This window comes from Vibrio sinaloensis (assembly GCF_000808535.1).
Lineage (GTDB): Bacteria > Pseudomonadota > Gammaproteobacteria > Enterobacterales > Vibrionaceae > Vibrio > Vibrio sinaloensis_D.
The window spans coordinates 1-97606 of record NZ_JWLV01000005.1 but is presented as its reverse complement, the minus strand read 5'-3'; the positions used below and the strand labels follow the sequence as shown (position 1 = coordinate 97606).

General features: G+C 46.8%; 82 protein-coding genes, 7 tRNA genes, 1 pseudogene and 1 riboswitch. Of the genes and pseudogenes, 59 read left to right on the top strand and 31 right to left on the bottom strand.

The window, feature by feature from the left end; all coding sequences use genetic code 11:
- The first annotated feature begins 41 nt into the window (after positions 1–41).
- From RJ47_RS04685 to thiH, 10 genes are all read left to right on the top strand, one after another.
- Positions 42–118 (top strand) — tRNA-Asp (locus RJ47_RS04685).
- Positions 119–180: 62 nt separating this feature from the next.
- Positions 181–257: transfer RNA gene (locus RJ47_RS04680), tRNA-Trp, on the top strand.
- 238 nt (positions 258–495) lie between these two features.
- Positions 496–1733 (top strand): IS3 family transposase gene (locus RJ47_RS21135; protein ID WP_197058126.1). Its coding sequence is split into 2 segments (ribosomal slippage): positions 496–868 and positions 868–1733, totalling 1239 coding nucleotides; the frame shifts between segments, so codons are not numbered across the junction.
- A gap of 421 nt (positions 1734–2154) precedes the next feature.
- Positions 2155–2538: a fluoride efflux transporter CrcB gene (crcB, locus tag RJ47_RS04665; protein ID WP_005474414.1), complete on the top strand. Its 384-nt coding sequence runs from the start codon at positions 2155–2157 to the stop codon at positions 2536–2538.
- Between the two features lie 68 nt (positions 2539–2606).
- Positions 2607–2705: riboswitch (TPP riboswitch) on the top strand.
- A 125-nt stretch (positions 2706–2830) separates the two neighbouring features.
- Complete coding sequence (thiC, locus tag RJ47_RS04660; protein ID WP_039481921.1) at positions 2831–4771, top strand: phosphomethylpyrimidine synthase ThiC; 1941 nt, start codon at positions 2831–2833, stop codon at positions 4769–4771.
- Positions 4771–6186, top strand: a complete 1416-nt coding sequence (locus RJ47_RS04655) for a thiamine phosphate synthase (RefSeq protein ID WP_039481918.1) — start codon at positions 4771–4773, stop codon at positions 6184–6186. Before thiC ends, RJ47_RS04655 begins: the two co-directional genes overlap by 1 nt.
- Complete coding sequence (locus RJ47_RS04650) at positions 6173–6946, top strand: HesA/MoeB/ThiF family protein (RefSeq protein WP_039481916.1); 774 nt, start codon at positions 6173–6175, stop codon at positions 6944–6946. The genes RJ47_RS04655 and RJ47_RS04650 overlap by 14 nt, the downstream gene beginning before the upstream one ends.
- 38 nt (positions 6947–6984) lie before the next feature.
- The gene (thiS, locus tag RJ47_RS04645) at positions 6985–7239 is read left to right on the top strand and encodes a sulfur carrier protein ThiS (RefSeq protein WP_008080972.1); all 255 of its coding nucleotides are present in this window, start codon (positions 6985–6987) and stop codon (positions 7237–7239) included.
- A gap of 5 nt (positions 7240–7244) precedes the next feature.
- Positions 7245–8012, top strand: coding sequence for a thiazole synthase (locus RJ47_RS04640; RefSeq protein ID WP_005397059.1), 768 nt, complete (start codon positions 7245–7247; stop codon positions 8010–8012).
- Positions 8013–8046: 34 nt separating this feature from the next.
- Positions 8047–9159: a 2-iminoacetate synthase ThiH gene (thiH, locus tag RJ47_RS04635; RefSeq protein WP_039481906.1), complete on the top strand. Its 1113-nt coding sequence runs from the start codon at positions 8047–8049 to the stop codon at positions 9157–9159.
- A gap of 128 nt (positions 9160–9287) precedes the next feature.
- On the opposite strand, the gene RJ47_RS04630 is transcribed toward thiH, so the two are convergent.
- Both RJ47_RS04630 and RJ47_RS04625 read right to left on the bottom strand, forming a co-directional pair.
- Positions 9288–11078 carry an aminopeptidase P family protein gene (locus RJ47_RS04630; protein ID WP_039481902.1) on the bottom strand — a complete coding sequence of 597 codons (1791 nt, stop codon included), beginning with the start codon at positions 11076–11078 and terminating at the stop codon, positions 9288–9290.
- Between the two features lie 86 nt (positions 11079–11164).
- Positions 11165–12106 carry a LysR family transcriptional regulator gene (locus RJ47_RS04625; protein WP_039481900.1) on the bottom strand — a complete coding sequence of 314 codons (942 nt, stop codon included), beginning with the start codon at positions 12104–12106 and terminating at the stop codon, positions 11165–11167.
- A gap of 106 nt (positions 12107–12212) precedes the next feature.
- On the opposite strand from RJ47_RS04625, the gene RJ47_RS04620 reads away from it, so the two are divergent.
- Positions 12213–13409 (top strand): multidrug effflux MFS transporter, encoded by a 1197-nt coding sequence (locus RJ47_RS04620; RefSeq protein ID WP_039481897.1) that lies wholly within the window; start codon positions 12213–12215, stop codon positions 13407–13409.
- Positions 13410–13491: 82 nt separating this feature from the next.
- Positions 13492–13776: a hypothetical protein gene (locus RJ47_RS04615; RefSeq protein ID WP_005474424.1), complete on the top strand. Its 285-nt coding sequence runs from the start codon at positions 13492–13494 to the stop codon at positions 13774–13776.
- Positions 13777–13807: 31 nt separating this feature from the next.
- Here the strand turns inward: RJ47_RS04615 and asnC are convergent, their stop codons facing one another.
- Positions 13808–14272, bottom strand: a complete 465-nt coding sequence (gene asnC / locus RJ47_RS04610; RefSeq protein ID WP_038139831.1) for a transcriptional regulator AsnC — start codon at positions 14270–14272, stop codon at positions 13808–13810.
- A 92-nt stretch (positions 14273–14364) separates the two neighbouring features.
- Between asnC and RJ47_RS04605 the strand changes: the two genes are divergently transcribed.
- The 3 genes from RJ47_RS04605 (at position 14365) to RJ47_RS04595 (ending at position 18993) form a co-directional block, all read left to right on the top strand.
- A complete protein-coding gene (locus RJ47_RS04605) occupies positions 14365–17508 on the top strand; it encodes an EAL domain-containing protein (protein WP_039481895.1) in 3144 nt (1047 codons plus the stop codon).
- 50 nt (positions 17509–17558) lie between these two features.
- Entirely contained in the window at positions 17559–18338 is a 780-nt protein-coding gene (locus RJ47_RS04600; RefSeq protein WP_039481892.1) for a class I SAM-dependent methyltransferase, read from the top strand.
- Positions 18339–18438: 100 nt separating this feature from the next.
- On the top strand, positions 18439–18993 hold the full coding sequence (locus RJ47_RS04595) for a hypothetical protein (RefSeq protein ID WP_039481890.1): 555 nt from the start codon (positions 18439–18441) through the stop codon (positions 18991–18993).
- A 37-nt stretch (positions 18994–19030) separates the two neighbouring features.
- On the opposite strand, the gene RJ47_RS04590 is transcribed toward RJ47_RS04595, so the two are convergent.
- Positions 19031–19909 (bottom strand): carboxylate/amino acid/amine transporter, encoded by an 879-nt coding sequence (locus RJ47_RS04590; protein WP_005474381.1) that lies wholly within the window; start codon positions 19907–19909, stop codon positions 19031–19033.
- 56 nt (positions 19910–19965) lie between these two features.
- Positions 19966–20391, bottom strand: coding sequence for a universal stress protein UspA (gene uspA / locus RJ47_RS04585; protein ID WP_005474439.1), 426 nt, complete (start codon positions 20389–20391; stop codon positions 19966–19968).
- A gap of 154 nt (positions 20392–20545) precedes the next feature.
- Between uspA and ftnA the strand changes: the two genes are divergently transcribed.
- The 4 genes from ftnA (at position 20546) to RJ47_RS04565 (ending at position 23683) form a co-directional block, all read left to right on the top strand.
- On the top strand, positions 20546–21073 hold the full coding sequence (gene ftnA / locus RJ47_RS04580; protein WP_005474447.1) for a non-heme ferritin: 528 nt from the start codon (positions 20546–20548) through the stop codon (positions 21071–21073).
- Between the two features lie 71 nt (positions 21074–21144).
- Entirely contained in the window at positions 21145–21468 is a 324-nt protein-coding gene (gene uspB / locus RJ47_RS04575; RefSeq protein ID WP_005474468.1) for a universal stress protein UspB, read from the top strand.
- Positions 21469–21579: 111 nt separating this feature from the next.
- Positions 21580–22773: an NAD(P)/FAD-dependent oxidoreductase gene (locus tag RJ47_RS04570; RefSeq protein WP_039481887.1), complete on the top strand. Its 1194-nt coding sequence runs from the start codon at positions 21580–21582 to the stop codon at positions 22771–22773.
- An 85-nt stretch (positions 22774–22858) separates the two neighbouring features.
- Positions 22859–23683, top strand: coding sequence for an HDOD domain-containing protein (locus RJ47_RS04565; protein WP_038192474.1), 825 nt, complete (start codon positions 22859–22861; stop codon positions 23681–23683).
- Here RJ47_RS04565 and RJ47_RS04560 read toward each other — a convergent pair.
- The gene (locus RJ47_RS04560) at positions 23680–24603 is read right to left on the bottom strand and encodes a DMT family transporter (RefSeq protein WP_039481883.1); all 924 of its coding nucleotides are present in this window, start codon (positions 24601–24603) and stop codon (positions 23680–23682) included. The genes RJ47_RS04565 and RJ47_RS04560 overlap by 4 nt on opposite strands.
- Before the next feature lie 165 nt (positions 24604–24768).
- Here RJ47_RS04560 and rmuC point away from each other — a divergent pair, with 165 nt between their 5' ends.
- The 7 genes from rmuC (at position 24769) to tatC (ending at position 30962) form a co-directional block, all read left to right on the top strand.
- Positions 24769–26319 carry a DNA recombination protein RmuC gene (gene rmuC, locus RJ47_RS04555; RefSeq protein WP_039481881.1) on the top strand — a complete coding sequence of 517 codons (1551 nt, stop codon included), beginning with the start codon at positions 24769–24771 and terminating at the stop codon, positions 26317–26319.
- Positions 26320–26376: 57 nt separating this feature from the next.
- Entirely contained in the window at positions 26377–27159 is a 783-nt protein-coding gene (gene ubiE, locus RJ47_RS04550; protein ID WP_038139823.1) for a bifunctional demethylmenaquinone methyltransferase/2-methoxy-6-polyprenyl-1,4-benzoquinol methylase UbiE, read from the top strand.
- A gap of 11 nt (positions 27160–27170) precedes the next feature.
- Positions 27171–27776, top strand: coding sequence for a ubiquinone biosynthesis accessory factor UbiJ (locus RJ47_RS04545; RefSeq protein WP_038139821.1), 606 nt, complete (start codon positions 27171–27173; stop codon positions 27774–27776).
- Positions 27773–29407 carry a ubiquinone biosynthesis regulatory protein kinase UbiB gene (gene ubiB, locus RJ47_RS04540; protein WP_005474418.1) on the top strand — a complete coding sequence of 545 codons (1635 nt, stop codon included), beginning with the start codon at positions 27773–27775 and terminating at the stop codon, positions 29405–29407. The genes RJ47_RS04545 and ubiB overlap by 4 nt, the downstream gene beginning before the upstream one ends.
- A gap of 48 nt (positions 29408–29455) precedes the next feature.
- Positions 29456–29710 carry a Sec-independent protein translocase subunit TatA gene (gene tatA, locus RJ47_RS04535; RefSeq protein WP_005474461.1) on the top strand — a complete coding sequence of 85 codons (255 nt, stop codon included), beginning with the start codon at positions 29456–29458 and terminating at the stop codon, positions 29708–29710.
- Positions 29711–29713: 3 nt separating this feature from the next.
- Positions 29714–30145: a Sec-independent protein translocase protein TatB gene (gene tatB, locus RJ47_RS04530; protein WP_005474370.1), complete on the top strand. Its 432-nt coding sequence runs from the start codon at positions 29714–29716 to the stop codon at positions 30143–30145.
- A gap of 64 nt (positions 30146–30209) precedes the next feature.
- On the top strand, positions 30210–30962 hold the full coding sequence (gene tatC, locus RJ47_RS04525; RefSeq protein WP_038139817.1) for a twin-arginine translocase subunit TatC: 753 nt from the start codon (positions 30210–30212) through the stop codon (positions 30960–30962).
- A 330-nt stretch (positions 30963–31292) separates the two neighbouring features.
- Here tatC and RJ47_RS04520 read toward each other — a convergent pair whose 3' ends face one another.
- Positions 31293–32054 carry a TatD family hydrolase gene (locus RJ47_RS04520; protein ID WP_039481876.1) on the bottom strand — a complete coding sequence of 254 codons (762 nt, stop codon included), beginning with the start codon at positions 32052–32054 and terminating at the stop codon, positions 31293–31295.
- 147 nt (positions 32055–32201) lie between these two features.
- Between RJ47_RS04520 and hemB the strand changes: the two genes are divergently transcribed.
- The 3 genes and pseudogenes from hemB (at position 32202) to polA (ending at position 37170) form a co-directional block, all read left to right on the top strand.
- A complete protein-coding gene (gene hemB / locus RJ47_RS04515; RefSeq protein WP_039481873.1) occupies positions 32202–33251 on the top strand; it encodes a porphobilinogen synthase in 1050 nt (349 codons plus the stop codon).
- A 68-nt stretch (positions 33252–33319) separates the two neighbouring features.
- A pseudogene (locus RJ47_RS04510) lies at positions 33320–33769 on the top strand (GNAT family N-acetyltransferase).
- Positions 33770–34374: 605 nt separating this feature from the next.
- Complete coding sequence (polA, locus tag RJ47_RS04505; protein ID WP_039481870.1) at positions 34375–37170, top strand: DNA polymerase I; 2796 nt, start codon at positions 34375–34377, stop codon at positions 37168–37170.
- A 727-nt stretch (positions 37171–37897) separates the two neighbouring features.
- Here polA and yihA read toward each other — a convergent pair.
- The gene (yihA, locus tag RJ47_RS04500) at positions 37898–38563 is read right to left on the bottom strand and encodes a ribosome biogenesis GTP-binding protein YihA/YsxC (protein WP_038139811.1); all 666 of its coding nucleotides are present in this window, start codon (positions 38561–38563) and stop codon (positions 37898–37900) included.
- Positions 38564–38711: 148 nt separating this feature from the next.
- Between yihA and RJ47_RS04495 the strand changes: the two genes are divergently transcribed.
- The 5 genes from RJ47_RS04495 (at position 38712) to hemN (ending at position 43288) form a co-directional block, all read left to right on the top strand.
- On the top strand, positions 38712–39329 hold the full coding sequence (locus RJ47_RS04495; protein WP_005474466.1) for a c-type cytochrome: 618 nt from the start codon (positions 38712–38714) through the stop codon (positions 39327–39329).
- 722 nt (positions 39330–40051) lie between these two features.
- Positions 40052–40690 (top strand): class I SAM-dependent methyltransferase, encoded by a 639-nt coding sequence (locus RJ47_RS04490; RefSeq protein ID WP_039481868.1) that lies wholly within the window; start codon positions 40052–40054, stop codon positions 40688–40690.
- A complete protein-coding gene (gene yihI, locus RJ47_RS04485) occupies positions 40690–41232 on the top strand; it encodes a Der GTPase-activating protein YihI (protein ID WP_039481865.1) in 543 nt (180 codons plus the stop codon). The genes RJ47_RS04490 and yihI overlap by 1 nt, the downstream gene beginning before the upstream one ends.
- A gap of 7 nt (positions 41233–41239) precedes the next feature.
- Positions 41240–41728, top strand: coding sequence for a DUF2489 domain-containing protein (locus RJ47_RS04480; protein ID WP_005474481.1), 489 nt, complete (start codon positions 41240–41242; stop codon positions 41726–41728).
- 171 nt (positions 41729–41899) lie between these two features.
- Positions 41900–43288 carry an oxygen-independent coproporphyrinogen III oxidase gene (hemN, locus tag RJ47_RS04475; RefSeq protein WP_039481862.1) on the top strand — a complete coding sequence of 463 codons (1389 nt, stop codon included), beginning with the start codon at positions 41900–41902 and terminating at the stop codon, positions 43286–43288.
- Positions 43289–43379: 91 nt separating this feature from the next.
- Here the strand turns inward: hemN and ilvY are convergent, their stop codons facing one another.
- Positions 43380–44270 (bottom strand): HTH-type transcriptional activator IlvY, encoded by an 891-nt coding sequence (gene ilvY / locus RJ47_RS04470; protein ID WP_039481860.1) that lies wholly within the window; start codon positions 44268–44270, stop codon positions 43380–43382.
- 144 nt (positions 44271–44414) lie between these two features.
- Between ilvY and ilvC the strand changes: the two genes are divergently transcribed.
- On the top strand, positions 44415–45899 hold the full coding sequence (gene ilvC / locus RJ47_RS04465; protein WP_005474476.1) for a ketol-acid reductoisomerase: 1485 nt from the start codon (positions 44415–44417) through the stop codon (positions 45897–45899).
- 369 nt (positions 45900–46268) lie between these two features.
- On the opposite strand, the gene ubiK is transcribed toward ilvC, so the two are convergent.
- The 4 genes from ubiK to RJ47_RS04445 all read right to left on the bottom strand — a co-directional run bounded on the left by ubiK (position 46269) and on the right by RJ47_RS04445 (position 51507).
- Positions 46269–46520 carry a ubiquinone biosynthesis accessory factor UbiK gene (gene ubiK, locus RJ47_RS04460; protein ID WP_038139805.1) on the bottom strand — a complete coding sequence of 84 codons (252 nt, stop codon included), beginning with the start codon at positions 46518–46520 and terminating at the stop codon, positions 46269–46271.
- Positions 46521–46654: 134 nt separating this feature from the next.
- Positions 46655–49789, bottom strand: a complete 3135-nt coding sequence (locus RJ47_RS04455; RefSeq protein ID WP_039481855.1) for a multidrug efflux RND transporter permease subunit — start codon at positions 49787–49789, stop codon at positions 46655–46657.
- Between the two features lie 11 nt (positions 49790–49800).
- Positions 49801–50907 (bottom strand): efflux RND transporter periplasmic adaptor subunit, encoded by a 1107-nt coding sequence (locus RJ47_RS04450; RefSeq protein WP_039481853.1) that lies wholly within the window; start codon positions 50905–50907, stop codon positions 49801–49803.
- A gap of 18 nt (positions 50908–50925) precedes the next feature.
- Positions 50926–51507, bottom strand: coding sequence for a TetR/AcrR family transcriptional regulator (locus RJ47_RS04445; protein ID WP_038139803.1), 582 nt, complete (start codon positions 51505–51507; stop codon positions 50926–50928).
- A gap of 199 nt (positions 51508–51706) precedes the next feature.
- Between RJ47_RS04445 and rep the strand changes: the two genes are divergently transcribed.
- On the top strand, positions 51707–53725 hold the full coding sequence (rep, locus tag RJ47_RS04440) for a DNA helicase Rep (protein WP_038139802.1): 2019 nt from the start codon (positions 51707–51709) through the stop codon (positions 53723–53725).
- 69 nt (positions 53726–53794) lie between these two features.
- Here rep and RJ47_RS04435 read toward each other — a convergent pair whose 3' ends face one another.
- Positions 53795–54208 carry a c-type cytochrome gene (locus RJ47_RS04435; RefSeq protein ID WP_005474391.1) on the bottom strand — a complete coding sequence of 138 codons (414 nt, stop codon included), beginning with the start codon at positions 54206–54208 and terminating at the stop codon, positions 53795–53797.
- 313 nt (positions 54209–54521) lie between these two features.
- On the opposite strand from RJ47_RS04435, the gene RJ47_RS04430 reads away from it, so the two are divergent.
- The 11 genes from RJ47_RS04430 (at position 54522) to RJ47_RS04380 (ending at position 64069) form a co-directional block, all read left to right on the top strand.
- A tRNA-Arg gene (locus tag RJ47_RS04430) sits at positions 54522–54598 on the top strand.
- 33 nt (positions 54599–54631) lie between these two features.
- Positions 54632–54707, top strand: a tRNA-His gene (locus RJ47_RS04425).
- A gap of 71 nt (positions 54708–54778) precedes the next feature.
- Positions 54779–54855, top strand: a tRNA-Pro gene (locus RJ47_RS04420).
- 46 nt (positions 54856–54901) lie between these two features.
- Positions 54902–54977: transfer RNA gene (locus tag RJ47_RS04415), tRNA-His, on the top strand.
- 53 nt (positions 54978–55030) lie between these two features.
- Positions 55031–55107 (top strand) — tRNA-Pro (locus RJ47_RS04410).
- A gap of 981 nt (positions 55108–56088) precedes the next feature.
- Positions 56089–57804, top strand: coding sequence for a dipeptide ABC transporter ATP-binding protein (locus tag RJ47_RS04405; RefSeq protein WP_038139801.1), 1716 nt, complete (start codon positions 56089–56091; stop codon positions 57802–57804).
- Between the two features lie 90 nt (positions 57805–57894).
- Positions 57895–59448: an ABC transporter substrate-binding protein gene (locus RJ47_RS04400; protein WP_038139800.1), complete on the top strand. Its 1554-nt coding sequence runs from the start codon at positions 57895–57897 to the stop codon at positions 59446–59448.
- Between the two features lie 190 nt (positions 59449–59638).
- Positions 59639–60616 carry an ABC transporter permease gene (locus tag RJ47_RS04395; RefSeq protein ID WP_005475081.1) on the top strand — a complete coding sequence of 326 codons (978 nt, stop codon included), beginning with the start codon at positions 59639–59641 and terminating at the stop codon, positions 60614–60616.
- A 2-nt stretch (positions 60617–60618) separates the two neighbouring features.
- Positions 60619–61557 carry an ABC transporter permease gene (locus RJ47_RS04390; RefSeq protein WP_005475087.1) on the top strand — a complete coding sequence of 313 codons (939 nt, stop codon included), beginning with the start codon at positions 60619–60621 and terminating at the stop codon, positions 61555–61557.
- Positions 61558–61715: 158 nt separating this feature from the next.
- A complete protein-coding gene (locus RJ47_RS04385) occupies positions 61716–62669 on the top strand; it encodes an SPOR domain-containing protein (RefSeq protein WP_072036315.1) in 954 nt (317 codons plus the stop codon).
- Between the two features lie 149 nt (positions 62670–62818).
- Complete coding sequence (locus RJ47_RS04380) at positions 62819–64069, top strand: NADH:ubiquinone reductase (Na(+)-transporting) subunit B (protein ID WP_039481847.1); 1251 nt, start codon at positions 62819–62821, stop codon at positions 64067–64069.
- Positions 64070–64104: 35 nt separating this feature from the next.
- Here the strand turns inward: RJ47_RS04380 and RJ47_RS04375 are convergent, their stop codons facing one another.
- The 8 genes from RJ47_RS04375 to RJ47_RS04340 form a co-directional block, all read right to left on the bottom strand.
- On the bottom strand, positions 64105–64377 hold the full coding sequence (locus tag RJ47_RS04375; protein WP_223300427.1) for a DUF6482 family protein: 273 nt from the start codon (positions 64375–64377) through the stop codon (positions 64105–64107).
- Between the two features lie 104 nt (positions 64378–64481).
- Positions 64482–66791: a hypothetical protein gene (locus RJ47_RS04370; RefSeq protein ID WP_039481844.1), complete on the bottom strand. Its 2310-nt coding sequence runs from the start codon at positions 66789–66791 to the stop codon at positions 64482–64484.
- 191 nt (positions 66792–66982) lie between these two features.
- The gene (locus RJ47_RS04365; RefSeq protein WP_039481840.1) at positions 66983–68539 is read right to left on the bottom strand and encodes a hypothetical protein; all 1557 of its coding nucleotides are present in this window, start codon (positions 68537–68539) and stop codon (positions 66983–66985) included.
- On the bottom strand, positions 68536–69111 hold the full coding sequence (locus tag RJ47_RS04360) for an ECF-type sigma factor (protein WP_005475111.1): 576 nt from the start codon (positions 69109–69111) through the stop codon (positions 68536–68538). The genes RJ47_RS04365 and RJ47_RS04360 overlap by 4 nt, the downstream gene beginning before the upstream one ends.
- On the bottom strand, positions 69111–70562 hold the full coding sequence (locus tag RJ47_RS04355; protein WP_039481838.1) for a hypothetical protein: 1452 nt from the start codon (positions 70560–70562) through the stop codon (positions 69111–69113). The genes RJ47_RS04360 and RJ47_RS04355 overlap by 1 nt, the downstream gene beginning before the upstream one ends.
- A gap of 1 nt (position 70563) precedes the next feature.
- Entirely contained in the window at positions 70564–71889 is a 1326-nt protein-coding gene (locus RJ47_RS04350; RefSeq protein WP_038192520.1) for a serine/threonine protein kinase, read from the bottom strand.
- Between the two features lie 160 nt (positions 71890–72049).
- Entirely contained in the window at positions 72050–73405 is a 1356-nt protein-coding gene (gorA, locus tag RJ47_RS04345) for a glutathione-disulfide reductase (RefSeq protein ID WP_038139790.1), read from the bottom strand.
- Between the two features lie 202 nt (positions 73406–73607).
- Positions 73608–74447 carry a 23S rRNA (adenine(2030)-N(6))-methyltransferase RlmJ gene (locus RJ47_RS04340; protein WP_039481835.1) on the bottom strand — a complete coding sequence of 280 codons (840 nt, stop codon included), beginning with the start codon at positions 74445–74447 and terminating at the stop codon, positions 73608–73610.
- A 152-nt stretch (positions 74448–74599) separates the two neighbouring features.
- Here RJ47_RS04340 and prlC point away from each other — a divergent pair, with 152 nt between their 5' ends.
- Both prlC and RJ47_RS04330 read left to right on the top strand, forming a co-directional pair.
- Positions 74600–76642, top strand: coding sequence for an oligopeptidase A (gene prlC, locus RJ47_RS04335; protein WP_039481832.1), 2043 nt, complete (start codon positions 74600–74602; stop codon positions 76640–76642).
- 95 nt (positions 76643–76737) lie between these two features.
- Complete coding sequence (locus RJ47_RS04330) at positions 76738–76956, top strand: hypothetical protein (RefSeq protein ID WP_043887271.1); 219 nt, start codon at positions 76738–76740, stop codon at positions 76954–76956.
- Here RJ47_RS04330 and RJ47_RS04325 read toward each other — a convergent pair.
- From RJ47_RS04325 to RJ47_RS04310, 4 genes are all read right to left on the bottom strand, one after another.
- Positions 76953–77408 carry a DoxX family protein gene (locus tag RJ47_RS04325; RefSeq protein ID WP_039481829.1) on the bottom strand — a complete coding sequence of 152 codons (456 nt, stop codon included), beginning with the start codon at positions 77406–77408 and terminating at the stop codon, positions 76953–76955. The two genes, RJ47_RS04330 and RJ47_RS04325, sit on opposite strands and share 4 nt — an antisense overlap.
- Positions 77409–77417: 9 nt before the next feature.
- Positions 77418–78179 carry a DNA-binding domain-containing protein gene (locus RJ47_RS04320; protein ID WP_039481826.1) on the bottom strand — a complete coding sequence of 254 codons (762 nt, stop codon included), beginning with the start codon at positions 78177–78179 and terminating at the stop codon, positions 77418–77420.
- Positions 78176–79039: a DUF692 domain-containing protein gene (locus RJ47_RS04315; RefSeq protein WP_039481823.1), complete on the bottom strand. Its 864-nt coding sequence runs from the start codon at positions 79037–79039 to the stop codon at positions 78176–78178. Before RJ47_RS04315 ends, RJ47_RS04320 begins: the two co-directional genes overlap by 4 nt.
- A 79-nt stretch (positions 79040–79118) precedes the next feature.
- Positions 79119–79379, bottom strand: coding sequence for a DUF2282 domain-containing protein (locus tag RJ47_RS04310; protein ID WP_005475027.1), 261 nt, complete (start codon positions 79377–79379; stop codon positions 79119–79121).
- A 269-nt stretch (positions 79380–79648) separates the two neighbouring features.
- On the opposite strand from RJ47_RS04310, the gene uvrD reads away from it, so the two are divergent.
- The gene (gene uvrD, locus RJ47_RS04305) at positions 79649–81820 is read left to right on the top strand and encodes a DNA helicase II (RefSeq protein WP_039481821.1); all 2172 of its coding nucleotides are present in this window, start codon (positions 79649–79651) and stop codon (positions 81818–81820) included.
- 887 nt (positions 81821–82707) lie between these two features.
- Here uvrD and RJ47_RS04300 read toward each other — a convergent pair.
- The 3 genes from RJ47_RS04300 to rarD form a co-directional block, all read right to left on the bottom strand.
- A complete protein-coding gene (locus tag RJ47_RS04300; protein WP_039481820.1) occupies positions 82708–83370 on the bottom strand; it encodes a LysE family translocator in 663 nt (220 codons plus the stop codon).
- A 74-nt stretch (positions 83371–83444) separates the two neighbouring features.
- On the bottom strand, positions 83445–84239 hold the full coding sequence (locus RJ47_RS04295; RefSeq protein WP_039481818.1) for an AraC family transcriptional regulator: 795 nt from the start codon (positions 84237–84239) through the stop codon (positions 83445–83447).
- Between the two features lie 72 nt (positions 84240–84311).
- Positions 84312–85226 (bottom strand): EamA family transporter RarD, encoded by a 915-nt coding sequence (rarD, locus tag RJ47_RS04290; protein WP_039481816.1) that lies wholly within the window; start codon positions 85224–85226, stop codon positions 84312–84314.
- Between the two features lie 153 nt (positions 85227–85379).
- Between rarD and recQ the strand changes: the two genes are divergently transcribed.
- From recQ to RJ47_RS04275, 3 genes are all read left to right on the top strand, one after another.
- Positions 85380–87215 (top strand): ATP-dependent DNA helicase RecQ, encoded by a 1836-nt coding sequence (recQ, locus tag RJ47_RS04285; RefSeq protein ID WP_039478971.1) that lies wholly within the window; start codon positions 85380–85382, stop codon positions 87213–87215.
- A complete protein-coding gene (locus tag RJ47_RS04280; RefSeq protein WP_039478968.1) occupies positions 87208–87525 on the top strand; it encodes a DUF3630 family protein in 318 nt (105 codons plus the stop codon). Before recQ ends, RJ47_RS04280 begins: the two co-directional genes overlap by 8 nt.
- A gap of 205 nt (positions 87526–87730) precedes the next feature.
- Positions 87731–88402, top strand: coding sequence for a 7-cyano-7-deazaguanine/7-aminomethyl-7-deazaguanine transporter (locus RJ47_RS04275; RefSeq protein ID WP_038139764.1), 672 nt, complete (start codon positions 87731–87733; stop codon positions 88400–88402).
- A gap of 120 nt (positions 88403–88522) precedes the next feature.
- On the opposite strand, the gene gppA is transcribed toward RJ47_RS04275, so the two are convergent.
- Together gppA and rhlB are read right to left on the bottom strand one after the other, a co-directional pair.
- Complete coding sequence (gene gppA, locus RJ47_RS04270) at positions 88523–90013, bottom strand: guanosine-5'-triphosphate,3'-diphosphate diphosphatase (protein ID WP_039481813.1); 1491 nt, start codon at positions 90011–90013, stop codon at positions 88523–88525.
- A 6-nt stretch (positions 90014–90019) separates the two neighbouring features.
- Positions 90020–91321, bottom strand: coding sequence for an ATP-dependent RNA helicase RhlB (gene rhlB / locus RJ47_RS04265; protein ID WP_039481808.1), 1302 nt, complete (start codon positions 91319–91321; stop codon positions 90020–90022).
- A 111-nt stretch (positions 91322–91432) separates the two neighbouring features.
- Between rhlB and trxA the strand changes: the two genes are divergently transcribed.
- From trxA to fre, 6 genes are all read left to right on the top strand, one after another.
- Entirely contained in the window at positions 91433–91759 is a 327-nt protein-coding gene (gene trxA / locus RJ47_RS04260) for a thioredoxin TrxA (RefSeq protein ID WP_038139762.1), read from the top strand.
- 192 nt (positions 91760–91951) lie between these two features.
- Entirely contained in the window at positions 91952–93211 is a 1260-nt protein-coding gene (gene rho / locus RJ47_RS04255; RefSeq protein ID WP_005475035.1) for a transcription termination factor Rho, read from the top strand.
- Positions 93212–93319: 108 nt separating this feature from the next.
- Positions 93320–94312, top strand: a complete 993-nt coding sequence (locus RJ47_RS04250; RefSeq protein WP_038193152.1) for a hypothetical protein — start codon at positions 93320–93322, stop codon at positions 94310–94312.
- 95 nt (positions 94313–94407) lie between these two features.
- Positions 94408–96264: a 4-hydroxy-3-polyprenylbenzoate decarboxylase gene (gene ubiD / locus RJ47_RS04245; RefSeq protein WP_039481806.1), complete on the top strand. Its 1857-nt coding sequence runs from the start codon at positions 94408–94410 to the stop codon at positions 96262–96264.
- On the top strand, positions 96261–96530 hold the full coding sequence (locus RJ47_RS04240) for a 2Fe-2S iron-sulfur cluster-binding protein (RefSeq protein WP_038139759.1): 270 nt from the start codon (positions 96261–96263) through the stop codon (positions 96528–96530). Before ubiD ends, RJ47_RS04240 begins: the two co-directional genes overlap by 4 nt.
- 14 nt (positions 96531–96544) lie before the next feature.
- Positions 96545–97258, top strand: coding sequence for an NAD(P)H-flavin reductase (gene fre / locus RJ47_RS04235; protein ID WP_038193155.1), 714 nt, complete (start codon positions 96545–96547; stop codon positions 97256–97258).
- Positions 97259–97606: the final 348 nt, after the last annotated feature.

Below are 97606 nucleotides of genomic sequence, written 5' to 3'. Positions count from 1 at the left end.
TTAAATTATGGACACTTGCTTGATAGCGAGTACGCCACTGCGGAGTGGTAGTTCAGTTGGTTAGAATACCGGCCTGTCACGCCGGGGGTCGCGGGTTCGAGTCCCGTCCACTCCGCCAATTATTTCGAAACCTCGCTTAATGCGAGGTTTTTTCGAATCTACAATTTGAAAAGATTCTACAGGGGTGTAGCTCCAATTGGCAGAGCAGCGGATTCCAAATCCGCGTGTTGGGAGTTCGAATCTCTCCACCCCTGCCATATTTAAGGCTCTAGTCGAAAGACTGGGGCCTTTTTACTTTTTGATGTTGAAGTAATCAATTGGCAGAGCAGCGGATTCCCCTACTTACTAAAAAAAACAGCGCGTGCTGGGAGTTCGAATCTCTGGAGCGCCAGCCCGGTCCACCTCTGCCATATTCAAAAGCCGCAGCAGAAATGCTGAGGCTTTTTTGCATTTTATGTCCCGTCCTGAAATGTGTTTACACATTGAGGACGAATTATGACCACTTCAAATAAACTCTACATTAAGCGCACTCAGCGTGATTACAAACTAGGCTTTAAATTGCAGGTTGTTGATGCCGTAGAAAAAGGCGAAATGACCTACAAGCAAGCACAATCCATCTATGGTATCCAAGGTCGCTCAACTGTTTTAACTTGGCTGAGAAAGCACGGAAAAATGGATTGGACGCAAAACCCAAGGAAAAACGCTATGCATAAAACGACCAAACCTAGTGAGTCTCCCGCTCAAAAAATTAAACGTCTTGAAAAAGAACTCGAAGATGAGCGAATAAGAAATCTGTTCTTGAATGAAGTGGTTGATATTCTTGACGCGGAGCATGGGACAAGCCTAAGAAAAAAGTATCTCGCCAAGGAGCGAGAAGCCTTCAAAAACAGAAAGGGGTCTGTCTAGCTAGAATTTGCCGCTTATGTGGCATATCGAGACAAAGTGTTTACCAAGGAGAAAAGCGAGCAGCCGCCCGTCAAATTGAGCTCGCTCCCGTAAAGCAAATGGTTTTAGAGCTCCGACGTTATATGCCTCGAGTTGGAACAAGAAAACTGTATTTCTTACTCAGGCCAAAGCTAGAAAAAGCAGGCATTAAACTAGGTCGGGATGCGCTCTTTGACTACTTACGTAATGAGAGACTTCTTGTTCGACCAAAACGTAGTTTTATAAAGACAACCAATAGCCAACACTGGATGCAAAAGCATCCTAACTTACTGAAGGAGCTTAAGCCGAGTCATCCCGAAGAAGTATTGGTCAGCGATATCACCTACGTCCAATCGGATAAAGGTGTTCACTATTTATCTCTGGTGACAGACGCATTTAGTCGAAAAATCATGGGGTATGAATTGAGTCATGAGATGAAAGCAACAGATGTTGTAAAAGCTCTGCGTAAGGCGATAAGAGCGCGTCAATATCGATGCTCTTGCATTCATCACTCAGACCGCGGCCTTCAATACTGCTCAACAGTTTATCAAGAGCAGCTGAAAAATGGGGGCATAAGGCCATCCATGACCGATGGGTATGACTGCTACCAGAATGCGTTAGCAGAGAGAATCAACGGGATACTAAAACAAGAGTTCCTACTCAATAGGTGTCAAGATATCAAAGAACTCAACCAACTAGTAAAAGAGTCTATTAGCATCTATAACAATATGAGACCGCATCTTAGTCTCGGGATGAAAACCCCAAATGAGGTTCATGAAAAAAGCCAACTGCTAACGCCGTTGGCTTAGTATAAAACTGTCAACGTATTTTAGGACGAGACATTATGCAATGTTATTTATCTTGAGTCGCTAGTTTGATTGAGACTTCACCTTGTCAGTCTCTTCTGTTTCTAACACATTCTAAGCTCTGGCGGGGTTATTTGTGTGAGCTAGTCAAATTAACAGAGTAACTATTCTCGCTCGTACAGTTCAAAGACTAAGCTCTGTCCACAAATAAGTCATTTTTACACGGGGGAAATTCATTGAAGTTTTCCCTCCACCCTTAGGCTAATACGATAAAGTTGTATGCGTGTATTATTTGTATACAACGGAAAAAGTGACGCCTGTAACTTTTGAAATTTCAAACTTTGATTGAGATAAGTTAGCCATTTTCTGATCGATAAATAGCGAGTAAAAGCTACAATAGTGAGCAGTTAAGTATGGGGGTGTCATGGGACAACTGTCTATTCTTGGGTTTATTGCACTAGGTGGTGCATTTGGTGCGTGTTCTCGTTACCTAATTTCTGAGCTGTGTGTCGTATTGCTGGGGCGAGGTTTTCCTTACGGTACGTTAACAGTTAATGTGGTTGGCTCTTTCATTATGGGCTTACTCATTGCAGCTTTCGAAAATGAGCTAATTGCAACTGAGCCTTGGCGTCAAATCATTGGCCTTGGTTTCCTTGGAGCATTAACAACTTTTTCAACATTCTCTATGGATAATGTTCTTTTGATGCAGCAAGGTGCTTTTTTCAAGATGGGACTCAATGTGCTGCTTAATGTTGTTCTGAGTATCTCTGCAGCATGGATAGGATTCCAGCTACTTATTAAGAGTTAGCAATACGGCTCTTCTCGTTATTTTTATACAGGTCGGCTTGGTTTAACCAAGCCGATTTTATATACTGTTTTCACTTGTCGGAGTGCCATAAGGCTGAGACCGTTAGTTCGGGATCCGTTGAACCTGATCAGATTAGAATCTGCGAAGGGAACAGGAGAAGAGATCACTATATTTTCCCATCAGTGATCTATCTATATTCAAGCAACACATTTCGTGGTGTCTTGAAACCTCTTGTCGCATCTTTCCGCCAAGCATTTTTATCCAAACTAATTACAAAGCAAGGAAAAATGCTATGTCGAGTCGCAAGCAAGCGAGACTGGAAGCAAAACAGTTCATTGATACACTCTCGGTACAGCCGTACCCAAATTCAAGCAAAGTTTATGTAGAGGGTTCACGTCCTGATATTCGTGTGCCAATGCGTGAAATATCACTTGCTGATAGCCTTATTGGAGGCACAAAAGAAGCGCCTATTTTCGAGCCTAATGAGCCAGTACGCGTCTACGATACTTCGGGTGTATACACAGACCCAAATCACACCATAGACCTCTACAATGGCTTACCTAAGCTGCGAGAAGGGTGGATTGAAGAGCGTGCCGATACTGAACTACTTGATGGAGTAAGCTCGGTATACACCAAAGAGCGCCTAGAAGATGAAACCCTAGACGAGCTTCGCTACGGTAATCTGCCACGTATTCGACGTGCTAAAGATGGGCAGTGCGTGACTCAATTGCACTATGCTCGCAAAGGCATTATTACCCCAGAAATGGAATACATCGCCCTACGTGAAAATATGGGGCGTGCTCAATACCGTGATGAAGTGCTGAATCAGCAGCATCCAGGTCAAAGCTTCGGTGCGAACCTACCAAAGGACATTACCGCCGAGTTTGTTCGTAAAGAAGTCGCCGAAGGTCGCGCAATTATCCCTTCTAATATCAATCACCCAGAATCCGAACCAATGATCATTGGCCGTAACTTTTTGGTTAAAGTGAATGCCAACATCGGTAACTCATCGGTGACGTCTTCGATTGAGGAAGAAGTAGAGAAGCTCGTGTGGGCGACGCGCTGGGGTGGGGATACCGTTATGGACCTTTCTACTGGACGTAATATTCACGAAACTCGTGAGTGGATTCTACGTAACAGTCCGGTTCCGATCGGTACCGTACCAATGTACCAAGCGCTTGAGAAAGTGAATGGTGTTGCGGAAAACCTTAACTGGGAAGTGATGCGCGATACTCTGATTGAGCAAGCAGAGCAGGGCGTTGACTATTTTACTATCCATGCCGGCTTACTACTTCGCTACGTACCAATGACAGCAAAACGCGTTACTGGCATCGTTTCTCGTGGTGGTTCCATCATCGCGAAATGGTGTTTGGCGCATCACCAAGAAAGCTTCTTATATACCCACTTCCGAGAGATTTGTGAAATCTGTGCTAAGTACGATGTCGCACTCTCTCTAGGTGATGGTCTGCGTCCGGGTTCGGTTGCTGACGCTAACGATGAAGCGCAATTTGCTGAGCTTCGTACCCTTGGTGAGTTAACCAAGATTGCGTGGGAATACGACGTTCAGGTCATTATCGAAGGTCCTGGTCATGTTCCAATGCACATGATCAAAGAGAACATGGAAGAGCAGCTAGAGCACTGTCATGAAGCTCCATTCTACACGCTTGGTCCACTGACTACAGACGTTGCTCCTGGTTACGACCATATTACTTCTGGCATTGGTGCTGCCATGATTGGTTGGTATGGCTGTGCGATGCTTTGTTATGTAACGCCTAAAGAACACCTTGGCTTACCTAACAAAGAAGACGTAAAGGTAGGCATGATTACTTACAAGCTTGCTGCTCATGCCGCTGATTTGGCGAAAGGGCATCCTGGAGCACAAGTGCGTGATAACGCGCTTTCTAAAGCTCGCTTCGAGTTCCGCTGGGAAGACCAATTCAACTTGTCACTCGACCCAGATACTGCTCGCGCTTTCCATGATGAGACTTTGCCTCAAGAGTCTGGAAAAGTTGCTCACTTCTGTTCGATGTGCGGACCAAAGTTCTGCTCGATGAAGATTTCGCAAGAGGTACGAGAGTACGCAAAAGACACTGAGCAAGTGGCTGCGGATCAAGCTATTTCGATCAAGATGCTTGATGACCCTTTGGAAGGTATGCGTCAAAAATCGCAAGAGTTCAGAGATACGGGCTCTGAGTTATACCACCCAGCAGCACATGCCGAGGTGAGCGATTAATGATAAAAATCCTAATTCCGTCATCACTGATTGAACTGACAGGTTTAGTTCAAAATTGTTTGTTGTTGGCGAATGAGCAGGGTTTTAGCATTGAAGACATTGAGTTGGGCGTGAGCCCAACTCAATCTATTCAGCTTGTTCGCGACCAACAGATTGCACACATAACGACAGATCTCATTGACGGATATGACTCTGAACATGAGAGTTCATTTGTGCTCTATTACCGCTCTGTTTTATCGGTAGAAGCGTGTGCAAAGCAACCGTCGAAAGCGATTTATATTGGTATTGCTGATACTCCGAATTCCGATAAAAAGGAGAATGGGCTTCAGCTTGATATCTGGCGTCATCCAATTAATGATGAAGTGAGAGCGCTTTCCGTTGAGTCCAAACTCAACGCAATGTTCGACCCCGAACATCACCTTGCTTGGATAGTAACGCTGACAGTCCTCGATTTTCCTATCGAAGATGCGTTAACACTTGCTCGAGGAATGCTAACTCAACAAGCGAATGTTTCACGTGAAACACTATCGAATGACAACCTTGAAGAGGGGCAGTTAACGCAGTGGGCTGACCAGTTTGCTGATTTCCCCACACCTGTACTGGAAGATAACCGACTCGGTATTCAAGTTGGTTGGTCAGCACAAGGAGAGAGCGTTAGCTTTCCATCTCTAACTAAGCAAAGTCTAGGGCTCTATCCAGTCGTTGATGATGTCGCTTGGATTGAGCGTTTACTGCCTTTAGGCATTAACACAATTCAACTACGAATCAAGAACCCACAACAAGCCGATTTAGAACAACAGATCATTCGAGCAATTGAGCTAGGTCGTCAGTATCAATCACAAGTGTTCATCAATGACTATTGGCAGTTGGCAATCAAGCATGGCGCTTATGGCGTTCACCTAGGACAAGAAGACATAGAAGAATCGAATTTGGCTCAGCTAACTAAAGCCGGCATTCGTCTTGGTCTTTCTACGCATGGTTATTATGAGCTACTGCGCATCGTGCAAATTCATCCTAGTTACATCGCTCTAGGGCATATCTTCCCAACCACCACAAAACAGATGCCATCGAAACCACAAGGTTTGGTGCGCTTGGCACTGTATCAAAAGCTGATTGATAGCATTCCTTATACAAATACAGAGGCTGCTTTCAGACCTTCAAAAGACAAAGAAGTAAGTGACTATGTGCTTGGCTTTCCGACGGTTGCGATTGGTGGTATTGACCAATCTAATGCAGACCAAGTTTGGCGCACGGGCGTCTCTAGTTTGGCAGTTGTGCGAGCTATTACGTTGGCAGAATCACCTAAGTCCGTCATCGAGTTCTTCGCGCAACTGATGAAGGAAAGGCAGCTAACGTTTGCTGATCAGAATAGTGAATTGGCGTATAACAAGAGAGGCGAGCATGCTCACGGATAAGCAGTTCCTTCGCTATCAACGTCAAATTGCTCTGCGTGAAATTGCTGAAATTGGGCAAGAGCGTTTGAGCCAATCGCATGTGCTGATCATCGGTTGTGGTGGATTAGGGAGCGCAGCGAGTTTGTACTTGGCATCAGCGGGCGTTGGTAAATTGGTTGTGGTTGATGATGATGAAGTTGATAGCAGTAACCTACAGCGTCAGATCATTTATCGTGAACAAGACCTCCAAGTTGCGAAAACAGTAGCAACTGTAAAGCAACTCACTGAACTTAATTCTATGGTTAAAGTTCGTGCTCTCAATAAGCGATTAGACAAAGCGCAGCTGCAGCTTGAGGTGATGCTGGCGGATGTGGTGCTCGACTGCACTGATAACATGCCAACGCGCCAGCTCATTAACCAAGTTTGTTTCGAGCAAAATACGCCTCTCATCTCGGCGGCAGCAATTGGTTGGCAAGGGCAATTCGCTGTCTTTGATTACCAAACACCAAGTGAACAAGAAGCGCAGAGTAAAGCCTGTTACCGCTGTTTGTATCCGTTCGACGAATTACCACAAACTCAAAAGTGCAGTGAGAGCGGTGTGGTTGGTCCAGTGGTGGGCACACTTGGTAACTACCAAGCGATAGCGGCAATTCAAAAACTGGCGACGGGAAAGTTTCATGTCGAGACTGCCAAGCTACACCTGTTTGATGGGTTGAAACTGCAATGGCAAACCATGGCGATAAGCAAAGACAAACAGTGCCAAGTGTGTGCTCAGATTTAGCTTACGAGTAATGGGCAGAATTAAGAGAGTTGGAAGCAATGACGTTATCAGAACAACAAACAACACAAATGACCGCTGCTGACTTAGGTGTGATCACTATTGTCATCAATGACCAGTCGCATCAAGTTGCCAGTGAGTCGAATCTACAGCAAATCATTAGTCAATTTGCGCTGCCTGAAATGGGCTGTGTTTTTGCAATTAATAACAATGTTGTGCCGCGCAGTGAGTGGGCTAGCACAGTTCTTTCACAGGGAGATAGCATCTCTTTGTTTCAAGCGATCGCAGGGGGCTAAAGTCGATGCTTAAAATTGGCGATAAACAATTCGAATCTAGACTGTTCACAGGAACAGGAAAGTTTGCCAACAGCCGATTAATGGCAGAAGCGATTCAAGTGTCGGGATCTCAACTTGCGACCATGGCGTTGAAGCGTGTCGATGTGAACGACCAACAAGACGATATTTTGCTGCCGTTAGTACAAGCGGGGGTGAACTTATTGCCGAACACCTCGGGTGCAAAGAATGCTAAAGATGCTGTGTTTGCTGCACAGTTGGCGAGAGAAGCGTTAGGTACAAACTGGCTAAAATTGGAGATTCACCCAGACCCGAAGTACTTGATGCCCGATCCAATTGAGACACTTGCGGCTGCTGAGCAACTGGTTCGTGAGGGCTTCATTGTGCTTCCTTACTGTCATGCTGACCCGGTTCTATGTAAACGATTGGAAGAAGTAGGCTGTGCTGCGGTCATGCCATTAGGTGCGCCGATCGGTTCTAATAAAGGGATAGTTTCTCACGATTTCCTAGAGATCATCATCGACCAAGCTAATGTTCCAGTGGTTGTCGATGCGGGTATTGGTGCTCCTTCACATGCCGCACGTGCGATGGAAATGGGTGCGGATGCCGTGCTCGTCAATACTGCGATTGCAGCTTCGAGCGATCCCGTTGCGATGGCGAAGGCATTTAAGTTGGCGGTAGAGTCGGGGCGTATGGCTTATGAAGCCGGACTTGCTGGTAAGGTTTCTCATGCGGTTGCGTCGAGTCCACTGACGTCATTCCTAGATGAGCTTTAGTCCTAGATTGGTTTAGCTAATAAGCGAGGAAAACATGAGCTTCGTTGAACAATTTAAGCAGCTGAATTGGGATGACATCTCGATGTCGATCTACGCGAAAACCGCACAAGATGTCGAGCGAGCATTGAATAAACCCAAGCGAGATTTGGAAGACTTTAAAGCGCTAATTTCACCAGCGGCTGAAGCGTACTTAGAGCAAATGGCGCAGCTGTCATACTCGGCAACTCGCAAGCGTTTTGGTAATACCATGTCGCTATACATTCCACTGTACCTTTCTAACTTGTGCGCCAATGCTTGTACTTATTGTGGCTTCTCAATGGAGAACAGAATCAAGCGTCGTACCTTGAATAGAGACGAAGTGGCTGCAGAAGTAGAAGCCATTAAACGCATGAAGTTCGACAGCGTATTGCTGGTGACTGGCGAACACGAAACCAAAGTGGGTATGAAGTACTTTCGCGAAATGGTGCCGATGATTAAGAAGCACTTTAACTATTTGGCGATGGAAGTGCAGCCGCTAGATCAAGACCAATACGCTGAGCTCAAGACATTGGGTTTGGATGCGGTGATGGTCTATCAAGAAACGTATCATCCTTCGACTTACGCCGAGCACCATTTGCGTGGTAATAAGATGGATTTCGAATACCGATTGGATACACCCGATCGTCTTGCAAAGGCAGGCATCGATAAGATCGGTATTGGCGCATTGATAGGGTTGGAAGAGTGGCGAACAGATTGTTTTTATGTGGCAGCGCACTTGGACTATCTTGAGCGCACGTATTGGCAGACTCGTTATTCAATTTCTTTCCCACGTTTACGTCCTTGTGAGGGCGCGCTCCAACCAAAATCAGTCATGACGGATAAGCAGCTTGTTCAGTTGATTTGTGCTTATCGCTTGTTGAATCCAGAGGTGGAGTTGTCATTATCGACTCGCGAATCACCGAAGTTCAGAGACAATGCATTACCGTTAGGCATCACCAGTATGTCTGCTGCATCGAAAACTCAGCCGGGTGGGTATGCGATGGATGATGTTGAACTCGAGCAGTTTGAGATCAGTGATGAGCGAAGTGCGGGTTCTGTGGAAGATATGATTCGAGCCAAAGGCTTTGACCCAGTATGGCGAGATTGGCACTCGGCGTATTCTGGTTAAGCAATAAATAATGCCACTGGTCATCGTTGTGTTTCACGTGAAACATAGGCAAAGAAAGAGGGTTGATGCAAAACATCAACCCTCTACTTTTTTCTAGCTTCTAGCTTCTAGCTTCTAGCTTCTAGCTTCTAGCTGTGTGCTACTGGTAGCGTTGCTTGACGAAGCCACTCTTTCACATCACCTTCAACAAGTGGGCTGATCTCATCCCATACTTTCTGATGGTAGTCATTCAGCCAAGCAAGCTCTGGGCGAGTTAGCATATCAACGTTGATATTGCGCTTGTCGATTGGACAGCGTGTTAGCGACTCAAATGACAGAACAGGGAAGTCACCGTTAGTTGGCGTTTCAACAACAAGCTCTAGGTTTTCAATACGGATACCAAACGCATCTGCACGGTAGTAACCTGGCTCGTTGGAAAGCACCATACCTTCTGTGAGAGGCACGTCGATTTGCTTCTTCGAAATGCTCGCTGGACCTTCATGAACACTTAGGAAGTGACCAACACCGTGACCAGTACCGTGATCGTAATCGTAGCCTTCCGCCCACAGGTGCTGACGAGCTAGCGTATCGATTTGGTAACCACGTGTGCCTTTCGGGAAGCGTGCACGAGCAACACCGATGTGACCTTTAAGCGCGAGAGTGAATTGTTTCATCATCTCTTGTGAAGGCTGACCGATCGCAATAGTACGCGTGATGTCTGTCGTGCCATCTAGGTACTGACCGCCTGAATCCACTAGGTAAAGTGTGTTCAGCTCTAGCTTGCCAGGTTCAGGTTGGTTCTCGTGGTTGTAGTGACACATCGCCGCGTTGCCACCGGCTGCTGAAATGGTATCGAAGCTAAGATCCATCAGTGTCGGGTCTTCGCTACGGAACGCTTCCAGTTTGTCTGCCAGTGCTGCTTCATCATGCAAGTTACCCGCTACGACTTCTGCATCTAACCAAGATAGGAACTTGCTCATCGCCACGCCATCTCGGATATGACACGCTTTCATGCCTGCGATTTCAACTGCGTTCTTCGTTGCTTTTGGCATTAGGCACGGATCAGCTTTACTCACCACTGACGCGCCTGCATTTTGTAGAACCAACTTAAACCATGCGTTACTTGTCGCAGGATCAACCAATACATTTTTGCCAGTCAGGGTTTCTAGCCGTGCTTGTAATGCTTCAGGGTGATGAATTGTTACGCCAGAACCAACGTGAGCGTCAAACTCAGCAGGTAGGCGATCTGGATCTAGGAAGTACTCCACGCTTGAATCTGAGTGCAGAATCGCATGAGAAAGCAGAACTGGTAGACGTGATACATCAAGGCCACGAACGTTAAGCAGCCAACAGATAGAATCAAGTGCTGTGATCACTGCGCTATCTGCGCCGGCTTTTTTCACGAGCTCTGCGACTTCTTGGCGTTTGCTTTCACTTGATTGGCCAACTGCTTCTGTTGCCATTAGGCGAACATCAGAAACTACAGGAGCAGGGCGGTCGTGCCACAGCTCATCAATTGGGTTGCTGTCGAGAATCTTAAGCTCAAGTGCACCTGCAAGTTTTGCTTGTGCCATGTCTAGCCAAGCAGAGTTGTGCATGCGAGGGTCGATTGCCACAGACGCGCCATTTGCAAGATGGTCTTTAATCCAATCTAGTGCAGGCTCTTCAATCAGGTGACGGTATTCGAAGAGATCAGCAGGAACCTGCTTGGTTACTTGTACCGTGTAGCGACCATCAACAAAGATAGCGGCTTTGTCTTTGGTGATTACCGCAGCACCAGCAGAACCAGTAAAACCAGTTAGCCAATGTAAACGCTCGTTGTGCGCTGGTACGTATTCGCCCAAATACTCGTCTTCATGTGGGACAAGTAGGGCATCAATATTATGTTGTGCTAGCCATTGGCGGATAGCTGACACACGCTGTTCAGTAGTGCTGAGCATGGGTTATTCCTTCATATTTCTTAGGCGTCCATTTCACATCTCGGGACGATGGCAATAAGCTACTCCTTTTACCAAAAGGCTGCAAATTATCTAAGAGATTCGGTCTTTTCTTTGATGATCTGTCGCAACCACGTCAATGCAAGGTCGTTTTCTCTATCTCTGTGCCAAAAAAGCGTATAGGCCATGGGTGGAAACTCCATGGGTAATGGGCGCACGGTTAGGTTGAGTTGCTCGGAGGCGAGTTTAATGAAATGGCTGGGCGCGGTGAATATGAAGTCGGTGTAAGAACAAAGGCTTGCAGCACTGTTGAAATCAGGCACCATAATCGCGATATCACGCTCTTTACCTATGTCTGCCAACCTATAGTCGAGTAACCAACGCTCATTGCCATCACATCGCACTTGGACATGTCGATGTGCGAGATAGCTATCCAGATTCCATGGTTGCTGCAACACTGGGTGATCGTTGCGCATCAAACACATTTGGTTATCGCGGTAGATTTCAGCTTCGCAAATATCATTAGGTGGGTACATGGTTAGCTTGGCGTCATTGATGTCGATGTCTTTGCCTGTAATGCCAAGATCGAGTTCACCTCGCTGGAGCATTTTGAATGTGGTATCGGACCACGCGTGAGTGCTGATAGTAACGCCAGGTGCTTGGCTAAAGATTGCAGGTAAGAAGTGAGGAAGTATCAATGGGTAGACACTTTCCACCGCGGCAATTTGGAAACGATAAGAACTTGTCTCGGGGGCGAACTCTTCCGGTTGAGTGATTTGTTCAAGTTGGTGAATGAGTGATTCCAGCTTCGGTTTTAAGAAAAGTGCTTTTGGTGTTGGTGTTAGCCCATGAGCATTGCGCACAAACAAGGGATCATCGAACTGGATTCGTAGTTTAGCTAGGCTTTTACTGACCGCTGATTGGCTGAGGCACAGCCTATGGGCTGCACGCGTGACATTAAGCTCCTCAATCAACACTTTTAGGCAGATTAGCAGATTAAGGTCGAGTCGAACCAGTTTCTCTAAACTCACAAGAAATTCTCCTTAGGAATATCACCAATGATTATTTGTCATTGGAATTCATATCTTATCGTAGCTTAGAATCCCACCAATTACATTAGTTCTTGTGGAGATTAAAGTGCATTCAAGTAACCAACTGCAGCACTCAAAAATACAGCTTACTCTCTTAACGCTGTTGGTGTTGTTTAGCCCACTGGCGATTGATATTTATCTTCCGGCTTTGCCACTAATATCGTCATCGTTTCACGTGGAACATGCACTTGCTCAAGACACAATCACTTGGTTTTTGTTTGCGATGGGTGTAGGACAACTGTTTGCTGGACCACTCGCGGACAAATATGGACGTCGAACTGTTGCATTGGTAGGCATTAGTATTTACGCAATGAGTGCTTTATTGGCGTGGAGCGCTCAAAACATTGAGTGGATGCTAACGGCCCGATTGCTACAAGGCTTAGGTGCGTGTGCGACATCGGTAGCAGCCTTTGCAACAGTTCGCGATATGTTTGGACCGGAAAAAAGCGGCAAGATGATCAGTTATCTCAATGGCGCAATCTGTTTTATTCCGGCACTGGCGCCAATATTGGGCAGTTGGTTAACACAACAGTTTGGCTGGCGCTCAAACTTTAGCTTTATGGCTGGCTTTGCTTTGATAGCTTTGGTTGCCATGATCATTAAGCTCAAAGAGACCAACCCAGCACCAAGCTCAGAAGCGGTGTTTAAACCGAGTCGCTACTGGGCGGTGTTGAAAACACCTTCATTTGTGTTCCATGCGTCACTGTGCATGTTCGCGATGGCCGTTATTCTTGCCTATGTAACGTCGGCGCCGGTAGTGCTGATGGAAGGGCTTGGATTAAGCATGAATGAGTTCACCCTATGGTTTGGGATTAATGCGGCTATTAATATTGTTGCGTGTATGACGGCACCAAAATTTATGGAGAAGTTTGGTACTCATAAAACGTTGGTGGTCGGTATCGTTACCCTTACCATCGCAGGCATCGTTATGTTGGTTCTAGCTGAGCAAGCAACCGCGTTTGCGTTTATGTTGCCTATCTTTATGTCATCAATCGGCTTTGCTTGGATTCTTGGCGCAGCGGCTGGCAAAGCGCTTGCACCATTTGGTGATAAAGCGGGCACGGCTGCCGCACTGCTTGGTTTATTCCAGATGAGCGGATCTGGTTTGGTGGTGGGCAGCGTTCAAAGGTTGGGCTTGGAACCACAACTTATGATAGCCATTCAGATGCTTATCTTGCTGCCGGGCTTACTCATCTTGATGAGCAAGAGTGGCAAACACTGGCACGTGGCTGCTACGCAATAAGTTGTGATTTGCTTTGATGCGTTACCAAAACGTTGTATATTTGAGCTCCTTTGCTAACTAATACTGTGGACTTAAAACGACGATGTCGATGACAACCTACGAAATGGCTCGTGTTTTGGAGCAACTAGAAGATTCTCCAGAAAAAATCATGTTTGGTAAATTACTCAACGAGCTAGGTAATCAGAGTGGAGAGCGCATTCGAAGTGCGGCGAAACAAGTTCCACTGCATATGCTTCGTGATATTGTTTATCAGTTCCAGCAAGTAATCGAGTCGCGCAAAGATGAGCAAGTGGAACTGCTTGCTAAATCGATAGCAGAGCAAGGTATTTCAGCGGAAGAGCTTAAGCAGTATTTAGAATCCCGTTAAAAAAATGGCCCCTAAACGTAGGGGCCATTTTTTATGGATTCACATTTCGGTTGATGGGGTTTTGCAGTGAAATCAGCGTCTCTGTCGATTGCACTTCATCAATGGCTTGGAGTTTGTCGATGAGCACGTATTGCAGCTCCTCAATAGAACGACACATCAACTTTACAAAGATATTGTAAGCCCCCGTGGTGTAGTAGGCTTCCACGACTTCTTCCAATGCATTGAGTTTTTCGAGTGCCGAGTGGTAGTCTCGCGCGGCATTTAAGTTAATGCCGATAAAGCAGCATACGTCATAGCCAAGCTTTTTGGTGTCGACAATGACTTCTGTACCTTGAATGATGTCAGCTGACTTCATTTTCTCTATTCGTACATGAACAGTGGCGGGGCTAACATTAAACTGCTTGGCCATTTCGGCATAAGGCGTTCGCGCGTCTTCCATGAGCGTCTTTAAAATCGCACGATCGAGGTCGTCGAGTTTTACATTGTGTGCGTGCACATTTCTCTCCCAATAAGGTCGGGCTCTTAGTTCAAAATATCAACAAGAGTGATACTATTAAAAGAGTTATTTCCCATCTGAGAGCTATTTTAGTGCGCTTTAGTCTGATTCTTCTAGCGGTATTTCTATCTTCTTCGATTTATGCGAAAGACACTGACGTACTGGTCGTTCACTCATACCATCAAGGATTTTTCTGGACCGACAGTTTTCAAGAAGGTCTAGAGAACGCTCTAAAAGATTCAGGGATTTCCACCCGAGTCGTCTACCTCGATACCAAACGTAATCAAAGCCAAGAGTACCTCGACTTGCTGCTTGATCTGTATATCACCAAATTTGGCCAAGAACAGTTTCAAGCGGTTGTGGTAAGCGATAACAATGCGCTCAACCTTATGAATCGTTTGGGTGAACAGCTGGGTAGTACGCCAGTAGTCTTTGGCGGTATCAACAACTATGACCCTAGTCTGCATAGTAATTTAACCGCAACGGGGCTGATTGAAGACATTGACCTCTACAGCAACATTTCGCTTATTGAGCGTCTGCAACCTAATGTCGAGTCGATTTATGTGATCAGCGATCATTCCGTAACAGGAGAGGCGGTGAGACAACAAGTGGGAAAGTTCATTGATACTTACCCTAATTACCGCAACAAAATTACTCAGCTGGTCCCAGAAAGTTACGATCAATTACTCGATACGCTTAGCGAGCTAAACGCAAAGAGTGCCGCACTGTTTTGGGTCTACTACCGTGACAAAAATGGCCACGTGATTTCCGACAAGCAACTTTGGAAAGAACTGAATCTACGTTCAGCTGCACCCGTTTATATGGTTCATGATCTCGGGCTAGGTTATGGTGCGGTCGGCGGTGTCATACAAAGTGGTTTGGTCCATGGGTTGCAAACAGGGGAAATGCTCAGAGAAATTATTGAGCGCGGAGAATTGCCTAAGGTTCGAGTTGGTACGCCAGAGATCAAGTTAGATTACGTTGCTGTAAAGAAATGGGGACTTGGGGCAGAAGATGTGGCGGCGTCGATGTTTTTTAATAAACCTCAATCGTTTGCCGATCGCTACCAAAGTGAACTTAATCTAGCAGCCAGTCTGGTTTCTGTTTTACTTATCATCATTTTGGTGTTGGTGTACTACCTGAGCCGATTAAAGCGCAGTGAACAGTTGGCGACGGAAAGCCAAATGCTGACTGAAATGGTGTTTGACCAAAGCTACCACTTTATTGGTGTGCTCGATTCAAAGGGAGGCGTGACGTCGAGCAATCGTAAGTTGCAAGAGTTGCTCTACAGTCAGGATTTCAGCCAAAACTTGCCCATTTGGCAACATCGTTACTGGCAAGAAGACGCCGTCGCCCAGTTCAAACGTTTCTTAGATGATCAGCAAGCCGAGACGGTAACCCAATTTGAGGCAGAAATCTGGCATGAAGAGTTGGGCGCGTTAGTTCTTGAAGTCTCTCTCAAACCGATCCCGTCAGGCGTAGAGTCCGCGCGCTACTTACTTGAAGCCAAAGACATCACTACTCGGAAAATTACCGAAGAGCGATTGTACCAACGTGAGGCTAACTTGAGTCACTATTACGACCAACAGCCGGTGATGATGGTGACGCTCGATGACCAAAACCGTATCCAACAAGTGAACCAATTTGCTGAACAGTTGCTTGGTTACACGCCAGACCAAATTTTAGGTCATCGCTTGAGAGAGTTTTATCTGCATGAGGATGCGCTTATTCCGCGTCAGGTACTGCTGCAACCTAAACAAGTTATGAAAGGGGTCTGGCGACGTGAGATTGAGTATCGCCATGCTGACGGACAAGTGTTGTGGATTCGCGAAAATATCCGCCCTTTGGTCGAGTCGGGGCATTTACTCATTGTCGGAGAGGACATCACCGAGACGCGCAAACTGTCCGATCAATTGGCGTATCAAGCCAGGCATGACCTTTTAACCGGCACGTTTAGTCGCAACTTTTTCGAAAAAGAGCTCACCAAAGCACTTCAGGAAGTGGAAAGCTATACGCGCACTCACGCAATGCTGTATCTCGATCTTGACCAGCTTAAGGTATTAAATGACACCGCAGGTCATGAAGCAGGGGACGAAGCGATCAAATTCTGTGCGCGAACGCTGGAAGAAGTCTTGCCTTACAACACGGTCTTAGCGCGGATGGGAGGCGATGAGTTCGCCATTCTTCTCAAAGATTGTACCGAGTTAGACGCGAAGAAACTGGCGAAAATGATCATCGATAATCTGGGTGAGCACCCTTTCGTCTGGCAAGACATCCGATTAAGCCTCAACTGTTCCATCGGTATTCGATTGATTGACCATACTGCCTCTTCACCGCAAATGGTCCATGCACAAGCGGATACCGCGTGTCATGTCGCGAAGGAGGAAGGGCGTAATCGTTACAGCTTATACTGCCTTGATGATCAAGAGCTGCGTCGCCGTGAGCAAGAAATGGAGAGCGTGAACTTAGTACATGATGCTCTTGCTAACCAACGCATTGAACTGTTCGCCCAGCGCATTATTGCCTTAGACAACGATGATAAAGGCATGCACTTTGAAATCTTGGTTAGGATTCGTGATGTGAATGGTGGTTACATCTCACCGGGTATCTTTATGCCTGCATCTGAGCGCTACAACATTGCGCATTTGATCGACCGAGAAGTGGTAAGCCAAACCTTGGATTGGTTTAGCGCGAATCCTGCTGCACTGGAAAATCTCAGTCAGGTTGCGATCAACCTGTCTGGTCATTCCATGGGTAATCAAGAGTTCATCCAGTTTTTGCTCAACAAGCTACAAGAGAGCGCGGTGCCGTGTAACAAGGTCTGCTTAGAAATTACCGAAACGGCGGCCATGAGCAACATGAAGCAAGCCATCGAATTCTTTAGCCAGTTAAAGGCACTGGGGTGTTTGATCGCTTTGGATGACTTTGGCTCAGGACTCTCTTCGTTTGGCTACCTGAAAAAACTGCCTGTCGATATTGTGAAAATAGACGGCATCTTTGTTCGCGATATCGATGTCAATGAGATGGACCATTTGATGGTGCGTTCAATCAATGATTTGGCGAAACAAATGGGTAAGCGAACCGTGGCTGAATTTGTCGAGAACACGCGCATTATTGACCAATTGATGGAGCTTGGCGTGGATTACGCGCAAGGTTACATTATCGGAAAACCTAAACCCCTTCCGACGCTGGTGGAGGAGTTGATTGATGAGAATAGGGTTAGTGCCCAATCTTAAAATCCATTACACTTGCGCCAGTTTTATTGCCCCTCGAATCGGAGCCTAATGTGCAGTTACAACTTATTTGTCAATCTCCAGACCAGAATGAACAGCTTGAGCGCATCGCTCAGCGTTGGGGATTAGAGCACAACCCACAAAGCCAGTTTGCTTTAGTGCTTACCGCAGAGCGTCTTGAGCTGCGCAAAGTCGACGAGCCTAAGCTAGGCGCCATTTACGTTGACTTGATTGGCGGTGCGGTAGGTCATCGACGCAAGTTCGGGGGTGGTAAGGGGCAAGCTATTGCGAAGGCGGCGGGGCTCAACAAAGGGGCGACCCCTCATGTATTGGACGGCACGGCGGGGCTTGGGCGCGATGCCTTTGTATTGGCTTCGCTAGGGTGCAAAGTACAAATGGTTGAGCGTCACCCTGTGGTTGCTGCTTTGCTTGATGATGGGCTGACTCGTGCTCAGCAAGATCCAGAGATCGGTACCTGGGTGGGTGAGCGTATGTCTTTGATCCATGCCTCTAGCCACACTGCGTTGCAAGACCTTGTGAACGACGAGTCCTTTGTTAGACCCGATGTCGTCTACTTGGATCCAATGTACCCTCACCCTGAGAACAAAAAGAAAAGTGCGTTAGTGAAGAAAGAGATGCGAGTATTTCAATCTTTAGTCGGCGCGGACTTGGATGCGGATGGTCTATTGGCACCAGCACTTGAACTGGCAACGAAGCGAGTGGTGGTGAAGCGTCCTGACTACGCAAACTGGCTTGATGAACAGCGCCCAGCTATGGCGATTGAAACGAAAAAAAATCGTTTTGATGTTTATGTCAAAGCATCAATGACTTAGTGCCCAAAGCCGATTAAATCTTCATTTAGTGCTTGCTAATTAACCGTCATGTAGGTATATCTTACTAAGAATTATTCGTATTCTTAGCTGGAGTAGTAGCATGGCTAAACGTCTTTGTAAGATGAATCGTAAGCAGATCGCTGAAAACCTAGGGGACATTCATCGTTTGGTGATTGAACCTAAGTTTGTCTGCCGCTCGTGTGCGCGTTCGTCTTCTTCACAAGGCTCTTTGTGTAAGCCTGCCGCGATTCCTCCTCAAAAGTGCCAAGATAAGCCGATAGAGCAACAAAGAGCTTGCGGCTTACTTGCAGAAGCGTTGCCAACACAAGATCGCGCAGATGTCGTTGATGCCAAGAAAGCACAGGCCGTTAGACGTGTGATTGATAAAGTTAAGCAAAAAGCGGCAACAAAGGCGACTCACAAGCCGTCACTGACCACAGAGTCGGTGGTCGATATCTCAAGTAGTACATCAATTAAAGCGGCGAAGAAGGCGCTTAAAAAACACTATAAGCAGCAGAAGAAGCTCCTCAAGTTGGCGAAGAAGCAACGCAAATTGCTTAAGAAGCAGCACAAACTTGAAGCTCAAGTCGAGCGCCAAACACCTTTGATTATTCCAGAACTGGTTGCAGCACAGACCGACGCTGCGGTGCATTAACAATAAAAAACGCTCTCGATTAGGAGAGCGTTTTTGTTTATGCCGATTGATAGCTTTGTTCAACCTTTCTTTTGACCCAGGTTTCGTTGACCCACAACGATAACATGATGATCGCGCCGCCAATGGTGAGTCGAACTAGGTCGACATCTCGATTCCAGATCAGAATATTCACGATTAAGCCTGCAGGAACCAGTGCATTGTTCATGACTGCCAGTGCCCCTGCATTAACCATGGTGGCGCCTTTGTTCCACGCAAAGTACCCCAAGCCTGACGCGATCAAGCCCAAGTAGATCAAGATTCCCCACTGTGTTTGAGTGGTTGGTAGCTTATCTAGGTTGCCCATCAAGGCAAAGGCGATCGTTGCGACGCAGAGCGCACCAAGGTAGAAATAGCCAAACACCGTATGTTGTGGCAGGTCAACAGGGCTTTTCTCCATAATGTATTTGTAGCCCACTTGGCCAATGGCGAAGCACAGGTTCGCCCCTTGAACCACTAAGAAGCCCAGCACGAAGTTTTCATTGATTCCAGCAAACTTAATGAAAGCTGCGCCCGCCACGGCAATTATCGCAGTCACTAAATACCATGGTGAAAATCGTCCTTTTAAAAGATCGTAAATCAAGGTGACATAGATTGGCGTGAAGACGGTAAACAAAAGGACTTCTGGAACGGAAAGCAGTAAGAAAGATTGGTAGTAGAAGCAGTACATCAAGCCAAGCTGAAAACCACCAACGGTCATCAGTTTCGCAATGAGCCCACGGTCGATACCTTTAAAACGTAGGAAAGGTAAGAACACTAGGCTGGCGAGTGCGACACGGATAAAGACCGAGAACCAAGAGTCAACCTGACCGGCGAGGTAAACGCCGATCAAGCTAAACGAGAAAGCCCATAAAAGGGTGACGGCAGAGAGATAACCCATAACTAATACTCATTATCAATAAATGCTCTGCAGTCTAGCGGAAATTTTCCTCTCGATCAGTCTTTAAGTGGCACGACCAACATATCGACAGGAGAGCAATTGATTAATTGTCGGGTAGAGGAAAGCAACTTACTCCAAAAATCTTGGTGATGACCACATACCACCAGATCAATGTTGAACTCTTGAATGGTTTCACACAGTTCATTACCCAAATCACCACTGCCCACTAGCGTATGTTTGATGGGGTAATTGGCGTGATCGGCAAACTCTTGAAGTTGCGCTTGAGACGCTTGTACTGCTTGATGCTGGGTTTCAGCTAGGTTGATATCAATCAGCCCAGTGTAGAGCTCAGCATAGTTGACATCGATATGCACAAACGACACGGCAGCTTCAAGTGGTTTGGCAAGAGAAACGGCTTTTTCAATCAAAAGTTTGCTGTCTTCAGAGAGGTCGACGGCAACCAAAATATGTTGATAACTCATAGTGCTATCTCCTTTAGGTGTCTGTTTAAAGATTAGCACCCCCAACCAATAAGTTTTGTTGTAGTGATCTCAGATCCACATTCATACGTCAAAGTGTTAAAGTAACAAACATGTTATAGTCATTTACAGTTCATAGACTTAGTAGGAGAAGCAGATGCTTTCACAAGCAATGGTTGAACAATTGAATGAGCAAATTAATCTCGAATTTTTCTCATCCAATCTATACTTACAAATGAGTGCTTGGTGCGAAGACAAAGGTTTTGAAGGCGCGGCTGAATTTTTACGCGCACATGCCGTAGAAGAGATGGAGCACATGCAACGTCTATTTACGTATGTAAGTGAGACAGGCGCGATGCCAATCTTAGGTGCGATTGATGCACCTAAGCATGAGTTCTCAAGCCTTGGCGAAGTATTTCGTGAAACGTTCGAGCATGAGCAAATGATCACTCAGAAGATTAACAAGCTCGCTCACGTGGCATTTACGTCTCAAGACTACTCAACTTTCAACTTCTTACAGTGGTACGTTGCTGAGCAGCACGAGGAAGAGAAGTTATTTAAAGGGATTTTAGATAAGCTAGAACTCGTTGGTGAAGATGGTAAAGCGCTATTCTTTATCGACAAAGATCTAGCCGCTCTAGCTAAAGAAGGCTCATCTTCTATCATGGATGCCTCTGCTGAATAACTTTCAGCGAAAGACGTTGTAAAGGTCGTCTTTTTCTTCTGGGCATTCTGAGAAGATGTAGGGAGGAAAAGATGATCAATGCAGACACAATTCTATTCACGCTAATGTTGGTGACTCTCGTCAATTTAGCCAGATACCTCACTGCGCTCCGTTCTCTTATTTACATCATGCGTGAAGCCCATCCGCTGTTATATCAGCAAGTTGATGGCAACGGTTTCTTCACCACGCACGGTAATGTCACCAAGCAAGTGCGTCTCTATCACTACCTAAAAAGCAAAGAGTATCACCATCATCATGATGAGGTATTTACGGGTAAATGTGAGCGAGTCAGAGAGTTGTTTATTTTGTCGACGTCCCTGCTAGGTGTTACGTTACTTGCGGCGTTCATTCTCTAAGCGTTGATGATTTGGCAAGCAACACGAATACCGCTAGAATAGCGGACCTAAATTGCTAAGGATGTGCATCGTGCACATCCTTTTTTATTGGTCTTTGATTGAGTGGGTATCATGGCGGAAAAGTTTGATGTGGTCATTATTGGTGCGGGTGCGGCCGGTTTAATGTGCGCTGCAGAAGCAGGTAAACGAGGGCGCAGTGTGCTGCTGCTCGACCACGCCAAAAAGCCCGGTCGCAAAATCCTAATTGCGGGTGGCGGCCGTTGTAATTTCACCAACTACGATGTCACGGCTAAACACTACCTTTGTCAAAACCCACACTTCGTAAAATCCGCGTTGGCTCAATACACCAACTGGGACTTTATCTCGATGATCTACAAACATGGCATCGAGTTTGAAGAGCGCGATCATGGCCAGCTATTTTGCGTGGGCGATTACAACTCAAAAGACATCGTGAAGATGCTGCTTGCGGAGTGTCAGTTATCATCGGTAGAGCAGCGCTACCAGCAAGATATTCACCATATCGAACAGACAGAGTCAGGCTTTGAGCTGCACGCCAACACCAGCGTGATAGAGTGTCAGTCACTGGTTGTCGCTACGGGTGGCTTATCCATGCCCAAGCTAGGTGCGACCCCATTTGGCTATAAGATTGCCGAGCAGTTTGGATTGTCGATCGTCCCAACAACGGCCGGCTTGGTGCCGTTTACCTTGCACAAAGAAGACAAAGAAGATTTTGCTGAATTGTCCGGCATCGCGATTCCGGTCGAATTGACAGCAGAAAACAACACCGTCTTTAAAGAGGCTCTGTTGTTTACTCACCGTGGTTTATCAGGCCCTTCTGTTTTGCAGATATCTTCGTACTGGAAGCCGGGTGAGACGGTGACCATCAACCTCGTGCCTGATGTTGATATGGATGAGTTACTCAGTCAAAACTTGGAAAAACATCCGAATCAAAGTTTGAAGAACACGTTGGCTAAAGTCTTGCCGAAGCGATTGGTTGAGGTACTGATAGAACGCAAAGTACTAGAAGATAAGCCACTCAAGCAGTTTGGTGTGAATCAACTTAAAGCGATCAGCCAAACCTTACAGCAATGGCAGATTGTGCCGAATGGTACTGAAGGTTACCGCACCGCCGAGGTGACGTTAGGTGGTGTGAATACCGATCATATCTCTTCAAAGACCATGGAGTGTAAGCAAGTTAAAGGGCTGTACTTCATCGGTGAGGTGATGGACGTAACCGGTTGGCTGGGAGGTTATAACTTCCAGTGGTGCTGGAGTTCAGGTTTCGTAGCTGGCCAGTGGGTGTAAAGTCACACGAATAATTACTGAGAATTCACTCTTTAGTACTACACTTAGTTAGTGAGATAGCAGTGTGGTCAAAGGAGTGAATCCTATGAGTCAAGAAGCGTTAATTTCCCGTATTAACGAACTACCCAGAATTGAAAGCGTCCTGCAAGAGTTACTCGAAATGGTCAATCGAGAGACGATCGACTTTGGCGAGTTAGCGCGCAAAATGTCGATGGATCAGGTGTTGTTGGCTCGTGTGTTGAGGATGGCGAACTCCGCACAGTTTGGCGGCGTGAAAGGCATCGCCAACATCAATGACGCCATTGTTCGAATTGGGATTGGCGCCATTCGTAATCTCATCTCTTCCTCGATTCTCGCGACAACCTTCCCTAAGCTCGAAACCCTCAATATCAAAGATTATTGGGCTGGTACCTTTGAAGTGGCGACAATTGCCAGCACCATTGCCAAAGATATCAAACTGGACCCGAATGAAGCGTTTACCACAGGGATATTGCACAACATTGGCGAGCTGATGATTCATGCCTTGGAGCCAGAAAAAGCCGTCGATATTCAGCAAAGAGTGTGGAATGGGGAAAATGCCGCGCAGGTTCAACGTGAAGTATTAGGTACGGACGCGCAGCAACTGGGCGCCGTGCTTGCAGAAAGCTGGCAATTCCCCAACGAGCTGGTGGATGCCATCGCCAATGTTAACCACCCAGCGAAGGCGGTAGAGTCGAAACGTTTGGCATGTTTACTCTACTTAGCGCGAGACATTCACCAACGTTGGGACAACATGCTTGATGAGCAAGAGAAGCAGCACTACCTGACAACGAGCAAAGCTGCGATAGCACTGCATGTCTCTCCAACGCTTGCGGCGAGTATTGATGCCGTTCGCGGTCAGGGCAGTGAACTGGCGTATCAACTTTTCTAGCTATTGTGTGCGTTAGAGTGGTCGTTTTGAGCGCGATCTTTTTTGCCGATTTTGATCTGCTGGATCACCAAGCCTGTGATAATCAGCACCAGTCCAAATAGCGTTGCTGGGTGGATTTCCTCACCAATAATCGAAGCCAACAGCATTAACGAAATGAAGGGCGATGCAAAAATGAGGTTACTGATACGCGCCGTATTCTGCGTGGCCTTTAGAGCACTTAGCCAAAGGACGAACGTCACCCCCATTTCAAACAAGCCGACGTACGTAACCGCAAGCCAACCTTTGTTGGTGATGTGACTAAAACTTGCGCCTTCGTAGAGTGTTAAGCCAATAGCGAAAGGAATGGCTACCAAAAAGCCAAGCAACACACCAACAACCGGATCGGCTTTGTTCTTCGCGTTTAAGATCCAATAACCAGCCCAAAGCAGCGTAGATAGCAACGCGAGTCCAACACCTAATGGGCTGTCAAAATTAAGACCTAGCACATCCCCTTTGGTCGCGATAACGATCACGCCCAGATAGCTGAACGTACAAGCGACCCAATCCTGTTTGCGAATCTTTTGCCCTAAGAAAACCGCTGCCATTAAGGTTAAGGTGATCGCCCAGCTGTAGTTGATGGCTTGCGCTTGTGAGGCAGGCAGAAGATCGTAGGCTTTGAACAATATGATGTAGTAAGCCAGCGGGTTGATGACACCAAGTAGCAGGTAGTACCAAGGGTTAGATAGAAACGTGCGGGGTAATTGCTTTAGCTTACCGGTGGCCGCGCAGATAATCATCAGCGCCAGTGCCGAGACAATACTCGCCACGGTTAACATCTGAATCGGGGTGAATTCGGCTAACGTGAGCTTAAAAGCAGTCGCTACTGTTGACCAGAGTAGTACAGCAGATAAACCTAATCCTAAAGCGCGGCGCTCGTTCATGATGTTCCTTTCACAAACCAGCAGTGATATTGCGCTGGTTGTTGGTATGGCTGAGGGTATGAAGCGCCTAGTCTAGCTGTTCGATAACTGGCCGACAAACTGGACATTTATCCAGTGCTAAAATACCATTGAGTGAAGACGATAAACACGAGTTAAGCCTTTACTATGCAATGGATTCTAGAGAATCAAACTTTATTGATGTCATCCATCACCAGCGCCGTTGTCGGTGGTTTTGTTGTCGGTTGGTGGGTAAAACAAAAAATGCAGTTTCAGCAACAACTCACTGAGCAGCAACTAGAATCCAATCAACAACTTGCCAACAGCCAGATCCAACAGTTGCAGCGAGAGCTCGAACAATGCCAGCAAGAGTTGGACGAACTAGACAGCGAAAGAGACAAAGCCGCTTATGAGCTGAAACAAGCACACGGTAAGTTGATGGCGGTGATGGAAAAGCTGCGTTACTTTGACGCTGTGAAACAAGAACGTCAGCAATACGCTGACGACCTAAACATCGCAAGAGAGCAGAAGTCACAACTTGATGCTCAGCTTCGCGAGCAGCAAGCCCGCCATGAACAAGAAAACAAAGCCAATCAAGAGAAACTGCAATTACTCGAGCAAGCGGAAGTACGCCTGAAGCAACAGTTTGAACACCTTGCTAACCAACTGTTTGAAGAAAAAACCGCCAAAGTAGACCAACAAAATCGCCAAAGTTTAGAAGGCTTGCTCTCACCATTGAAAGAGCAGCTGGAAGGCTTTAAACGCCAAGTCAACGACAGCTTTACGGTCGAAGCCAAAGAGCGTCATACCCTGGTGCATGAGCTGAAAAACCTGCAACGTTTGAACGAACAAATGACCCGAGAGGCAGTAAACCTCACTCAGGCTCTGAAAGGGGACAACAAACAGCAAGGCAACTGGGGAGAGGTTGTGCTAGCGCGTGTGCTTGCCGAATCAGGCTTGCGAGAAGGGCATGAATATCAAACTCAGGTTAGCTTGCAAAATGAAGCGGGTAAACGTTATCAGCCGGATGTGATTGTTCACTTACCGCAAGATAAGCAGGTGGTTGTTGACTCTAAAATGGCGCTCGTGGCTTACGAGCGTTACTTTAATGCAGAAACCGATGCTCAGCGAGATAAAGCCCTAAGTGACCACTTACTTGCATTGAGAGCGCATATCAAGGGGTTATCGAACAAGGACTATCACCAGTTGAAAGGCATTCAGAGTCTCGACTACGTGCTGATGTTTATCCCTGTCGAGCCCGCTTTTCAAATCGCCATTCAAGCGGACCCAAGCTTGGTTAAAGAGGCAATGGAGCACAACATTATTTTGGTCAGCCCGACCACCTTGCTGGTGGCGCTTCGAACCATTGATAACTTGTGGCGCAATGAGCGACAAAATCAAAACGCGCAAGTGATTGCTGAGCGAGCCAGCAAACTGTACGACAAACTGCGATTATTTGTTGACGATATGGAGAGCTTGGGCGGCGCGCTTGATCGAGCCAACCAGAACTATCAAGGTGCGATGAACAAATTGGCTACCGGGCGCGGAAACGTCATTCGCCAAGCGGAAAGCTTCAAACAGTTAGGGGTGGAGGTCAAAAAACCGATCTCTAGCGCGTTCACTCAAATGGCTCAATATGAAGGGCTCACAGAAAATCGTGCATTGAATGAAAATGATTCTATCGTACAAAGACATCCGGATGAGGATAAAGTAAACTAATCGCCCGCAGTGCTCAGGTCGTAATTAATAATCAGCATTGCTCGAAGAGGAATCATCATGACGGATACAAGCGTGCAATCAAACCCAGCGTTAGAATCGAGTGAAACTACCCACTTTGGTTTCACCACCGTGGCAAAAGAACAAAAAGTTGAAAAAGTAGCAGAAGTTTTTCACTCTGTTGCAGCTAAATACGACATCATGAATGATTTGATGTCGGGTGGTATTCATCGTCTTTGGAAGCGCTTTACCATCGATTGTAGTGGTGTGCGACCAGGCCACCGCGTCCTTGACCTTGGTGGCGGTACCGGTGATTTGACGGCTAAGTTTTCACGTATTGTCGGTGAGAAAGGCCATGTTATTTTGGCGGATATCAACAACTCTATGCTCAATGTTGGCCGCGATAAACTGCGCGACATTGGTGTTGTTGGTAACGTGCACTATGTACAAGCGAATGCGGAAGAGCTGCCGTTTCCAGATGACTATTTTGATGCGATCACCATCAGCTTCTGTTTACGTAACGTAACCGACAAAGACCAAGCACTTCGTTCTATGTATCGCGTTCTTAAGCCTGGTGGTCGTCTATTGGTGCTTGAGTTTTCTAAACCCGTCTTAGAGCCGCTATCAAAAGTCTATGATGCGTACTCATTCCACTTGCTACCTAAAATGGGAGAGTTGGTGGCCAATGATTCAGAAAGTTACCGTTACCTTGCTGAGTCGATCCGTATGCACCCAGATCAAGAAACGCTTAAAGGCATGATGAATGACGCCGGTTTCGATAACACCAGCTACTATAACTTGACGGGTGGTATCGTTGCGCTTCATCGCGGCTACAAGTTCTAAGGTCACGCACTATGCCATTTGAACCTCTCATTACGGCAGTGATAGAAACTTCACTGAATACCCTCATCAACGATGACCCGGAGCTGGGTCGTCGTCTTGGCCGCCTTAAAGGTCAAGTGATTCAAGTTCATCTCAAAGAAATCAACAAGACATTGACCTTTGTTTTTAGTCAGCAAATCGATGTCTTGGCCAACTATGAAGGTGAGCCTGACTGCTACCTTTCCTTAAACCTAGCGGTGCTTCCTGAACTGCGTGATCAATCCAACATCACCAAGCTCATCAAGCAAGACAAGTTAGTACTGGAAGGTGATATCCAACTGGCGCAAAAATTTGCTCAATTGATGACAGATTGCAAGCCAGACATCGAAGAGTGGCTGTCACGAGTAACGGGCGATGTCGTGGCACACACCTTAGTGAAAGGTGTCAGTGGTTTTGGTCAGATTGTGACGAGCCAAGCCGCTAAACATCAGCGTCATTTGGGGCAGGTTCTTACCGAAGAGTGGCGTATCGCGCCCGCGCCATTGGAAGTTGCCCACTTTTGCGATCAAGTGGATGACGTGAAAAGCCAAGCGGCAAAAGTTGAAGCTCGTTTGAATCAGCTGTTGGAGCGCGCATGACCCCAGCAGAGTTAAAGCGCTTATACCGAATTATCAAGGTTCAGCTAGAGTATGGTTTGGACGAACTCTTGCCAGACCATCAATTAATGAAGGCTCCACTGCTGGCACGCAAAAGTCTGTTCTGGATTAAGAATCAGCATCCAGAAAAAGACCTTGGCGAGCGCCTGCGTTTAGCTTTGCAAGAACTTGGTCCGGTATGGATCAAGTTTGGCCAGATGATGTCGACGCGTCGCGATCTCTTTCCTCCTCATATCGCAGACCCGCTCGCGTTGCTCCAAGATCAGGTGTCTCCGTTTGATGGCCAATTGGCGAAAGAGCAGATTGAGCTCGCACTCGGTGGTCCACTTGAGACTTGGTTTGATGATTTTGATATCGAACCGCTTGCCTCAGCGTCGATCGCTCAAGTGCACACTGCGAAGCTCAAATCGACTAACCAAGAAGTGGTATTAAAAGTCATCCGGCCCGATATTCGCCCAGTCATTGATGCAGATCTAAAACTGATGTACCGCATGGCGCGTATAGTCGCCAAAGCGCTTCCTGAAGCACGTCGTTTAAAACCTGTTGAAGTGGTACGCGAGTACGAAAAGACGCTGCTTGATGAATTGGACTTACGTCGTGAGGCGGCTAATGCGATTCAGCTGCGCCGAAATTTTGCTGGCAGTGAAGAACTGTATGTTCCAGAAGTTTTTACCGACTTCAGTAATAAAACTGTCATGGTTTCTGAGCGAATATACGGCATTCAGGTTTCGGACATAGAAGGCTTACACGCAAACGGCACCAATATGAAATTGTTGGCTGAGCGTGGCGTGAGTGTTTTCTTTACTCAAGTCTTTCGCGATAGCTTCTTTCACGCTGACATGCACCCAGGTAATGTCTTTGTTGAACCGCAGCATCCTGAAAACCCGCGTTGGATTGGCTTAGATTGCGGCATCGTTGGGACATTGAACAGTGAAGATAAACGCTACCTAGCAGAAAACTTCTTGGCGTTCTTTAACCGTGATTACCGCCGTGTGGCCGAGTTGCACGTTGAGTCCGGATGGGTTCCACGTGAAACCAATGTCGATGAGTTTGAGTTCGCGATTCGAATTGTTTGCGAACCGATCTTTGCCAAGCCGCTCTGTGAAATTTCGTTTGGTCACGTACTGCTGAACCTATTTAATACGGCGCGTCGCTTCAATATGGAAGTTCAGCCGCAATTGGTTCTGCTGCAAAAGACCTTGCTCTATGTCGAAGGGTTAGGGCGTCAGCTATACCCACAGCTTGATTTATGGGAAACCGCTAAGCCATTTCTCGAAGAGTGGATGATGAATCAAGTCGGCCCGCAAGCGGTGATCAACGCGGTGAAAGATCGCGCTCCGTTCTGGGCGGAAAAACTTCCGGAGCTACCGGAGTTGCTGTATGACAGTTTGCGCCAAGGTAAAATGATGAACCAGCGAATGGATCAGCTCTATCAAGGCTACCGTTCAAGCAAACGTCAGCAGGCAACAGGTAAATTTTTATTTGGTGTTGGTGCCACATTAGTCGTATGCTCGGCAATATTGGTCAACAGCACCTATGAGCAACTTTCTATGTTCAGCGCCCTAGGTGGTGTCACATTTTGGTTGCTTAGTTGGCGAGCTTACCGTCAATAGACGTTAAACTCTTGAAATAAATTTGTTTATAGACCCGAGGTAAAAAGAATGGGTGGTATTAGTATTTGGCAACTTCTGATTATTGCTGTCATCGTCGTTCTACTATTCGGTACTAAGAAGCTACGTGGTATTGGTGGCGATCTAGGTAGTGCAGTGAAAGGCTTCAAGAAAGCAATGAGCGAAGATGAGACAGCAAAGAAAGACGCTGACTTTGAGCCAAAAGCTGTCGATCAGCAAAAGAGCGTAGAACAGCAGAAAACAGAAGCGACTGCTGAAACTAAGAAAGACAAAGAGCAGGCGTAACACGTGTTTGATATCGGTTTTTGGGAACTGGTATTAATATCTGTCGTCGGGCTTGTGGTTCTAGGGCCTGAGCGTTTGCCTCATGCGATCCGCAGCGTGTCCAAATTTATTGGCGCAGCGAAAAACATGGCAAACAGCGTGAAGGATGAACTTTCTCATGAATTGAAAGTTCAAGAGCTGCAAGAAAATCTGCGCAAAGCTGAGCAAATGGGGATGGAAGATCTCTCTCCAGAGCTCAAATCTTCAGTTGAAGAGTTGAAGCAAGCTGCTCAAGATGTGCAACGCCCATATGCGAGCAAAAGCGACTCAGCAGAGCAAGCTGCTGAGACTTTGAACGAGAAACAAGACTCTGTTCAAAGTGCCAATGACTCAGCAGGTGCGGTCGAGAGCTTAACCACTCCAGACTCACCACAGGCAGATAAGAAAGCCGAATAGTCTCGCATTAGGAGGAGCTACTAACCAGTAGCTCCTTTTCGATCGTTTATAGTATGAGGTCTCCATGTCTTCTGTAGAGCAGACACAGCCTTTGATCAGCCATTTATTGGAACTCCGTAATCGTCTGCTCCGTGCGATATTAGCGGTGCTGGTGGTGTTCATTGGGCTAATTTATTTCGCGAATGATATCTATGAATTTGTCTCCGCACCTTTGGTAGAGCGTCTACCTGAAGGGGCAACGATGATTGCCACGGATGTCGCATCTCCCTTCTTTACTCCCCTAAAGCTGACCTTAATCGCGTCAATTTTTGTCGCCGTGCCCTTTATCTTGTATCAAGTCTGGGCGTTTGTCGCTCCAGGTTTATACAAGCATGAGCGCCGATTGATCATGCCATTGATGTTCTCGAGCTCGTTGCTGTTTTATTGTGGGGTTGCCTTTGCCTACTTTGTGGTATTCCCGCTGGTATTTGGCTTCTTTACTGCGATTTCTCTCGGTGGCGTGGAATTTGCGACTGATATTTCGAGTTATCTCGACTTTGTATTGGCGCTGTTTTTAGCTTTTGGTATCGCTTTTGAAGTGCCGGTTGCCATTATCTTGCTGTGTTGGACAGGGGCGACGAACCCGAAAAGTTTGAGTGAGAAACGTCCGTACATAATCGTCGGGGCGTTTATTGTCGGTATGATGCTGACACCACCGGATATGATCTCTCAAACACTGTTAGCGATACCTATGTGCTTGTTGTTTGAGGTCGGACTGTTTTTCGCCCGTTTTTATGTACGTAAAGATGAAACGGAAGAAGAGCAGCAGGACGTATAAAACTAGCTGTCATCTGAAACAAAAAAAGCTTGCCGAGTGGCAAGCTTTTTTGTTTTCTGACAGTAACGATACATCTCATACTATCGCAAGGAACTACTTAACCTTGATGATATGCCCACATTGGGAGCATAGGTAGATTTCTTTAATGCCTAGCAACTTTTGCCAAAATGTACGGTGCTGTCTTTGTAAGTAACTACTGTGGTTGCACATACAAGACGCCTTCTAATATTTGAGACGCAATACTAAACCAGTAGCATTTACTTTTAAAGGTTAAAGTGTGGCATAGATCCCACTGTCATGAGAAATTAAACGGATTCTAATTGTTGATTTTCACAATAAAAACAGTTGGTTAACATTTTTGTTGGTAACTGTCGTCACTTCATTGATAGGGCAACTACGTAGATCGGCGATTCTTTGTGCAACCAATGAAACATAAGCGGGCTCATTTCGTTTGCCACGATGTGGAACTGGAGCCAAATAAGGACAATCTGTTTCCAAAATCACGTAATTCATGTCTAGGTGAGGAATCACCTTGTCCATTCCTCCGTTTTTAAAGGTGGATACGCCACCAAGCCCTAAGTGAAACCCGAGATCATTGATCGCTTTCGCTTCCTCAACGCTTCCTCCAAAGCAGTGAAAGACGCCTGAAAGTGATCCATCTTGCTCTTTACGCAGCAAGGTGAGTGTTTCCTCAATCGAATCGCGAGTGTGGATGACGACTGGGAGCTTCTTCTCTTTTGCCCAGTTTAGCTGAGTAATAAATGCCATCTCTTGCTCAGCTTTATAGGTTTTGTCCCAATACAAATCGATACCGATCTCACCCACAGCAATAAAATTGTGTTTATCAAACCACGAGTGAATGACGTCCAAGGTTTGCTTAACGTTGCCATCAACATAGCAAGGGTGAAGCCCCATCATTGAGCGACACACCTCTGGATAAGCGGCTTCGGTTTTCAGCATCGGTTCGACGGACTCTAAGTCGATGTTGGGCAGCAGAATTTTCTCAACCCCTTGCTCAAGTGCGCGGCGTACAACGTCATCGCGATCGTGGTCAAATTCACTGGCGTAGATATGGGCATGGGTATCGATCATGGTGATTCTCTTTGCTATTTCGAGAGGTCAGTATACGGCAGTGTGAGCTTTTGGTCATTTTCTGCATTTTTCTCGACTTGCTCTGGCGTCTCAAGTTTGGAGTGATATGATGCGAATCAAGCACTTTCACCATACAAGGAGAACAGAGTGTCAGTTTCTATTCAAGGTCAGTTCCCTGGCCGTCGTATGCGCCGTATGCGTAAGCATGACTTTAGCCGTCGCCTTATGGCGGAAAACCAATTATCGGTGAGTGATCTGATTTACCCTATGTTTATTTTGATGGGCAAAGATCGACGTGAAACTGTGGAGTCAATGCCGGGTGTAGAGCGTTTGTCTATCGACCTAATGTTGGAAGAAGCACAATACCTTGCTCAGCTGGGTGTGCCTGCAATTGCTCTGTTTCCTGTGGTAAACCAAGATGCGAAGAGCCTTTGTGCGGCGGAAGCATACAACCCTGAGGGCTTGGTTCAACGTGCAGTTCGTTCGCTGAAAGAGCATGTGCCTGAAATTGGAGTGATTACAGATATCGCGCTGGATCCATTTACCACACACGGCCAAGACGGCATCATTGATGAAGATGGCTACGTTCTAAATGATGAAACGACTAAGGTTCTGGTTAAACAAGCGCTGTCTCACGCTGAAGCAGGGGCCGATGTGGTTGCGCCTTCAGATATGATGGACGGTCGCATTGGTGCAATCCGTGAAGCACTCGAGAACGCAGGCCATATCAATACCCAAATCATGGCTTACTCAGCGAAGTATGCCTCTTGTTACTACGGTCCGTTCCGTGATGCGGTCGGCAGTGCTAGTAACCTAAAAGGTGGTAACAAGAAGAACTACCAAATGGATCCTGCGAACAGTGACGAAGCGATTCACGAAGTGGCGATGGACATCAATGAAGGTGCGGATATGGTCATGGTCAAGCCGGGCATGCCATACCTAGATGTGGTTCGCCGTGTCAAATCAGAGTTGCAAGTGCCGACGTTTGCTTATCAAGTATCCGGTGAGTACGCGATGCATAAAGCCGCGTTTGCTAATGGCTGGTTAAAAGAGCGCGATACCGTGATGGAATCTCTGCTTTGCTTTAAGCGAGCGGGCGCAGACGGGATCTTAACCTACTTTGCCAAAGACGTCGCTGAGTGGCTAGCTGAAGAAAATGCACAAGCCGCAACGTTTTTGAAAAACGAGCAAAAATAAACACCGATCATTGATTTCAAAGGCTGGCAATTGTCAGCCTTTTTTAGTTTTGGAGGGGCATCGTGACCATTATCTATCGTGAGGGTACGCTGGAAGAGTGCGTACAAGTGGTGGAACAGATCACCGAGTTTGTACACAAAGAAACCGTTGAAAGTTTATCTGCGCGACTTCGTGATAAGCCGCGGTTTTTAGTCCAAGTGGCCGAAGAGGGTGAGCAGTTACTCGGATTTAAGATTGGCTATCAATTGGACAGCCAAACATTCTACAGTTGGTTTGGTGGCGTCTCATCACTTGCTCGAAATAAGGGAGTCGCACAGCGGCTCCTTGAAATACAGGAAGACTAGGTGGCAGAGCAGGGCTATCAATACCTTAAGGTAAAATCTCGTAATCAGTTTCCTTCAATGCTGAGGCTGTTGATCAAAAATGGTTACTTGATAGAAAACTATGAAGCAAGAGAGCCACTGCTAGAGAGTCGCATTCACTTTGTAAAAGTACTCAAAACCAGTCATAAAAATTAAATGAGATTTTTTCTCATTTAGGTGTTGACGGCTTAAATGAGAATGGTTATTATTTATCTCGTCTTAGGGAATGAGAGAAGTTCACAAGGACGTTGAGTTACCAGATTCAAATTGGAGACGGTGATGACACTGAACTTAATCGAACTTGCACGAGTTCTTTTTGACACGACATTGCTCACATTGCTTCCAGTGTAATTTATAGCTTTATGGCAAAGCACTTTATTCACCTAATTTCGCTTTGACCCCTTTTTGCTAGGCGACATCATACGATGTCGCTTTTTTTATGCCTGTCATTCAGAGTGAACAAAAGGACACCAGCAGCCTTTTCCACAGTCAAGGATCGTAATTCGATCGATCTCTAGATGATCGATCGAATAATACATCTTTAAATTACAAACACTTAGTCTTGAATTTCATGGAGTGAAAGCGTTTTTTATATCTTGTGGATAAATAATATAAACAGAGTTATCCACAAGCAAGTCATTCCGTTGGTAAAAGAATCGACAAATGTGTGAATGGGCTCGAGAGAGTTAAAATGGATTCACCGCGACAGTCATGGCATCCTAGGCAGATCTTTCTGCATTTTCTTTGGATACGTAAAGACTATGGCTAATATTCCTGATAACCCATTGATTCTGATCGATGGTTCTTCCTACTTATATCGTGCGTTTCATGCTTACCCAGAAACCATGAGCAACGGAGATATTCCGACAAACGCCGTTTATGGTGTAGTGAATATGCTGCGTAGCATGATGCGTCAATTCTCTTCAGATCGAATGGCAGTGGTCTTTGATGCGAAAGGCAAAACCTTCCGCGATGATATGTATCCAGAGTACAAAGCCAATCGACCACCAATGCCAGATGATCTTCGCTGCCAAATTGAGCCGCTGCACAATGTGATTCGCGCAATGGGCTTGCCACTTATCTGTGTGCCAGGTGTAGAAGCCGATGACGTGATCGGCACGTTAGCGTATCAGGCGTCGCAAGCGGGTATGCCTGTTTTGATCAGTACGGGTGATAAGGACATGGCACAGCTCGTGGATGACAACGTTACCTTGATCAACACCATGACCAACGTTGTGATGGATCGTGATGGAGTGGTGGAAAAATTTGGCATTCCACCAGAATTGATCATCGACTACCTCGCGTTGATGGGAGATAAGGTCGATAACATTCCTGGCGTTCCGGGGGTGGGTGATAAAACCGCAAAAGCGCTCCTTCAAGGTATTGGTAGTCTCGAAAAGCTGTATGAGAACCTTGATGATATCGCGCCACTTGGATTCCGTGGCTCAAAGACCATGGCGAAAAAACTGCTTGATAACAAAGACAACGCCATGCTGTCTTATGAGTTGGCAACTATCAAACTGGATGTGGAACTCGAAGAAACGCCAGAATCTTTGCTAAAAAATGAGCCGAATAAAGATGAGCTGATCAAGCTTTACGGCCAGCTTGTGTTTAAGTCATGGCTGAACGAGCTGCTTGATGGTGGTTCGGGTGTTGTAGAAGCTGATGAAAAGTCTGGTGCAGCTGCTTCTTCAGCGAAGAGTACTAGTACGGTTGAGATGGATACTTCCGCTGTCACCATTGATCGCAGCCAATACGAAACCATCTTAGATGAAGCCACATTTAACACTTGGCTTGAGAAGTTAAAAGCCGCCGATGTCTTTGCATTTGATACCGAGACAGACAGCCTAGACTATATGGTTGCTAATCTGGTTGGTCTGTCGTTTGCCACAGAAGAAGGTGTCGCGGCATATGTACCGGTTGCTCATGACTACCTAGATGCGCCTCAACAACTTGATCGTGATTGGGTATTGGCACAGCTGAAACCTATCTTGGAAGATGATACCCAAGCGAAAGTTGGTCAAAACTTAAAGTATGACGCAAGCGTGTTGGCACGTTATGGCATTGAAATGAAGGGCATCAAGCATGACACCATGCTCGCTTCCTACGTTTACAATAGTGTCGGTGGTAAGCATGACATGGACAGCTTAGCCCTGCGCTTTCTTCAGCACAGTTGCATCTCGTTTGAACAAATCGCGGGTAAAGGCAAGAAACAGCTCACATTCAACCAAATTGAACTTGATCAAGCCTCACCGTATGCGGCGGAAGATGCGGACGTAACATTACGCTTGCACAACCGCCTCATGGCAAATATCGAAAAAGATGAGCAGTTGAAAGCGATTTATGAAGAGATAGAAGTGCCGCTTGTCCCAGTGCTATCACGCATTGAGCGCACTGGCGTCTTGATCGATGATATGAAGCTCGCGGCTCAGTCGCAAGAGATTGCACAACGCCTAGACGAACTCGAGCAGAAAGCGTATGAAATTGCTGAGCAAGAGTTCAACATGAACTCACCTAAGCAACTGCAAGCGTTACTATTCGATAAGATGGGTCTGCCTGTTATTAAGAAGACGCCATCAGGCACGCCTTCAACCAATGAAGAAGTGCTGCAAGAGTTGGCGTTGGACTATCCATTACCAAAACTGATCCTTGAATATCGTGGTTTAGCCAAACTGAAATCGACTTACACCGATAAGTTGCCGAAGATGATTAACCCAGAGACGGGTCGAGTGCACACCTCTTATCATCAAGCAGTGACAGCGACAGGGCGTTTATCTTCGACCGATCCAAACTTGCAGAATATCCCTATTCGAAATGATGAAGGTCGTCGTATCCGCCAAGCATTTATTGCACCGCATGGTTACAAGATCATGGCGGTCGACTATTCACAGATTGAACTTCGTATTATGGCGCACCTGTCGGGTGACAAAGCGCTGTTGGATGCTTTCCAACAAGGCAAAGATATCCACGCTGCGACGGCGGCAGAAATTATGGGAACAACCATCGACCAAGTCAGCTCAGAGCAGCGTCGCCGAGCGAAAGCAGTCAACTTTGGTCTTATCTACGGTATGAGTGCGTTTGGTCTCGCAAAACAGTTAGGGATTCCTCGCGGTGAAGCTCAGGACTACATGAACACCTACTTTGAACGCTACCCTGGTGTCATGCAGTATATGGAAGACACTCGCAGTGCCGCAGCTGAGCAAGGTTACGTAGAAACGATATTTGGTCGCCGTTTACACCTTCCTGAAATCAAGTCTCGCAATGGGATGCGCCGAAAAGCGGCAGAACGTGCCGCGATCAACGCACCGATGCAAGGCACTGCTGCTGATATCATCAAAAAAGCGATGCTGCTTGTCGATGAGTGGATTCAGGCGGAAGGTGATGGTCGCGTTAAACTACTGATGCAAGTACACGATGAATTGGTATTTGAAGTTCAGGAGTCAGCTTTGACCGAAATTGAAAGTAAAGTACAACAATTGATGGAGTCTGCAGCGACACTCGATGTACCGTTAGTGGCTGAAGCGGGTCATGGTGACAACTGGGATCAGGCACACTAGACACAAAATAGTCTAAATTGGGTAAATAACATGAGCCAGCGCACAAACGCTGGCTTTTTTTTATCAATAAATAAGTAGGGGTAAGTTTGGCCTAAATGTTATTTAACAAAATTTTCATGAAAAAAACTTACAAAAATTGTTTTCATTTCTGACCAAATGTTGTACATTAATCGGCGTAGGGTACAGAGGTAAGATGTTCTATCTTTCAGACCTTTTGTTTCACGTTATTGGATTAGGCTGATTCAGCCGCCCCAGTCAGCTTTTGACTGGGGCGTTTTTTATTGTGGCAAAGAAAAAGTCAGCTCATGCGAGTAAAACGTCACAACCCGCACTAAAAACGCCTATATCCACTCAGTTTATATCCTCCAAACGCCACTCAGCTTAGACCCCTCTGTCTGTAATTTTCACAACGTTTGTAAATAAATACCAATCACACTTTGGTTATTTTTGTTAGGAAACTAACGGGCGGCTTGATGTGCCAGATTTCACTTTAGGCTGTCTAAGTTATTATAAAACAATAACTTGTTTTCTTGTGGGGGAAGGGATTGCTTCGAAATCCTCACTAAAATCAGAATTGCATTGTCGACAGGTATCGATGATTATCAGCACACAATAATTATTACCTATCTATATTCTCTCCCGTTGCCCCGCCTAAAGGCGGGGTTTTTTATGCCCGTAACAAAAAGCCCCGCCAAGGTGGCAGGGCTTCAAGTGCTATTTTGTCAGGCTAGTCGTCTTGATTATCCTGATTCTCTTCGTCGATGATGTCATCTGTGATTGCATCCGCCAGCGCCGGCGCAAACCACTCATCAAGTTTGTTTCGTAGTGTGTCAACACCAATCCCTTTGAGTGAAGAAAACGCTGCAACGCTTACATCACCACCAAACCCAACGGCATCTTTCTTAATCTTCAACACTTGTGCTTTGCGTGCACCGCTCTTGAGCTTGTCTGCTTTGGTCAGCAGAACTTGTACAGGAATGCCGCTGTCTACCGCCCAGAAGATAAGCTGTTGGTCGAGGTCTTTCATCGGGTGACGGATATCCATCAACACCACGAGACCTTTCAAGCTTTGGCGTTTTTGTAGGTATTCACCCAGTGACTTTTGCCATTTTTTCTTCATTTCTAATGGCACTTGAGCAAAGCCGTAACCCGGTAAGTCGACGATGTGGCAACCGTCGGTCACCTTAAAAAGGTTAATTAATTGTGTACGGCCAGGTGTTTTACTGGTTTTTGCCAGACTACGCTGATTGGTCAATCGGTTTAGGGAGCTGGATTTGCCCGCATTGGAGCGACCTGCAAACGCAACTTCGATACCTTCATCTGCTGGCAAGGCGCGGATATCCGGCGCACTCGTGATGAAATGCGTGTTTTGATAATGAATTTTTACGCTCACTGTTAACTCCATCTCGACTTTGTGTAGTCGATTGATTACTTTTTTGTGAAATTGTGTAAAATAACCGTGCTCGGCATAAGGTCGCCTATTGTATCACGACTGGCAACAGCAAGTGGTACTGGAAGCTTGATAATTATAATGGAATGTCATGAAGAAATTAGCGCTAATCTTGAGTCTTTTAGCCAGCTGCTCTGTATGGGCCCAAGGCAGTATTGAAGCTGGTAAAGCAAAATCCCAAACCTGTGTTGCCTGCCATGGTGCTGATGGCAACAGTCAACTCGCTATGTACCCTAAACTTGCAGGTCAGCATGCTAAATATATTGAAAAGCAGCTGAAAGAATTCAAGTTGGGTATGACTAGCAATGGAAAGCAAGGTCGTATGGATCCTGTGATGAGTGGTATGGCAATGCCGCTATCAGAGCAAGATATGAAAGACCTAGCGGCTTACTATGCGTCGCTTCCGATCTCACACAATACAACACCTGAAAATGTTGTCGATGCGGGTAAAGCACTTTACACCGCGGGTGATGCTGAGCGTGGTCTAACAGCGTGTATTGCTTGTCATGGCCCTCGTGGTAACGGCACAGAGCTTTCTGGCTTCCCTAAGATTTCTGGCCAGCATGCTGACTACATTAAAGCTCAGTTAGAGAAGTTCCGTGATGGCTCTCGCAACAACGATATGAACGCGATGATGCGTGATATTGCGAAGAAGCTGACGGACGAAGATATCGATACTCTTTCTAAATACGTTGGCGGCCTACACTAAGCCCTATCATTTGTTCGAGCGCAAAGTTGTATTGAAAAAGCCCAGAGATTGTCTCTGGGCTTTTTCGTGTGATAGAGCTCACTTCTTAGTTTGTGCCTTGTCACTGCTTGTTTCTCAGTGCTGTGTGAGATATTTGCCATACTTGCGTCCATCAATATCCACCCATTAAAAATAAGTAATTGAAAATTATGGAGTAATGAAAGAGGCTAAAAATTATCTCGATTTATTTCTCCCAGCTAATTGCGCAGTGAGAGGAAAGCGGTAGAGTGTACTTATCGGCAGGGAGCTGAGTAAGGATTTCAGACCAGGAGGTCTCCAAGGACGCAAGCTAGGATTGCTGGGTGATCAGCAGGATGCAGGGTAGGTAGGAAGCCTACTGGATAGGGATGGTCAATTTGTCTAATGGTTTAAGACAGTGAAACGGATCAGGTTAAGGACTAACCCAGGTAGCAGGAAGTAAAAGGAAAGCCAAAACTCACCAGGATGGTGGCAAACAACATTTTTGGCAGGGAAAGCACCAAAAACAAACGGAATATTGGTGTACTGAAATCAGTACCACACAGTTTGGCCGCAAGGCATTTAGAAAGCGATAGTTAACCCTATCGCTTTTTTTATCTCTTAATTTCAATGAATCGATGATTATTTGCACAATAGTGCTCCACTCTAACGCCAGTTTCTGGTATGTTTCGCATCCCGTTTGAGGATGAGTCAACGCAGACGCTATGCATAATTGCCCCCTTTGCCAAAGCCCAGAGACTAAGCGCTATTTTCAAGATAAGCGCCGAGAATATCTTCAGTGCTTGCAATGTGAACTGGTGTTCGTTAATCCAGACCAGCGTTTGGATGAAGAACAAGAAAAAGCGCACTATGATATGCATGAAAACAACCCACAAGATGAAGGCTACCGACGCTTTTTATCTCGGGTTGCAGACCCCATATTAGAGCGTATTGAACCTAACTCTCACGGGATCGATTTTGGCTGTGGCCCTGGCCCAACATTATCTTTAATGTTGGAAGAGCAAGGACACACCATGAGTCTTTACGATATCTACTATCACCCAGATAAATTGGTGCTAGCAGAGTCGTATGATTTTATGACTGCTACCGAAGTGATCGAGCACCTCTATACGCCGAACTTGGTGTGGCAGCAATGGTTAAATTTGGTTAAGCCTGGTGGCTGGATTGGTCTTATGACCAAAATGGTCATTGATGTTGAAGCATTTGCCTCTTGGCATTACAAAAACGATCTGACCCATGTGGTGTTTTTCAGTCGTAAAACGTTTCAATATTTGGCAGAGCGGGATCAGCTCGAGCTTGAATTTATTGGTAATGATGTAATTTTACTGAGGAAAGCCCAGTAATGAGCCGTAGTAAAAAAGTAAGATCTGGCGGTAATGGCGACGTTGTTGTCGTTCGTAATCGCACTCAATCAGATGTTGAAGGACGTCTGCGTAAAAAAGATAAAAAGCGCAAAGGCCTAAAAACAGGTGGCCGTAACTCTGAAGCTAAAGCAAGTAAGCAACAGACAACAGGGCAGAAGCGTGATCCGCGTTTAGGCAGCAAAAAGAAAATTCCACTTGTGGTTGAGCCGCAGAAGAAACAAAGCAAAGCGGAACGTCGTTTAAGCGCAGAGCAAGAGCTTGCAATGCTAGAAAACGATGCGCAGCTTAATGTGTTGCTAGACCGTATTGAAGAAGGTGAAAGCCTAGGTTCAGGTCTACAGAAGTACGTAGATGAGAAACTGGCGCGCATTGAAGTTCTGATGAAACAGCTTGGCATCTACGATGAAGATGAGTCAGAGCAAGAAGAGCACACTGAGAAAACGTTGAGTCGTGAACTAGGGTCTGATGACGACCTACTTTCACAGTTTGAAGACTTGGATCTAGACCAATTTAAAGGATAAGTAAGCGATGAATGTAACCTTATTAGCCATTGCAGGTGGAGCGATTATCCTCGGCTTAGCCTCATATGCAGGTTACCTTCTGCTCCAGCTTAAGAAGCAAAAGGAGTTGCAACTGCAGCACCAAAAGCTAGCCATTGAAAAGCGAAACGCGAACATCTTTGAAAGTGTTCACGTGCTTTGTTTGGCGGGTATTCAAGGCCAATGTGATTTATCGGAAATCAGTATTCGCCTGTACAACATCATGGATTACGTTCAAGGTGACGATAGAGTCGATTTTGACGCCGAGTATCCAGCGACATCCGAACTGTTCCATATCGTAAAAGATATGGCTCGTGGTGAAGAACGCCAGAACTTGGTTAAGAAAGAGCGCATGAAACAAAACCTTGAACGCCATAAAGCCGAAACGCGTCTACAAGATGCGATCATTGAAGAGCTCAAGCGACTGCAGAAAAAGGTTCAACCTCTCAACAACCAGATCAACATCCAAATGATCTAGGTCGATGCAACTATCACTCGATCGCTTACACTTAATGGGTAGTGATCGAGTTATCAATTCTGAGTATTGCTACTCAAAAAGCAGCCAGCCTTTCCGCCAGTTTCACTGAGGTGTGGCAAAATAGCCTGCTAATTATAAGTTAAGCATTACAGCCCAAACGGAAAAACCAACATGTCGCAGCCTGTCGTCGCAAGCCAACAAATTGTCTGGGATCAAGCCATACTGGATAAGTACAACTACTCTGGTCCTCGCTATACCTCTTACCCAACAGCACTCGAGTTTCATGAAGCCTTTACGGTTTCGGATTACGACATGGCTTGTACACAGTACCCTGAGCGTCCGCTTTCGCTGTACATTCACATTCCGTTCTGTCACAAGCTTTGCTACTACTGTGGCTGTAATAAAGTGATTACGCGCCATGCCCACAAAGCAGATGAGTATCTTGACGTGTTGGAACTTGAGATCCGCACTCGAGCGGCTTTGCTTCAAGAGCGTAAAGTTACTCAACTGCACTTTGGTGGTGGTACGCCAACTTTCTTAACCAAAGCGCAAATTAGTCGTCTGATGGCCATTCTTCGTGGAGAGTTCTGCTTCGAAGGCGATGCTGAAATCAGCATTGAGGTAGACCCACGTGAAATCGAGTTGGACATGCTTGATCACCTGCGCGGCGAAGGGTTTAACCGCTTGAGCATTGGTGTGCAAGACTTCAATAAAGAAGTCCAAAAACTGGTCAACCGTGAACAAGATGAAGCGTTCATTTTTGCTATGGTTGCCCGCGCGAAAGAGCTAGGTTTTCGTTCAACCAATCTCGATTTAATCTACGGATTGCCAAAGCAAACCAAAGACTCCTTTGCCGAGACGCTAAAACAAGTGCTAGAGATGCAGCCGGGTCGATTGTCCGTGTTTAACTACGCTCACATGCCCCAACTGTTTGCGGCGCAGCGTAAGATTAAAGATGAAGACCTGCCGGTCGCCGAAGAGAAGATGGCGATTCTGCAAGATACTATCGCAACCCTCACCGATGCTGGCTACCAGTTTATCGGTATGGATCACTTTGCTCAGCCGGATGATGAGCTGGCGGTGGCTCAGCGTGAAGGGGTGCTTCATCGCAATTTCCAAGGTTACACGACTCAAGGTGAAGCCGATCTTGTTGGGTTCGGTGTCTCTGCGATTTCAATGATTGGTGATGCTTACGCCCAGAACCAAAAAGAGCTGAAAAAGTACTACGCGCAAGTGAGTGACCAGCGCCATGCATTATGGAAAGGGGTCGCACTGGATAGTGATGACTTACTGCGTCGTGAGGTGATTAAACAGCTTATTTGTAACTTTAAACTCGACAAAACGGCGATAGAGTCGGAGTTTGACGTGACATTTAACGACTACTTTAAAGAAGACTTAGAGCTGCTTCAGACATTTATCAACGATGAGTTGGTTGAAGTCGATGGTAAAGAAGTTCGCGTGACATTGCGTGGCCGTTTGCTGATTCGTAACATCTGTATGTGTTTCGATAAGTATTTAAGAGCGAAGGCGCGTCAGCAGCAGTTTTCTCGCGTTATCTAATTTTTCTTCGTATTCGAAAACTACAAAAGTTTGAAGCCACCGTGTTTTCTATACCTGAAAAAGCGGTGGCTTTGTTGTATCTGATGCAAGGCTAGTGGGCGATATAAGTATTCTGCGCTATATCCCACAGCGCCTTGACGAGTGGGTTGTCCAACTGCGAGCGCTTACAACATACGCCTAACCTAAATGGTTTAATGGAGGCGACTTTTAGCCGCTGAATCTTCTCTTTGACGGGGCTGTTGTTAATCACCACATCGGGAGCAATGCCCACGCCACAGCCCAGTGCCACCATACTCGCGATTGCTTCATGTCCTGAGACTTGAGCGTAAATGTTGGGTTTGATCTTCATTGCTTTAAACCAAGTGTTGGCGCGCTCTCTGGCCGTGCCTGACTCAGGAACAATGAAAGGGATCACTGACCAATCTGGGCTCTCTTTTTGCAGTTCTTGGGCGAAGTTGCTTACACCAACTGGGGCGATAACCGAAAGCGGAATTTCACTGATGGTTTCGAACTCGATTCGTGCTGGGAGCTGTTCAGGTTTGGCTGAGATTGCGATATCCGCTTCGTCTGCCAGAACTTTCTCTATGGCTTGCGCAGGGTCGCCAGTCGACAGTTTAAATTCAATAAAAGGGTGCTGGAGGCGAAACTCAGACAGCAGCTCTGGAAGGTGGCTATAACTGGCGGTCACCGAGCAAAACAAGCGGATCTCACCTTTTAATTCCTCTTCATGGCCATTCAACTGAGCATTGTAATTCTGCCATTCGCTAACAATGTTGAGTGCCACGGGCAGCAGCTTCTTGGCGGCCGGAGTAAGCTCAACACTGCGGTTGTCACGCACAAACAAGATTTGATTGGTGTCGCTTTCGAGCTTTTGTATTTGTCTACTGAGCGCTGATGGGCTGATATGCATCGCTGAAGCGGTTTTCGCAAAGCTCTTACTATCACACAGATGAATGAACAGTTGCAGACATTTAATGTTCATAAATTGGTTATATCCTTGTTGCATTTATTGCAATTACTAATTGTGAATATATCACTTTAAGCAACAAAGTTCCTGAATTAGTATGAACGCATTCGGTAAGAAAACGACCGACCTCAATGGAAAAATTCTTTAAGGAGCGCCCAGATGGCTAACTATTTCAATACTTTAAACCTACGCGAGCAACTAGACCAATTAGGTCGTTGTCGTTTTATGGACCGCAGCGAATTCGCAACTGAAGCGGATTACCTAAAAGGTAAGAAAGTCGTTATTGTTGGTTGTGGTGCTCAAGGCCTAAACCAAGGTCTAAACATGCGTGATTCTGGCCTAAACGTAGCCTACGCACTACGTCAGGCAGCGATTGACGAACAGCGTCAATCTTACAAAAACGCTAAAGAGAACGGTTTTGAAGTCGGCAGCTACGAGAACCTTATCCCTGAAGCAGACCTAGTGATCAACCTAACGCCAGACAAGCAGCACACTAACGTTGTAGAAACGGTTATGCCGCTAATGAAAGAAGGCGCAGCACTGGGTTACTCACACGGCTTCAACGTGGTTGAAGAAGGCATGCAAATCCGTAAAGACCTAACGGTTGTCATGGTTGCACCTAAGTGTCCTGGTACAGAAGTACGTGAAGAGTACAAGCGTGGCTTCGGCGTTCCAACGCTAATCGCTGTTCACCCAGAGAACGATCCAAAAGGTGAAGGTTGGGATATCGCCAAAGCATGGGCGGCAGGTACAGGTGGCCACCGCGCAGGTTGTCTAGAATCTTCATTCGTAGCAGAAGTTAAATCTGACCTAATGGGTGAGCAAACTATTCTATGTGGCATGCTACAAGCGGGTTCTATTGTTTCTTACGAGAAGATGGTTGCTGACGGCATCGACCCAAGCTACGCAGGTAAGCTACTTCAGTACGGTTGGGAAACCATCACTGAAGCACTGAAATTTGGTGGCATCACGCACATGATGGACCGTCTATCTAACCCTGCGAAAATCAAAGCATTTGAGCTTTCTGAAGAGCTAAAAGAGCTAATGCGTCCGCTTTACAACAAGCACATGGATGACATCATCACGGGTGAATTCTCTCGTACTATGATGGCTGACTGGGCGAACGATGACGCAAACCTACTAGGCTGGCGTGCAGAGACTGGCGAAACAGCATTCGAAAACTACCCAGCAGGCGACGTAGAAATCTCTGAGCAAGAGTATTTCGACAACGGTATTTTGATGGTTGCAATGGTTCGAGCTGGTGTTGAACTAGCATTCGAAGCAATGACTGCATCAGGCATCATCGATGAGTCAGCGTACTACGAATCACTACACGAGCTACCACTAATCGCAAACACAGTAGCACGTAAGCGTCTATACGAAATGAACGTCGTAATCTCAGACACAGCAGAATACGGTAACTACCTATTCGCTAACGTAGCAACGCCGCTACTACGTGAGAAGTTTATGCCTTCAGTAGGTACAGACGTAATCGGTAAAGGTCTAGGCGAAACATCTAACCAAGTTGATAACGCAACGCTAATCGCAGTAAACGATACTATCCGTAACCACCCAGTTGAGTACATCGGTGAAGAGCTACGTGGTTACATGACGGATATGAAGAACATCGCGGTAGGCGGCTAATTACTTGCCTTAAGGTTCCCTTTCGGTGTCGAAGGTGCTCATTTACTATCGTAAACTCCGCGCCTTCTCCTAGAAATGAAACCTTAATACTGCGTAAGAACTGCAATGTTTGTTCGTGCAAACTCCGTGTTACCTCCGCGAACTTAAGTTCTTAGCTGTGAAGACTTAATTCTTCGTAATTCACTAACCAAGGTTAGTAAAGAACTCCAGGCAGACTGGGGTGATAAATACAAAATAAAACACAACATCTAATTAAAAGGCTTGGTCTCCGTTGACCAAGCCTTTTGTTTTTCTGTTTTGGTCGATGTGTTGGGAATAAAAAAAAGCTCACCATCAAGGGTGAGCTTTGAACATCAATACATGAAGCAGTTACTTGTCAGCCAGTTTTTCTTCTAGGTCAGCCAGTTTCTTTTCCATTTCCGTCAGCTTTTGACGAGTGCGTAGCAAGACTTGAGTTTGCACATCGAACTCTTCGCGGCTGACAACATCGAGTTTGTTTAGTTGGCCTTGGATAACTTGGCGAACTTTTTGGTCGACGTCCGCACCAAGCTCTTTAACTGGCGTTGGCATCGACTCATGAATCTGTTTAGCAATCTGCTCTAGTTTCTTTGGGTCAAACATGTGACTAAAACTCCTATATCTTTGTCTACATTCTATTTAAACGTTGCAAGAAAGTCGCTAGTTCAATGGTAAAAAAGAGACCAGTAATAAAAAAGGTCACCGAAGTGACCTTTTAGGAGTATTTGGACGACCACTTAGTGGTTGTCTGCCAATTCACGCTGTGCAGCTTTCGCTTCATCGATGCGTGCTAGCTTCTCTAGATCTTTGTCTTCAACAAACACCGGTAGAGGTTTGTGTTTCTCGGCTAGGTAACTGTAGATCACTGGCAGTACAAACAGCGTAAACAGAGTACCAATCGCAAGACCTGCAACGATAACAATACCGATACTGAAGCGCTGAGCTGCACCTGCACCACTTGCATACATCAGTGGAATCAGACCAGCGATCATCGCCGCCGTGGTCATTAGGATAGGACGTAGACGTACTTTCGCCGCTTCCATTACCGCTTCCATTCTGCCTAGTTTGTTGTGCAGCTGCTCTTCTTTTGCGACTTCACAGATCAAGATACCGTGCTTAGTAATCAGACCAACTAGGGTGATCAGACCAACCTGCGAGTAGATGTTCATCGTCATTGTGCCGAAGAACGCTCCCCATGCCATGGCTATTAAGGCTCCACATACCGCAAGCGGCACCGATACCATGATGACGATCGGGTCTTTCAAAGATTCAAATTGAATCGCCAGAACTAAGAAGATGATCGCCAATGCCAAACCAAATGTGGCATACAACGCGCTACCTTCGGTTACGTACTGACGGGCCTCACCCATGTAGTCATGGTTGTAGCCGCTAGGCAACTTGTCTACGGCAATCCCTTCGAACCAGTCGATAGCATCACCCATTGCCGTGCCTGGTGACGGTACCGCACCAACCGTTGCTGAGTTGAGCTGGTTGAAGTGAGGCAGTGAGCGTGGCTCAGCGACAACATCGATAGTGATCAGGCTGCCTAATGGTACGGCTTTCCCGTTCGCGCTGCGCACATAGTAGTTGTTCATCGATTCAGGGTTGAGACGCCATTTACGCTCGACCTGAGGGATAACTTCATACGAGCGGCCATTGAGGTCGATACGGTTTACGTAGCCATCTGCCATCATGGTACTTAGGGTGATACCAATGTCTTGCATGGTGACACCGTACGCACCCGCTTTGTCTTTATCGATGTTGATTTTCATCGTTGCCGAATCGTAGTTTAAATCAAGCGTCGAATAGACAAACATTGGGCTCGATTGCACTTCTGTTAACACATCCGTTGCGATTGAGAATAGGCTCTCAAATGCATTTGGCGTAGTGATAACAAACTGAATCGGTAGGCCTGAGCCTGCGCCTGGTAGCTCTGGCATCTGGAAGGCGGTAACTGCCATACCAGGTACATTACCAACTAACGCTCCCACGCGGTTTGCGACTTCAGATTGGCTCGCTTCACGTTCACTCCACGGCACCATAGAGGCAATACCAAACGCTTGGTTTGAGCTAGGCACACCAGTAAACACCTGTGCAAACGCCACTTCTGGCTGATCTGACAGAATTTGGTTTACGTCATTCATGGTGTTTTGCATAAAGTCTAGGTTGGCATTTGATGGGGCCGTACCCATCAGCATCACCACGCCTTTATCTTCTGACGGTGCCAGTTCACTTGGAATGAACTTAAATAGCACTGGCAAGCTTGCAAATACGATAACAGCAAACGCGAGCATAACCGGACGATGCATCATGACCGCTTTAAGCATGCCTTCATAGCGATTGGTCATGCCATCAAGAACATGGTGCACTTTTTGCTCGAACTTGCTTGGCTGTTCATTGGCCTTCAGCATTTTCGAACACATCATTGGTGATAACGTCAGTGCCACGATACCTGAAACAAATACCGAACCCGCTAGGGTTAGGGCAAATTCTTTAAAGAGCGAACCGGTAATTCCTCCCATTAGCGCGATTGGTGCATAAACGGCACCCAGCGTTAAGGTCATCGCGATAACTGGTACCGCAATTTCACGCGTACCAATGATGGCGGCACGGAATGGGGATTCACCCAATTTGATGTGTCGGTCTACGTTTTCAAGGACTACGATCGCATCGTCAACGACTAGACCGATAGCGAGAACCATCGCCAGTAGTGTCATCAAGTTCCATGAGAAGCCCATCGCTTGCATCACCATCGCAACACCAATCAAAGAGAGTGGAATAGTGACGATAGGGATGATTACTGCGCGGAACGATCCGAGGAACAGGGTAATTACCACGAGTACGATAAGTGCGGCTTCAACAATCGTTTTGACAACTTCGTTGATAGACTCGTTGATTGCGATCGTTGAGTCGTACATCACGTTCATCTTGATGGTACTTGGTAGGTTGCGCTCAAGTTGAGGCAATAACTCAAGTACATCCGCTGCGATGTTGATTGGGTTCGCACTTGGCGCGGCGTTAATTGCCGCTACTACGGCCTCTTGGCCATTTGCACTGGCGCGGTACACATCGTGACTCTTCTCAAGCGACACTTTGGCAATATCGCTCAGGCGAGTAACGTCACCGTCATCGGTACTTACGACCAGGTTTGATAGCTCATCAACGTTCGATACTTGTGTGTCTGCACTGCCGTTGTAAAGGACGAATTCACCAATTGCCTGACCTGTCGCTGACTGGTAGTTATTGGCATTAAGAACACCCATGACATCTGTCGCGGTAAGGCCCAAAGCTGCCATTTTGGCTGGATCTAACCAGATGCGCAGGGCGTATTTCATGCCGCCGTAAAGGTCAACTTTAGAAACGCCGTTTACCGTGAACAGTTGAGGGTTAATTACACGCTCTAGGTAGTCAGTTATTTGGCTTGAAGAGAGCTCATCACTGGTGAAACCAATGTAAAGTACCGCCGTTGTCGAGCCAGTAGACATGGTCACTGTTGGGTCTTCAGCTTCCTTAGGAAGTTGCGAACGAACAGAGTTTGTCTTTGCCAGAATGTCTGACAAGGCGGCGTTCGGATCGGTATTTAACTTCATGTTGACGGTTATGGTCGATTTGCCCAGTACCGACTGTGAAGTCATGTAATCTATGTTGTCAGCCTGTGCGACCGCTTGCTCCAAAGGTTGAGTAATAAAACCTTGGATAAGATCTGCACTGGCACCGTAGTAACTGGTTGAGACCGTCACAACGGTATTCGTCATTTCAGGGTATTCACGAACCTGCATCTTGAAGACTGCTTGTAAGCCAAGCAGTGCAATCAAAAAGCTGATCGATACCGCTAAAACTGGACGTTTAATAAAAACATCAGTAAAGCGCATGAAGCCTCCAATTACAGCATTGGTGTTTCAGCTGGTGGAGTAGTTGCATCGCTTTCTACTACACGAACTTTTGCGTGGTTGCTTAGACGAACTTGGCCTGAAGTAACAACAACGTCACCTGGCTTAACGCCCTCTAGAATGTGTGCGATATCTTGAGTTCGTTCGCCCACTTTCACTACTTGTTGTGTTACCCGTTTTTCGCCATCTTTCTCAGAGACAATGTAGACATTGTCACCGTACAGCGTGAACGTGATAGCCGTTTGTGGCAGCGTGACCTGATTTTCCAATTTAGGTAGGATGATGTTGGCACGAGCGAACATACCGCTACGAAGTTTACCGTCGCTGTTTGGAATATCTGCTTGAACTTGGATCAGACCGCTTTGAATATCAACGGCAGGTTCAATCGCCGAAATTGACCCTTTAAAGGCGATTTCTGGGTAAGCGTCAACGAAGATATCCACCTCTTGCTCTAGGCTGATGCGAGAGATATCGGTTTGAGGAACTGTGAAACGAAGGCGCATCACGCTGGTGTCTTCTAGGCGAACGATATCGGTACCCGATTGAAGGTACTGACCAAGATACACATTACGGATACCAACCACGCCTGCGAACGGCGCTTTGATTTCACGGCGATCGATCGCCGCTTTTAGGCTCTCAATATCAGCTTGAAGTGAGAAGTAGTTAGCTTCCGCTTCGTCATACGCTTCTTTAGAGATAGAGCCTTTCTTGTACAGACCTTGATAGCGCTTGTATTTCGCTTCTGCAGCAGGCAGTTTCGCTTGAGCACTCTTCAAGTTTGCTTTCTCAACAGCAGAGTCCAGCAGCACCAAAGGTTGGCCTTCTTCCACCTGAGTACCGGAGTCAAACGAAATCTTGTCGATGACGCCGCTTGTTTCGTTGGCAACCGTAACCCCTTGGTTAGGTTCGATGAAACCGATCGCTTCAATGACAGGAACCCAATCAACAGGCTGAACGTCTGTTACTGTAACAGGGAACTCAGGCTCAGGGCGATTTGCCATGTAGTCAGCAACCATCTGCTGCTTATAGAGGTTGACACCTATCACACTGCCAAACAGCAGTATTGCGATAATCAACATGAAGAAAGTCCACTTTTTCATTCTTACTAGAACTCCAAGTTAGTGATTAATGATTGCATCCCAACTGGCTTCGATCGCGGCATCTAACGCGTCGTCGTTCAGTTGGTAAAATCCCAAAGCATGTTTTCGAGCCAGTGCAACACTGGCTTCAAAACTCAGCCCTGACAAAATTTCGTTATCGAGTGGTTTAAAGACCCCTTGCTCTTTACCTTCAACAAACATCCGCTCGACTTGAGAAAACATCTCGCGCTCGAGTTTTCTTGTTGTGTGCTTGTTTGCACAGGGTAAAGACTCATATTGAGCGCGATTGCTGATGGTATCAATGTTTGAAGCGGCTAAATTCCAAATATTGATCCACATTTTGCGGTAGCGCTCTTTTAAAGGCATGTCATCACTGACGCCAGCTTGTACAGCGTCAGCAATGCGTTTTGAAACCATTAAACGTACTTCATCAAGGAGGTGCTCCTTATCTGAGAAATAACGGTAGATTGTACCCGCGGCCACACCTGCCTCATTGGCGAGCTTTTGCATTGAGAGCCCTTGAAAACCAGACACTGCAATCAGCTTTTCCGCCGCGTGAAGGATTTGTTCGCGTTTATCTACCTGGGTGTTATTAGACATGATTTACACCACAATGAATGAACGTTCATTCATTATAGCCTCAAAACTATACGGTTGTGCAATAAAGTATTTTAATTAATCAGATAAATTTATTTTAATTAAGAAAATAGGGTGTCTAAGTTTGGTTTACGATTAACCATAGCAATCGTTCTATGGCACCATTATTATATGCGCCACATTTTTCACCTTTGAGACACTTATGAAGCTGAATCCAAGACAAGACGAAGCCGTCAAATATGTATCAGGACCATGCCTTGTTCTGGCTGGCGCTGGTTCAGGTAAAACACGTGTGATTACCAATAAGATTGCCTACTTGGTTCAGCAGTGTGGCTACAAGGCGAGAAATATTGCGGCAGTCACCTTTACCAACAAAGCGGCTCGCGAGATGAAAGAGCGAGTAGGGCAAACGCTGGGTAAGAATGAATCCAAAGGCTTAATGGTATCGACATTTCATACCTTGGGTCTCAACATCATCAAGCGAGAGTACAAATCGCTCGGGCTAAAATCGGGCTTTTCGCTGTTCGATGATCAAGACCAACTTGCGCTACTTAAAGAGTTGACCGAACAACAATTGGATGGCGATAAAGATCTCCTGCGCCAACTGTTAAGCTGCATCTCCAACTGGAAAAATGACATGCTTACGCCTGACCAAGCAAAAGCGCAGGCTAAAGGTGAGCAACAGCAACTGTTTGCTTTCTGCTTCGAGATGTACCAAAAGCAGATGAAAGCGTACAACGCGCTCGATTTTGATGACTTAATTTCACTGCCTGTGTTGCTGCTGAAAACCAATGAAGAAGTACGTCAGCGTTGGCAAAATCGAATTCGCTATTTGCTGGTGGACGAGTATCAAGATACCAACACCAGCCAATATGATTTGGTGAAATTGATTGTCGGCGAACGTGGCCGCCTGACCGTGGTAGGCGATGATGATCAATCTATCTATTCATGGCGAGGTGCGAAGCCGCAAAACCTAGTGCTGTTAGGGCAAGATTACCCTAACTTACGCCTCATCAAGTTGGAGCAAAACTATCGCTCAACCAGTCGTATTTTGCGCGCGGCGAATATTTTGATCGCCAACAACCCACACGTGTATGAAAAATCACTGTTCTCAGAAATCCCCGACGGCGAAAAACTCAAAGTTCTGTTGGCGAAAAACGAAGAGCATGAAGCGGAGCGGGTAACGGGGGAACTGATTGCCCATAAGTTCCTCAATCGAACCGACTACAAAGATTACGCGATTTTGTATCGTGGCAACCATCAGTCACGCTTGATTGAAAAATCACTGATGCAAAACCGAGTGCCGTACAAGCTCTCTGGTGGAACCTCCTTCTTCGCTCGAGCGGAAATCAAAGACATCATGGCGTACTTGCGTGTGCTCGTGAACCCAGATGATGACAACGCTTTCTTGCGCATTGTGAACACACCACGCCGTGAGATTGGCCCAGTGACATTAGAAAAGCTTGGTAGCTACGCCAATATGCGCGGCAAGAGTTTATTCGAAGCGAGTTTCGAGATGGGGCTTGAGCAAACTTTGTCGGGCCGCGGGTTGGAGAACTTGCGCCGCTTTACGGCTTGGTTAGTGAAGATTGCTGATCAAGCAGAGCGCGGTGACACAGTCGAAGCGGTGCGTTCTTTGGTTCGAGATATCAACTACGAAGATTGGTTGTATGAAACCTCTGCGAGTCCGAAAGCGGCAGAGATGCGCATGAAGAACGTTTCTGACCTGTATTCTTGGATCGTTGCAGACCTTGAAGGGGATAACTATGACCAAGAAGAGAAAACCATTAAGGAAGTGGTTCAGCGCTTAACTTTACGTGACATGATGGAACGTGGTGAAGAAGACGAAGACAGCGATGCGGTGCAGTTAATGACACTGCATGCGTCGAAAGGTTTGGAGTTTCCTTACGTCTACTTAATTGGTTCAGAAGAGGGCATCTTGCCGCACCAAACCAGCATTGATGAAGACAATGTTGAAGAAGAGCGTCGTTTAATGTACGTGGGTATTACGCGTGCGCAGCGTGAGCTAACTTTCACCATGTGTAAAGAACGCCGCCAGTTTGGGGAGTTGATTAAGCCAAGCCAAAGTCGCTTCCTTGATGAATTACCATTTGATGATGTCGAGTGGGAAGTGAATAAGAAGCCACAAACTCAAGAAGAGCGAATGGCAAAAGGGCAGGCACACATTGCGAATCTAAAAGCGATGTTTAATAAAAGCTAGCGATAAGTAAGACAAACAAAAAGGGCTTGGTATAAATACCAAGCCCTTCTTCTATATTAGGTTTGAGTCTTAAAGACCTTTAATCATATGATCAATTGCAGCGATGATTTCGTCATCTGAACAATCCATACATGAACCCTTGGCCGGCATCGCATTGAAACCGTTGATAGCATGGTTGTTGAGTACATCGCGGCCCTGTGCGATACGTGGTGCCCAATCACCTGCGTCACCTGTCTTAGGTGCTCCGCTAACGCCTGACGCATGACACGCAATACAGAAAGTGCCGTAGACCGTTGCGCCATCACGTGGGCCAGTGGGTTCTGCTTTAACAGGTTCTGCACCCGCAAGGTAAACATCACCGACAGGTGCAATGCGCTCAGCAATTGCGTCGTATTCTTCTTGGCTTACGTTAGCTGCGAAAGAGGCGCTAGAAAAAGTAACTGCAGCGACCAAAGCGGTTAAGATTTTTCGAGACATATCCATTAAACTCACTTTACATTCCTGAAGGTAAGTTCGTGCTTACCCATTATTAGAGTGTGATTATGACCAACAGTGTTTAACTTTTCGTAGAAAGAAAAGCATTGGCTGTTAAATCAATGTAAATAATGGGTGATTATATCCTGTTAACTTGTTGCAATAAACAGCAAGTTACCCCCTTGTAATCAGTTATCTAATGGGAAATAGGGGTTTATCACACTTTAATTGTTGAAAAAGGCGCCAAACGATAAAAAAAGTTGAAAAAGTACTAGACGCCCTAGTGTGATATACGTATTATTCCACTCCGCCGATGGGGCATGCGCCCGTAGCTCAGTTGGATAGAGCGTTGGCCTCCGGAGCCAAAGGTCGAAGGTTCGAATCCTTTCGGGCGTGCCAATCGCCTAAAGGTTTATCGGTGAAAAATCAGTGGTGGCTATAGCTCAGTTGGTAGAGCCCTGGATTGTGATTCCAGTTGTCGCGGGTTCAAGTCCCGTTAGCCACCCCATTTACCTTTTCTTATAAAGGTAGATTCGGTAGCTTAGCTCCCTTTCTCAATACGTTGAGATAAAACATTGTCGGTGAATAGCGCAGCTTGGTAGCGCATCTGGTTTGGGACCAGAGGGTCGGGGGTTCGAATCCCTCTTCACCGACCACTATTTCGTTTAACGCTGATTTAGCGGTAAACTCAAAAAGTTAGCGGTGGCTATAGCTCAGTTGGTAGAGCCCTGGATTGTGATTCCAGTTGTCGCGGGTTCAAGTCCCGTTAGCCACCCCATTATTTAGGTAACTTCGGTTTCCTGTTCCGATAAATTGGAACAAAACACAAGTCGGTGAATAGCGCAGCTTGGTAGCGCATCTGGTTTGGGACCAGAGGGTCGGGGGTTCGAATCCCTCTTCACCGACCACTATTGAAGCCCTAGTCGAAAGACTAGGGCTTTTTGCTGTTTGTAATATAGTCGATTCGAACTCAAAGCGGGGTTCGTCTGATGTTCAAGGAATGTCTCTTCACCGGCCACTATTAGGAAAGCCGTAGCAGAAATGCTAGGGCTTTTTTCTATTTGCATTTAGTCGATTCGAACTCAAAGCGGGGTTCGTCTGATGTTCAAGGAATGTCTCTTCACCGATCACTATTTGAAAAGCCGTAGCAGAAATGCTAGGGCTTTTTGCTATTTGTAATATAGTCGATTCGAACCCAGAGCGGGGTTCGCCTGATGTTTAGAATATGTCTCTTCACCGACCACTATTGAAGCTCTAGGCTGGCTGGCCGCAACGAAAGATTAGGGCTTTTTGCGTCCGCTCAAGTCCAACTAAATCGCCTTATCTGACCATGCTAAAAGCATCGGTTTACCCCTCGCACCACCTTCTCATACTTAAGCATTAACGATGATCTAGTCGTGCGTTGATGTACATGATTGGAGGTAGTGGTTGTCACCAAACAAGTTCGCTATGGCTTTATTTAAATTTGGAATAATTCGTTACATTTGGTTTTATTGACTAACTTTGTCTCTATTTATAGTTTTATGTTTTATTTTTGTTAATCATAGTCTAGTGGGGTTCTTTGAATTAGTATTCATTTTTTAAACTTGGGTTGAAATGAGAAAAGAACTTAATAAATAACGCTGAGTAAGTATTTTAGAGGGCTGGAGGCGTTTTTCCATCAGGTCCGATCAACGAATCGTTTTGTTGTTGTGCATATTTATTTTGTTATGCTGCTTGTTTTTTGTTCGATTTCAACTTTTTATACTACCTTTGTTGCTTTTCTGTGAATTTTTTGCCAAATTGATGACCTTATAAATTGTCAGGATGTCATACCGATTTTCCCTGACTCGAATGGATTCAATTTTCAGACAGGGCAGAAAGCTGCCGAAGCAGTAGAGGTCTGGTTAATGTCACTTTTAGAAGTAAAAAATCTTCGCATCGAGTACCCATCACGTCATGGTGTGCATGCGGCTGTTAAGTCACTGTCGTTCAATATTGAGCGCGGTGAAATTGTGGGTGTTGTTGGGGAATCTGGCGCGGGTAAGTCTACCGTCGGTAATGCCGTGATTGACCTTCTCAGCCCTCCAGGCCGCATCGCAAGTGGTGATGTCTATCTTGACGGCGAGCTCATCTCAGGTCTTTCACCAGAACAAATGCGTTCTGTCCGTGGCTCAAAAATCGGCTTTATTTTCCAAGACCCGATGACTTCGCTAAACCCTCTATTCACTGTCGAACAACAACTGAAAGAAACCATCCATGCCAATATGAAGGTGTCGGATGAAGAGGCTTACAAGCGCGCGCTTTCTTTAATGCAGCAAGTGGGTATTCCACAACCTGAAAACCGTTTAAAACAATACCCTCACCAATTTTCTGGCGGCATGCGTCAGCGTGTGGTTATTGCGATTGCACTGGCTGGCGAGCCTGATCTTATCATCGCTGATGAACCGACCACGGCACTTGATGTTTCCATCCAAGATCAGATTTTGAGTCTGATTCGCGACCTATGTATCAAGAACAATGTGGGTTGTATGTTGGTAACCCACGATATGGGGGTAGTGTCGAATGTGACGGATCGCGTGGCGGTTATGTACCGTGGTGATTTAGTCGAATTTGGCCCAACAGCGAAGGTGCTCGGCAACCCAGATCATTCTTATACTCGCAGTCTTATTTCAGCAGTGCCGCGTTCAGATATGAAGCTAGATCGCTTCCCACTGGTTAGCTACATCGAAGAAGCACACGAGATGGAGCCGCTCGATGTTAAAAATCACTGGTTAGGGCAGAGCCAAGATCACCGTGAATACACCGGCTCTTTGCTGAATGTCGAGAACGTAAACCTACGCTTTGTCACCAAAGACTCGTTGTTTGAGAGCCGCCGTGAATACGTGCAGGCATCGAACAATGTTAGTTTTGAAGTCTTTGAGGGTGAAACGTTTGGTCTTGTTGGAGAGTCGGGTTCTGGTAAGTCGACCATTGCACGAGTGATCGCCGGTTTGTACGAACCAAACTCGGGCAAAGTGACGTTTGAAGGGATCGATCTGACGTCGTTAACATCTGAGAAAGAGCGTCGACCACTTCGTCGCCAGATGCAGATGGTGTTCCAAAACCCGTATACCTCGATGAACCCGCGAATGAAAATCTTCGATATCATCGCTGAGCCTATTCGTTTCCATAAGCTGACTAACAGTGAGGCGGAAACCAGACAGATCGTTAATGATCTCCTTGATCACGTCGGCTTGGGCCAGATGGCGGGAGTGAAATATCCGCACGAATTCTCTGGCGGTCAAAGACAGCGTATTTCTATTGCTCGTGCTTTGGCGACCCGTCCTCGTTTGCTGATTTGTGATGAGCCAACGTCAGCTTTGGACGTTTCAGTACAAGCGCAAATCCTCAACCTGTTGAAAGACTTACAAGATGAGTTGAACCTCACCATGCTGTTCATTAGTCACGACTTGCCTGTCATTCGTCAGATGTGTGACCGTGTTGGCGTGATGCAAATGGGGACACTACTGGAAGTCGCGCCTACTGAGCAATTGTTCAACTCGCCTCAGCATGAGTACAGCAAGCAACTGATTTCTTTAATGCCAGAATTTACTGGCTTAAGAGAAGAAGTAAAAACGGCTTAAGCCGTGACCCTTCCGCCTTTCAATACAGGCGGACAAAACAGAAGCACACACAACAACTAGGGATAGAAATCCCGCATAAGGAGTTATGCAATGAAAACCATGAAAAGCAAACTGGTAGTGGCTTTAATGGCAGCTGGCCTTAGCTTTGGTGCAGCCGCTGCAGATATTACCGTCGCTTATGATGCAGACCCAGTATCACTGGATCCACATGAGCAGCTATCTGGTGGCACACTGCAAATGTCTCACATGGTATTTGATCCACTTATTCGCTTTAACCAGAAAATGGAATTTGAACCTCGTTTGGCTGAGTCTTGGGAGCGTATTGACGGCGAAACCATGCACTTCAACATTCGCCAAGGCGTGAAGTTCCATTCCGGTAACATGCTGACGGCTGACGACGTTGTTTGGACATTCGATCGTTTGAAAAACTCACCAGACTTTAAAGGTATTTTTGGCCCAATCAAGTCAATTACCAAAGCGGGTGACTACAAAGTAGAGATCAAAACGGATGGCGTTTACCCACTTGTCGAAAACGTCATGACTTACCTATTCCCAATGGATAGCAAGTTCTACTCAGGGAAAACGGATGATGGCAAAGACAAAGCAGAGTTGGTGAAGCACGGTAACTCGTTCGCATCAACCAACGTTTCTGGTACAGGTCCATTTGTGATCACTCAGCGTGAACAGGGCGTTAAAGTGACGTTCGAGCGTTTTGATGATTACTGGGACAATGCGTCTGGCGGTAACGTTGATAAGCTGACTCTAGTACCAATCAAAGAAGACGCGACTCGTGTTGCAGCGCTACTTTCTGGTGATGTAGACATGATCGCACCGGTTGCACCAAACGACTACAATCGTATTGAAAAAGCAAAAGATGTTGATCTGTACACCATGCCTGGTACGCGTGTTATTACGTTCCAAATGAACCAAAACAGCAACCCAGCACTGAAAGATGTACGAGTTCGTCAGGCGATTGTGTATGCCATCAACAACGAAGGCATCACTAAGAAAGTCATGAAGGGCGCGGCAACGGCTGCGGGTCAGCAAAGCCCAGTTGGTTTCGTTGGTCACAACCCAGATCTAAAACCTCGCTACGATCTGAAGAAAGCGAAGCAGCTAATGAAAGAAGCGGGTTACGAGAAAGGTTTCACGCTAACGATGATGGCGCCAAACAACCGTTACGTGAACGATGACAAAATCGCTCAAGCATCGGCGGCTATGCTATCTAAGATCGGTATCAAGGTTGACTTGAAGACCATGCCTAAAGCGCAATACTGGCCTGAGTTCGACAAGTGTGCGGCGGATATGCTGATGATCGGTTGGCACCCAGATACAGAAGATTCAGGTAACTTCACTGAGTTCCTAGCGATGACGCGTAATGCTGAAACGGGTAAAGGCCAATACAACTGTGGTCACTACTCAAACGCAGAAGTCGACAAGTTGATCGAAGAGACCAACAAGATGACTGACCTAGAGAAACGCAGTGCAGCACTGAAGAAAGTTGAAGAGATTCTTTACAATGAAGCGGCGTTTGTCCCTCTACATTGGCAAGATCCATCATGGGCAGCGAAAGGTAACGTTGAGATTGGTCCAATCATCAACGGTATGAACTTCCCATACTTCGGTGACCTAGTTGTTAAGTAAACCCTAGTGAACTAGACCAAGTACTCGCAGAGTGCTTGGTCATTTTTTGGTGCTTAGCTCTGTTTCAGTCGGGTTAGGTGCCATTTTTAAGACTGAAAGTTGCGACCGATTTCGCGGCGAGTTTGGTAATACCAACCGGTGAAAGAGAAAGTCGCAGACTGAAATCTATGGAAAGTTAAAGGGGCAAGGAATGTTTTCGTTTCTGGTCAAGCGCCTGTTTCAGGCACTGATAGTGATGTTTGTGATCAGTTTAGTGGCGTTTGCCATTCAGGATAACCTCGGAGACCCGCTGCGTGAGCTTGTTGGTCAATCGGTTTCAGAGTCAGAGCGCCAAGCTCTGCGTGACGAACTCGGTCTGAATGATCCCTTCATTACAAAATACACTCGCTTTGTCGGCAATGCCCTACAAGGTGACTTAGGCACATCGTACTTCTTCAAACGCCCAGCGGTTGAAGTGATTCTTGATAAATTGGTTGCGACACTCGAGTTAGTCTTTGGCGCGACACTGATCATCATAGTCTGTTCGATTCCACTTGGCGTCTACTCGGCCATCCATCCAAAAAGTATCTTCACCAAAATCGTGATGGCGGGCAGCAGTATCGGTATCTCTATCCCGGTGTTCTTAACCGCGATCATGCTGATGTATGTCTTTTCGATTGAGCTTGGCTGGCTGCCGTCTTATGGACGTGGCGAGACCGCGAATGTGCTCGGTTGGGAGTCCGGCTACTTTACATTAGATGGATTAGCACACCTTGTTCTGCCATGTATCGCACTGGCGTCCATCATGTTGCCACTGTTTATTCGCTTGGTCCGTTCAGAAATGCTGGAAGTGCTCAGCTCTGAGTACATCAAGTTTGGTAAGGCGAAAGGACTGGCACTGAACAAGATCTATTACCAACACGCTTTGAAAAATACCATGCTGCCAGTGTTGACGGTGGGTGGCGTGCAAATCGGTACCATGGTGGCTTACACCATTTTGACTGAAACCGTTTTCCAGTGGCCTGGAACTGGCTTCCTTTTCCTAGAAGCAATCAACCGTGTTGATACTCCGCTTATCACGGCATACGTCATTTTTGTTGGGCTAATTTTCGTGGTGACCAACACCATAGTTGACTTGTTGTACGGCATCATCAACCCGACGGTTAATCTAACTGGTAAAGGAGCGTAATCATGACTCAATTAGCTGCAGCTCCTTCTCGCTGGGAGCGATTCAAGCAATCGGATTTCTTGTACTACTTTAAGCGCGATAAAGTCGCTATGGCGAGCTTTACCGTGTTTATGATGTTCTTGGTGATGGCCTTGGCTGCGCCGGTTATCTCTCCAACCGACCCTTATGATTTGTCGTCGATTGACATCATGGACTCGGAGCTTCCTCCTTCTTGGATGGAAGATGGCGATGAACGCTTCCTGCTGGGTACTGACGAACAAGGACGCGACATTTTTTCGACGATTCTGTATGGCTCTCGCCTGTCGTTGACGATCGGTTTTCTTGCCGTTGGTCTTCAACTGATTCTAGGTATCGTTATCGGCTTATCAGCGGGTTACTTTGGCGGTCGTATTGATAGCTTCTTGATGCGTTTTGCCGATGTTCAGTTGTCGTTTTCGACCATGATGGTGGCGATTATCGTATCAGCCATCTTTAAAGCCAGCTTTGGTAGTGACTTTTACAGCCAATACGCGGTAGTGATGCTGGTGGTGATTATCGGTGTCGCTGAGTGGCCGCAATACGCCCGTACCATACGCGCTTCCGTGTTGGCAGAGAAGAAGAAAGAGTATGTCGAAGCAGCGCGCGTCATGGGCTTTAAAGCGCCGCGTATTATGTTCCGCCATATCCTACCAAACTGTCTGTCACCGATCTTGGTTATCTCAACGGTACAGGTTGCTAACGCGATCATGTCAGAAGCGGCACTCTCTTTCCTAGGTTTGGGTCTGCCGGTAGATCAGCCTTCGTTGGGTGCATTAATCAGTATTGGTTTTAACTACATCTTCTCTGGTGCTTGGTGGATCACGGCGTTTCCTGGCATTGTGTTGGTGACGCTAGTGTTGGTGATTAACCTTCTGGGTGACTGGCTACGTGATGTATTTAACCCGAAAATCTACAAAGGTTGATCTAACCCTTAGATTTTCATATAAAAACCTCACTAAACTAAGAGTCGTAACGTGTTACGGCTCTTTTTTTGCATTATTTTTAGTCTCAGCGATGAGTCGTCAATAATGTCACACTATCCAAAGGCTTGGATCAGAATTAGAAGGTTGGAATGTAGAGTATGGATATGAGGATGGCAGTAAAGCCAAAACGACCTTTTGTGAAACTGTTGAGCTTTGCACTGTTAACGGTGCCGGTGTTTTCTTCGTCTGTGTATGCGCAAGAATTTCTCTGTGATGCCATTCAGGAATCAGCGACCGAGTTGCCTCAGTTGGATCAAGCTTGCCCAATCGGCAAAGGGCTTTGGGGAAAGCAGAAACCTAAAGGTCAATCGTCCCAGTTTTGGATCCAATGTGGCGTTTACAGTAAGCCACTCTCGCTTGATAAAGCCAAAAACCTCTACAAACACATCTCAAAAGACGTCTGGCTGAAACCAGAAGGTAAGACTTATCGTTGCCTACTTGGCCCTTATAAGCAGTTTTCAGTGGCCAGCTCGGAGCTTAAGCAAGTCCAAAAGGAGCCAGGATACAAAGAAGCGTTTATCCGTGAAATTGTCAGGGGCGCACCTGCGAAACCTCTCAAATCTGAGTCTAAATCTAATCCCCAAAAAGCCCCGAGTAAGCCGGCACCAGTCGCCACGCCTAAACCAAAACCAGAAGTTGCTCGCGCCGCAACCGTGTTACCTGCCGTGGTCGCTCCGAGTGTCGATATGGCAAAGTCCTCACCAAAGAAAAAACTAGAGACTGAGGTTTCGGTTCGCTTAGCGACAACGATTAATGGGGTTGAGTATCAAGTTCCTTACCTCATGTTCAGCGATGACCAGTTCTACATGGAACACGATTTGCCTTGGAATCGTATGAGTTACGAAAGAGCGTACAAAACCTGTTACCGACAGGGGATGCGTTTAGCGAGTGCGGATGAGTGGCAAGCATTGCTTGATTCTGGTGTGATGGCGAAAGACAAATGGCCAATGCACTTACCTTATTGGGGCGCTCAGAAAACAGGTTTATTCTACAGCGGCAAGGTCAACCAACTGAAAGGCAGCTCACTGCTTAATGTGATGTGCGTGAAGTAACCTCTAACCTTATCCTAGCTCCGTTTAGTGACGGAGCTGTTCTCTTCTTTTCTTCTGCTTAAAAAATACACGAAATTACCACTCAACTTGTGCCAATTGGTTTCGAACAACGTAAGAAGCTACAGCTCAAGTAAAGAGAGGTAGTTGTGATGAGTCTTAAAGACCGTTTAGAGCGGTGGGAGCCGCATTTTGAAGCTGGGGGAAAGTTTCAGCGTTTCTATCCTTTGTATGAGGCCGCCGCGACCATTTTTTATACGCCTGGGACGGTGAATAAAGGTCAAACCCATGTCCGAGATAGTATCGATCTAAAACGCATTATGATCATGGTGTGGTTGGCGACCTTTCCTGTCATGTTTTGGGGGATGTACAACACTGGTCATCAGGCTGTTAGTGCCTTACTTGCCACCTATTCACAATCGGAGCTTGTTGCCTTAATCGAGCAAAGTTGGCGGTTGAGCTGGGTATTTGGCTCTCCACAAGCCATGGTCGACAGCCATTGGTCGACGCAAATGTGGCTGGGCGCCAGCTATTTCTTACCCGTCTATATGACGGTGTTTATTGTTGGTGCATTTTGGGAAGTACTGTTTGCTGTTGTTCGCAAACACGAAATTAATGAAGGTTTTTTTGTTAGCTCGGTCCTGTTTTCATTAACCTTGCCACCGACCATTCCGCTCTGGCAAGCAGCGCTTGGGATCACTTTTGGTATTGTGGTGGCGAAAGAAATATTTGGCGGAACGGGGCGAAATTTCCTTAACCCTGCGCTGGCTGGTCGTGCTTTTCTCTATTTTGCATACCCAGCAAACATGTCTGGTGGTGCGGTGTGGGTTGCCGCGGATGGGTACACGGGCGCTACGCCGCTCAGCCAGTGGTATGAGGCAGGTGGAGACGGCTTAATCAATAACATCAGTGGTGATGCGATATCTTGGACCGACGCGTTTATTGGCAACATGCCGGGCTCGATGGGTGAAGTCTCAACCTTGCTGATTGCCTTGAGTGGCTTAGCGTTGATCGCAATGCGTATTGCGTCATGGCGGATTGTCGCTGGTGTGTTTTTGGGTGCGCTACTCACATCGACGCTTTTGAATCTTATTGGTTCAGACACGAACCCGATGTTCTCAATGCCGTTCTATTGGCATCTGGTGTTAGGCGGCTTAGCATTTGGCGCCTTTTTCATGGCCACCGACCCTGTCTCGGCTGCGTTTACAAATAAAGGTAAGTGGGCGTATGGCTTGTTGATTGGTGTAATGACGATTGGTATTCGTGTGCTTAACCCTGCCTACCCAGAGGGGATCATGCTCGCGATACTGTTCGCCAACTTGTTTGCTCCGCTGTTTGACCATTTAGTCAAAGAAGGCAACATAAAGCGGCGACGCAATCGGGCGATCAAACGCCAAGCATAAAGAAAGGCCACCTTAACTGGGGTGGCCTCAAACATTTAGTGCCAGCATAAATCAATCTCGAGTGGGGGAGAGTTACCATCATCTTCACCGCACATTTCATCGTAGGCGTTGTTGTGAATTAGAGTGGCAGATGAAAATGAGTCGTCCCGAAAGTGGTGCCTGACTTGTTCCAAGCTGAGAAACTTGAGAGGGTGCTGTTTTTCGTCTCTGATTAGGTGTTTTTGCTGGTTCTCAACTCGGTAAGCTAAGTAAATACCGCCTTCAAATGACTCGATAAGCAAATTCATAACAAGCTCCTTTGTGTGAATGCTAGTGTTTGTTACGAAGGCTGGCGGCAGAAGTTCAAATGTATGTGAGAGCGAAAAAGCCCCGCAGTCGCGGGGCTTATAGTGAGTATTGATAGGCGCTTGATTTAGTCGTAAGCACTATCACCGACATACTGAATGTTCATATTGAAGGAAGGTACTTGATCAGTAAGGCCCATTAGGTGGATACGATAAGTACTTGGGTTGCTAAACTCATTGCTGTAGTCAAAGTCTAAGCTTACGTATTCCTTACCGTCTTCAGTTTGTGTCCAGCAATTGAAGCCTTCATTAAAGCTTGCGCGTTGATCACCAAAGAAGCCGCCATCAAACGAGTTTTGCATATCTGAACAAGTGATATCACCATTTGGGTTATCAATGAATAGATCGGCATCAGCAATCCCGTCATTTCCGCCATCTTCTTCGTTACGCATTTGGGGGGTGATGTACAGCTCGACGTAATCTCCATTAATGAAGAGTGTGGTTAATTGAGCAGTATTTTCCCATGAACCTGTCGAGAGAGTACTTAGTCGACCTTCTGCATCCGCTTTGTTCGTCAGCGCTTCAAATGCGGAGTAGTAGTCATCATCACCAGTGTCTAGCTCGACACTGTTTACAATGTAGCGCGTGTTGTCACCCAATGCTGAAGTATGCGCAATCTCTAGCGTCATCGGATCATAATGGTCTTCGACAATGGTGATCACGTCCCCTTCAATGGTGTAGGTTGCGCTTGCGCTTTCCGCCACAGGTGCACAGCTCTTGGTGACATCGCCAGTATAAGACTCACTGCCGAAGTAGACTTTACCGTTTTCCAAATAGAAGGTTTCACAGTAATTTAGCTGAACCTCATCGTCGCCTTCTGGTGTTTCGATAAAGTACAACGTTTTACCTTCCAATGGATGTAATGGACTTGGAGGTGGTGTTGCTGCTTGCTGAACGTCCGGTAGCTCGAGTTTCACAGTGGTCGACAAGCCAAGCTCGTCTGTTGCAGTCAGTTTGATGGTGTAGTCGGTGTCATCGTCTTCTGCAGAGCGAACAGGTTTACCTTGAACGCCAATCTTCCCAGCGTCCATGTTGTCGAAGATAAGGCCGTTAGTTGTCGCGTTTGAAGAGAAGGTTAAGGTTAGATTGTCGCCAATAAATAGGTTGGTGAAGTCAACGGTGTAACCTTCACCCAGATCTTTACCTTCGATCAGTTCCCAAAGGTCAACACCGTCCTGAAGGCCTGCTAGAGCGTCGTCTGAGTAGGTAGGTTTTGTGACATCGCCTTCATCCACTTCTAACGTGAAGTAAGCAGCTGTGTCATTGGTATCGTCTGAGTTACCGATCGTCACGATGATTTCAAATTCACCCGCCTTGGTAATCTTGTCACTTGGGCTAACACCAATGTTGAGTTTGTTGTTGTCGTAGTCATATACCGCTTTGATATTGCTGCCCGTAAGTGCGGAGCCATCAACCTTAATTAAGCCAAGATCGATCTCTTCAACGTCTTTATCTTCAAATAACCCTTTCAGGTCCAATTGAACAAGATAGTTGCTCGCACCTTGCATGCCTAATTCGAGTTCGACATCATCTAGTGCTTCTTGCACAGCGTCGTAGACATCGTCGTTGACGGTGGTTTTATAGCTTGGGTTTTCAATCTCACCTGATGGAATTTCCGTGACGTTGCCGTCAGTATCGACTGGGACAACGGGCTTGAAGCTGTCTTCATCAAGCAGTTCAGGTTTGCTCTGTGCGATGGCTTCAACGGCTTTGTCCGCTTCTTTAGCAATTGCTGTGGCAGCATCGTGGTAGGTGCTTGGGTTTGCGGCTTTTGTTTCAGTTAGAATTTGCGCAGTTTTGTGCAGCTTTGAGTCAGCTTTCGCCCCTTCCACGTAGTCTGAGTAGAGGTCGATGTCACCCGATGCGTCACCTGTAAGTGCTTGGGCAACCGCGGCTTCCGCCTGTTCGATGGTTTTGCCCTTGCTTACCTCAATGGCGACAAGATCGGTGATAGGAGAGATCACGTTTGAGGAATTTGGCGCGCGGAACACCAGTTCATGCTCCATTGGTTGGCCTGGTAGGTCCATATCAACCGTGTAAATGCCAGCGTACTTCTCTGAGTCAATCGCGATCAGTTTACCTTGCGCTGTGCCACCCGGTGTCAGGGTTTGAATCGCCAACGTGCCTTCAGGCTTGGTCTCGCCAACATCCAACTGGCCTTTGCTGTTTGTCAGACCCAAGAAGCTATCGGTGCTTGGCTCCCAGCTGCCATTTTGGTTGTTATCGATAAACACCACGGCATTTTTAAAGTAACCATCAAAGCCTGTAAGTACCACGCCTTGACGTGCAACGTTATCATCGCCACTGCCACCCGAACCGCCGCCACAGCCGGTAAGTGCGATTGCCACTGATGTTGCCAGTAAACTGATCTTTTTCATTCTGAATTGTTCCTTGCTTGGTTAAGCTGCTTGTTTGTACTCAGCGAACCAAGTTCTAAGCCAAAAGTTTAGTTCGCTGATAAATTAGTCACTTTTTATAATCTCTACTTAATAAACTCAAGACACGAAAAGCAGAGCAAAAACCGTAATTTAATTTAGGTTTATTTACTCAATTTTTGGCAGAAGGGGAGCTAAGGGGTTGAACGATAAATCATATTGATTTTAAGTTCTTCTAACCGTTCAGCGTACTGCGGATAAGGCCTGAGAATATAGCTGTATATTTCCCCTTCCGCGAACTTGTCGTACGGCGTGTAAGCGCCATCAAAGGCGATAGAGATTCGGCCTGTCACACTATTACTTTGAAACTCAACGCACTCCACATTGTGGTCTGGAATGGTGCGGTCAGACGATGAAATGATGTCGATACCATACTCACCTAGACCACCCACCACATCCATTTGATACCACTTAGCAATTTGAGCGCAGCTTAGGTTGTGCTGTGGTGCGACGAGATTCAGATCCGAGTCGACGGTTTCACTGTTTGGCCCCACCACCTGATGGCCGTAATCATAAAGATAATTACCCACCTCAATGGGCAGGTATTGGTCATCCGGAAGTGGCAGTAGGTAGTCAAATTTGGTCAATTGAAACTGCTTTTGCCCCGTTACCGCTGTGATCCTTCTTTCCATTTCTGCGCGTGATTTTTGCATTGTGTAGCTTTCAAATTGGCGACCATTGTCAACGGCCACCAAATAGTTGCTTACCTCTGGTGATACGTTGGATGAGTACTGATGTTTGAGTGTCCATATTTGGTCCGCATCAAGACTGGAAAGTTGGCTAGCCATGATGAGCTTGTCTCCGTCGAGGTAATAACTGCCAATTTTCTGTAGCTGAGACTCTGTCGGGCATGACGTTTTATTGGTTGATGCCGCAAAGTAGACCTCTTGCTGAGTGAACTGAAACGCTTGGCAGTAAACCACTTCGTAGAGGGTAAATTGCCCATTCAACTCATGGGTCGTTTCAAGTCGATAGAGGATATCGCCTTCTAGCGGATGTTGAGCATGGGCCAAACGATCATGCAGTGGCAGGGCAAACCGTGCGCTTATCCAGTTCTCTTCAAACTGAGCACTCTCTCGGGCGGAGATTGTCAGTGATGGATTGGACGTAGAGGAAGGGGTGCCACTGATGGTGAGTATCGGACCTCCGCTCAGATTCATCCCCGCGAGGTTCAAGGAGATGCGAGTGGCAAGCAGATCGTTGTCTGGGTCATCAAACAAGTTACTGATATTGAGCTTCAGCTGGGCAGGCTCCCCCACAGTAAGCGGCCATTGATTGATAAGAGTGAGAAGCCGTTGGTACTCCTCTTCGACGATAAATGGGGGCGAGTTTTCACGGCTTGCCATGTGAACTTGCGTGTCGCGAGTAATCAGAGTGCTAGTGGTTGGCTCGACGGACTCCTCGAGTGGCAATTGCTCGTCTTGACGCTCTGCCTGTGGCGCTTTCGCTGGTTTGTCCGGTGGCGTACTTTCCGATGCCGCGCTAGGGCTAGGCTGCTTAACCACTTCAACGGCGCGTGGTCCTTTCACTTGGTCTGTTGCCGTGGCCGAAGGAGTGGGCGTTAGGGTTAACACTTGGCGGCGAGGTTTGATTTCGTCAGGGGCAGTGTGTGTACTCACTTGAAGGGGGAACACACACCAGCCAATGAATGCGCCAAGCGTGACAATCGCGGCGGTAACGCGTTTTTTCATGACAGTGTCATTCTCGCCTGTAGCCAACTGCGAGAGAACTTAAGGTCCTTTTCTATCAGGCTATTACTGCACTCAAGCAGTTGGCTAATTTCTTGGTTTTTTAGTCCCATCAGATATTTGAGCTTGAGCGCATTGGATTGCCTCGGATAGCGGACGCTGAAACTGTCTAACGCGCGGTCAAGGATAAACAGTTGCTCGAATTTATGCTGTTGGCAGTCTTGCTCTTCAGCTTGCTGCTGACGCTTTTGTGCTTGATGCGCCCGCGAGTTATCGATCAATATCTGACGCATAATCTTCGCGGCCATCAGGTAGAACTCGCGTTGAGATTGTACGTCGCTGAGGTCGGCGGTCGACATCTTCAAGTAGGCTTCATGGATCAACGCGGTAGTGCTGTTGACACTATCAGCGAGCACTTGGTTTTCATCGCCATATTTTTCTGCGCTGCGTGCACGCTCTTGCTGAGCAATTTTCCTCAACTGCAAATACGCAAATTGATAGAGTTTGTTTTCTGCCTGTTTGTCACCCGCTTGCCACAGTTGGATGATTTCAGTCAGTGAATGTTTGGTCGTCACTAAATGGTCTCCTGCACTTTTACAAATTCAGAGATGGAGTAGGTGTCTAGCTGTTCATCACCTTGCGCACTGCGAGTGAGATTTTGTTGGTAGCGATACAGAACACCTTTGTCCCACGATTTTCCAGCGGGTAGATATTCCCACGTGGTGTAAAGAGGCTTTGGTTGTTTGGGTTGATACCAGCGGACAATTAAATTGAGCTGTTCGATTGATGCGGTTGGTGACTCCGGCGAGACCCACCACATATCGCCATAGGCATGAGTGACATCCTCTGCGTAGTCGCGTGCCTGTGTTGGGCATTGACCGTCAATGAGCTTGCTTTGCTTGATACGACTCTGTTCGATTAGAAGGCAGGTTTCTTGAAGCTCACCTTTGTGGTAGGTGGTTTGTTGCCATACGCCTTGATAGTCGATTTGGGTATATTGGTGTTTCGGGTAGGTAAACCACAGCATCTCACCTTTATTCGGTCGAGTGACCTTGTCGGTTTGTCCAAGACCTTGAGATTTCTCCATCAATAGCTGAGTGGTCGGGTCGAAATTGATTGCCAACGAGCGGTATTTCCAATCCCCTTCGTCATTGAAGTCATCAATGGCAAAGCCATTCAGGTCATTGCGAGTACAGCCCCGGTTCGCGCAATGGAAGGTGCCAAAGTCATCAGGATAGTGTTCGATGGGGGTAGTGATCGTGTGCTTGCGTTCACTTGGCTGAAGCTGACAGCCATTGAAGTGGTCACCAAGGCTCGGGTATTCGATCACCGAGTCGGCGGTGATGCGATAGGTTAAGCTGCCAATCGGCGGGCGATAGTGAGGGTGGTTTTTGAGTCTCACATCATAGGCACATAAGCGGCCATTACCGTCACGCTGTTTGACGATAACGTTTTGCAGTTCGAGGTTAAGTGGCTCAAACACAATCTCCTCTGACTGAAAATGGTCACGAATGTAGACATTGCTCTCGTTGAGGTGCTCGACAGCGTCGCTGACAGACGCGGGCTGTGATTGGGTGAGCCGTTGTAAGTCGGCCTCTACCAACTGGTTTAAATCTAGTGTTCTTAGGTTGTCTTGAAACTCACGATTGCTGAGCTGCGAATCAAGCAGCAGAATCTCTTTACGATTCTCCGGCGTGCTGTCTAACGAGAGCAGCAGTCGGGTGATATTGATACTGCGACTGGGCTTGGTTGATATGGATGTCGGTGTTATGACTTCTTGAGCCGACACGGTAGAGAGCAAGTAACGGCGGTTGTTGTCACCAAGATAGAAACTGATCACATCACCGGGGCGATACTGGAACGCGCCTTTCTCGGTGTGTCCAGAGAGCTGCGAGCTAGTTTGGTAGTGCAAGCCCGTCACAGGCGCATCGATAAAGAACCCTGTTTGAATGTTGTCAGATTGGGCAAGGCTCATCGCTGACACACTCATTAGCAATACGCTGGTTAAAAGTGTTGAGGTGCGCATTTTATTTGACTTTGTCCTTGTCTGTTGAGGAAGGCGACGCCGCTTTCTCTTCGATTGGCGTCATCATCACGAGAAGCAACTTTTGCTTGATGTGTTTGGGCATGTCGGGATTGGCTAGAATCCGGCGACGCGTTAGGTCCAGAAACGACGGGAGCGGCATTTGTTGCGCGGCTTGGCTTTTGGAATGAAACATCATGCTGGAAACCTCAAAGATCATGTTCTCAGCGATGCGTTTTTCGTGTTCCAGTTGCTGATTTTTATACGCAAGAGAAGACGAGAAGTAGCCGCCTAAACCGATCAGCAATAGGCACAAAGAACTGATCACAGGGTTGCGTTGAAACAAGCGCAAGCTGCGATAAAACGGCACGTGACGTTTGAGTGAGATAGGTCTTTTCTCAAGCAGGGCTTCGATGTCTTGCTTGAGCGTTGTCACAGACCCAAAACGCTTGGCGCTATGGTGTTCTGTTGCGCGCTGCTGAATCATGCCTAGGTCAGAAAAACGGGCTTGATGAGGGCATAGCCACATCAGTAGTTTGCCGAGTGCATAGATGTCGCTGCTGGCGGTCACCGGTTTGCCTTGCTGTTGCTCTGGGCTAGCGAACGCTTTGCTAAATGCGGTTAAACACTCAGAGTAACCCAATGAGACATTCGCTTTCTGAGTGAGATTGAAATCAATCAGTTTGATGTGCTGATACTCATCAACCAGAATGTTCTCCGGCTTAATATCGCCGTGAACAATGCCTTGGTGATGGGAGTACTCCAGCGCGCTGCATACTTGACCAAACAGGTTGAGTTTTTGTGTCAAAGAAAGAGCGTGTTGACTAAGAAATGTATCGAGCGATGTACCTTCGACATGTTCCATCACAATGTAGACTTCGCCATTGTGGATTCCGCCATCGAAGACTTTGGCAATATTAGGGTGATTGAGCTTCGCCAGCAGTTGCGCTTCACCAAATAGCGCTCGATTGTCGAACACTTGGGCTAAATCGGATTGCAGGAGTTTAATGGCGAGCTTCTGCTCAAAGGCTTTATCAGCACGACAGGCAGCGTAAACCACGCCCATTCCTCCACGGCCGAGCTCATGGAGAATGTGGTATTTGTCGATTTGTTGATCGGTATAGTCTACTTGCGAAGAGGCACTATGCTCAAAAGTGAACTGAAACAACTGATCAAGATGATCAGAGCTTTCAGCCGCAACTAGTGGAGCAACTTGTTGATACAGTTCGGGTTGGTGCTTTTGGAGCTTGTCTAGCGCTTCTCTTTTTTGCTGGTCATCTAAATCCAACAGCAAGTAATACACATCGGTTTTACTTGAATCTAGCTTCACTGAACGTCAGTTTATATTTCATTTTTATCGGCACAGTCTATAGAAAAACCGGGTGTCTTTCTTACTAAATTTATCGAATTTGAGAATACTTGAGGCTTATTTGATAAATCTCATAATAAAAAAGCAGCCATGAGGCTGCTTTATGACATTAATTTGTTGCTTAGCGCATGGTAACGAACTCTTCAGAGCCCGTTGGGTGAATCGCCACAACAGAGTCGAAGTCTGCTTTGGTTGCGCCCATCTTCATTGCTACGCCGAAGCCTTGAATCATTTCATCAACGGTGAAACCGATGCCGTGTAGGCCAACAACTGTTTCTTCTTCGCCCGCACAAACCAGCTTCATCTTACATGGCTGACGGTGCTTAGTGACGGCGGTGTACATTGCGGTAAAGCCAGACGTGTACACTTTCACGTTGTCTTTGCCGTACTTCTCTTCCGCTTCTTGCGTTGTTAGACCAATCGTGCCGATTGGTGGGTGGCTAAACACAACAGTTGGCACTAGGTTGTAGTCCATTTTCGCATTGGTTTTGCCGTTGAACAGACGCTCTGAAAGTTGGCGACCGGCTTTAACCGCAACAGGAGTCAACTCGATACCGCCTTCCATGATGTCACCGACACAGTAGATGCCTTTGACGTTGGTCTCTTGGTATTCGTTTACTTTGATGTAACCACGGTCATTGGTTTCAACGCCAGTAGATGCAAGGTTGATAGCATCAGTGGCAGGATGACGGCCGATTGCCCAGATCAGTTGGTCAACGTTTTGCGTGTTGCCGTTTTCTAGGTGCAGAGTCAGGCTACCATCTGCTTCTTTTACGATCTCTTTTGGAATCGAATGAGTGTGCAGCTTAGGACCTTCTGCGTCCATTACCTCAACCAGCGTTTCAATGATCATTGGGTCAAAGCTACGTAGTGGAGATTCTTTACGCACAAACAGGTGAGTTTCAGTACCTAGCGCATTCAGTACACCAGCGATTTCTACCGCAATGTAACCTGCGCCGATCACTGCCACGCGTTTTGGTTGTTCGTTTAGCTCAAAGAAACCGTTAGAGTCGATGCCGTATTCCGCACCTGGAATGTTCGGAATCGTCGGACGACCGCCAACAGCAATCAGGATATGATCAGCGGTGTAGTGTTCACCATTCACTTCAACCGTTTTCTCATCAACAAACTTAGCAAAGCCTTTGATGACGTTGACTTTGTTGTTGCCAAGTACGCGGTCGTAAGATTGGTGAATACGACCAATATACGCTTGGCGACTTTCTACCAGTTTGCTCCAGTCGAAGCCTTTTACATCGATATCGAAGCCGTAGTCTTCAGCGTATAGATTCATTGCATCTGCAATTTGAGCGCCGTGCCACATCACTTTCTTCGGTACACAGCCTACGTTGACACAGGTACCGCCAAGGTCTTGAGCTTCGATTAGGGCTACTTTCGCGCCGTACATCGCCGCGCGGTTTGCTGATGCGATGCCGCCTGAGCCGCCGCCGATACAGATGTAATCAAAATGAGTCGCCATTACTTTCTCCGAGCTTTTTGAATTATTGATTGCTATGCCAATGACATTGGGGCGAGGAGTCTGAAACTCAATCGCAGCGCATAGCTGTCCTTATCTCTTATCATAAATCGACCATCATCGATTTCCCAATGGGAAAAAGTGCGTGTCGTTATGACATTTAGCGATAAAGCAGAGCGTTTTGGCTCTGCCGTCTAGAAATCGATTATTCCGGAACAATCCATTCCACTTTGAAGTGACCGGTTGCTGGTGCAATCGCTTCCTTCAAAAATGGCAAAATTTCATTCATTTGGCTTTCTAGCTTCCACGGTGGGTTGATCACAATCATGCCCGATGCCGTCATGCCACGTTCGTTGGTGTCTGGGGCGACGCCAAGTTCGATTTGTAGAATTTTGCGAATGCCTAACCCTTCCAAGCCTTCAATCATGTCTTCGATGTCACAGCGGTTGACCACTGGGTACCAAATCGCATAAATGCCCGTTGCCCAGCGTTTGTAGCTTTGGAAGATCGCTTGCACCACATCGCGATACTCTTTTGCCAGTTCGTAAGGTGGGTCAATCAACACCAAACCACGGCGCTCTTGCGGTGGCAAGCTCGCTTTTAGGCGCTTGAACCCATCTTCTTTATAGATGGCTACTTGGCGATCGCGATGGAACTCTTGTTCTAGCAATGGGTGATCCGCCGGGTGTAGTTCGGTTAGAACCATGCGATCTTGCGGGCGAATTTGCGCGCGTGCGACTCGTGGTGAGCCAGGGTAGTAGCGTAGAGTGTCACCGTTGTTGAGCGTTTTGATGGCGTCAAGGTAGCCTTGAAGCTCAGCAGGAATCGCTTTTTGGTCCCACACGCGGGCAATGCCTTGCTTGTATTCACCGGTTTTCTCTGACCATTCGTGAGTCAAATCGTAGCGACCAACGCCAGAGTGCGTGTCATGGTAAACAAAAGGCTTATCTTTTTGCTTTAGAGAATCCAAGATAAGGCTTTGAACAATATGCTTAATCACGTCAGCGTGGTTGCCTGCGTGAAAACTGTGGCGGTAACTTAACAAAATATTTCTCTCAGAATAGGTGCAAAGAGCATGATGAATGATGGCTCTTAGTATACGTTACTATTGAAAATTGCTGAACCTACCTATATTTAGTATCTAACAGAAATAAAAGATGTCGCTGAAGAACGTCTTTGAATCAAAAGGAATGCTTTATGTCTAACCCATTACTGACTTTCACGGATCTTCCCCCGTTTTCACAGATTAAGCCTGAGCACGTTAAGCCTGCGGTAGAGCAAGCTATCGAGGCGTGCCGCGCTAAAATTGACTCGGTACTGGAAAACAATACCGCGCCAAACTGGGAGAACGTTGTGGCGCCTATCGAAGAGGTGGATGATCACTTAAGTCGTATTTGGTCTCCGGTGAGCCACATGAATTCAGTGGTCAACAGTGATGAGCTGCGTGAAGCATACGAAAGCTGCCTGCCATTACTTTCTGAGTACGGTACTTGGGTTGGTCAGCACAAAGGACTGTTCGAAGCGTACAAAGCGATCAAAGCGAGCGATGCGTTTGCAAAACTGAGCCAAGCGCAGCAGAAAACCATCACCGATTCGCTACGCGACTTTGAACTGTCGGGCATAGGCTTGCCTGCGGATGAGCAGCACCGTTATGGTGAGATCAGCAAACGTATGTCTGAGCTAGGTTCTAAATTCTCTAACAACGTGCTAGATGCCACTATGGGTTGGACTAAGCATGTTGCAGATGAGAAAGAGCTCGCGGGTATGCCAGAGTCAGCGCTAGCGGCAGCCAAAGCCGCGGCAGAAGCCAAAGAGCTTGAGGGTTATTTGCTCACGCTTGATATCCCGTCTTACTTACCCGTGATGACGTACTGTGATAACCAAGAGTTACGTAAAGAGTTGTATGAAGCGTATGTAACGCGTGCGTCAGACCGAGGTCCGAAAGCAGGTGAGTGGGACAACACAGAAATCATCAATGAACAGCTCAAGCTGCGCCATGAGATTGCTCGTATGCTTGGTTTTAATACCTACAGTGAGAAGTCTCTAGCAACCAAAATGGCAGAGAATACCTCTCAAGTACTCGGTTTCTTAAATGATTTGGCGAGCAAAGCGAAACCGCAAGGCGAGCGTGAGGTAGAAGAGCTGCGCCAATTCGCTAAAGCCGAGTTTGGTGTGGAAGAGCTTAACTTGTGGGACATCGCTTACTACAGCGAAAAACAAAAGCAGCACCTGTTCCAAATCTCGGATGAAGAGCTGCGTCCTTACTTCCCTGAGTCGAAAGCCGTGAGCGGTCTGTTTGAAGTGCTAAAACGAGTCTTCGGCATGACGGTTCAAGAGCGTGAAGGCGTGGATACTTGGCATGAGTCAGTGCGCTTTTTCGATATTTTCGATGCTGACAACAACTTGCGTGGCAGCTTCTACCTAGACTTGTATGCTCGTGAACATAAACGCGGTGGCGCGTGGATGGATGAGTGTCGAGTGCGTCGTATCAATGCTCAAGGTGAACTGCAATCGCCTGTGGCGTATCTGACGTGTAACTTTAACCGCCCAGTGGGAGACAAGCCTGCGCTGTTCACCCATGATGAAGTGGTGACGCTATTCCACGAGTTTGGTCATGGTATTCACCATATGTTGACGCAAGTGGATACCGGTGCGGTATCGGGCATCAACGGCGTGCCGTGGGATGCGGTTGAATTGCCAAGCCAGTTCCTAGAAAACTGGTGCTGGGAAGAAGAAGCGCTGGCGTTTATCTCGGGTCACTTTGAAACGGGTGAGCCACTGCCAAAAGAGATGCTGGATAAGATGCTGGCAGCGAAGAACTTCCAATCAGCGATGTTTATTTTGCGTCAGTTAGAATTTGGCTTGTTTGATTTCACGCTGCACACGGAATTTGATCCGGAAGTAGGACCTCGTGTCTTAGAAACCCTAGCTGAAGTGAAGTCGAAAGTGGCGGTGCTGCCAAGTCTAGAGTGGAACCGTTTCTCGCATAGCTTTAGCCATATTTTTGCTGGTGGTTACAGCGCGGGTTACTACAGCTACCTATGGGCGGAAGTGCTGTCGTCGGATGCTTTCTCACGTTTTGAAGAAGAAGGCATCTTCAACGCGGAAACCGGTCAAAGCTTCTTAAACAACATCCTTGAAATGGGTGGCAGTGAAGAGCCGATGGAGCTGTTTAAACGCTTCCGTGGTCGTGAGCCACAAATTGACGCGTTATTGCGCCACTCGGGTATCAGCGCTTAATTTGTTTTAGTCGCAATCATAAAACGCCCCTGATTCATTGAGTCAGGGGCGTTTTTTATTGATATGATAATCACCTTAGTACGCAAGGAGGTTATATGCTGAAACTAGGTAAGATGTTTGTATTGAGCGCATTAGTACTATTAGGTGCGTCTGGTTGTGCGGAGTTAAAGCAAGCAGGTACGGAAATTGGTCATGCGACTCGTGATGCTGCGACAACCATTGGTCATGCAACGCGAGACACCACCAAAGCCATTGGCCATGCCTCACGTGATGCCGTGAATTCAGTCAAAGAAGACTTGAACGACGGCAACTAACCAGCCAGCTTTCCACGTAATAACTTATCAACGGATAGTGGTCCTGGTCCCCATACCACAACGATTAGGATCATTAATCCCCATAGCTGGTGGTCATAAAAGCCTTGCTCCCATAATACCGGGTAAGAGACGACGGCAATAATGTTGAACGCAAACAGCATCGCCGCGGTGGGTCTTGTCAACAAGCCTAACGCAACAAAGATAGGCAAGATAAGTTCAGCCCCCGTTCCCAAATAAGCCGCCAGTTGCCAAGGTAGTAACGGAACTTGGTATTCATATTCAAATAAGAATAGTGTGCTATCCCATGTCGATATTTTGGTTAAGCCCGCATTGAAAAAGACCCAAGCGACCCACACTCGACAAAAAAGCAAAAGTAATGGCACCACAACCGACTGCGATTTTTCGATCAGAGTATCGTAGTGATTGAGCATGTTTTTTATAGATTCAGACATCGTGTCCCCTTACCGCGCGAGCGAAAATCCAGCAACCATGTTGCTTTCGACAAAATAATTTAGGTGTTGAAGTGTATGAGGTGGTATCTCACCCAAGGTGCGACCAGAATGCAGGTGTTGCAGCAGTTCAAAAGCCTCATCGTCGAGAGGCTGCATCCACACTTCACCCTGTTGGGAGCAGCAGATCACGCCCTGTTGAGGCTTATCTAAAACCAAATCATCAAACTGATTGCTCTCAATGGCCGTTTTTAGCGCAAATAGCGCATATTGGGATTGAAATGGCATCACACCTGGCCACAAATGTAGATGAATTGAGGTTTGCTGCATCGGCTCTACCTCGGCTAACTTGGCTAAAGGCAATAGAGTGTCTGGCGCAGATACATTGCCTTGTTGCTGCTGAGCCATATCGATACACCATTCGAAACGGGCGACATCGGCGGCATAAGGCGCAGCTTCAACAACCGCAGGGAAGCGCTCGATAGTGTGCGAAAAATGCTCTCCGTAGTCACTGACATCCCCGACTTGCAATGGGTGGGCAAGCACATGCTGGCGGGCTAATTGGCCAAAGCACTCTTCGCCAACCAAAGCGCAAACCATGGGGTACGTCGCCTCTAGAACTTCACTCAAGCCAATGATGAAGTTGTTGCGATAAATCTGCATACGTTCATCAGCGGTAAAGTGGTCGCTGACTATCTCACACTCTTCACCGGTTGCTTGGTAGTGCAGCGCCTTGGCAAATTGATGTTGTAACTGGGCTAGGGAAAGAGTCATGACGCTCTCCTTGGCTGACTTTCTTCAAGATGCTGGTGCAGATAATCATTCGCTTTGCCAGCTTCCGCGAGCAAAACCTCAGGCTTCGGAATATCGAGATCCCATTCGATGAGCGTATGGCGAGATCCGTGTTGCGATAGCCATTGTGTGTAGAGTTGCCAAACTTCGTCACTGACTGGTTGGCTATGGGTATCAATCCAGACTTCACCTTTCTCTAGCTGTTTGATGGTGAATCCTGCCAAATGAATTTCATCCACACGCTCAGCCGGAATCGCATCCAAATAGGTCTGGGTATCGAAGCCGTGATTGAAAGCGGAAACGTGAATATTGTTTAAATCCAATAGAAGTCGACAATCAGTGCGACGCTGAACCTCTGCAAGAAACTCCCACTCAGGAATGGTGGAATGGGCAAACTTAACGTAGCTTGACGGATTCTCTATCAGGATTGGGCGTTGTAAGTGGTCTTGCACTTCCGCGACGTTACGACAAAAAACGTCTAGCGCTTCAACGGTGTAGGGAAGTGGCAGCAGGTCATTGAAGTGGTGACCGCCGTTTTCACTCCAGCTTAAATGGTCAGAGACAAGAAACGGCTCTAACTCATCGACTAAGCCTTTGAGTTGTTGAAGGTGTGTTTTATCTACCCGAGCAACACTGCCTAAAGATAAACCAATCCCATGACAGCTGATTTGGTAGTCTTGGGCGATTTGGCGCAGTTGCTGGCGAGCGGCTGAGTAAGGACGAAAGTAGTTTTCGCTGTGGATTTCTAACCAAGAGAGCGCAGGCTTCTGGTGGGTAAAATAATCCAAGTGTGGTGTTCGCAACCCCACACCAATATGGTTGTGATAGTTATGATTTTTCACGGGCGAATCCTTGGCGAGTGGGGGAAGGTAAACGGCTTGTTGAGCCTAAACCGTTTACCTTACGGACAGACAATAGGTGTTATGAAGATTGAGTGCTGCCGCCCGTCAACTTGCCACACAGTCCTTTAGGGACAACCACAAACGCGTCAGTTTGATTGTCTTCTTTTGCAGTACCAGCACATGAACTGGTTTTGGTTGCACAGTCGTTTTTGCCCGCTTTAGAGACGCCGTAGCATTTCTCTTTTTCTGCCGCTAGCGCAGGAGCAGCAGTCAACATTGAACCACCTAGAGCCAGTAAACCTGTAACAGCAGCAGTAACAGCAAGATTCGATTTTTTCATTGTATTATCCTCAGACTTAATTCCTTTACTTATGTGGGCAAGTGGCGGTTGTTTTTCCAGCAACTTGCTTACTAAACAAGATAGAAAGGGGATGAAAAAACTTTCAAAAAATTTATCGAAAACCACTGAACCATTTTTTATTTTTATTTAAGTGGTTAATTTATATCGACTTTTATCGCGTAAATTTTTCTTGTTTTTGTTCTGAAATGCGGAGGCTGTTTAGGTTATAATCACTTTTCATGTATAGATAACCAGTAGCTGAGCACAGAATGGATCCTTCATTACTCCTCGATGGTCTGAACGATAAACAGCGTGAAGCCGTTGCCGCCCCTCTAGAAAACTTACTTGTCCTTGCTGGTGCGGGAAGTGGTAAGACACGAGTACTAGTGCACCGCATTGCTTGGTTAATGTCGGTTGAGCAGGCATCACCGTTTTCTATCATGTCGGTGACCTTTACCAACAAGGCCGCGGCAGAAATGCGTGGTCGTATTGAAGAGTTAATGATGGGCAGTGCCTCTGGGATGTGGAACGGGACTTTCCATGGTATTTGCCATCGAATCCTTCGCGCTCACTACCTTGATGCCAAGCTGCCAGAAGACTTCCAGATCATCGACAGTGACGATCAGCAACGCTTACTGCGCCGCTTGATTAAGGCACAAAATCTGGATGAGAAACAATGGCCGGCACGCCAGGTCAGCTGGTGGATTAACGGCAAAAAAGATGAAGGTCTTCGCCCGAATCACATTGATGCCTATGGCGATTCGATCACCAAAACTTATCTCCAATTGTACACCGCGTACCAAGAAGCATGTGACCGAGCGGGCTTAGTCGACTTTGCCGAAATTCTACTTCGTGCCCATGAACTTCTGCGCGATAAAAAGCACATTCGTGAGCATTACCAAGCGCGCTTTAAGCACATTCTGGTTGACGAATTCCAAGATACCAACAACATCCAATATGCTTGGTTGCGTATGATGGCAGGGCCAGATTCGCATGTAATGATTGTTGGGGATGACGACCAATCTATCTATGGTTGGCGTGGCGCTAAAATCGAAAACATCGAGAAGTTCACCTTAGAGTTTCCAAGCGTGAATACCATTCGTTTGGAGCAAAATTACCGCTCAACCAAAACCATCCTTGAAGCATCGAATGCTCTGATCGCCAATAACACGGAACGTATGGGTAAAGAGTTGTGGACGGAAGGCGCAGAAGGTGAGCCTATTTCGGTTTATTCGGCTTACAACGAGCTTGATGAAGCACGCTTTGCCGTCAACAAAGTGAAAGAGTGGCAAGACAAAGGCGGTGCTTTGAATGATGCCGCCATGCTCTACCGCAACAACGCCCAGTCACGTGTTCTAGAAGAAGCGCTAATCCAAGCGGGGTTGCCTTACCGAATCTATGGCGGAATGCGATTCTTCGAACGTCAAGAAATCAAAGATGCCCTGAGTTACTTGCGTTTAATGGCCAACCGCAACGACGACGCAGCATTTGAACGTGTTGTGAATACTCCGACACGTGGCTTGGGTGATAAAACCTTAGAAACGATTCGTTTTGCCGCCCGAGATCAAGGCTGCACGATGTGGGAAGCGAGCATTCGCCTGTTAGACGATAAAGTGCTGGCTGGCCGTGCTGCAGGTGCCCTGAGCCGTTTTGTTGAATTGGTCAACGCACTAGAAGATGACACCTGTGAAATGCCGCTGCATGAACAAACCGACCACGTGATCAAGTATTCGGGTCTGTTCGCCATGTACGAGCAAGAGAAAGGTGAAAAGTCCAAAGCGCGTATTGAGAACTTGGAAGAGCTGGTTACGGCAACCCGCCAATTTGAAAAACCAGAAGAAGCGGAGGAGATGACGCTATTGACTGCGTTTTTAACTCACGCGGCTTTAGAGGCGGGAGAAGGCCAAGCGGATGAGTTTGAGGATGCCGTCCAACTGATGACGCTACACAGCGCTAAAGGCCTTGAGTTTCCATTGGTCTTTATGGTCGGTGTCGAAGAGGGGATGTTCCCAAGCCAGATGTCTGCGGAAGAAGCGGGCCGCTTGGAAGAGGAACGTCGCCTTTGTTATGTGGGCATGACTCGTGCAATGGAAAAGCTCTACATCACCTACGCGGAAATGCGTCGCTTGTACGGTCAAGATAAGTACCACAAGCCGTCACGTTTTATCCGTGAGTTGCCAGAAACCTGTCTGGATGAAGTACGTATGAAGGCGCAGGTAAGCAGACCAACCAGTTCGGGCCGCTTTAGCCAAACTGTGGTGAAAGAGAACTTCAATGAAACAGGTTTTAGTTTGGGTTCACGCGTTATGCATCCGAAATTTGGCGAAGGTACCATCATCAACTTTGAAGGCAGTGGCCCGCAAAGCCGAGTTCAAGTCGCTTTTAACGGCGAAGGGATCAAATGGCTGGTAACGGCGTACGCTAAATTAGAAAAGTTGTAGTTTCTGTAAGTGATTTTTCAAAATGTTTGAGCTTTAGACGAGGCGGCAATCAAGCGAGACCCCTGAGCATAGTAAACCGATGTGATGGGGCTGGTTGAAAGTGAAAGCCCAGCCAATGCAGCAGCTAGTTCACTTATGTAGAGAAAAGATAAAGAAAAACCCCGAGGGCTTGCGCCCATCGGGGTTATAGTCTTACTCGCAGCAATCCGGCTACTAAAAGTGCTCCATGCATCAAATCCTTGATAGTATGCTGATGTCCTTCAGCTTAGTCCTTTTCTCGCCATCCTAGCGGTGTCCTTGACCCTATCCTGGTCCACTAACAATCCTCGTTAGCTCACTTCGCTTGTTCCCTGAGCGGTGTCCCTTTCATCATCCTGATGATCGTTCCTTGCCTCGTCCAGAGGTGTCCATTTCCCTTCCTTAGTAGCAACCATCCTAGTCACTATTGCGTCCGTTCAATGTCCAATTTGCTATCCGTGCCGATTACTCATCCTAAGCAACCGTATCTTCTTCCTGAAGATTACCTAATCCGTGGTAATTTCCTGTTCCGTGTCAGCATCCTTCCGACAAGGTTCATATTACGCCAGTGGTAGATTTCAGCAATATGACGAAAACGATTTCCTAATAATCTCTTTGGGTTATTTTTGTACAAAGTCATCTAAATCAGTGGTTTATGTGTTTATAGTGATATTACTCTTAGCTAAAAAGCTATTTTTGCTCACTCACTTGTAAGAGATCTCGCACAAGGCTTCGGGGTGATCGTTGATCAAACCTCTCACACTGACATCCAATAATGACGTTTTTTTGCACACAAATTCACTCTTCGGCGAATAAAAATGCCTCTAAAAGCAGGATTGGTGACTAACTATTCGCCAAGGTTGTGGAGGCTAAATCAGTAAACTGCTTGCCGATTGCCACAAAATACCTGCCCCAATGAGTGAAAAGATCACGCCACACAATCCATCAATATAAAGGGTGATCGCCTGCAACTTGCGCTGCATCCGTTGGGTGGACAGCGCCCAAGCCAAAAATGAGAACCAAGCTAAAGAGAGTATCCACAAAATGGCGAGCGCGGCCCCTTTTCCACTCAGAGACATCGTCGCAGGAACCAGTGATGACATGAGGCTCACAAAAAAGACCAACGCTTTTGGGTTGAGGATGTTGGTCGCAAAACCACGAGAGAAGGCTTGGCGTTTGTTACTGAGTAGCAGTTGGGGAGCTTCGATATGGGTTGTGCTTGCGGGCTCGCGCTGCCAACTTACCCAAGCTGCTTTTAAGGCGCCATAACCCAAGTAAAACAGGTAGCTGCCGCCGGCAATTTGTACCAAAGCGAACAGAGTCGGTTGCTGATGCACTAAGTAGCTGACGCCCGTTAAACTCAAAATTGAGTGGAGCAAAATGCCACAAGATAGCCCTAGTGCGATGTACAAACCGGTTTGGCGACCATAGCGTGTTGCGTTTTGTACGACGAGGGCAAAATCTGGGCCTGGGCTCATAAGGGCAATGAAGTGGACGGTTGCTAACGTTGCAAGGATGGTGATTTCACTCATGGTAGTCACTGTTTAATACGAAATTTCGCTTAGTGTGCCAAATTCATTGCATGAGGAATTGTAAATTATTGGCACTAGCCAACTTGAGAAGGGGAGACGCCGTAGGTGGCTTTAAATGCTTTGCTGAAGTGGGCTTGATCGTAAAAGCCGATTTGGTGAGCGACATCGGTACCGCAGACTCCACTCTTGAGAAGTTTCATGCCGTGCTCGAGGCGCAAGCGACTTAGCCAAGCGTATGGAGTTAAGCCCACTTTTGCCTTGAAGTGGCGTTGAAATTGAGTGGGGCTCAACTGGCATAAGGTCGATAACTGCTCCAGTTTGACGGGTTGGTCAAGATTCGCCATCAAGTACTCTTTGAGTGTCGCTACCGATTGATTGCCCAGTGGCACGACGCTTTTTTGCTCCTTCGCCCCATACTGCTCAAATAACCGAGCAAAACCTTCATAGGGTAAACAGTCTTGTGCGAGTTGACTGAGGCTAGGATTTGCTAGGCTCTGGTGTAGTTCGACTAAGGTATTGAATAAAAAGGTATCGTTAATCACCAACTGGTTAAATCCTACCATGTCGGACGATCGTTTTAGATCCGCAAGATCACTAAGCCAGTGTGGATCCAATGAGAAGACTTTCACTTGGTAACCTGAGTCGAGCTTGGATTGCCCATCATGCATTTCGTCAGGTGGCATTAAGACGATTTGCCCCTTTCCTGCATGATATGAGTTACCTTGATAATGAAATTTCTGCTCACCTTGAGTGATAAGGCCAATATGGAAATCAAGATGATAGTGGCGTTGAAAGGCAAACGTTCGGTAGTTTGCGTCGATCAAACCTATCTCTTGATTGGGTACTGTTTGGTATTGAACCTTATCCATAAATACAAAAAAGCTTGGCGAATATTTCACCAAGCTTAGCGCGACTGTTCGAGTATGTCTTGTAAAAAACGATCACTTAGCCAAAGCGGCTTTACGTGTTTGTCGATTCGTTTTAAGGCCGTCAAAGCTGAAGATGACTAAGGCACCCCAGATAAAGGCAAAGGTAATGGCTTTGTCTGCCGTGAAGGCTTCACCGTAGACCAAGACGGCGAGTAAAAACATCAAACTTGGGCCAATGTATTGGAAAAAGCCCAGTGTTGATAGCTTCAATCGTGTTGCTGCGCCTGTAAAGCAAAGCAGTGGCAAGGTTGTAACGACACCTGCGGAAATCAGTAACAGATTGAGTGTCATTGGGTTGCTCAGCAAATCAGATGTGACGCTATCTGCAATCCAAACTAGGTAGATGGCGGCAGCAGGTAACATGATAAGAGTTTCGATAAACAATCCAGTTTGCGCATCCAAGCTCACTTTCTTACGTAGCAAGCCATAAAAGCCAAAGCTGAGAGCAAGCGCGATTGCCACGGTTGGGACTGAGCCAAACGCTATCAGCTGAACCAACACGCCACACGCAGCGAGCACTACCGCAAACCACTGAAGCTTTCTGAGTCGTTCGCCAAGAAACAGCATGCCGAGTAATACATTGATCAGTGGGTTAATGTAGTAGCCTAAGCTGGCATCCAACATATGGTTGGCGTTGACTGCCCAAATAAAAATCAGCCAGTTAACCCCGACCAAGAGTGAGGTCGAGATGAGAAACGCCATCTTCTTTTTTGAGCGAAGTACGTCACGAACCCCGCGCCAACGACGGCCGATATGGAGTAAGAAAGCCAGCAGAACAAAAGACCAGACCACGCGGTGACTTAAGATCTCAAGTGGAGAGACATCGCTGATGGCTTTAAAGTAGATAGGGGCGATACCCCACATGGTGTAGGCTCCGATGGCAAGCAGTACCCCTTGCCGAGCTCTTTGTTGTTCTTCTAGTGTCATCGGTCGGTTCCCAACACTTCGTTTACAAAATGAAACATCCAGTATACGAATGACTCTGATAATCACCTAGTAATTTGCAGTTTTATTCACCATCAATCCCAATTACAATTAGCGTTTTGCTCTTCTGCACATCACCCTCTAACTGAGATTTCAATGACTGCCACACTGTTAGCTGAACAATCTGAACCTATCCTCACTCCACAAAGTGTTTTGGAGGAGGTGTTTGGTTATCAAACGTTCCGCGATGGTCAACTGGAAGTGATTGAATCTGCGGTGGCAGGACAAGACAGCCTAGTGATCATGCCAACCGGTGGCGGTAAGTCGCTGTGCTACCAAATTCCGGCACTTGTTCGCAGCGGCCTGACGTTGGTGATCTCCCCTTTGATTTCGCTGATGAAAGACCAAGTCGATCAGTTAAAAGCCAATGGTGTCGCGGCGGAGTGCATCAATTCCACCATGCCACGGGAAGAGTTGATTGCGGTGTACAATCGCATGAATGCCGGCGTGACTAAGCTCGTGTATGTTTCCCCTGAGCGAGTGTTAATGCGTGACTTTATTGAAAGGCTGCAAGGTCTACCGTTGTCGATGATTGCGGTGGATGAAGCACACTGCATTTCCCAATGGGGACATGATTTTCGTCCAGAGTACGCATCGTTAGGTCAACTGAAACAAGCATTCTCTCATGTGCCCGTGATGGCGCTGACGGCAACCGCTGACGATGCAACGCGCAAAGACATCATGCAGCGTTTGCAGCTGAATGATCCGCACACCTATTTGGGCAGTTTTGACCGACCGAATATCCGTTACACGCTAGTGGAAAAGCACAAACCTGTCTCTCAGGTGGTGCGTTTTCTTGAAGGGCAACGTGGTCAATGCGGCATCATTTACTGCGGTAGCCGTAAAAAAGTGGAAATGGTCACCGAAAAACTGTGCAACAACGGTCTACGGGCGGCGAGTTATCACGCGGGGCTGGATGCCGATGAGCGAGCGTACGTTCAAGACGCGTTCCAGCGTGACGATTTGCAAATTGTTGTGGCGACAGTCGCCTTCGGTATGGGAATAAACAAACCCAACGTGCGTTTTGTGGTTCACTTTGATATTCCGCGTAATATCGAGTCTTACTACCAGGAGACGGGGCGAGCAGGGCGAGATGGCTTACCCGCAGAAGCGATGATGCTGTATGACCCTGCGGATATCGGCTGGTTGCGTCGCATGCTGGATGAAAAAGATGATGGCCCACAAAAGCAGGTTGAGGCGCACAAACTCAATGCGATGAGCGCCTTTGCGGAAGCGCAAACTTGTCGTCGCCAAGTGCTATTAAATTACTTTGGTGAGTATCGAGAGCAACCGTGTGGCAACTGCGATATTTGCCTCGATCCCCCCAAGCATTTTGATGCCACCGAGCAGGCGCAAAAAGCCCTTTCGTGCGTCTATCGCGTGAATCAAAGTTTTGGTATCGGCTATGTGGTCGAAGTGCTGCGTGGCATGCAAAATATCCGAGTACGCGAAAACGGTCACGATAAACTGTCCACTTACGGTCTTGGTCGCGAAAACAGCCATGACTATTGGGTGAGTATATTCCGTCAACTGATCCACAAAGGGTTACTGTTTCAAAACATCACCCGTAATTCCACCTTGCAACTGACGCCAGAAGCGCGACCGCTATTGCGTGGTGAAGTGTCATTGGAATTAGCGGTGCCTCGTTTAGATACCGCAGCAAGGGCGGCCAAATCAGACAAGCTTGTCAGCAAAAACTACGATAAAAAGCTGTTTGCCAAATTGCGCAAATTGCGTAAAGCGATTGCAGATGAAGATGGCTTACCACCTTACGTGGTGTTCAGTGATGCCACGTTAATTGATATGGCTGAAATTCTGCCAACATCTTACGGAGAAATGTTGGCGGTCAACGGTGTGGGCCAACGCAAGTTGGAAAAATACGCCGATCCTTTCTTAGATTTGATTCAGGAGCACTTAACCCATCATGGTTGATTCGACGCAAAAGGAATTTGGTTTAGCTGAATACCAGCAACAAGAGGGACGCATCGTGATCACGGCGCCGCGTTTTGATTTTGACAGCTTTCCTGAGCTAGCGGAGAAGTTGGTCAAGTCGCTGTCAGCGTCGGTGATTGAGAAGCAGTGGGATGCCGATATCCACTCATGGTTGATTGATTTTGAAGGCTGCCAACTGTTCTTAAAGTCAGAGCATTACAGCGAAAGTGTTTGGTTTGAAGCGCTGGCTATTGATGATTCAAAAGAAGAACTCGACTTTCTCGCAAGGCTGTTTCAACGCGGCTTTTAGCGCCAAAATAATACGCCAACGATTGCGTAATAACTCTTGCTTGCGGCGTGAATTGGTTAATGTATAATCGCCCGCCGCGCTAGGAGTCACATACTCGATAGTGCTTAAGTTTTTTTATTCACATTGTTGGTGAGACATTGTCTGTTGGCTTAGATGGTGTCGATTTGGGTTCCCTCACCCCCAAACCAAACTAAAAAGGTATCGCATGAGTAACTTTACCCCTGCGCAGCAGCGCAAAGCCCTTCTTTTATTGGTTTTATTCCATCTGATCATTATTGCATCGAGCAACTATTTGGTTCAGTTACCGTTTACGGTATTTGGTTTCCACACCACTTGGGGCGCATTTACCTTCCCATTTATCTTCTTAGCGACTGATTTAACCGTGCGCGTTTTCGGTGCTCAGCTTGCACGTCGTATTATCTTCTTAGTGATGCTACCAGCACTGGCGGTGTCGTATGCACTGTCGGTACTGTTTTTCGAAGGGCAATTCCAAGGCTTTTCCCATCTTGGGGAGTTTAACTTGTTTGTAGCTCGTATCGCGATTGCAAGCTTTATGGCGTATCTATTAGGTCAGATTCTTGATGTGCACGTATTTAACCGCCTGCGTCAGTTAAAGCAGTGGTGGGTAGCTCCAACCTGTTCGACACTATTTGGCAATGCGCTAGATACGATCGCGTTTTTTGCGATTGCTTTCTATCAGAGCCCAGATCCCTTTATGGCGGAGCACTGGACGGAAATCGCGCTGGTGGACTACGGCTTCAAATTGGTCATCAGCTTAGGTTTGTTTGTGCCTATGTACGGCGTGCTATTGAACTTCCTTGTGAGAAAGCTCACTGCTGTCAATCCAGACTTTAAAGTGGTTGGTGCAAACCAGTGATAAGAAAAGAGGGCAAGTAACGCCTTCGGATTCGTAACAGTGCTCTCTCGACTCTAAATCGAGATTCAAAAACAAAAAGCCCGAGTGACAGTCACTCGGGCTTTTCTCTTTATGCGGTCATTATTGAGCGATAACAGTAAGAGGCCAGCCAATATCACTTTGGCGGTTGGCTTCAATTTCAAGCTCTGCGCTGGTCAGTGGGTTGGCATCTAGCCATTTTGCATCAATGGTTAGGGTGAGTTTGTCACCCTCAGAGCTTAGGCTTATGTTTGGCTCAAGCTCAGGGTTACGACGATGCGTTAGTAGCACGGCTAGGCGAAGTAGGCGCAAAATGCGTTTTGCACTTGAACCTGACACGGCGTGCTGCTCAGGTAGAGAGGTCAAATGCTCTCGGTAACGACGCGCAATCTCACCCAGTAAGTGTTTCTGAGCGCGAGTATAGCCAGGCAGATCTAAGCTTTGCAGCAAGTAAGCGCTGTGCTCACCACCTTTTTTGAAGTCAATCGTTAAGCCGACTTCGTGCAGTTTGGCCGCTGTCTCGAGCAACACTTTCCCTTGCTCCTCGACAATCCAATCCTGTTGGCACTGAGAGAGTAAACGCTGCGCTAGATGGGCCACTTGCTCACCATATGCTTGATCAAGTTGGTAACGATGTTGGACGCTCGCAATGGTGCGGGCGCGAATATCGTCCTGCTTGAGTTCATCCACCATCTCGTACACTAAGCCTTCACGCAAAGCGCCGCCAGCCAGTGTCATAGAATCAATTTCTAGCAATTCAAAGATCGCAATCAGAATTGATAAGCCACTTGGGAACACTAAAGCACGCTCTAGTGTGAGCCCTTCAATCTCTAACTCTTCTAAGTGATCCGCTCGCATGGCCTGTTTTTGTAGGCGTTTGAGTTTGGCATGGGTGATGACCTCATCCATGCCTTGCGCTAGCATAATTTCTTGTAGCGCTTGAACCGTGCCCGAGGCGCCGACACAGACATCCCAACCAATCTCTTGGTACTGCTCTAAGATTGGTTGTAAGGTCTCTTTGGCGGCAAGAATCGCGTTGTTGAAGTTTGTGACGGTTAACTGGCGATCTTTAAAGTGACGCTCAAGCCAAGTCACGCAGCCCATCTTTAAGCTTGTTAGTGCTTTGGCTTCAAAACCTTCACCAATAATCAGCTCGGTGCTTGCGCCGCCAATGTCTACCACTAAACGACGCCCACTGCCTCCAGAGGTATGAGCCACCCCTTTGTAGATGGTGGCCGCTTCTTCTTCGCCGCTGATCACTTCAATCTTGTGACCCAAGATTTGATTCGCTTTTTCCAAGAAAACGTCCACGTTGGTCGCGGTACGCAATGTGGCGGTGCCGACAATGCGAATGTTCTCTGTGGGGATATCTTGCAAGCGTTCGGCAAAAAGGCTCAAGCAGTCCCAGCCACGTTGCATGGCTTCTAGGCTCAACGCGTTATGTTCGTCTAAACCTGCGGCAAGGCGAACTTTACGTTTGATTTTGGCCATGGTTTGAACGCTGCCATCAATGTGACGCACAACGAGCATATGAAAACTGTTCGACCCGAGATCGATGGCTGCGTAAAGCGGAGATGAAACGGCTTGGCTCATAGACGCTTAAGAATCCTTTGGTTGGCGCTGGCGAGAGCGATTGTTTTGACGACGGTTACCCGAACGAGATCCACTTGTATTGGTGCGACGCTGCTGCGGACGGTTTGAACGCATGCGAATAGGCGCAGGTAGATCTTCGATTAGGGCACTTGGGTCATAATCCGATACCGGGATTGTGTGCTCAATGTATTCTTCGATCGGTGGGAGGTTGATCGCGTAATCTTCACACGCAAAGCTGATTGAGTGACCGCTTGCGCCAGCACGACCTGTACGGCCAATACGGTGCACGTAGTCTTCACAATCATCAGGCAAGTCGAAGTTAAATACATGCGTCACTTGCGGGATATGCAAACCGCGCGCGGCAACGTCGGTTGCAACCAGCAGATCGACATCACCTTTAGTGAATTGCTCTAGGATGCGCTCACGTTTTTTCTGTGGCACGTCACCTGTAAGAAGACCCACGCGATGACCGTCGGCCGCCAAGTGACCCCAAATGGATTCACATTTGTGCTTAGTATTGGCGAAAATGATCGCACGCTCTGGCCACTCTTCTTCAATAAGTGTTTGCAGTAGCGCCATTTTGTGCTCGTTAGAAGGGTAGAACAACTCTTCCTGAATGCGGTGACCAGTTTTGACTTCTGGCTCAACCACAACATGCTCAGGGTTATGCATGTGTTCGAAAGCAAGCTCTTGAACGCGGTAAGAAAGTGTTGCTGAGAACAGCATGTTCAAGCGCTCTTTTGGCTCAGGCATACGACGGAACAAGAAACGGATGTCTTTAATAAAGCCAAGATCGAACATACGGTCTGCTTCATCAAGGACGACAGCTTGAATGTGGTTTAAGTTAAACACACGCTGCTTGTAGAAATCGATGATGCGACCCGTTGTACCAATCAATACGTCAACACCATCTTCAAGCTTAGCGAGCTGCTTATCATAGCTTTCACCGCCATAAGCAAGCGCAGCTTTGATACCTGTGCTTGCGATTAGTGGTTCAGCATCATTATAGATCTGAATCGCCAGCTCACGTGTTGGCGCCATAATGATGGCGCGTGGCTGAGTTGGCTTACGGCCTTCATGCTCAGACGTCGTGAGTAAGTGGTTAAAAGTAGCAGTCAGGAAGGCTAATGTCTTACCTGTACCCGTTTGGGCTTGGCCTGCGATGTCTTGGCCGGTGAGCAGTACCGGCAACGCCAAGGCTTGGATAGGGGTACAAAATTCGAACCCTTTTTTCTCCAGACCTTCAGTAATTTGAGGGTGTAAACCTAAATCGGCGAACTTTTGCTCTGTGATATGCGTCTTTTTCATGGCTATAGAATATCAGCTTAAGCTTGCAATACGAAAGTAAATACATTCCAATAGGGCATCTAAATACTGGTTATCATGCAACCAGTTCAGAAAAACACATTGGAGTGGAAGATGAGTGATAAGATTTTGCAGCTTACTGATGACGGTTTTGAAAACGATGTAATCAATGCTGCAGGCCCAGTTCTTGTTGATTTTTGGGCGGAGTGGTGTGGTCCTTGTAAGATGATCGCTCCTATCCTAGACGAAATCGCAGATGAGTACGAAGGCAAACTCACTATCGGTAAACTAAATATCGACCAAAACGCAGGTACACCACCTAAATTTGGTATCCGTGGTATTCCAACGTTGCTTCTATTTAAAGACGGTAACGTAGCAGCAACGAAAGTGGGCGCGCTGTCTAAAACTCAACTAAAAGAGTTCCTAGACGCAAACCTATAAGCGTTGTGAAAGAAGACCGTGCTTAAGGCACGGTTTTGTTTTTGAACATCAACAAAATCTAGACTAGGCTACTATTTAGTGCTAGTTTATCGCACGTTAATTATACAAGTTCTCTTCTTGGTCGATCCTGTGACCAAATCCATCTTAACCAAATAACAGATCCTTATTTTGACTAAACAAGCATCAACCACCATGAATCTAACAGAACTGAAGAACAGACCTGTGTCTGATCTTGTTAAACTTGGCGAAAGCCTAGGCCTAGAGAACCTAGCTCGTCTAAGAAAACAAGATATTATCTTCGCAATCCTAAAAGCGCATGCTAAGAGCGGCGAAGACATTTTCGGCGACGGGGTTCTAGAAATTCTGCAAGACGGCTTTGGTTTCTTGCGTAGTGCAGACAGCTCTTACCTAGCAGGTCCGGACGACATTTACGTGTCACCGAGTCAGATCCGTCGTTTTAACTTACGTACGGGTGATTCAATCGCTGGGAAGATTCGTCCACCTAAAGACGGTGAACGCTACTTTGCGCTACTGAAAGTCAATACAGTTAATGATGATAAGCCAGACAACGCGCGTAACAAGATTCTATTTGAAAACTTGACGCCACTGCACGCCAATGAGCGTATGGTGATGGAGCGTGGTAACGGTTCGACAGAAGATATCACAGCACGTGTTCTAGACTTAGCTTCACCAATTGGTAAAGGTCAACGTGGTCTGATTGTTGCTCCGCCAAAAGCGGGTAAAACAATGCTGCTACAGAACATCGCTCAAAGTATTGCTTACAACCACCCTGAGTGTGAGCTGATGGTACTTCTTATCGACGAACGTCCGGAAGAAGTAACTGAGATGCAACGCTTGGTTAAAGGTGAAGTAGTCGCGTCAACGTTTGATGAGCCAGCGTCTCGCCACGTTCAAGTCGCAGAGATGGTAATCGAGAAAGCGAAACGTCTTGTTGAACACAAAAAAGACGTGGTTATCCTGCTTGACTCAATCACTCGTCTTGCTCGTGCATACAACACTGTTGTGCCTTCTTCAGGTAAAGTACTAACGGGTGGTGTGGATGCAAACGCACTTCACCGTCCTAAGCGTTTCTTCGGTGCAGCTCGTAATGTTGAAGAAGGCGGTAGCTTAACGATCCTTGCAACAGCGCTTGTTGATACAGGCTCTAAAATGGATGAAGTTATCTACGAAGAGTTTAAAGGTACAGGTAACATGGAAATCCACCTGAACCGTAAGATTGCAGAGAAACGCGTCTTCCCAGCAATTGACTTCAACCGCTCGGGCACTCGTCGTGAAGAGCTTCTAACGAAGAACGATGAGCTACAGAAGATGTGGATTTTGCGTAAGATTGTTCACCCTATGGGCGAGATCGACGCAATGGAATTCCTAATCGATAAGCTCGCGATGACAAAGACCAATGATGAGTTCTTTGATGCAATGCGTCGTCAGTAATCACTGAAGATTTGATTCCCAAACGCCACCGCTAAGCCGGTGGCGTTTTTGTTTGCATTATCTACTGATAACACGCACAATGGAGTTAAATGTTACAAGGAGGTTAACATGCAACAAGGAATGTTGTCGTCAGTACTCCTATCCGCATTACTTTTAGGAGCGCCAACCGTCTCAGCAACGGAGATGGCCCCTGCTCGTGTGGAAGTGCTTTTACAAGATGAGCAAATTCACCAAAAAGTCGCTCAATTACTTCAATATGCTGTTGAAGATAATATCGATTCCCTCAATTTCGCGCTCGAACGACTTTCTTTACCTCAGCAAGAGGTTTCTAGATACCTGCTTCTTGACAAAATCGAGCAGCAACAGGTTGTGCTTACCCCTAAAATGGCGTTATTTGTAGAGCAGCAAAAAACACGAGTCCCTACCTATCAAGTATTAGAACGGGGGGATGGTTATGAGTTTTCAGTTCCCGCGTTTAACTATCCCGCCATCGCAAGTCGCTTACTCAAGCAATGGCGTCAAGATCAATCAACTCTCGATTTTGTCTTGCAAGCAGAGCGAGGGGAGCTTGTTCTACAAGATTGGCTATCAGGCAGTGAATATCAGGTCCAAACACGTGAAGCATTACTTATCCGTGAGCTAGATAGCTTGTCTCCAGAGGCGGTGAAAAGCATCACCCAGCAGTTCACAGACTCTGCCATTGTAAGTTGGTTGCCATCTTCCGATGTGATGGTTCGTTTAGCACAAGTGAGTGAAGATGCGGATGTGTATAAACTGGTGTGGCTAATGCGCGCAGATTTTAACAGCCAGCAAGAACTTACGAGGTTGGCTAAGGTTGGCGATGACTTCTCGCTACAACAGATCATGCTTGCTTCGCAAAACCCGAGTTTAAAAGAACACGCATTGAAAGAGCTCACACGGATAAAACCGATGAATCAAGAGGTAAAAGCCTTCTTGATTGAGCGTATGGCGCTGAAAGATGATGCTCCGTTTGTCGCACAGGAATTGGCTCGTCAAGGATACACGAACTGGCTTGAAGAGTTAGCCAGCCACAACCAAAAGGTTCGCAGTAGTGCCATTCTCAATGCTTTGGCTAAATAGCTGACTTATCGTGAAATAACCACAATAAAAAGAGGGATCGGATGATCCCTCTTTTTGATATACTGCCTGGAGTTTAACCAGCCATTAGAAGGCCTATGAGTTTTAAGGATCTACGCGACTTTATTGCCCACTTAGAGCAAGAGGGCAAGCTGAAACGCATTACTCACCCTGTTGACCCACATTATGAAATGACTGAGATCAGCGACCGAACGCTTCGAGCGGGAGGCCCTGCTTTGTTGTTTGAAAACCCAATTGGTTATGACGTACCCGTGCTTACCAACTTATTTGGCACGCCAGAGCGCGTTGCTATTGGTATGGGACGTAGCGAAGTTAAAGAGCTACGTGACGTGGGGAAATTGTTGGCTTACCTGAAAGAGCCAGAACCGCCACGTGGATTTAAAGATGCGATAGATAAGATCCCCGTCTTTAAACAAGTACTCAATATGCCCGCTAAAAGGCTGCGTAAAGCACCTTGCCAAGAAGTGGTTTGGCAGGGTGAAGATGTGGACCTCGATAAAATCCCAGTGATGAGTTGCTGGCAAGATGACGTGGCCCCTTTATTGACTTGGGGTTTGACTGTTACGCGTGGCCCGCATAAGAAACGCCAGAACCTAGGTATTTACCGTCAGCAGAAGATTGGTAAAAACAAAATCATCATGCGTTGGCTAGCACACCGTGGTGGAGCTCTTGATCTGCGTGATTGGATGGAAACTAATCCTGGAAAGCCTTTCCCGATATCCGTAGCTTTTGGTGCAGATCCGGCGACCATCTTAGGGGCGGTAACACCAGTACCAGATACATTATCTGAGTATGCATTTGCCGGCTTACTACGTGGCAGTAAAACTGAAGTCGTCAAATCGGTCAGTAACGATCTTGAAGTACCAGCAAGCGCGGAAATCGTGATGGAAGGGTATATCGATCCAAACGAATATGCGGATGAAGGACCTTATGGCGATCATACTGGCTACTACAACGAAAAAGAAAAGCACCACGTGTTTACCATCACGCACATTACCATGCGTAAAGATCCCATTTATCACAGTACCTACACAGGTCGTCCGCCGGATGAACCTGCGGTATTGGGTGTTGCGCTGAATGAAGTGTTCGTGCCGATTTTGCAAAAGCAGTTTCCTGAGATAGAAGACTTCTACCTACCGCCAGAAGGTTGCTCGTACCGAATGGCGGTGGTAACCATGAAGAAGCAATACCCAGGTCACGCTAAGCGCGTAATGCTTGGGGTATGGTCTTTCCTACGCCAGTTTATGTATACCAAATTTGTAGTGGTATGCGATGAGAGCGTTAATGCACGTTGCTGGGACGATGTGGTCAAAGCTATGGCTGACAATATGGAGCCAGTGCGTGACACACTCATGATAGAAAATACGCCTATTGATTCTCTCGATTTTGCATCTCCTGTTGTCGGTCTTGGTTCGAAGATGGGTATGGACGCAACGATTAAATGGGATGCAGAAAACGCCACTGCGCCAGAACTGAATGCAATCTCTCATGTTTCAGTAGATAGTGAGGCGCTCGCAAGGTTTAAATCCGATAACCCAGAGGTGGTGGATATCGCGCTGCCAAGTTCAGCACAGAATGATCGCTTTGTGATTATCTCTATGCGTAAGAACCAATCAGGCCAGTCAAGACAGCTGATGGAAAAAGTCTGGACGTGGTTAGAGCAACACACCGACAGTAAATTTGCCATCCTTTGCGATGAAGATGTCGATGTCCATGATTGGAATGATGTGATTTGGGCGATGACAACTCGTATGGATCCAGCCAGAGACACAGTACAAATTCGAGCTGAGAACGGACGCTGTTCTAAACTAGGGTTAGATGCGACAAATAAATTTGCTGGGGAAGTTAATCGAGAGTGGGGTATCCCAATTAAGAAAGACCCACAGTTAGTCGCACAAGTCGATGCTAAGTGGAGTAAGCTCGGTATATCATGAGCAAAATAATACGCTTGCAGCCTCAAGGAATTTGTTTTGAGGCGCAAGATGGGCAAACGGTACTGGAAGCGGCGCTCAACAATAATATACGCTTTCCACATCGTTGCCAGGTTGGAGCGTGTGCAGCCTGTCTGTGCCGTAAACTTGAAGGAACAGTAAGTTACGATCTTGAACCCATGCTCACAGAGAAAGAGCAGCAACAAGGTTGGATATTTGCTTGTCAGGCAGTAGCCGAAAGTAATTTAGTACTTACTTTTGAGGAGTAAGTAAGAGGAAGACCATGACCATCCAATGTAAAGTAAAGTCTATTAAGCCGTTAGCTTGTAATACTTATCAAATTCTACTTCACCCAGAAACGCCTGTGGCATTTAAAGCGGGGCAATACCTTATGGTAGTGATGGGTGAAAAAGACAAACGTCCTTTCTCGATTGCAAGTAGCCCTTGTCGCCATGAAGGTGAGCTAGAGTTGCACATTGGTGCGGCAGAGCAGAATGCGTACGCTCTAGAAGTTGTTGAAGCAATGAAAGACGCGCTAGCAAACGGTGGTGATATTACTATCGATGCGCCACATGGTGATGCTTGGGTTCAAGAAGAAAGTGAACGTCCTATTCTTTTAATTGCGGGTGGTACAGGCTTTAGTTACGTACGCTCAATTCTGGACCACTGCGTAGCTCAAAGCTTGAATAACCAAATTCATTTGTATTGGGGGGGCCGTGATGATTGCCAACTGTATGCAAAAGAAGAGCTAGAGCAAATTGAAGCTAAACATGAAAATGTTCACTTTGTCCCTGTTGTCGAAGATGCTCCAACAGAGTGGACAGGAAAGGTCGGTAATGTGCTGCAGGCTGTAGAGCAAGATTTTGACTCTCTCGCAGAATATGACATCTATATAGCAGGGCGCTTTGAAATGGCTGGTGCTGCGCGCGAACAATTTACACAAAATAAAGGTGCGCAAAGCGATCGAATGTTCGCTGATGCCTATGCATTTATCTAAACTTAGTTAAATAAGACCAAAAAGAGAGCAATTTGCTCTCTTTTTTGTGCTTTTGAATACAAATTCAACGAACAGTCATTTTTTCCAAATTTATTTAAAAAAGGGGTTGCGCTAGAGCAAGAACTCCCTATAATGCGCATCCACTGACACGGCAGACGCCACAAGGCTTCAGCGCTAAATCAGTAAAGCCAACTAGCAAAATTTCGAATTGAAAAGTTTGAAATAAAAAATTCAAAAAAGTGTTTGACACTTCGAATTGAAACGCTAGAATGGCTGCCTCTTCCGAAGTGATGTAAGTCACAAAGAAGAAAGCTCTTTAACAATATAAACCTATCAATCTGTGTGGGC

Coding starts and splice junctions, on each gene's coding strand:
- crcB (WP_005474414.1), top strand. CDS start 2,155: ATGGGACAACTGTCTATTCTTGGGTTTATTGCACTAGGTGGTGCATTT.
- thiC (WP_039481921.1), top strand. CDS start 2,831: ATGTCGAGTCGCAAGCAAGCGAGACTGGAAGCAAAACAGTTCATTGAT.
- RJ47_RS04655 (WP_039481918.1), top strand. CDS start 4,771: ATGATAAAAATCCTAATTCCGTCATCACTGATTGAACTGACAGGTTTA.
- RJ47_RS04650 (WP_039481916.1), top strand. CDS start 6,173: ATGCTCACGGATAAGCAGTTCCTTCGCTATCAACGTCAAATTGCTCTG.
- thiS (WP_008080972.1), top strand. CDS start 6,985: ATGACGTTATCAGAACAACAAACAACACAAATGACCGCTGCTGACTTA.
- RJ47_RS04640 (WP_005397059.1), top strand. CDS start 7,245: ATGCTTAAAATTGGCGATAAACAATTCGAATCTAGACTGTTCACAGGA.
- thiH (WP_039481906.1), top strand. CDS start 8,047: ATGAGCTTCGTTGAACAATTTAAGCAGCTGAATTGGGATGACATCTCG.
- RJ47_RS04630 (WP_039481902.1), bottom strand. CDS start 11,078: ATGCTCAGCACTACTGAACAGCGTGTGTCAGCTATCCGCCAATGGCTA.
- RJ47_RS04615 (WP_005474424.1), top strand. CDS start 13,492: ATGTCGATGACAACCTACGAAATGGCTCGTGTTTTGGAGCAACTAGAA.
- RJ47_RS04595 (WP_039481890.1), top strand. CDS start 18,439: ATGGCTAAACGTCTTTGTAAGATGAATCGTAAGCAGATCGCTGAAAAC.
- RJ47_RS04590 (WP_005474381.1), bottom strand. CDS start 19,909: ATGGGTTATCTCTCTGCCGTCACCCTTTTATGGGCTTTCTCGTTTAGC.
- uspA (WP_005474439.1), bottom strand. CDS start 20,391: ATGAGTTATCAACATATTTTGGTTGCCGTCGACCTCTCTGAAGACAGC.
- ftnA (WP_005474447.1), top strand. CDS start 20,546: ATGCTTTCACAAGCAATGGTTGAACAATTGAATGAGCAAATTAATCTC.
- uspB (WP_005474468.1), top strand. CDS start 21,145: ATGATCAATGCAGACACAATTCTATTCACGCTAATGTTGGTGACTCTC.
- RJ47_RS04570 (WP_039481887.1), top strand. CDS start 21,580: ATGGCGGAAAAGTTTGATGTGGTCATTATTGGTGCGGGTGCGGCCGGT.
- RJ47_RS04565 (WP_038192474.1), top strand. CDS start 22,859: ATGAGTCAAGAAGCGTTAATTTCCCGTATTAACGAACTACCCAGAATT.
- RJ47_RS04560 (WP_039481883.1), bottom strand. CDS start 24,603: ATGAACGAGCGCCGCGCTTTAGGATTAGGTTTATCTGCTGTACTACTC.
- rmuC (WP_039481881.1), top strand. CDS start 24,769: ATGCAATGGATTCTAGAGAATCAAACTTTATTGATGTCATCCATCACC.
- ubiE (WP_038139823.1), top strand. CDS start 26,377: ATGACGGATACAAGCGTGCAATCAAACCCAGCGTTAGAATCGAGTGAA.
- RJ47_RS04545 (WP_038139821.1), top strand. CDS start 27,171: ATGCCATTTGAACCTCTCATTACGGCAGTGATAGAAACTTCACTGAAT.
- ubiB (WP_005474418.1), top strand. CDS start 27,773: ATGACCCCAGCAGAGTTAAAGCGCTTATACCGAATTATCAAGGTTCAG.
- tatA (WP_005474461.1), top strand. CDS start 29,456: ATGGGTGGTATTAGTATTTGGCAACTTCTGATTATTGCTGTCATCGTC.
- tatC (WP_038139817.1), top strand. CDS start 30,210: ATGTCTTCTGTAGAGCAGACACAGCCTTTGATCAGCCATTTATTGGAA.
- RJ47_RS04520 (WP_039481876.1), bottom strand. CDS start 32,054: ATGATCGATACCCATGCCCATATCTACGCCAGTGAATTTGACCACGAT.
- polA (WP_039481870.1), top strand. CDS start 34,375: ATGGCTAATATTCCTGATAACCCATTGATTCTGATCGATGGTTCTTCC.
- RJ47_RS04495 (WP_005474466.1), top strand. CDS start 38,712: ATGAAGAAATTAGCGCTAATCTTGAGTCTTTTAGCCAGCTGCTCTGTA.
- RJ47_RS04490 (WP_039481868.1), top strand. CDS start 40,052: ATGCATAATTGCCCCCTTTGCCAAAGCCCAGAGACTAAGCGCTATTTT.
- yihI (WP_039481865.1), top strand. CDS start 40,690: ATGAGCCGTAGTAAAAAAGTAAGATCTGGCGGTAATGGCGACGTTGTT.
- RJ47_RS04480 (WP_005474481.1), top strand. CDS start 41,240: ATGAATGTAACCTTATTAGCCATTGCAGGTGGAGCGATTATCCTCGGC.
- hemN (WP_039481862.1), top strand. CDS start 41,900: ATGTCGCAGCCTGTCGTCGCAAGCCAACAAATTGTCTGGGATCAAGCC.
- ilvY (WP_039481860.1), bottom strand. CDS start 44,270: ATGAACATTAAATGTCTGCAACTGTTCATTCATCTGTGTGATAGTAAG.
- ilvC (WP_005474476.1), top strand. CDS start 44,415: ATGGCTAACTATTTCAATACTTTAAACCTACGCGAGCAACTAGACCAA.
- ubiK (WP_038139805.1), bottom strand. CDS start 46,520: ATGTTTGACCCAAAGAAACTAGAGCAGATTGCTAAACAGATTCATGAG.
- RJ47_RS04455 (WP_039481855.1), bottom strand. CDS start 49,789: ATGCGCTTTACTGATGTTTTTATTAAACGTCCAGTTTTAGCGGTATCG.
- RJ47_RS04450 (WP_039481853.1), bottom strand. CDS start 50,907: ATGAAAAAGTGGACTTTCTTCATGTTGATTATCGCAATACTGCTGTTT.
- RJ47_RS04445 (WP_038139803.1), bottom strand. CDS start 51,507: ATGTCTAATAACACCCAGGTAGATAAACGCGAACAAATCCTTCACGCG.
- rep (WP_038139802.1), top strand. CDS start 51,707: ATGAAGCTGAATCCAAGACAAGACGAAGCCGTCAAATATGTATCAGGA.
- RJ47_RS04435 (WP_005474391.1), bottom strand. CDS start 54,208: ATGGATATGTCTCGAAAAATCTTAACCGCTTTGGTCGCTGCAGTTACT.
- RJ47_RS04405 (WP_038139801.1), top strand. CDS start 56,089: ATGTCACTTTTAGAAGTAAAAAATCTTCGCATCGAGTACCCATCACGT.
- RJ47_RS04400 (WP_038139800.1), top strand. CDS start 57,895: ATGAAAACCATGAAAAGCAAACTGGTAGTGGCTTTAATGGCAGCTGGC.
- RJ47_RS04395 (WP_005475081.1), top strand. CDS start 59,639: ATGTTTTCGTTTCTGGTCAAGCGCCTGTTTCAGGCACTGATAGTGATG.
- RJ47_RS04390 (WP_005475087.1), top strand. CDS start 60,619: ATGACTCAATTAGCTGCAGCTCCTTCTCGCTGGGAGCGATTCAAGCAA.
- RJ47_RS04385 (WP_072036315.1), top strand. CDS start 61,716: ATGGATATGAGGATGGCAGTAAAGCCAAAACGACCTTTTGTGAAACTG.
- RJ47_RS04380 (WP_039481847.1), top strand. CDS start 62,819: ATGAGTCTTAAAGACCGTTTAGAGCGGTGGGAGCCGCATTTTGAAGCT.
- RJ47_RS04370 (WP_039481844.1), bottom strand. CDS start 66,791: ATGAAAAAGATCAGTTTACTGGCAACATCAGTGGCAATCGCACTTACC.
- RJ47_RS04365 (WP_039481840.1), bottom strand. CDS start 68,539: ATGAAAAAACGCGTTACCGCCGCGATTGTCACGCTTGGCGCATTCATT.
- RJ47_RS04355 (WP_039481838.1), bottom strand. CDS start 70,562: ATGCGCACCTCAACACTTTTAACCAGCGTATTGCTAATGAGTGTGTCA.
- gorA (WP_038139790.1), bottom strand. CDS start 73,405: ATGGCGACTCATTTTGATTACATCTGTATCGGCGGCGGCTCAGGCGGC.
- prlC (WP_039481832.1), top strand. CDS start 74,600: ATGTCTAACCCATTACTGACTTTCACGGATCTTCCCCCGTTTTCACAG.
- RJ47_RS04330 (WP_043887271.1), top strand. CDS start 76,738: ATGCTGAAACTAGGTAAGATGTTTGTATTGAGCGCATTAGTACTATTA.
- RJ47_RS04325 (WP_039481829.1), bottom strand. CDS start 77,408: ATGTCTGAATCTATAAAAAACATGCTCAATCACTACGATACTCTGATC.
- RJ47_RS04320 (WP_039481826.1), bottom strand. CDS start 78,179: ATGACTCTTTCCCTAGCCCAGTTACAACATCAATTTGCCAAGGCGCTG.
- RJ47_RS04310 (WP_005475027.1), bottom strand. CDS start 79,379: ATGAAAAAATCGAATCTTGCTGTTACTGCTGCTGTTACAGGTTTACTG.
- uvrD (WP_039481821.1), top strand. CDS start 79,649: ATGGATCCTTCATTACTCCTCGATGGTCTGAACGATAAACAGCGTGAA.
- RJ47_RS04300 (WP_039481820.1), bottom strand. CDS start 83,370: ATGAGTGAAATCACCATCCTTGCAACGTTAGCAACCGTCCACTTCATT.
- RJ47_RS04295 (WP_039481818.1), bottom strand. CDS start 84,239: ATGGATAAGGTTCAATACCAAACAGTACCCAATCAAGAGATAGGTTTG.
- rarD (WP_039481816.1), bottom strand. CDS start 85,226: ATGACACTAGAAGAACAACAAAGAGCTCGGCAAGGGGTACTGCTTGCC.
- recQ (WP_039478971.1), top strand. CDS start 85,380: ATGACTGCCACACTGTTAGCTGAACAATCTGAACCTATCCTCACTCCA.
- RJ47_RS04280 (WP_039478968.1), top strand. CDS start 87,208: ATGGTTGATTCGACGCAAAAGGAATTTGGTTTAGCTGAATACCAGCAA.
- RJ47_RS04275 (WP_038139764.1), top strand. CDS start 87,731: ATGAGTAACTTTACCCCTGCGCAGCAGCGCAAAGCCCTTCTTTTATTG.
- gppA (WP_039481813.1), bottom strand. CDS start 90,013: ATGAGCCAAGCCGTTTCATCTCCGCTTTACGCAGCCATCGATCTCGGG.
- rhlB (WP_039481808.1), bottom strand. CDS start 91,321: ATGAAAAAGACGCATATCACAGAGCAAAAGTTCGCCGATTTAGGTTTA.
- trxA (WP_038139762.1), top strand. CDS start 91,433: ATGAGTGATAAGATTTTGCAGCTTACTGATGACGGTTTTGAAAACGAT.
- rho (WP_005475035.1), top strand. CDS start 91,952: ATGAATCTAACAGAACTGAAGAACAGACCTGTGTCTGATCTTGTTAAA.
- RJ47_RS04250 (WP_038193152.1), top strand. CDS start 93,320: ATGCAACAAGGAATGTTGTCGTCAGTACTCCTATCCGCATTACTTTTA.
- ubiD (WP_039481806.1), top strand. CDS start 94,408: ATGAGTTTTAAGGATCTACGCGACTTTATTGCCCACTTAGAGCAAGAG.
- RJ47_RS04240 (WP_038139759.1), top strand. CDS start 96,261: ATGAGCAAAATAATACGCTTGCAGCCTCAAGGAATTTGTTTTGAGGCG.
- fre (WP_038193155.1), top strand. CDS start 96,545: ATGACCATCCAATGTAAAGTAAAGTCTATTAAGCCGTTAGCTTGTAAT.